The organism is Burkholderia sp. AU28863 (genome assembly GCF_002223195.1).
In the GTDB taxonomy this organism is placed as follows: domain Bacteria; phylum Pseudomonadota; class Gammaproteobacteria; order Burkholderiales; family Burkholderiaceae; genus Burkholderia; species Burkholderia sola.
Map to the genome: position 1 here is coordinate 225849 of NZ_NKFE01000006.1, position 112862 is coordinate 338710.

The following is a 112862-nucleotide window of genomic DNA, read 5'->3' on the forward strand; positions in this document are numbered from 1 at the left end:
CTGCGCACCGCGCCGAAGAAACGCATCCGCAGATCTTCCGGCGTCATCGCACCGAGCAGCTCGTTGTGCGCGGCCTCGTCCTCCGGACGGATCGGACGGATCGTCACCGTCTCGCCATGCCACTCGAGCGTCTGCTCGAGGTGCCGCGGATACGGCATGATCGCGAGCCGGCTACGCCCCGACGCCAGCGTGATGCGCGGCGCGATCACCCATGCGCGGTCGGACAGCACGCGCAGCGTGACCGACATCGCGACGACTTCGCGTACGTCGCAGACGGCCTGCGACAGGGCCGTCAGCGCGTCGAGCGTCGGCTCGACGCGCGTGCTGCGCGCATACGGCGAGCGCTCCATCACCGCGCGGGCGAGAACCGTGTTCAGTGGCGGCAGGCCGTAGACGACGAACGGCGCCGATACGCCATCCGCCGGTGGCACGGCATAGCGAAACACCGGACCGAAGTTCGAATCGTCGTACATGTCGACCGTGATATCGACGACCTTCTTGCCGGCTGGCTCGTTGGGCTGCTCGCCCTGCAGACCGAAACGGGACAGCCAGTGCAGCGCGGCCTCGCCGGCCAGTTCATGCTGACCGGCTTCGACCAGGCGGCGCGCATCGGCCTGGGCGGACGCCACGCACTCGGCCGGCTGCAGCGGCGTGCCTTCCGGCGTCTGCATCAGCAACTGGCGCCCGAGGTTGTAGTCGACGAGACGCGCATACGCGCGTGCGAGCCGCTGCGGCGTCGTGTGTACCGGAATGCCGTTCGCGTGCAGCGCATCGCGCGTCGCCGCGTCGACCGCGCCGAAGAAACACGCGAGGATGCCGCGATGCGCGTACTGCCGCGAATCGATCAGCGTGCGCGCGACCGAATCGGCCGGCGCGCTGTGCGAAGTGGAATGAACGACGAACAGCGTGCCCGTCTGCGGAAACGGGGCAAGCGCCTTGATCGCCGCGGCAAAGTGCTCGGGACGTGCATCGTCGCCCAGCGTGAGCGGATTGCCGGGCGCCGCGAGGTGCGGCAGCGCGGCCGCGACGGCCGATGTTGCCGCGGGCGACCAGTCGGTCAGCACGTCGCGCACGTCGGCCACCGCATCGACCGCCAGTTTCGCCACGCCCGCATCGCTCGTCACGAGCGTCGCCGCGCCCCGCGCGGTGACGCGGCCGACGCCGAGCGTCTCGATTTCGTCGAGCAGATCGTCGAGCGCATCGACGCGCACCATGCCCGCGCGCTGGAACGCCGCCGTGTACAGCGCGTCGCCGGGATCGGCGCGGCCGGTGCGCAACGCGAGCACCGGCTTGTTGCGTGCGGCCGCCCGCGCCGCCGACATGAACTTGCGCGCCGCGCGCACGGTATCGAGTTCGAGCAGGATCGCGCGCGTGCCGGGATCGCTTGCCAGATAGTCGAGAACGTCGCCCGCATCGACATCGGATTCACTACCGAGCGCGACGACGTGCGAAAAGCCGAGGCCGCGCGCATCGGCCCAGCCGAGCACCGCGTTCGTCAGCGCATTCGATTGCGACACCCACGCGACGCCGCCCGATCGTGCCGTATAGGCAGGCGCGCCGAAATGCGCATGCCGCGCCGGCGACAACACGCCGAGGCTGCCGGGCCCGACGATACGGAGCACGAACGGCTTCGCCGCCTTCAGCGTGCGATCGACCGCGACGCGATCGGCATCGGTGCGCGCCTCGCCGACGATCACCGCGACGCGCGTGCCGAGCTCGCCGAGCTTGCGCACGATGCCGGCCCAGGTCGCGGGCGGCGTGCAGATCACGGCAACCGACGGCGGCGTGGGCAGCCGGTCGACATCGGAGACGACCGCATGCCCGTCCAGCTCGCGATATTTCGGATTGACCGGCCACACGGGCCCCTGGAACGCACCGTCGAGCACACGCGACCACACCATCGCGCCGATACTGCCGGCGCGCGACGACGCGCCGACGACCGCAACGGACCTGGGCTGGAACAACGCATCGAGATGGCGAACGGTCACATCGGCTCCCTGCGGTGACGAAAGACGACACGATCGGCATGCGGCCGGGCAGGCCGTACGCCGATCGACGCGAACCCCAAGCATAGGCGAAGCGCTTGCGACTGCCTATATGCCGAACGGCCGACTATTCGACGGGCATCAACGCCCGCACCATGGACCTGCAACACACGCGGGCCGGCATCGCGGCGCCGCATGCACGATGCACGCAACGCGGCACGACGCTGCAGCCGCTTTCTCCAAGGTGAGGATTTACGGGAGCCATGGTGAGTATCTTCGGGAATCGCACGACGCACCGCATCAGCATGCGAAAGGTGATGAAAATCCGCGTCACGCATGCACCGCGAAAACCGCAGGCGCCAATGCGCATGCATTGCACCATTACGCGGTTGTTTACGAGAATTACCGGCAACATGCAGCCGGATCGCGGCGAATTCGCAAAACGGGAGCCGTTAATTGCGCGGCATTGCACTTCAATTCGTGGGGGAAAATCGCGTGACGATTACGCCAAAACAAAACGGTGCGAAAGCCGCATGGCCATTCGCACCGTCAGTCGGCACACGAAAGGTGAGGATTTCCGGGAGTCAGTCCTTGATCAGGAAACGTGCGCGATTCTTGCCGAGCCATGCCGGCGCCCGCCCGCGGCCACTCCACGTTTCGCCCGTCTTCGGGTTCAGGTACTTCGGCGGCAAGGTGCGCTTGGGTTTCGTGGCGGCAGTGGTGCCGGCCGATCCTGCCGGGCGAAAACCGAGCTCTTCCGGCGTAATGTCGTATTCGTCGATTTTCGCGCGGATATGCGCAATCGCGTCGGCAATCGCCTTTTCACGCTCCTTGTCGATCTTTTGCTGAAGCCGTTCGAGCTGCGCGCTCAGTTGCCTGTAGGTCGCCATATGGATGGGACTCCGTGAGTGTTATTCGTGAAAAACAAGTGACTCAAAGCAAACAGAAAAGCGCTTCGCCCGATCGTGGTCTCCTCAGCCGGTCATTTCGGGATCAATAACCGCTTTTCTTCTTGCATGCGAAGAGAAGATTTCGCACGGCGTCATCCGTCGATTGCTGGATTACGTCGAAATCCCCGTTGCACATGGCCCGGGCATTGTCCGTGCAATTGCTCCAGTCGCTGCCGGTGCATTGCACCTGAGTGGTCGGGCGCCCGTCCGACGTGAACAGCGGAGCACCGCCGCCGCACCCGCCGACCCCTGCAACCAGAGCCAACATCACGGCCACCCGAGGCCACCGACAGACCGACGCAAGCATGTGTTTCATTATTCTTCCCGTCAACCTCTTTTTGAATGTCGCGAGTATGCCATGGGCTGCCCTTCGGCGGTCAGTCCGGCGCGCGGCCGGGTTGCCCGCGCGCCTTGTACGGCAAGCGCTTGCGCGGATCTTCGGTGATGCGAACGAAAACCTGCTCGACGTCCGGAAGCGCCTCGAATTCGCGTTGCAACGCGTGGCGATCGAGCGTCGTATGCGCGCATCCTTCGACGTAGATGAAACGTCGCTGCACGGTAATCCACAGACTGGTGCCGCGCAGGCGATCGGAGCCGGCGAAGTGCGCCTTCGCCGCATCGGCGATCGACGCGTCGTACATATACGAGTTCGGCTTCGTGCAGCGATGGGCGAGCCAGCAGGTCGTGCCGCGTTCGGCGCGGTAGTGCGCATCGTCCGTCATCTCGGCGCGCGTCATCCACGGGCCGAGCGGCAACGGGCACTCGGCGACGTCCTGCGACAGCGCGACGAACGGATCGTTGTACCAGTTGCGCCGCGCGTCGGGCGCGTCGGCATCGCCCGACTGCGCGAGCGCCGCGCTCGCCAGCAACATGGTCAACCACCCTGCGAAGCCGATCCGCTTCATCGTGACCTCCTGTTCGATGCGTTACATCGGGCCGCATCGGCGTCGCCGAACGGCCTACCGGCCGATACCGAGCGCGGCCAGTTTCTTGTACAGCGTCGCGCGGCCGATGCCGATGCGCGCGGCCGCTTCAATGACCTTGCCGTCACAGGCCGCCAGCGCATCGGTCAGGAACTGACGCTCCCACGCCGCCAGTGCATCGGCATACGAAGCGGCCGGCGCGCCGGATGCCGTCGACGCATCGTCCGCACACTGCTCGGCCGGCACCGCGGCAACCCGCTGCGCCGGCGCCGCGCCGTCCGGCGAGATGCGCACCGGCCCGAGAAACGGTGCGAGCGCGCGCGCATCGATCACCGAACGATCGGACAGCATCAGCGCGCGTTCGAGCGTATTGCGCAACTCGCGCACGTTGCCGGGCCACGGATATGCGCACAGCATCCGCAGCGCATCGTCGGTCAGCTCGCAGTGCGCGGCGCGCCCGTGCTGCGCGGCCAGCTCCTCGAGCGTCGCGTAGACGAGCGCCGCAATGTCGGATGCGCGTTCGCGCAGCGGCGGCGCATGGATCGTCAGCACGTTCAGCCGGTAATAGAGATCCGCGCGGAAACGCCCGGCCGCCACGAGCGCCGGCAGGTCGGCCGACGTGGCGGCGATGATGCGCACGTCCGCGCGCACGATCCGGTTCGAGCCGACCGGCTCGAACTCCTTGTCCTGCAGCACGCGCAGCAGCTTGCCCTGCAACGGCAGCGGCATGTCGCCGATCTCGTCGAGAAACAGCGTGCCGCGATCGGCCAGCTCGAACTTGCCGACGCGGCCCTTGCGATCGGCGCCGGTGTACGCGCCGGGCGCCGCGCCGAAGAATTCGGTTTCGAGCAGCGTGTCGGGAATCGCGGCGACGTTGACGGTCACGAGCGGCTGGAGCGCGCGTGCCGACGCCGCGTGAATCGCATGGGCGAGCAGTTCCTTGCCGGTGCCCGTCTCGCCGAGCAGCAGCACCGGCGAATCGACCTGCGCCGCGCGGCGCGCTTGGCGCTTGGTCTCGAGGCTCGCGGCACTCGTGCCGACGAAGCTCGCGAACGTGTATTTCGCGCGGCGCGCCTGCGCGAGCGAGCGCTGCGTCGCGATCAGTTGCTGCTGAAGCTGCGCATAGCGGGAAAAAATCGGCGTGAGCGTCTTCAACTGATCGAACAGCGCGAAGCCGATCGCGCCGACCGTCTCGCCGGCCTCGTTCTTCAACGGCAGGCGCGTGACGACGAGCGGCTCGCGGCCCGTCTCCATGATGTCGAGCAGGATCGGCTGGCCGGTCGATACGACCTCGCGCATCAGGCTGTTCGGGATCACGGCCTCGCAGTCGAGGCCGACGGCCTGCTGCGGATCGGCGAAACCGAAGCGCGCCGCGTAACGGTCGTTCATCCACACGACGCGCGCGTCGCGATCGACGACCACCGTGCCTGCACTCGAATCCTCGAAGGTCCGGAACAGCGACTCGGCCGCGCGCCGCAGCACGTCGCCGTAGTTGACGGGCAGGCGAGCCCAGTCGTTCATCATCGTGTCGTCGTCTCCGTCTATCGTCGGCCGGATGTCTCCGGAACGGGACGGATTATCTCACTCTGGAGACACACCGCAACGCGTTGTCCGGGAAAGCCCTGCACGATTTCGAGGGTTGGCCGGACGGCCGAAACGTCTCCGGACGGAGACGTTTTATGTAGAATCGTCAGACTTGGACCGGCGCGGGCCCGCCGGCCACCGGCGGCCCCATGTCCGGCGGCGCAATCCGGCCGATGGCACGAAACCTGCACGAACCTGAGTTGGTCCGCGGCGCATCGCGCGATCGAACAACAACCAAAGCCATTCCAAGCTTTTAGGAGACTCCCTTGTCTTTCGTGATCGTCCTCGCCGCGCTGGCGTTCCTGATGTTCGCCGCGTATCGCGGCTACAGCGTGATCCTGTTCGCACCGATCGCCGCGCTCGGCGCGGTGCTCCTGACCGAACCCGCCGCCGTCGCACCGGTCTTCTCCGGCATCTTCATGGAGAAGATGGTCGGCTTCGTCAAACTGTATTTCCCGGTCTTCATGCTCGGCGCCGTGTTCGGCAAGGTGATCGAACTGTCCGGGTTCTCCGAGTCGATCGTCCATGCGGCGATCCGCTACATCGGCCGCTCGCGCGCGAATGCGGTGATCGTGGCGGTGTGCGCGCTACTCACTTATGGCGGCGTCTCGCTGTTCGTCGTGGTGTTCGCGGTCTATCCGTTCGCGGCCGAACTCTATCGCCAGAGCAACATCCCGAAACGGCTGATGCCCGGCGCGATCGCGCTCGGCGCGTTCTCGTTCACGATGGATTCGCTGCCCGGCACGCCGCAGATCCAGAACATCATCCCGACCACGTTCTTCAAGACGACCGCCTGGGCCGCGCCCGCGCTCGGCACGATCGGCTCGCTGTTCATCATCGTCGTCGGCCTCACGTATCTCGAATGGCGCCGCCGTTCGGCGATGGCGAAGGGCGAAGGCTACGGCACGTCGCTCGTCAACGAGCCGGAGCGCGTCGAGGCGAAGGCGCTGCCGCATCCCGCGCTGGCGATCCTGCCGCTGATCCTCGTCGGCGTGTCGAACTTCGCGTTCACGAAGCTGATCCCGCAGTGGTACGGCGCCGCGTCGTACACGGTCGCGCCCGAAGTGCTGCCGGGCGTGCACGCGCCGGTCACCACGTCGATCAAGACGGTCGTCGCGATCTGGTCGGTCGAGGCCGCGCTGCTGCTCGGTATCGTGCTGGTCGTGCTGACCGCGTTCAAGCGCGTCAGCGGCCGCTTCGCGGCCGGTTCCAAGGCCGCCGTCGCCGGCGCGCTGCTCGCCGCGATGAACACCGCGTCGGAATACGGCTTCGGCGGCGTGATCGCCGCGCTGCCGGGCTTCCTCGTCGTCAGCGATGCGCTGAAGAGCATCCCGAACCCGCTCGTCAACGCGGCAGTGTCGGTCAGCTCGCTTGCCGGCATCACGGGCTCGGCGTCGGGCGGCATGAGCATCGCGCTCGCCGCGATGTCGGACCTGTTCATCAAGGGCGCGCAGGCGGCCAACATCCCGCTGGACGTGCTGCACCGGGTCGTCGCGATGGCGAGCGGCGGCATGGATACGCTGCCGCACAACGGCGCGGTCATCACGCTGCTCGCGGTCACGGGCCTCACGCACCGTGAGTCGTATCGCGACATTTTCGCGGTCACCATCATCAAGACGCTCGCGGTGTTCTTCGTGATCGCCGTGTACTACGCGACGGGGCTCGTGTAAGCGTTCGCATCAGGGCGGCGCTTCGTACGCCGCCTTCCCGTCTTTCAAGATCGGACCGCATGCGCACCGGAACGGATTCCGGAATGCGCATCCGGTCCGATTTCATTTCCTGCCGGTCGAATCAGGCCAAACCATGCCGCAGCGCTTGCACGCGCGTGGCGGCTGCCCGGGCCATTGCACAGCCTCGCCCCTTACGCGCCCATTGTTACCCGCAGCAAAACACTGCGTTGGGCGCGATCGCATTTTTCGCGCGCCCGCCGCGGCCTACACTGGTTTCAATGTCGCGCGGCGCTTCGACGAACGAAGCGTCGCGATTCACCGGAATCGTGGAGGTCCCGATCATGAAACGCCTGATCCAAGCCGTTGCCATCGCCCTGGCCGTCTCGGCCCCGTTCGCCGCACAGGCCCAGTCGAACCAGCCGCTCACGCGCGCGCAGGTCCACGCCGAAGTCAAGGCGCTCAAGCAGGCCGGCTTCCAGTCGAGCGACTGGTTCTATCCGGCGAGCATCGTATCCGCCGAAGCAAAGATCGCGCGTCAGCACGACGCCGCCGGATACGGCAGCGATCGCGGCGCGTCGTCGGAATCGGGCCGGTAACGAATCCCCGGCGCGCTCGACGATGCCCCGGCGCGTCGTTACGCCTTCACGGGCTGGATCAGCTTCGCGCACGCCGCCGCCTGCGGATCGCCGGCAGGCAGCTTCCCGCATACGCCGTCGAACTGCTTGACGACCGTCCTGACCGACGCATCGTGCGCGCCGCTGCCGCGCCAGCGGTTAAGCTGCGTGACGACCTTGGTCAGCGCGCGCAGGTTCGCGCCGTAGAACGCGTCCCGGGTCTTGTCGGCCTGCGCGAGCACACTGGCCGCAATCCCTTCGATGCGCGCCGAATCGTCCGGCGCCAGCTCGACCGCATTCGCGAAGTAAGTCGCGCCCCAGCGCAGCTTCGTCGCCGGCCCGCTCGCCGCATCGTACGCCTTGCGATACCAGTCGAGCGCGGCCGCCTTGTCGCCGCGCGCCTTCGCGTTCGTGGCCAGTCCCGACATGAAGTAATACGGCGTGGACGAACGCGGCAGCTCGGCCTTCAGCAATGCATCCGATTCGTCGTACAGCCCAGCGTCGGTCAGCGTGTCCGCGCCTTCGCTGACGAGCGCGTGCCGCTCGTACGCGTTCGCCGCGCCCTGCACCGACGCGGCGATCTGCTTGCGGGCGGTGTCGGCCAGCGCCGTCGCCGCGAGCGGTGCGCCGTTGCGCGCGTCGCCACGCGAGAGCAGCACCCGTCCGTGCAGCGCCATCAGCCGGTCGATCGACGACAGCGTGGTATCGGTCGACAGGCGCGCCAGCGCCGTGTCGTACGCGCCGCGCAACTTCGTGCGCTGCGCGTCGTCGCGGCCGAGATACGCGACCACGCGCGCGGGCGCCGCAACCAGCACGTCCGAATCGGCCCGCGACAGCGCGGCATCGTGCAGCACCGTGCGCAGCGAATCGGCAAGCGCGGCCTTGTCGAGCGCGCCGGCTTGCGTCGGGTCGTTCGACGCGGCAACCACCGCCGACTTCAGCGCGAAGCGCGCCGATTCGGTTTTCGCACCGGCCGCCCGCGCGCGTTGCGCGAGCGACTGCAGCGTCTCGGCGACGCGATCGGCCGGCACCGGCAGCGCGCCGTCGGTATCCCATGAATAGTCGGCCAGCAGGCGCCAGTCGTCCGGCGTCAGCGCAGCGCCGTTCTTCAGCGCGGTCGCGAGCGTCTGCCGCACCGGATGCGCGGCCGTCATCCCGAGCGACAGCGCCTGCATGTAGCGGTCGAGATCGGCTTCGCCGGGCAGCCGCGTCACTTCGGTGCCGTCGGGACGGAACAGGATCATCGTTGGATAGCCGTGCACCTTGAAGCGCTCGCCGAGCTTCTGTGCGCTTTCGGTATCGCCGTCGAGATACACGGGCACGAAGAACGACGAACGCGCCTTGAATGCCTGCTGGCTGAAGATCGTCGACTTCACCTGATTGCACGACGGGCACCATACCGCGCCCCAGTACAGCAGCAGCGGCTTGCCCTCGCGCTTCGCGAGCGCGAACGCGGCATCGACGTCGCCGTGTTGCCACGCGATGCCGGGCGGCAGATGCGCACCGTCGGACGATGCGCTCGCCGCCGGGGCGCCCGCGGGCGTGGCGGCGGCAAGCGCCGCGCTGGCGGCAGCGAACAGGCAGGCGGCGGTGAGATTGCGGAGAACGGTTTTCATCGAAGCGGGTTCCGTTGAAAAGGACGGTTTCAGGGAGATGCCGCACACGCAACGAAGGCCGTGAAACGATGACGATGAGGCCGGCCGACGTGCAGCGCCGCGCATGCATCGATACGGAAAAGCGAAGCCGGCCGCAGCTGCCGGCAAATCGTTCGACGATACGACGGGTACAGCCGAAGGAAAACGAACGAATTCTCGATTGGATATGACGCGCGGCCGCGTGTGCCGTCACATCCGCGACGGCAAGCCCTTCATTGCCGCGCCTTGATCCGCGCCATGTGATACACGGACGCATGCACGCCGTCGCGCAACGCGTAATCCGGCGATTCGCCTTCGATGCGGAAACCGTGTTTCTCGTAGAGCGAGATCGCCGCGCGATTGTCGGTGAACACGGTCAGCTCGAGACGCGTAACGTTCAGCCAGTGCTCCGCGAGATCGATCGCGGCCGCGAGCAGCCGGCCGCCGATGCCGCGTCCGTGACGGGCCGCATCGACCATCATGCCGAGCGCCGCCGCGTGACGCCGGCGCGGATTCGGCTCGGGATGCAGGCCGAGATGGCCGACCACCGTACCGTCGATTTCGGCGACGAGGCTCACGCCGTGCTCGCGTATGTTGTCGAGCCGCGTCTGCCATTTTTCGAGCGACGGAAACGGCTGCTGCAACGTATTCATGTACACCGCGGGATGCGCGGCGATCTGCCGGATCGCGTCGACGTCGTGCGTCTCGCTGTGCCGGATTCTGATATCGGTCATGGGTGGGCCGGTTCCGAAAAGTCGCGCCGAAAGCGCAGGCTGCACAAGCGCGCAGCAACGCAACGAGCTTAGCCGATTTCACGCATTTGAAACACGGGGTCCCGCCGTCGCACGTCACGTTGCATCCGCAACGAAACGCGGCCGCGCCATCTTCGCGAAACTCGGAAAATTCTGACCGGTCGCACCGGCCGCGATCGGTAATTTCTTACCTTCCTCAGCCCCGCATCGCGCTTGAACGAATCGTTGCATGCACAACGTCACGTGCGCGACATGCAATGTCATTTCTTCATCACGTCGGCGTCATGTCGCCTCCCTAGACTGGGCGCCGCCCGAGCCTGGCATGCGCTTGGCCGGTGCGTGCCGACATCTGCCCCGCGCATCACGAGCGCGCGGCGCACGGGATCGCGACGACGAGGCCACAGCGTCCACGCGACGTCGCGCGTCGGGCGTCGGACGCGATGCCCGCACCGCCGCGACGCGCGGCCGACGCACCGAACGCGCACACATCGGCGATCGCCCCGGGGCGGGGCGACGCCCGGGCACCACCAGACGCACTCACGAACGCTCCCACCCTCACAGGATCCGAACGCCATGACGTCACGCCGCAAATTCCTTCAGCAGACCGCCGGTTCCGGCCTCGCCGCCGCCGCGCTGTCCGCGTTTCCGCCGAGCATCCGCCGCGCGCTTGCCATTCCTGCTTTCCACGAAACGGGAACCATCCAGGACGTCAAGCACGTCGTGCTGCTGATGATGGAAAACCGGGCGTTCGACAGCTACTTCGGCACGTTCAAGGGCGTGCGCGGCTATGGCGACCGCTTCGCGGTACCGTCGCCGAACGGCCGCGACGTGTTCTATCAGGCGTACACGAAGGGGACGCCCGCCGCGACCGTGACGCCGTATCACCTCGATGCGCGCCAGGGCAACGCGCAGCGCGCGGGCGGCACGCCGCACACGTGGGCCGATTCGCAGGCCGCGTGGGATCACGGCCGGATGAACCGCTGGCCCGACGCGAAGACGCCGCTGTCGATGGGCTATTACGACGCGGCCGAAGTGCCGTTCCAGCGCGCGCTCGCCGATGCGTTCACGCTGTGCGACCACTACCACTGCGGGATGCACACGGGGACGATCGCGAACCGCCTGTTCTACTGGAGCGGCACCAACGGCCCGAACGGCGTCAGCCCGGCCGACGGCAGCCGCGTGAAGATCGCCGCGCTGAACAACCAGTTCAACGGCGGCAACGACATCGGCCCGTCGAGCCAGGGCTGGACCTGGACGACCTATGCCGACCGGCTGCAACAGGCCGGCGTGAACTGGAAGGTCTACCAGAGCCTGATCGACAACTTCGGCTGCAACGAGATGATGAGCTTCCGCCACTGGCGCGCGGCGATCGAGCAGATGCCGGCCGCGCGCCGGCCCGCGTACGTCGCGTCGACCGACATCACGCAGCCGGTGACGGCGGCCGGCGCGTTCTACGACCCGGCGATCGACGATCCGCTGAGCCCGCTCGCGAAGGGCTTCGGCAACACGATGCCGTACGGCTTTCTCGAAACGTTTCGCGACGACGTCCGCAACGGCAAGCTGCCGGAAGTGTCGTGGATCATCCCGCCGTCCGCGTACAGCGAGCATCCGGGGCCGTCGAGCCCCGCGCAGGGCGGCTGGTACGTGCAGGCCGTGCTCGACGCGCTGACGGCGAACCCGGAGGTCTGGAGCAAGACCGTGCTGCTGGTCAACTACGACGAGAACGACGGCTTCTTCGACCACATGCCGTCGCCGGCCGTGCCGTCGCGCAACGCCGACGGCACGCTCGCGGGCGGCCATACGCTGTCGGCCGCCGACGTCGCGGTCGAGTACCACGACTTCGCGCCGGCCACGGCGAGCCAGCCGGCAGCCGACGGCCGTCCTTACGGCCCGGGCCCGCGCGTGCCGATGTGGATCGTGTCGCCGTGGAGCCGCGGCGGCTGGGTCAATTCGCAGGTGTTCGACCATACGTCGACGCTGCGCTTCCTCGAGACGCGCTTCGGCGTCGCGGAGCCGCAGATCAGCGCGTACCGCCGCGCTGTGTGCGGCGACCTGACGAGCGCGTTCAACTTCCGCACGCCGAACAACGAGCCGCTGCCGACGCTCGCGGGCCGCACGACGAAAAGCCAGGTCGACGCGCTGAGCGCCGCGCAGCAAGCCGCGCCGAAGATCGTGCCGCCCGCCACGCCCGCGCTGCCCGCGCAGGCCACCGGCGTGCGCCCGTCGCGCGCGCTGCCGTACGAGCTGCATGCGAGCGCACGCACCGATGCCGGCGCCGGCACGGTCACGCTCAAGTTCGCGAACACCGGCCGCGCCGCCGCCGTGTTTCACGTCTATGACAAGCTGCACCTCGACCGGCTGCCGCGGCGCTACGTCGTCGAGCCGGGCAAGAAGCTGCACGGCGACTGGGCCGCACGCGCCGACAATGGCGGTAAATATGACCTGTGGGTACTCGGCCCGAACGGCTTTCACCGCCGCTTCACCGGCGACCTGAGCCGCGTGGCCGGCGCTCGCGCGCCGCAGCCGGAAGTGCGCGTCGGCTATGCGGGCGCAAGCGGCAACCTCCACCTGCGGCTACGCAACGACGGCGGCGGCACGGTACGCTTCACGGTGAAGTCGAACGAGGTTTACGGGCCGCTGTCCGGGCGCGGCGCAAACACCGACCACGGTCATGGCCACGGCAACGAAAACGGCAACGGCGCCGGCACCATGTGGACGGTCACGGTACACGCCGGCGACCAGTCCGAACTGCACTGGAAGCTCGACTCGACCGGCCATTGGTACGACTTCATCGTCACCGCCGACAGCGACGCGAGCTTCTCGCGCCGCGTGGCCGGCCGCGTGGAAACCGGCCGCCACTCGGTCAGCGACCCGGCGATGGGGTTCGCCGACCGCTTCTGACGCCGCCGCGGCGACGCGCGGCGCAGCGCGTGTCGCCGCCCGCGCCGGCGTGGCCGCGAACGCCGTTCGGGTACCGGTTCCGGCCGGCCCCCGATGCGGCGCAGACGCCCGCCCGGCGCGGCTCAAACATCAGAAGGATCGGTGGTATCGCCCTCTTTTCATCCCCACGAAAATGCTCCGTGTCGCGGCCCGTTCGCGTTAAACTGCGTCAAGCTGTATTCAACAATGACATCTTTTGCCGCTACGGCATCCACGACACGAGGATAGGTTCGATGCGCACTACCGGCTCATCCGGGGCAATGACCCTGCTCACCGAACACGACGCGGCCGACGGCCGCGAACTGCGCTCGCTCCGGCTCGAAGCAACGGCCGACGGCAAGAGCGTGCTGCTGATCGAGGTCGACGAACGCAAGCCGGGCATCCACCGCGAGGTCCGCTACGAGATCACGCCGGCCGAACTGATCGCGGCGATCCGCTCGCACGGCGCCGAGCTGCCCGGCGAAAACCACGGCGCCGCATCGCTCGCCCGTACGCCATCCTGATTCCGAATGGTGAGCCGCGTGCAATGCGTCGGCTCACCCACATCCCCCTGCCGCCGTCAGGCGCTTTGCATCATTCCCGCCGCTGCGTTGAAAAAGGCCGATAATCGGTCCATCTGCGTTTCCCGCCCACGCGTTTCCTTTTCGGCCTGCCGTCATGCTCCGTGACCTCGTCGCCCAGTACGGGCCGCTTCTCGTGTTCGCCAACGTCCTCGCGGCGGCCATCGGCCTGCCGGTGCCGGCGATGCCGACGCTCGTGCTGTTCGGCGCGATGTCCGCGATGCATCCGGCGATGATCGGCTCGCAGCTCGTGACGGTCGTGGCGATGTCCGTGCTCGGCGCGCTGATCGGTGACACGGTCTGGTACGTCGCCGGGCGGCGTTACGGCGGCACGACGCTGAAGACGATCTGCCGGCTGTCGCTGTCGCGCGATACCTGCGTGAAAAAGACCGAACGCTTCTTCGGCCGCTACGGCGTGCGCGTGCTCGCGGTCGCGCGCTTCATTCCGGGCTTGTCGCTGGTGTCGGTGCCGATGGCCGGTGCACTCGGCACGCGCTATCGCACGTTCGCCGGCTACGATGCGCTCGGCGCCGCGCTGTGGACGATCGTCGGGCTGGGCGCCGGCCTCGTGTTCTACCGGCAGATCGACTGGCTGTTCGCCGGCGCGAGCCGCCTCGGCCGCGCGGTGCTGCTGGTCATCGTCGCGCTGCTCGCGATCTATGCGGCCGTGCGGTGGATGCGCCGCCGTGCGCTGATCCGTCAACTCGCGAACGCGCGGATCGGCGTCGACGAGCTCGACATGCTGCTGCGCGACACCGCCGCCCCGGTGGTGCTCGACGTCCGCTCGCCCGAGCATCGCAAGCTCGACCCGTTCACGATTCCCGGTGCGCAGTTCGCCGACGAGCGCCAGATCGGCGACATCGTCGCGCGCTATCCGCTCACGCAGAAATTCGTCGTGTATTGCTCGTGCCCGAACGAAGTGACGGCCGCGCTGATGGCGAAGCGCCTGCTCGATGCAGGCTTCACCGATGCGCTCGCGCTGCGCGGCGGCCTCGATGCATGGCGCGATACGGGCCGCCAGCTCACGTCGCTCGTCGAAGAGATGCCCGCCGCGAACGATTCCGTGGCGGGCTGGCACAAGCCGGCCTGATCGCACCGATCATAGGCCGGCCCATACGACACAGGGGACGTGCGTCCCCGTTCCATCAGAACGCGTGCAGCGGCAGGTTCACGACCAGACGGTACTCGGTGTTCGTCGCGTCCGAGTAATGTGCCGAGCCGTTGTGCCACATCGCGATGAACGTGACCTTCGTGTTCTTCAGCTTGCCGCTCTGGAACGTGTACGACGGGATGAAGCCGAACTCGTGGTGACGGCCCTGCACCGGCGCGCCGTTGCTCCAGTAGATGCTCGACTTGCTCGGGTCGTTGGCCGCGCCCGCGCTGCCGTCCGCCCCCCAGCCCGTCACGCCCCACACCATCGCCTTGAAGCCCGGCAGGCCCGCTTCCTTGCCGTAGAACGTGTAACGCAGCTGCAGCGATTTTTCGTGCGGCGCGTTGTAGTCGACGTCCATCGAGTTGGTCAGGAAGATGCCGTTCGTTTCGTTCAGGTAGTCGAAGAACTGGTCGCCGAGCACGTGCTGGAAGCCGAGCAGCAGTTCATGCGGGCCGTGCTGCGCGGCGAGCGACAGGCTGTACGCGTTGTTGTTGATCTTGCCCTGCAGCGCATCGCCCGTGTCGTGCGTCGAGTAGACGTTGCCGAAGCCGGTCCACTTGATCGTCTGCGGGCTGCCGATGCTGTGCTTCACCGACGCGTAGTACTGGTGCCACACGTCGTCGGCCTGATTCGCGTACAGCGCCACCTCGCCGTTCGGCGAGTAGTCCCACGTGCCGCCGACGTACGACAGGCGATTGATGCGCGTGCCGCCGTACTGCGTCGTCAGGTTGGTGAGCGTCGTATGGCCGCGCGCGTCGGTCTTCGTGAAGCTGCCGGCCTCGAGCATCACGTTCTTGAATTCATTGCTGACGAGCGTCGCGCCGAGGAACGTCGGCGGCAACGCGCGGTTGTCGTGCTGCTCCATGAACGGGTTGTCGACGGCCTGCAGACCGTACTTGACCACCGTGTTCGAAATGCGCGCCTTGATGTCGTAGATGCCCGGGTAGGCCCATGCGAGCTGGTTGCCGCCGCCGCCGCCCTTCGCGATGTGCACCATGCTGCCGGCGCCCTGGCCGCCGTCGAGCTTCAGCGCCGCATACAACGAAGCGTCGAAGCCGATCCCGATCAGGCCGGTCGTGTAGCCCGACTCGAAGTTCGCCATCGCGCCCTGGACCCACGCATGACGATGCGGCCCGCCCTTGCTGTCGAGCACGTCCGCATAGTTGCGGAACAGGAAGTCGAGATGGCTGTCGGCGATGAAGCCGTTCGATTTCGACTGCGCCGACGGCTCGTCGGGCGGCGTGACGGCCTGGGTCGCCTCTGCGTTGATCACGGCGTTCGGGGTCGTTGCCTGCGCAACCGAAGTGCCCGACCCGGCGGCCGGCGCGGCCTGCGCGACCGTCAGCGGCGCGGGCGCCGCGTCGTCGGCGTGCGCGACGCCCGTCAGCGAGACGCCGGCAAGCGCCGGCAGTCCCCAGGCAAGCAGCATCTTCGATGCCGTCCCGATCTTTTTCTGCTTTTTCATCGTCATTCTCGTCTTGTGTTGATATCGTCCACGCCGGTTGCGATCCGCTTCCAGCCCCCCGGCGAGCCCGGCTAAGGACGCGCCTGTACCTGCGGCGCGAAGATCGTTCGCGCCGCACCTACCCCTGTTGACCTGCCTTGGTTATGTTTGCTGCGTTACTTCACATCACACCGCGCCCGCGCGGATGCACGCGACGCGCGCCGCCGACCCCTGCCGTACTTCCGGCAGCGGCACGTCCTGCGCGCATGCGTCGATCGCGACCGGGCAGCGCGTGCGGAACGCGCAGCCGGACGGCGGGTTGAGCGGCGAGGGCATCTCGCCCGCCAGCAGCATCGGACGGCGAGCACGCTCGCGCGCCGGCTCCGGCGTCGGCGCCGCATCGAGCAGCGCCTTCGTGTACGGGTGCTGGGGCACGCCGTACACGTCATGCCGCGTGCCGAACTCCATCACGCGGCCGAGATACATCACGAGCACGCGCTGGCTGATGGCCTTCACCACCGCCAGGTCGTGCGCGACGAACAGATAGGACAACGACAGTTCGCGCTGCAGATCGCGCAGCAGGTTCACGATCTGCGCCTGGATCGACACGTCGAGCGCCGAGACGGGTTCGTCGCAGATCACGAGTTTCGGCTCGCTGATCAGCGCGCGCGCAATGCCGACGCGCTGGCACTGCCCGCCGGAAAACTCATGCGGATAACGCAGCAGGTGATGCGCGTTCAGGCCGACGCGTTCGAGCATCGAGATCACGCGGCGGCGCACTTCGGTACGGCCGAGGCCCGGCTGATGGGTGACGAGCGGCTCCGCGACGACCTGCTCGATCGTCATGCGCGGATCGAGCGAGGCGAGCGGATCCTGGAAGATCATCTGCACTTCGCGCCGCATCGCGGTGCCGCGCAGGTGATCGGGCGCCACGGCCTGGCCGCGCCATTTCACGGTGCCGGCCGTCATCGGCACGAGGCCAATCAATGCGCGCGCGAGCGTCGATTTCCCGCAGCCCGATTCGCCGACGAGCCCGACCGTCTCGCCGCGTTTGACGTCGAACGACACGCCGTCGACTGCGCGCAGCATGCCCTTCGGCGACCACGGATAGCCGCCGAGCGGCACGCGGAAATGCACTTTCAGATTCTCGACGGACAGCAGCGTGTCGTCCGTCGCGCCGGCTTGGCGGCGTTCATCGACGCTCATCGCAGACCTCCCGTCAAATCGGCCAGGGGCCGGTGGCACGCGCGCACCGCGCCCGCGGCGCCATAGGTTTCGAGCGCCGGGCGCTCGGCGCCGCAGCGTTCTTCCGCATACGTGCAGCGCTTCGCGAACGCGCAGCCGGCCGGCGCGGTGCCGGGCATCGGCGGGTTGCCGGGAATCGCGACGAGCGGCGCGTCGTCCGCGTCGGTCAGGCGCGGCAACGCGTTGAGCAGCCCGATCGTGTACGGATGCGACGGCGCCGCGAAGATCGATTCGGCCGGCGCGTATTCGACGGTGCGGCCCGCGTACATGACCATCACGTCGTCGGCGAGGCCGGCAACCACGCCCATGTCGTGCGTGATCAGCACGATCGCGGTGCCGCGCTCGCGGTTCAGCTCGCGCAGCAGGTCGATGATCTGCGCCTGCACGGTCACGTCGAGCGCGGTGGTCGGCTCGTCGGCGATCAGGATTTCCGGCTCGGACAAGAGCGCCATCGCGATCATCACGCGCTGACGCATGCCGCCCGAGAACTCGTGCGGATACATGCGGATGCGGCGCGCCGCATCGGGAATGCGCACCGATTCGAGCGCCTCGATCGCGCGCTTGATCGCTTCCTTGCGCGACAGCTTGCGATGCAACTGCAGCGTCTCGGTCATCTGCCGCTCGATCGTCAGGAACGGATTGAGCGACGTCATCGGATCCTGGAAGATCATCGCGATGCGATCGCCGCGCACCGCGTTCAGCGCGCGCGTATCCATGTCGAGCAGGTTGTCGCCGCGGTAGCGCGCGGCGCCGGTCGTCGTGCCGTTGCCGGCCAGCAGGCCCAGCAGCGCCATCACGGTCTGGCTCTTGCCCGAGCCCGATTCGCCGACGATGCCGAGCGTCTTGCCGGCTTCGAGCGAGAACGACACGCCGTTGACGGCGTCGATCGGCGGCGCATCCTTGCGCGTGAAGCGCACGCCGAGGTTTTCAACTTCCAGTAGAGCGGCCATCTTCAGCGATCCTTCGGGTCGAGCGCGTCACGCAGGCCGTCGCCGACGAAGTTCACGCAATAGAGCGTCACGCACAGCATGACGGCCGGGGCCAGCAGCAGCCACGGCATCGATTCCAGTTTCTGCGCGCCGTCCTGGATCAGCACGCCCCAGCTCGTCATCGGCTCCTGGACGCCCAGGCCGAGGAACGACAGCACCGATTCGGTCAGCACGATGTTCGGCACCGAGACCGTCGCGTACACGACGACCACACCGAGCAGGTTCGGCACGACGTGGCGCAGCACGATCGATGCCGGCGACACGCCGATCGCGCGCGCCGCGTCGACGAACTCGCGATTGCGCAGCGACAGCGTCTGGCCGCGCACGACGCGCGCCATGTCGATCCACGAGAACGCGCTGATGGTCAGCACGACCAGCATGAACGAGCGGCCGAACAGGGTCATCATCAGGATCGCGATCAGCAGGTACGGAATCGCGTACATCATGTCGACGACGCGCATCATCACGGAATCGACGCGGCCGCCCGCGAAGCCCGCGGTCGCGCCCCACGCGACGCCGAACAGGCCCGACACGAGCGTGCCGAGCAGGCCGACCTCGATCGATACGCGGCCGCCGATCAGCGTGCGCACGAGCAGGTCGCGGCCGAGCTCGTCGGTGCCGAACCAGTGCTGGTTCGCCCAGGTCGGCGGCAGGCTGATCGAGGCCCAATCGCTCGCGGCGGGGTCGGCCGCGAGCAGCCACGGGCCGACGAAACAGGCGAGCGTGATCAGCACGAGCAGCGCGAGGCTCAGCAGCGCCGCGCGGTTGTGAAGGAAGCGCGCGAACGCCAGTTCGAGTGGCGAGCGCGAATGCGGCGGCGAATCGGTCTGCACGGGCAGGCCGACGACGGGAGTGGTTGGAGTCATCGCTGTGCCTCGCTCAATAACGGATGCGCGGATCGAGCCACGCGTACGCGAGGTCGACCAGCAGGTTGAACAGCACCGCGAAGACGGTCGTCATCACGACGAGGCCGAGCACCAGCGTGTAGTCGCGGTTGATCGCGCCGTTCACGACGAGCTGCCCGACGCCCGGCAGCGCGAACACCGATTCGGTGACGACGGCCGCCGTGATCGACGTGATGCAGACCGTGCCGAACAGCGACACGACCGGCATCAGCGCGGGCTTGAGCGCATGGCGCAGCACGATCGTCGAGCCAGGCAGGCCCTTCGCACGCGCGGTGCGGATGTAGTTGCTCGACAGCGTCTCGATCATCGAGCCGCGCATCACGCGCGCGAGCAGCGACACGTTGATGAGGGTCAGCAGCGCGATCGGCAGCAGCCGGTACTGCCAGCCGCCGTCGCCCCAGCCGCCGGCCGGCAGCCAGCCGTTGCCGGCCGACGTCTTCAGCAGGATCGCGAAGATCCACACCATGACGGGGCCGAGCACGAACGGCGGCACGACGTTGCCGAAGTTGCCGATCAGCATCACGAAGCGGTCGATCACGCTGTCGCGGCGCACGGCCGCGACGGTGCCGAGCAGCACGCCGAGCACGATCGAGATCGGGATCGACACACCGCCCACGCCGAGGCTCACGGGCAGCGCCTTCTTCACGAGATCGTTCACCGACCAGTCGACGTAGCGGAACGACGGGCCGAGATCGCCGTGCAGCAGCGAGCCGAGATACAGCAGGTACTGCTTCCACAGCGGCTCGTCGAGGTGGTACTTCGCGTTCAGGTTCGCGAGCGTCGCGGCGGACAGCTGCTTCTCCGTATCGAACGGGCCGCCGGGCGTGAAATGCAGCAGCAGGTAGCAGACGGTGATGACCGCGAGGATCGTCGGCACCGCCCACAACGTGCGCCTCAATGCGTAGGCCAGCATGATCGCTCCGTCAGTGCTTGATCAGGTACATGTCCTGCGAAGCACGCATGTCGATCACGTTCTTCAGCGAATAGCCGCCCACGTAGGACTTCACGAGACGGTCGGCCGAGTACTGGAACAGCGGCACCATCGGCGTGTCCTTCATCGCCAGGTCGTGCGCCTGCGTGAGCAGCGCGGTGCGCGCGTTGTCGTCGAGCTTCTGGTTGCCTTCCTCGACGAGCGCGTCGACCTGCTTGTTGCAGTAGCCGACGGTGTTCTGCGAGCTGCCGCAGCGGATCAGGTCGAAGAAGGTCATCGCGTCGTTGTAGTCGGCGAACCAGCCGTCGCGCGCGATCTGCACCTTGCCGTCATGCCGCTGCTTCATCAGCACCTTGAACTCGACGTTCTCGAGCTTCGTGGTGATGCCGAGCTTCGTGCGCCATTCCGAGGCGGTGAACAGCGCGACCTTCTTGTGCAGGTCGTTGGTGTTGTACGTGAGCGTGAACGACAGCGGCTTCGCGTCCGAATAGCCGGCCTGCTTCAGCAAGTCCTTCGCGGTCGCGATGCGCTTGGCCATCGGCCACGACGCCCATTCCGGCGTGAACGGCTGCACGCCCTTCGTGCCGTTCGGCATCAGCCCGTACATCGGCTTCTCGCCGGCCTGCGTGAGCTTCGACGTCAGCACGTCGCGATCGATCACCATCGACAGCGCCTGGCGCACGCGCTTGTCCTTCAGCGCCGCGTCGCTGTTGTTCAGGTAGTAGTAATAGGTCGCGAGCTGCAGGCCGGGGCGCAGCTCGGCGCCGAACTGCTTGCTGACCTGCTGGAAGATGCCCGACGGAATCGAGTAGCTGTAGTCGATCTGCCCGGCCTGGTACATGCGCATCGCGGTTTCGTCGCTTTCGATCGGCAGGTACGTGACCTTGTTGATCACGACCTTCGACGCGTTCCAGTACTTCGCGTCCTTGGTCGCCACGATGCGGTTGTTCGGCTGCCAGTCGACGAGCTGGTACGCGCCGTTGCTGACGAGGTTGCCCGGGCGCGTCCATGCGTCGCCGAACTTCGCGACCACGTCCTTGTTCACCGGCGCGAGCGGCGCCATCGCGGTCAGTTCGGGGAAGAACGCGACCGGCACGTCGGTCGTCACCTCGAGCGTGTACGGATCGACGGCGCGCACGCCGAGCGTCGTCGGTGCGGCCTTGCCGGCGATGATGTCCTTCGAGTTCTTGATGAACTCGACGAGGATCGTGTATTTCGAGCCCGTCTTCGGATCGACGAGGCGCTGCCACGAATAGACGAAATCGGCGGCCGTCACCGGCTGGCCGTTGCTCCACTTCGCGTCGTGGCGAAGCTTGAAGATCCACGTCTGCGGCGTCTTGCGTTCCCACGACAGCGCGACGCCCGGCACGACCTGGCCGGCCGCATCGATGCGCGCGAGCCCTTCGAACAGGTCGAGGCCGATCGTGTTGCCGGTCCACGATTCGATGTGCGCCGGGTCGAGCGACTCGACTTCGGCCGGCACCTGTCGCGTCAGGTCCTGTTGCGGAGCGAGCGCGACGTTCGACGGAACGGTTACGGCGTGGGCGACGGGCGTCAGGGCGAGCGCGGCCAGCACGGCCGACATGGCATGCAAGGATTTCATCGTGGCAGTCTTGAGAAGGTGGTTCGGTGGGCGTCGCGCGGCGGATGCCGCGGCTTACGCGTGAGACGCTGACGGGGGCAGCGATTGAGGAGGCCCGTGATTCTCGTATTGCATGTTAGTATTCCTTACATTTCTTTCGACAGGCATTCCGTCGAAGAAACGAAGGAATACCCGTGCGTTAGAACAGTCGCGGCGTACCGACCCAGACCACCACCGACTCGATCTTCGCGGTGTTGACCCAGCTGTGCGGGACCGTCGACTGATAGTGCGAACTGTCGCCGGCCTGCAGGACGAACGTCTTGCCTTCCAGCGTCAGCGACACTTCCCCTTCAATCACGTACAGGAACTCCTCTCCTGCATGTGTCGTCACCTCGGACCGCTTCTGCCCCGGCGGCATCCTCACGAGGATCGCCTCCAGCTGGCGCCCTTCGGACACGTTCGTCAGTCGCGCGAACAGATTCGCCGAATCGGCAAACCCGAAGAAGCGCAGCTGATCGCCTCGGCAAACCGAGCGTTCCTCGCTCGGCGTATCCACGAAGTACTGCACCGTCACGCCGAGCGCGTGGGCGATACCGGCCAGCGACGTCAGTGACGGCGACGCGAGCCCGCGCTCGACTTGAGACAGAAACGGCTTCGAAATCCCCGCGGCGGTAGCGGTGTCGTCGAGCGTGCGCTTCAGACGTTGGCGCAACGCGCGAATCTTGCTGCCCAGTGCGACAGCGTCTGCCGATCGCGAGTTTTCAGTGGGGGGAACCATAGCAGGCCGAAAAGTGGTCGTCAAAAAATGTTTGATGGAAAGTAACTAAGTTAATTGGAGATAGCTTAATCTTCGGGTTCGTACACGCCTTCGGCGTTGAGCCCGGTGCACTAAACAGGGCCCGAAGCGAGCGAAACGACGCGCTATCTTGCCAGACTCGCAGGCTTCACAGGCAAGCTGCAAGCGGCTCTCCGGGAATTTGCGGAGAACCGGCGTCAAGCTTACAAGTAGATGATGAGACAAATGTTCCTGAAAGCTGCTGCCATATCGGGAGTTTCCCTAAGTGGCGCGGACCCGACGCACCGGACCGGCAAACGTTACCATTCGCGCGCCGGTCGGGGCCGCGCTCCGCCTTCTCGGGTGGAATCCGACCCCGGCCCGAGCTAACCGCTCGACTGCTCCATCGCCGACGCAAGCCTACCCGGCCACAATGCTCCGGCGCCAGTTCGACCTCAAGGCGACGCGCGATCCGCGCCGTCCGTTTCAAACGAGATTGATGATGCACGCACCTGTTTCACAGACCCGATCGTTTACGACGGTCTTCCTCATCGAAATGTGGGAGCGCTTCGGCTACTACGGCATGGCCGCGCTCCTGGTCCTCTTCATGGTCGACCGGCTCGGCTTCACCGACAGCCACGCGAACCTGACCTGGGGAGCATTCACCGCGCTCGTCTACGCCGCGCCGTCGATCGGCGGCTGGATCGGCGACAAGGTGCTCGGCGCCCGCCGCACGATGATCATCGGCGCGGCCGTGCTGTGCGCCGGCTACCTGATGCTCGCGGTGCCGAACGATCACCTGACGTACATGTACGCGTCGCTCGGCGTGATCGTGGTCGGCAACGGCCTGTTCAAGGCCAACGCAGCGAACCTCGTGCGCCGTATCTACGAAGGCGACGACGCGCGCATCGACAGCGCGTTCACGATCTACTACATGGCGGTCAACATCGGCTCGACGGTATCGATGCTCGCGACGCCGTGGATCAAGGATCACTGGGGCTGGCACGCCGCGTTCGCGGTCTGCTGCGGCGGCATGCTGCTCGCGATCCTGAACTTCATGCTGATGCACCGCACGCTCGCGCACGTCGGCTCGCAGCCGGACGACGCGCCGATCCGCTGGAAGCGCCTCGGCGCGGTCGCCGCCGGCGGCGTCGCGCTCGCGCTGATCACGCTGTACGTGCTGCAGCACAAGCAGCTCGCGGTCGCGAGCGTGTGGACGGCCGCGTTCGCGATCCTCGCGATCTTCGCGTACATGATCGCGAAGTCGGAGCGCTCGGAGCGCGCGGGCCTGATCGCGGCGCTCGTGCTGATCGGCCAGGTGATCCTGTTCTTCATCTTCTACGTGCAGATGTCGACGTCGCTGACGCTGTTCGCGCTGCGCAACGTCGACCCGCGCTTCATGCTGTTCGGCACGACGCTGTTCACGTGGAGCGCCGCGCAGTTCCAGGCGCTGAACCCGATCTGGATCATGCTGCTGAGCCCGGTGCTGGTGTGGGTCTACAACCTCGTCGCGAAGAGCGGCCGCGACCTGCCGGTCGCCGCGAAGTACGCGCTCGGCTTCGGCGCGGTCGCCGCGGGCTACCTGGTGTTCACGGTCAGCGGCCGCTACGCGGTCGACGGCCGCGTGTCGTCGTGGTTCATGGTGTGGGGCTACGGGCTGTACTCGCTCGGCGAGCTGCTGGTGAGCGGCCTCGGCCTCGCGATGATCGCCCGCTACGTGCCGGCGCGCATGAGCGGCTTCATGATGGGCGCGTATTTCGTCGCGACGGGCGTGTCGCAGTATCTGGGCAGCGTCGTCGCGAACTTCGCGCAGATGCCGTCGCACGAACTGCCGGCCACCGAATCGCTGCCGCTCTACCTGTCGCTGTTCGAGAAGCTCGGCTGGCTCGCCGCGATCGGCATGCTGCTCGCGCTGCTGCTGCTGCCGCTGATGAACCGCCTGTCGCGCCAGCATCAGCGCTGCACGGACGAGCGCCGCGAAGAAGCGCTGCAGGCGCAGGCCGCCGCCGTCGCCGCGCAGTAAGTACTATCCCTCGGCGTGCGGCGTGCACGCCACATTCTCCCGCCGGAAACGCGAACGCGTCCTACACTGGTTGCAGGCAACGCATCCGCTTCGCGAGATGCGCACTGGCGGGAGAACCCGATGAAAAGCAAGACGACGCGGCTTTTGAGAATTCTGTCGGACATTCGGCACGCGCAGCGCTGCACCGCGATGCGCGCCGCGCGGGCCGCGGCCGAAGCCGACGCGGTGCTCGCGGAGCGCGACGATCCGGCGCAGGACGAACGCGACGACGCCGAATCCGACGACGGCACCGCCACACCCCGCTCCCGTATCGGCTCACCTCACTGACGCCGCGCGGCGCCTGCCGCGCCGCACGCGCCCGCCTACGCCGCCGCGTCGCGCCATCGCGCGATCCACGTTCCCGAACCGGCCACCGCCATCATCAGCCCGACAGCGCACGCGTCGGCCACGAGGCCCACGCCGACATGCCGCAGATCGGCGCTGCCCGCGACCGGATGCAGCAGCGAATCGATCACGAGCGAGATCGCCGCACCCGCGACGAAGCAGATCAGCCCGCGCTGGCCGACCGCCACGACGGGCCGCACGCCCTGCGCGATCCGCGCGATCCAGCCGAAGCGCACGCAATCGGCCATCAGCCACGCGATGGCCGCGAAACTCACGACGCGCGGCAGCGCGAGATCGCGCTTGAGCACGCCTTCGGGCACCGGCAGCCCCGAGAACAGCTTGTAGCTCGCGCAACCGAGCACGATCGCGCACGCGAGCCCGGTCGCCGCCGCGCCCCAGCGGCCGAGCGCGACGCGCCGGTAGAACGGCTGGCAGCGCGCGAGCACGCCGGCGACGAACATCAGTTGCCACGCGAACGGGTTGAAGCTCCAGCGGAAGCCGTCGGTGTCGAGCAGTTCGGGGCCGAGCCAGCCCGCCGCGAGCCACGACGCAATGCTGAGCGCGACGAGCGGCCACGGATGGCGCCGCGCGAACGGCACCAGCACCGGCGACGCGAGCGCGAACAGCACGTACATCGGCAGCACCGACGCGAGATACGGCTGGCGCTGGAACGTCAGCAGCTCGGCCGCCCCCGTGAGCGGCGACGCGAGCATCACGCTGACGTCGTCGAGCGCGAGGTTCGGCGCATCGATGCCGAAGTGGTCGAGCACCGCCGACACGACGAGCATCAGCGTCGACGTCGCGAGAAACGCGCGGTAGATCTGCGTCGCGCGCCGCACGAACCGCTGCTGCGCGGCGCGCGCGCCGTGCCGCTCGGCGATCGCGCCGTACGCGCTCGCGGTCGCGAAGCCGCCGAGGAACACGAACACCTCGGCCGCATCGCACAGCGCGAACGCGTGCAGCGTCACGCGCGACAGCACGCTCGCGCCAATGTGATCGACGACGATCATCAACAGCACGAGCCCGCGGAAGAAATCGATTTCGATCAGGCGGCCGCCGCGCGACGGCTGCACCGAGGCGGAATGCGGCGGGCTCAACGACATGCGCGCACCCGCACGGCGGCGGTGCGACGTGCACCGGGGAAGGGATCGGGAGAGAGACGGCGAGCGCGATCGGCGGCGAGACGCGTATGCCCGTATCGCGCCAACCCGGCCGGCTCGGCACGGCGGTGACCGTTCATCGAAAAGCTGCATACGAAGGGAAGTCGATCGGATCAGTCTAATGGCCGATCAGGGGCGAGCCTAAGTAACAAAATGCAACCGAATCTTCTCTTCGATTACAAGCGCGAGCGTTGCGCAGCGAAGCAGGCAGCGTCGCCAGATTCGCGTCAGCGCGGCGTCAGTGGATGGTCAGTATCGACGGATTCGGCGGGACTCGGCAGCGGAGCGAGCAAGGTTCGACGGCCGGATGATGCGCGATGCGCGGCCCGTTGCGCCCGGCCGGCGCATCGCGACGATGCGGTTATCCGCGCGCGGGCAAGCGGCGCATCAGCATCGCGCTGTGCCATGCGGTGAGCGCGACGGCGACCCAGATCGGCGCGTACGTCGCGAGCTGCGCGACGCTGAGCGTCTCGCCGAGCAGCAGCAGCGACACCACGACGAGCAGCACCGGCTCGACGTAGCCGAGAATCCCGAACAGCGCCATCGGCAGCATCCGGCTCGCCTTCAGGTAGCTCGCGAGCGCGAGCGTGCTGAGCAGGCCGAGCCCCGGCAGCAGCGCGGCCCACAGCAGCGGCTGGCCGCCGACCCGCGTCGCGCTCGTCGCGACCATCGCGAACGCGACCGGGCACAGCAGCACGATCTCGATCGCGAAGGCGGCCAGCGAATCCGCGTTGATCCGCCGGCGCAGCACGAAATACGGCGGATAGCCGAGCGCGACGACGAGCGTCGGCCACGCGAACGCGCGGGTCGCCCATACCTCGTGCGCGACGCCGAGCGCCGCGCATGCGACCGCCGCCCATTGCAGCGGGTCGAGCCGTTCGTGATAGTAGAAGCGGCCGACGAGCACCATCGTCAGCGGCAGCAGGAAATAGCCGAGCGACACTTCGAGCATGCGGCCGTGCAGCGGCGCCCACAGGAACAGCCACAGCTGCACGCCGAGCAACGCCGCGCTCACCGGCAGCGCGACCAGCAGGCGCCAGTCGCGCGCACTGCGCCGCGCCAGCTCGACGAGCGCCGGCCAGCGGCCACGCAGCGCGATCAGCGCGAGCGCGCCCGGGGCGGTCCACACGATACGCCACGCGAAGATGTCGAGCCCCGTGAGCGGGGCGAGCAGTTTCGCGTAAGCCGACATCAGCGCGAACAGCGTCGACGCCATCACCGACAGCATGAGGCCGCGCCCGGCTTCCGGATACCCCGTCATGTCGTTGTGCGTCGCTTACTGCTGCTGGAAGCGTTCGAAGCGCTTCTCGGTCCGGCGTTCCTCGAACGTCACCTCGGTCACGCGCGCGGCGGGCGGCCCGTGACGCAGCCACGCGAGCATCCGGTCGATCTGCGCGCCGGGGCCCTGGATCATCGCCTCGACGGTGCCGTCCTCGAGATTCGCGACCCAGCCGCGCAGCTTCAGCGCATGCGCTTCGCGCACCGTCGCGTGACGAAAGCCGACGCCCTGCACGACGCCGCGCACCCGCACGTAGTAGGTCTCGATCCGTTCGTCCAGTTCATTGCGGCTCATCGCGTCGCCCTCCCGTTGCATTCAAGCCCGGCATTGTAGTCGCGTCGGCCGCTTCGCACACGCGCCGGCCGGGCGTCGCCGCGCCCGCCGACCACGTACAATCTCGCCGATGCCCAACCGCCGCGCCGCGCGCGCGGCCCTGAAGGAAACGCATGACTGATACCTCCCGCGATCTCGTTCTCGTCACCGGCGCGTCCGGTTTCGTCGGCTCGGCCGTCGCGCGCATTGCGCAGCAGAAAGGCTATGCGGTGCGCGTGCTCGTGCGCCCGACCAGCCCGCGCACGAACGTCGCGGATCTCGACGCCGAGATCGTCACCGGCGACATGCGCGACGAGGCGTCGATGCGCGCCGCGCTGCGCGGCGTGCGCTACCTGCTGCACGTCGCGGCCGACTACCGGCTGTGGGCGCCCGACCCCGACGAAATCGAGCGCGCGAACCTCGAAGGCGCGGTCGCGACGATGCGCGCGGCCCGCGCGGAAGGCGTCGAGCGGATCGTCTACACGAGCAGCGTCGCGACGCTGAAGGTGACGAGCGCCGGCGACCCGTCCGACGAGAACCGGCCGCTCACGGCCGAGCAGGCGATCGGCGTCTACAAGCGCAGCAAGGTGCTCGCGGAGCGCGCGGTCGAACGGATGATCGCCGACGAAGGGCTGCCCGCCGTGATCGTCAACCCGTCGACGCCGATCGGCCCGCGCGACGTGAAGCCGACGCCGACCGGCCGCATCATCGTCGAGGCCGCGCTCGGCAAGATTCCGGCGTTCGTCGACACGGGGCTGAACCTCGTACACGTCGACGACGTCGCGCACGGCCACTTCCTCGCGCTCGAGCGCGGCCGGATCGGCGAGCGCTACATCCTCGGCGGCGAGAACCTGCCGCTGCAGCAGATGCTCGCGGACATCGCGCAGATGACGGGCCGCAAGGCGCCGACGATCGCGCTGCCGCGCTGGCCGCTGTACCCGCTCGCGGTCGGCGCCGAAGCGGTCGCGAAGTTCACGAGGAGGGAGCCGTTCGTCACCGTCGACGGGCTGCGGATGTCGAAGAACAAGATGTATTTCACGTCCGCGAAGGCCGAGCGCGAACTCGGCTACCGTGCGCGCCCGTATCGCGAGGGGCTGCGCGATGCGCTCGACTGGTTCGGCTCGGCGGGCTACCTGAAGTAACACAAAGCGGCGCACGTCGCGCCGCTTTGCGCACTTTGTTACACGTCGCGCACGGACCGGCATCGGCGCAGCGGTTAAAATCGCGGGTCTTACGCAGAGAAGACACGCATGAACCTGAACGATCAGATCGCTTCGCTCGCCACGGGCGTCGATCAGCTCCTCCACGATCACCACGCCGCCCAGCAGGCGGCACGCAGCGCGGAAGCCTTCGCGCGCGCCGCGGCAGCGGAAGCCCGCGCCGCGGCCGAGCGTCACGCGGCAGCGGAAGCCGAAGCGCAGGCGGCCGCGCAGCGCCACACGGCCGCTGCCGCCGATGCCGAAGCCGCGCAGCGGCGCCATGCCGATGCCACCGCCGCCGCCGAAGCGGCCGCCCAACGTCATACGGATGCCGCCACGCAAGCCGAAGCCGCTTCGCAGCGCCATGCGGAAGCCACCGCGCTGACCGAAGCGCTCGCGCAACGTCACGCGGATGCCGAAGCCGCGTCGCAACGCCATGCGGCGGCGATCGCCGAAGCCGAGGCGGCCGCGCAGCGTCATCACGCCGCGGCGACCGAAGCCGAAGCGGCCGCGCAACGTCATGCCGCGGCGACCGCCGAAGCCGAAGCGGCCGCGCAACGCCACGCGGAAGCGACCGCCGAAGCCGAAGCTGCCGCGCAGCGCCACACGGCCGCGATCGCCGAGGCCGAGGCACTCGCCCAGCGTCATACGCAAGCGCTCGCCGACACGCAGGCCGCCGCCCAGCGTCATGCCGACGCAACCGCCGAGGCCGAAGCCATCACGCGGCGTCACGCCGAAGCGATCGCCCAGGCCGAAGCGGCCGCGAAGCGCCACGCGGAGGCAACGGCCGAAGCCGAAGCCGTCACGCAGCGCCACACCGAAGCGATCGCCCAGGCCGAAGCGGCCGCGCAGCACCACGCGAAGGCCATCGCCGACGCCGAAGCGCTGGTCGAGGCCGTCGTCAAGGAAGCCGCGACGAGCGCGGTTGCCGCGACGGTCGATGTCGTCGAGCCGGCCGTGGCGGCGGAAGCGTCGGTGAACGCGACCGCGCTGGCGGCGGCGGAAACGGTCGAAACGATCGATGTGGTCGAAGCCGCCGAGGCCCCGGCCAATACCGAGACCGCATTGGTCCCGACGGCACAAGCCGAAACCGCGGTTGAAACCGGCACCGCTGCCGCGCCGGCCGACAAGGCGACGCTGCACGTCGCGCGCCCGTCCCAGAACGAACTCACGCTGACCATCAACGGCCAGTCGATCACGCTGCATCCGGAGCAACTGGGTCAGTTGATCGAGGAACTCGCGCACGCACGCGCGTCGATGCAGCCGGAGCCGCCGCCCGGCATTCCGGCCGGCTGGCGCTTCGTGACGACGAAGAACCCGATGATGGCCGTGCAGAAGCAGGCGAACGGTGACCGCCTGCTGGTCGCCCGCCACACAGGGTACGGCTGGGTGCCGTTCACGTTCTCGCCGGACGTCGTGATCCAGATGTACATGATGCTGACGCAGCGGTAAGCGCGCGCATCGGCCGAAAAGCGGCCCAAAAGCACACAGCCCGAATCGGCTCGAGCCGATCCGGGCTGTGTGCTTTCGGCGTTCCGGTTTAGCGGGACGGCCGGCATCCGCCGGCGCGGGTCAACGCTCCACCGGCGCCTGCACGCGCGCCTTCCACTGGCCGCCCTTGCCGCGCCAGTAACGCCATGCGGACGCGAAGGTCGCGCCCACATAGAACAGCGCGACGAGCGGCAGCGCCGGCGCCCACAGCGGCGAGCGCCGATAGTAGCGCAGCATCGGCGCATACGCGGCGCACATCGACGCCCACGCGAGCCACGCCGGCCATGCGCGCGCGCCGTACGCGAGCGCGACGACGGGCGGCACCAGATAGATGATCGTCATCCCGAGCAGCGTGCCGGCCAGCAGCAGCGGCGAATAGTGCAGCTGCGTGAACGCGGTGCGCGCGATCATGTTCCAGATATCGCGCCAGCTGTCGTACGGGCGCAACGACACGCTGCGATCGGCGAGATCGAGCCGGATCGGATGGTGGCCGCCGCCGCGATGCTTGATCTGCGCGGCGAGGCTGCAGTCGTCGATCAGCGCGCCGCGAATCGATTCGATGCCGCCCGCTTCCTCGAGCGCCGTGCGCTTCACGAGCATGCAGCCGCCGGCGGCGCCGGCCGTCCGGTTGCGCGGGTTGTTGATCCACGAGAACGGGTACAGCTTCGCGAAGAAGAACACGAACGCCGGGATCAGCGCCTTTTCCCAGAACGAGTCGCAGCGCAGCCGCACCATCAGCGACACGAGATCGCGCTGCTCGGCCTGGGCGCGCGTGACGAGCTGCGCGACGGCGTCGGGCGGATGGCCGATGTCGGCATCCGTCAGCAGCAGGTAGTCGGCCGGCAGGCCGAGCGTCCGGACGGCCGCGATCCCCTGCGACTGTGCCCACACCTTGCCCGACCAGCCGGCCGGCAGCGGCTTCGCGCTCAGCACCGTCAGCCGGTCGGCGCGGTTGATCGCGAGCGCGGCCGCGCGGGCCGCGTCGGCGGTGCCGTCGTCGCTGTGGTCGTCGACGATGATCAGATGGAAGTCGCCCGGATAGTCCTGCTCGAGCAGCGAAGTCGCCGCACGGGCGATCACGTCGGCTTCGTTGCGCGCCGGCACGACCGCCACGACCGCCGGCCAGCCGGCGTCGGCTGCCGCGCCGCGCGCGTCGGGCGGCAGCGGCCGCGCGGGCTGCGCGCGCCAGAAGCCGCCGCGCGCGACGAGCAGCACGATCCAGATCACCAGCGACAGGCCGGACACCAGGAAAGCGATTGCGAGCATCATCGGCCTGCCTCCTGCCGCACGCCGGCTGGTTCGGTATTAATAAGGGTCTGGAACAAAACATCCGACGCCGTACGGGCGGACGGGCAATATGCGTGAGAATCGACGGTCATCGAATGGCCTTGAAATGAGCGCGATGGCGGGCAGCCGGAACGGCCGCCCGCGAAACCGCGCAGTTTACCGGGTTCCGCGCGCGCCAGCGCCGACGCGGCTCTCCCGCAATTGCAACGGTGCCGACACGGCACCGAAGCAAGGACGGCCCGATAGGGTTAAAATGCGCGATTAATTCGGGGTTCCGGGGCCTGGCCGGCCGGTTCGTTCCTGCCTTCATAACATCAAGCCGGGGCGAGCAAGCGCGTGCCAAGCGCCTCGAACCCCGGCGTCTGTCGTCGGAGTTCGCTCACTTATGCGAGTCATCCTTGCCCAGCCCCGCGGCTTCTGTGCGGGGGTTGTCCGTGCGATCGAGATCGTCGATCGCGCGCTGCAACAGCACGGTGCGCCGGTCTATGTGCGTCATGAGATCGTGCACAACCGGCATGTCGTCGAAAATCTGCGTAATAAAGGGGCACGATTCGTTGAGGAACTCGACGAGGTGCCGCACGGCGCTGTCGCGATCTTCAGCGCGCACGGTGTCGCCCAGACGGTCGAGCGCGACGCGCAAACGCGCGGGCTCGACGTGCTCGACGCGACCTGCCCGCTCGTCACGAAAGTGCACGTGCAGGGCCGCCAGTACGTCGCGGCGGGCCGCCGGCTGATCCTGATCGGTCACGCGGGCCACCCGGAAGTCGAGGGCACGATCGGCCAGATTCCGGCCGAGGTGATCCTCGTGCAGAGCGAAGCCGAAGTCGATACGCTGACGCTGCCCGTCGATACGCCGGTCGCGTACATCACGCAGACCACGCTGTCGGTCGACGACACGCGCGGCATCATCGAAGCGCTGCAGCGCCGGTTCACCGACCTGGTCGGCCCGGACACGCGCGACATCTGCTATGCGACGCAGAATCGCCAGGCCGCCGTGCGCGAACTGAGCGAACAGGTTGACGTGCTGCTCGTCGTCGGTGCGACGAACAGCTCGAACTCGAACCGCCTGCGCGAGATCGGCACCGAAAGCGGTGTGCCGAGCTATCTCGTCGCCGACGGCTCGGAAGTGAAGGCCGAATGGTTCGCGGGCGTGCAGACGGTCGGCCTGACCGCCGGCGCGTCGGCGCCCGAAGAAATGGTCGAGGATGTAATCGGCGCGCTGCGCGCGCTGGGGCCCGTCGATGTCGCGACGATGGCGGGCCGTGAAGAAAAAGTCGAATTCAAGTTGCCGGCGAAGCTCACGCAAGCTGTCGCCCGCGAAGTTTAAGGAGGACATCCCTTGTCTATTCCGCTGCTCCAGCAAGTCCGTGTCGGCGCCTACATCGTGCGCCAGCACCTGTCCGGCAACAAACGCTATCCGCTCGCGCTGATGCTCGAGCCGCTGTTCCGCTGCAACCTCGCGTGCAACGGCTGCGGCAAGATCGATTATCCGGATCCGATCCTGAACCAGCGCCTGTCCGTCGAGGAATGCCTGCAGGCGGTCGACGAATGCGGCGCCCCCGTCGTGTCGATCGCCGGCGGCGAGCCGCTGCTCCACAAGGAGATGCCGGAAATCGTCAAGGGCATCATGAAGCGCAAGAAGTTCGTGTACCTGTGCACGAACGCGCTCCTGATGGAAAAGAAGATGGACGACTACCAGCCGAGCCCGTATTTCGTGTGGTCGGTCCACCTCGACGGCGACAAGGACATGCACGACCATTCCGTGTCGCAGGAAGGCGTGTACGACAAGGCGGTCGCGGCGATCAAGGAAGCGAAGCGCCGTGGCTTCCGCGTGAACATCAACTGCACGCTGTTCAATGATGCGATCCCCGAGCGCGTCGCGAAGTTCTTCGACACGCTGGGCCCGATCGGCGTCGACGGCATCACCGTATCGCCGGGCTATGCATACGAGCGCGCGCCGGATCAGCAGCACTTCCTGAACCGCGATAAGACGAAGAACCTGTTCCGCGAAATCCTGAAGCGCGGCGAAGGCGGCAAGCGCTGGTCGTTCAGCCAGTCGTCGCTGTTCCTCGACTTCCTGGCCGGCAACCAGACCTACAAGTGCACGCCGTGGGGCAACCCGGCGCGTACGGTGTTCGGCTGGCAGAAGCCGTGCTACCTGGTCGGCGAAGGTTACGTGAAGACCTTCAAGGAACTGATGGAAACGACGGAGTGGGACAACTACGGCGTCGGCAACTACGAGAAGTGCGCGGACTGCATGGTCCACTGCGGCTTCGAGGCCACGGCCGTGATGGACACGATCTCGAACCCGCTGAAGGCGCTGCGCGTGAGCCGCAAGGGCATCAAGACCGACGGCCCGTTCGCACCGGACATCTCGATCGCGAAGCAGCGTCCGGCCGAGTACGTGTTCTCGCGCCACGTCGAGATCAAGCTCGAGGAAATCCAGCGCGCCGGCAAGGGCAAGCTGCAGAAGCCGGCGAAGTCGGCAACGGCCGCTTAAGCAGCGCGTTTCACCGCGCGGAGGGTCGCGCCTTCGCAGCGGCCTGGTATCGAAGAAGCGCCACGGAGTTCGCTCCGCGGCGCTTTTTGTTTTGGCGGACGCCGTGTGACGCATTGCGCTCACGCGCCTGCGCGCAGCGGCGAACGTCGGTTGCCTAGCTGCGCGATTCCGCCGCGGCGATCAGTTGCCACGCGGTCGGCCCCGGATCGAGCAGCGGGTCGGACGGCGGATCGAGATCATGCCGATGCGCGTCCTCGGACGGCAGCATCTGCCATTTCGCAATACCGATTTCGTCGCCGCACACGGTGCATCGATAAATGCCCGCCACCGTCACCTTGCTGCCCGGCGGCAGGTTCTCGCTGAATGCGCGGCCACTTCCGCACGTGAAGTAGCCGCCGCTCCTGTATAGCGCCATCGCTCCTCCTGACCGAAACGAATGCGTTCGCGTCGACACGCACGATCGCCGCAAACGCGAGGATGAATCCTCGTCGCCCGGCCTCGCCGGGTTCCAGTCCTGTCATTAGACGGCGCGCGTCCACGCGATGGAATCGGACGGGTATGAAACACGGCCCGCAGCCAGCGATTCAATGCAGAACGGCCGGCGCCCGCATCTTCGCCGCCGCCTGCGCGACGATCCCCGGCTGTTCGGCGGAAGCGAACGTGCAGACGTGACGCCACAGCTCGGCCAGCCGATGCCGCGTGAGCGTCGCGACGCATGCGTCGTTCGCGGCAAGTACGCGTTCGAGCACCGCGCATTCGTCGGCGTGCAGCGTCCACGCACCGCTTTGCGCGGCGCGCGCCACGCTCGCGTCCAGCACGCGCTCCGCGTCGACGCACAGGTCGATGGTCGCGTCCGGAGAAACCGCATCGTCGAGCGCGAGGAACACCAGATACACGCTCGTGCGCAGCCGCATCAGCAACGTTGCGCTACCGTGCTCGCCGCGCAGCGCGACCAGCGCCATGTGGCATTTCAGCGAGATGTCGCGGGCATGCGCGGGCGGCAGCGGCAGCAGCAATTCGCGCGTCAACGGCGGATGGCGCCGCCCTTTTCGGGCAGCCTTCATGATTCGCCCTCGCTCGCGCACGTGCCGTCCGGCACCGACCCGGACCGCGCACAGCCGCATGCGAGCTCGCACCGGCCCGCGTCACGCAGGCCATCCGCTCGGTGGCGCGTGCCGCGCACGTCGGCGTGCCGTCGCGCCGTGCCCGCCCGCGGCAGCCTGCGTATCGCCGACGCACGCCACACGCCGAGCAGTCGGTCAGCGCATGCCATGTTCGTCTCCTGCGTCAAAACGTGTTCTCGCCCTTCAGGTAGTACGCGGTTTTCACGAAGAACGCCTTGACCGGATGGCCGCTCTGCACGTCGCGGGCCGCCCGCGCTTCCATCGCGGCCTTTTCGTCGCGCCACCGGTCAGGCACCGGGTTGTACACACGTTCGAGCGCCCGCTGCATCGCGAGCGGATAGTTCTGGTTGCCGGCCGTCGTCGCGCGATAGCCGGCACGCGTCATCTGCATCAGCTGGACATCGGTTTCGGCGCGCGCCGCCGACCAGGTCAACGGCGCGGCATGCGAGGTGTCGGCGGCGCCGATCGACTGCGCGAAGCTGACGGCCGGCAGCGCAGCGAGTGCGCAGGAAAGAACGGCAACGGGAACGAGGGATCGCATAATGGCCTCCAGATGGTTGTCCCCGCATCGATCCATCATCGATGCGTTGAAATCATCGTATGTCGGGACGCATCCCGCTTGAATAGCCGAATCCGCAATTGTTATTTTCAGCCGTGCATTCGGCGTGCAAGCTGCGTCGTTCGCGTATCCCGTCGAAATGGAATTTCTTTATTTCATTCAACGATCTGATCGGATTTTTACCGGCGATACGGTGGGGTGCTCGCCCGCTCTTTCAATTTCCGAAATGACGTGTTGTCGGTGCGATTCCGGCGGGTGCGCCCGGGCATAAGGCTTCCGGCGTGATATCGCGCATGCGGATACCATCGAAGCAATTTCGTCGGATCAGCCGATTCTGATGCAGGACAAATCATCCACATCGCGCTCCCGAATTGAGACACGACGCAAACGGCAAGGACGCGCGATAATCACGTATCGGCCGTTTCGCACGGCATCTCAGGCATTTTCATTTTTTAATCGAGCCTCTCCATGGTCGCCCTCGACAGTACCGCCATCGACAGCTGGCACGCGCACGTCTATTTCGATGCGGCGAGCCGCGACGCGGCCTGGGCGTTTCGCCAGGTTGTCGACGCGCGGTTCGGCGCGGTCATCGAACTCGGCCGCTTTCACGAACGCCTCGTCGGCCCGCATCCGGCGTGGTCGTATCAGATCGCGTTCGATGCCGCGCGATTCGACGACATCGTGCCGTGGCTCGTGCTGAACCACGGCGCGCTCGACATCTTCCTGCATCCGAATACGCACGACGAACTGCGCGACCACCGCGATTGCGCGGTGTGGATCGGCAAATCGTATGCGCTGAATCTCGACGCGCTGGCCGGCTAAGGGCAGCCCTCCGAGCGAGCGCCGCGCGGCCCGGCATCCATGTTTCGGGTCGACGTGAAACGTCTCGCGGCGACCCACCCCTACAGTGGTTTCCGTGATCGACTTCCGGAAACCCGCGATGACACGCGCAAACATCGACGCCGACGCCCGGCGCATCCATGAAGACTGGCACGCCGCCGTCGTCGCCCGCGACCTCGACGCGCTGATGTCGCTATATGCCGACGACGCAGTGCTCGAAACGCCGCTCGTCGTCGCCACGCTGCCCGAACACGGCTCGGGCATGCTGCAAGGCAAGGCCGCGATCGGCGCGTTCTTCGCGGCCGGCCTGCGCAATCCGGACAACCCGCTCGGACGCTGGTACCGGACCGGACTGTTCTTCTCGAATGGCCGCCAGCTCGTCTGGGAATACCCGCGCGCAACGCCGGACGGCGATCAGGTGGATCTCGTCGAGGTGATGGATCTGCGCGACGGGTTGATCGCGCATCATCGCGTGTACTGGGGGTGGGTAGGCTTCGGCGCGCTGCGGGAGGCCTCGCGCCGGTAGCGCACTCTCCGGCCGACTCGCCACGCGCAGCGCATCACACGCTCAATGCCCGATGCTGCTCATGCGACATACATCGCGACACTGACGAACTGGCACAGGCTGCCGGCCAGCACGAACAGATGCCAGATGCCGTGCCCGTGGCGGATGCGTTCGTCGTTGATGAAGAAGTAGATCCCCGCGCTGTAGATCACGCCGCCGGCCACGAGCCACGCGGTGCCGATCGGCGGCAGCGCATAGATCAGCGGACGCACGGCGACGAGCGCGAGCCAGCCCATCAGCACGTACAGGATCATCGACAGCAGGCGCGTGCGGCGCCCGAGCGTGAGCTCCTGCACGATACCGAACACGGCGAGCCCCCAACTCACGCCGAACAACGACCAGCCCCACGGGCCGCGCAGCGTGACGAGCGTGAACGGCGTGTAGCTGCCGGCGATCAGCAGGTAGATCGCCGCATGGTCGCATTTCTGCAGGATCGCCTTCAGGCGTGGGTTGCGCACGCTGTGATACGCCGTCGAGATCGCGTAGAGCAGGATCAGCATCGCGCCGTACACGCTGAAGCTCACCACCTTGTACGGGTCGCCTTCGAGCGCGCCCATCGTCACGAGCGCGACGAGGCCCGCCACCGACAGCACCGCGCCGACGAGATGGGAAATGCTGTTGAAACGCTCACCGACATGCACGACGTGTTCTCCTGCGATCCATCGGGAAAAAGAAAGTGCCCTCATGATACCGGCGGCCGGACGCCGCCGCGCTGCGCCCGGGCAAACGGCACGCGAGCGCCGTGCGATGCGCGCCGCCGGCCCGCCAAAGAAAAAGCGCCGCGACAGCCATCGCGGCGCTTCCGTTTCGATCCCGAACCGATTCGTCAGGTCATTGCAACGGCCCGGTTCAACAACACTTCCCCGCCCCCGACCCGTACCGCGCATTCTGACGTTCGCGGAAGAATTCCTCGTACGTCATCGGCTCACGGTCCGGATGGGTGTCGCGCATGTGCGCGACGTAGGTATCGTAGTCGGGCAGGCCGACCATCAGCCGCAACGCCTGCCCAAGGTAACGACCCGCGCTGCGCAGGTCGCCGCCAAGATCGCTGAACATCGCGGCCTCCCCTTAACGTCCGCTGCCGAGCGCCTGCGCGGCCGGCATCGCTTCGTACGGCGTCTCGCGCACGGTCGGCTTCGACTCGCGGCGCGCGCGCAGCACGGCGAGCAGGCCGTATACCGCGATCGCCACGACGACGAAGATGAACAGCCCGGCCAGCGCCGCATCGATGTAGTCATTGAAGATGATGCGTTTCATCTGCGCGATCGACTTCGCCGGCGCGAGCACCTTGCCTTCATCCACCGCGGCCTGCAGCTTCGCGGCGTGCGCGAGGAAGCTGACCTTCGGGTTCGCGTCGAAAATCTTTTGCCAGCCGGCCGTCAGCGTGCAGATCAGCAGCCACGCGGTCGGCACGATCGTCACCCACGCATAGCGCTCGCGCTTCATCTTGAACAGCACGACGGTGCCGAGCACCAGCGCGATCGCGGCGAGCATCTGGTTCGAGATGCCAAACAGCGGCCACAGCGTGTTGATGCCGCCGAGCGGATCGACCACGCCCTGGTACAGAAAGTAGCCCCACGCGGCCACGCACAGCGCGGTGGCGACGAGGTTCGCGGGCAGCGATTCGGTGCGCTTGAGCGCCGGGTGGAACGTGCCGAGCAGATCCTGCAGCATGAAGCGGCCCGCACGCGTGCCCGCGTCGACGGCCGTCAGGATGAACAGCGCCTCGAACAGGATCGCGAAGTGATACCAGAACGCCATCATCGCTTCGCCGCCGATCACCTGGTGCAGGATGTGCGCCATGCCGACGGCCAGCGTCGGCGCGCCGCCCGCCCGCGCGATGATCGTGGTTTCGCCGACGGCCTTGGCCGTCTGCGTCAGCATGTCGGGCGTCAGCACGAAGCCCCATTGCGTGACGGTATTCGCGACCGCTTCCGGCGTCGAGCCGAGCACGGCGGCCGGCGCGTTCATCGCGAAGTAGATGCCCGGCTCGATCACGCACGCGGCGACCAGCGCCATGATCGCGACGAACGATTCCATCAGCATCGCGCCGTAACCGATGAAGCGCGCGTTGGTTTCGTTGTCGATCAGCTTCGGCGTCGTGCCCGACGAGATCAGCGCGTGGAAGCCCGATACGGCGCCGCACGCGATCGTGATGAACAGGAACGGGAACAGGTTGCCCGCCCACACCGGGCCCGTGCCGTCGACGAACTTCGTCAGCGCGGGCATCTTCAGCTCCGGTGCGACGACCAGGATGCCGATCGCGAGGCCGAGGATCGTGCCGATCTTCAGGAACGTCGACAGGTAGTCGCGCGGCGCGAGCAGCAGCCACACCGGCAGCACCGATGCGACGAAGCCGTAGCCGATCAGGATCCACGTGAGCTGCGTGCCGCTGAACGTGAACCACGCGGCGATCGCCGGCGAGGCGGCCACGTTCTGACCGAACGCGATCGCCGCCATCAGCCCGATGAAGCCGATGATCGACACTTCGCCGATGCGGCCCGGGCGGATGTAGCGCGTATAGACGCCCATGAACAGCGCGATCGGAATCGTCGCGGCGACGGTGAACGTGCCCCACGGAGAATTGGTCAGCGCCTTCACGACGATCAGCGCGAGCACCGCGAGGATGATCACCATGATCAGGAACGCGCCGAACAGCGCGATCACGCCGGGCACCGTGCCGAGCTCCATCTTGACGAGGTCGCCGAGCGAACGGCCGTCGCGGCGCGTCGAGATGAACAGCACGATGAAATCCTGCACCGCGCCGGCGAACACGACGCCGGCCAGGATCCACAGCATGCCGGGCGTGTAGCCCATCTGCGCGGCGAGCACGGGGCCGACCAGCGGCCCGGCGCCGGCGATCGCGGCGAAGTGATGGCCGAACAGCACGTACTTGTTGGTCGGCACGTAGTCGAGGCCGTCGTTGTACTTGACCGCCGGCGTCATCCGCAGCCCGTCGAGCTGCATGACCTTGCTGGCGATGAAACGACTGTAGAAGCGATACGCGATCAGATACACGCAGACTGCGGCGATCACGATCCAGAGGGCACTGACGCGTTCGCCGTGCGCGAGTGCGATCGTGCCGAATGCGAACGCGCCGAGCAGCGCGACCGCGATCCATAGCAGGGTACTGGAAGCCCGATTCATGGCGTCTCCTGGTCTCCAATGTGTTTTTGAGTGGATGCGGCGAGGGGCCGAACCCGCGTGACGTCGATGCGTCGTGCCGCGGCCTCGCAGAGACCGCGGCGATGGGCCGTAGTATTCCGCGCGACGGGGGATGCTTACAAGCGGATAACTACGTATGACGATCTACGTAGAATTACGTAGACGCGTGCCGTCCGCCCGTCGTCAGGCCACGATTGCCCGCGATCGGCGAGCCACGTACAGTATTTGCCTGCCTCCATTCCGGAACCGCCATGCCGATCGGATTTCAGAAGATGAACGCGAATGGCGATGACTTCGTCATCGTCGACCTGCGCGGTCAGGAACACGATCCCGCGCAGCACATCGATCGCGACCTCGTGGGGCGCATGGGCGACCGGCATCGCGGCATCGGCTTCAACCAGCTCGCGGTGATCTCGGACGGCGACGACGCGGCCGCGTGCGTCGCGTTCTGGAACCGCGACGGCTCGGCGCTCGATACCTGCGGCAGCGCGACGCGCGGCGTCGCGTGGAAGCTGATGCGGGAAACCGGCGCGGCGTCGGTCGTGCTGCGCACGAATCGCGGGCGCCTGCATTGTTCTCGGGATGCGGACGGGCTGATCCAGGTCGAAATGGGCGCGCCGCGGCTCGGCTGGCAGGACGTGCCGCTCTCGCAGGCCGTCGACACGCTCGCCCTGCCGCTGCCCGGCACGCCGGCCGCATGCAGCATGGGCAATCCGCACTGCACGTTCTTCGTCGACGATGTCGCCGCAGTCGATATCGAAGCACTCGGCCCGGCGATCGAAACACATCCGCTGTTTCCGCAGAAAACCAACGTGCATGCCGTTCAGGTCATCGATCGCGCGCACATTCGTCTGCGCATCTGGGAACGCGGCGGCGGCGTGCCGCTCGGCTCCGGCTCGTGTTCGTGCGGCGCGGCGGTCAACGGCATCCGGCGCGGGCTGCTCCACGACACCGTGCGGGTGACATGCGACGGCGGCGACGTCACCGTTCGATGGGACGGCGCCGGCAGCGTGTTCCTGAGCGGGCCGGTAACGTTCGGGTTCAGCGGGGTGTGGCTGTGATGACCGACGACGCACAAACCTTCCATGCGCTGCGCCCGCGCCTGCAGAAGATCGCATACCGGATGCTCGGCTCCGTCGCGGATGCCGAGGACATCGTGCAGGACGTGTGGCTGCGCTGGCACGACGCGGCGCGCGACAGTATCGAGAACGCCGAGGCGTGGCTCGTCGCGGTCACGACGCGGACCTCGATCGATCGCCTGCGCGCGGCGAAGCTCCGGCGCGAGCACTACACGGGCATCTGGCTGCCGGAACCGGAACTCGGCGAATCGCCGGCAACGCCCGAGGAAATGACGGAGCGCGCGAACGACGTATCGGTCGCGTACCTGCTGTTGCTCGAACGGCTGACGCCGGAAGCGCGCGCGGCGTTCCTGCTGCATGAAATCTTCGAATTCGACTACGACCGGATCGCCGACGCGATCGGCAAGACCGAAGCCGCGTGCCGACAGCTGGTCAGCCGGGCCCGGGCGCGGCTGCGCGACGATACGCAGCCGCGGCATGCGGTGCCGCACGACACGCATCGCCGGCTGCTGCAGACGTTCACGCATGCGCTCGCGCACGGCGACTTCCCGTCGATCCAGGCGCTGCTCGCCGAAGACGCGATGCTGATCGGCGACGGCGGCGGCCACGTCCAGAGCTTCCCGAAACCGATGGTCGGCGGCCGGCGGATCGCTCAACTGTTCTATGCGACGTGGTTGCGCTACGGCAGCGGTGTCGAGATGCGGCCGGTCGTGCTGAACGGCCAGTGGGCGATGCTGCGTTTCATCGATGGCCAACTCGAAGCGGCGATGTCGTTCGAGACCGACGGCACGCGCATCGGCCGGATTCTCGTGCAGCGCAACCCCGACAAGCTCGCGCGGATCGCCGCCGCCTGCGCCGCCGGCTGACGCGTGGAGCGCGCGCCGGCCGCGCCCGCCGTCGCGCGCGGATTGGTGCAGCGCGCGCAACACGATGCGTCCCTGTGCGTGGCTACCGCGTACCGGCGCACACTCCTAAGATGATTTCGCGCGGCGCCCCGCCGCCCACGACACCCGCTTATCGCGGGCCAGCCTCTTCGTCGCCAGGAGAAATCATGACGCAGCGTCTCAACTACATGCATCAATCGCCCGAGCTGTTCAGGCAATTCCTCGAACTCAGCAACCTGCTGCGCAGCAGCGCGATCGAGGAATCGATCCGCGATCTCGTGTCCGCCCGGGCGTCGCAAATCAATGGCTGCGCGTTCTGTCTCGACATGCACGTGAAGGAAGCGCGCCTTCACGGCGAGCGCGAGCTGCGACTCCACCATCTGGCGACGTGGCGCGAATCGACGCTGTTCTCGCCGCGCGAGCGGGCCGCGCTCGCGTGGACCGAAGTGCTGACGACCCTGCCCGAGCACGGCGTGCCGGACGACCTCTACGATCGCGTGCGCGGGCAGTTCTCCGAAAAGGAATTGTCGGACCTGACGTTCGAAGTGATGGCCATCAACGGCTGGAACCGCGCGAATGTCGCGTTCCGGACCGTACCGGGCTCAGCCGACAAGGCATACGGCCTCGACAAGGCGAATCTCGCCTGACCTGCGGGCGCGACCGACTGTCGGCCCCCTCTCTCGCTGCCGGCCGTCGGCCGGCGGCCCACCGGAAGCCACCACCATGATTCGCATGAAACACGCGATCGCGTCCGCGCTCGTCATCGCGGGCGCCGCGACCGGCGCCGTTCGCGCGGCGCCGTCGGCCATCGTCACGCCGCTGATGACCAAGCCGCTCGACGCATACCCGGGCAAGGAAGCGCAGATGATCTCGGTCGAGTATCCGCCCGGCGCGGTCGACCCCGTCCACCGCCACCACGCCGAGGCCTTCGTCTATGTCGTCGAAGGATCGATCGTGATGCAGGTGAAGGGCGGGGAGCCCGTCACGCTGAAGCCGGGCCAGACCTTCTACGAGGGCCCGAACGACCTGCACACGGTCGGACGCAACGCGAGCCGGACCCGGCCCGCGAAGTTCATCGTGCTGCTATTGAAGGACCAGGGCGCGCCCGTGCTCGTGCCGGAAAAATAACCGGGTCGCACGCCGCCGCGCCCTTTCTGAAAAAATGCGGCGGGCGGTGTCACAGGCGGCAACGCTGAAACGTCTAGTCGCATACGGACACCACGATTCCAGCGCCTCCATGCCTGACACCTCCATCCGCCGCCCCGATGCCGACGATCCGTTCGCGCGCAGTTTCTCGACCTGCTATGCCGGCGTGGTCACGTTCCTCGCCGTCGTCACGGAAGGCAGCTTCGCGCGCGCCGCCGATCGCCTCGGCGTCGGCCGCTCGTCGGTCAGCCGCCATGTCCAACGCCTCGAGGACCGGCTCGACGCACGTCTGTTCCAGCGCACCACCCGCAGCATGTCGCTGACGCGCGAAGGCGAGCTGTTCTACGAAAACTGCCGGCCCGGCATCGAGCATCTGGCGCAGGCGCTCGAGGACATGCGCGAACTGCGCAGCGGGCCGCCGAGCGGACACCTGCGCGTCGGCTCGACGCCGGGCTTCGGCCGCAAGGTCATCGCGCCGCTGCTGCGCGATTTCCATGCGCGGTATCCGGACATCACGCTCGACCTGCTGTTGAACGACCGCCCGGCCGATTTCTCCGCCGACCGCATCGACGTCGCGTTTCGCGACGGCCGCATGGAAGACAGTGCGATCGTCGCGCGCCGGCTGATTCCGATGCAGATGATCGTGTGCGCGTCGCCGTCGTACGCGCACCGGCACGGCTTGCCGCGCCACGTCGACGAACTGGCGCGGCATCGCTGCATCAACCAGTGCACCGCGTCGGGCCGCGTGACGGAATGGGAATTCAGGATCGACGGGGTGACGCAGCGGCGCCAGCTCGCCGCGCATCACACGTTCAACGACATCGACCTCGTCGTGCGCGCGGCGCTCGACGGGCTCGGCATCGCGCAGTTACCCGCGTACCAGGTGTGCGACCTGCTCGCCGACGGCCAACTGCTGAGCTGTCTCGGCCAGCACGCACCGGACGACGGCGGCCACTATCTCTGCTACCTGAGCCGCAAGCATCTGCCCACGCGCATCCGCGTGTTCATCGACTACATGATCGAACAGACGCGGGCGCGCGACCTGCAGTGCCTGACGACGATGACGACGCTGGCGCCGCTGGAGACGATCGATTGATGCATTTCCGGCAACATCGTGAGGGCCTGCCGGCCTCTACCGGATCGCGCGGCGCATGCCTACGATGCGGGCTGTTCGACAGGCACGCGAATACGGCGCTGCGCCGTTCGGCAACCTGCCGGCTCGATCGCACGAACGCGATGGGCGCCGGTTTCGGCAGATTCAAGCGGCGCGCCTGTCGCGCGCTGCCCATTCAAGGAGAGCAATCGTGAAAATCGTCGTGATTGGCGGTACCGGCCTCATCGGCAGCAAGGTCGTCAGGAACCTGATCGCGCGCGGCCACGACGCGGTGGCGGCCGCGCCGTCGACGGGCGTCGATACGATCACGGGCGCGGGACTGGACGCCGCGCTGGCCGGCGCGGAGGTCGTCGTCGATCTCGCGAATTCGCCGTCGTTCGAGGAAGCGGCCGTGAAGGCGTTCTTCGAGGCGTCGGGGCACAACCTGTTCGCCGCGGAGCGCGCGGCCGGCGTGCGCCATCACGTCGCGTTGTCGGTGGTCGGCACCGACCGGCTGCAGCAGAGCGCGTATTTCCGCGGCAAGATCATCCAGGAGAACCTGATCCGCGAAGCCGGCGTGCCGTACACGATCGTGCGCTCGACGCAGTTCTTCGAATTCGTCGGCGCGATCGCGCAGGCTGGCGCGCAAGGCGACACGGTCCGCTTGACCACCGCGCACTTCCAGCCGATCGCTTCGGACGACGTCGCGGCCGCCGTGACCGACTTCGCGCTCGACGCGCCGCGCAACGGCATCGTCGAAATCGGCGGCCCCGAGCGGGTGCGGATCGCCGACCTGGTCGAGCGTTTCCTGTCGGCCACGCACGACGCACGCACGGTGACCCGGGATGCGGGCGCCGACTACTTCGGCGCGGTGCTGCAGGACGACACGCTCGTGCCGGCGCCCGGTGCGCGCCTCGGCGCGACGAACTTCGACGCATGGTTCCGGCAGAACGCGCTCGCGCGCTGACCGCCACCGCCGGATCACGCTCGCCATGACGCCGCTGCGCCCGCCGCCGCTATCGCTGCTCGACCGGTATCGCGGGCGGGAACCGCAGACGCTGTACTCGACGACGGTGACCGTCACGGGCGGCGCGGCGGAGCACGGCCGCGCATCGGGCGTCGCGCGTTCCGACGACGGGCGCCTCGATGTCGAGCTGCGCCTGCCGTCCGCGCTCGGCGGCCCCGGCGACGGCCCGAACCCGGAGCAACTGTTCGCCGCGAGCTATGCGGCGTGCTTTCACGGCGCGCTGAGCCTGCTGGCCGCACGGGCGGGCGTGTCGATCGCCGGCGCATCGGTATCCGCATCGATCGACTTCTGCCGCGATCCGGTGGACGGGCTGTTCATGCTGAACGCGAACATTCACGTGCGGCTGCCGGGCGTCGAACGCGCGGTGGCGGAAGAGCTCGTCCGCAATACGGAGCGCTTCAGCCCGTATACGAAGATGGCGCACGAAGGGATCAGCCATGTCGTGGCGCTCGCGCCGGCGGACGACGTGCCCGAACGCTAGACGGCACGAACGTTCCACTCATCATCTTTACGAGGAAGTCATGCAGTCATTCGACAACAAGGTGGTCCTTATTACCGGCGGCGGTGCCGGCATCGGGCTGGCGGCGGCCGTCGCGTTCGCACGCGAAGGCGCGCGCGTCGTCATCACGGGCCGCCGCGAAGATGCGCTTTCCGCCGCCGCGCGCCGCGCGCCGCGCATCGATTACGTGGTCGCGGATGCCGGCAATCCGGCCGACGCCACGCGCACGATCGACGCAACGGTCGCACTGGCGGGGCGGCTCGACGTGCTGGTCAACAATGCGGGCGCCGGGGCAATCCTGCCGCTCGAGTCGGCGACCTTCGATGCGATCAGCGCGATCTTCTCCGTCAATACGCTCGGACCGTCGATGCTCGCGACCGCCGCGCTGCCGCATCTGAAAGCGACGCGCGGCAGCATCGTCAACGTGTCGAGCACGTTCGGACACAAGGCCGCGGCGCTGTTGTCGCACTATGCGGCGAGCAAGGCCGCGCTCGAGCATCTGACGCGCTGCTGGGCGCTCGAGCTCGCATCGGCGGGCGTACGCGTGAACGCCGTTGCGGCGGGCCCGACGGAAACGGACTTCCTGTCGGAACGGATGAGGCTGTCGGAAAGCGACATCGAAGCGATCAAGGCGCAGGAACGTGCGCGCATTCCGCTTGGCCGGCGCGGCGACCCCGCGGATGTCGCAAACTGGATCGTGTCGCTCGCGTCGCCGCAGGCGGCATGGATGACGGGGCAGGTGATCACGGTCGACGGCGGACTCGACGCAACCTGACCGTCGCGAGGACACGCGCCCCCGTCGCGACGGGCAACGGGTGCGCGCGAGATAGCGGATCAGTGCTTCTCGTCGACCTTCTTCGGCTTCGGCGCCGACGGCACCTTCGCGTACTGGAACGCCGGCGTGGCCTTCAGCGCTTCCTTGGTCGCACCCGGCAGGTAGATGTTGCCGTTGCGCACGTCGAGCGACGCGATCGGCACCGCGACGTCATGCGCGGCCACGCCGAGGAAGCCGCCTGCCGACACGATCGCGGCGGACACCGAGCCGTCCGGCGCGACGATCAGGTCGCGCACCTTGCCGACTTTCTGGTTCTCGTCGTTGTACACGGTCTTGCCGAGCACGCTCTTCTTCACGCTCCAGCCTTCGAGCAGCGCCTGCGATTGCTCGACGGTCACGCTGATCGGCTGCGCGCCCGCGATCTGCGCATGCGCGCTGACGCTCGAAGCGAGGATGGTTGCTGCGAGGAGGGTCTTGTAGAACTTCATGTGTATTGCACTCCGGTTCGGTTGTTGTTGATTCCGGGGGCGAAGCGAGGCAGGCGCAATGGCTGATCGGTGAGCGCCCCGCGGATGGCCGCCCCGCGGATGGCCGCCCCGCGGATGGCCGCCCCGCGCTTCGTCGGTCGCATGGCGGCCGGCCGCGCCGCCACTGCGTGTGTGCGTGGCCGGACTGCAGCGAGCAACACGTCTTCATGGTAGCGGGATTCGCCGGATCGTGCGTTGAGCGTGCAACGCGGCAGGCGGGATGAGCCGGATCAGGATCAAGGATCGTGCAAACAGATGGGGCGCGGCGCGGAAAATGGCGCCGTGGCTGGCGCCGTGGCCGGTCGATCAGGGCAATCTCATGGACGAGCGCCCGATCTTCGCGGCGTATCGAACACATCGAACCACGCGGCGGGCACCGCGCCGCCGCGCGGCATCACGCATTCCGCGAATACACCCGGCGATGCCGCACCGCTTCCGCCAGCACGTCGAGCACCGGCTCCGTCTGCGTCCAGCTCAAACACGCATCGGTGATCGACACGCCGTACTGCAGCGGCACGCCCGGCTTCAGGTCCTGCCTGCCGGCTTCGAGATGGCTCTCCACCATCACACCGACGATCCGGTGCTCGCCCTGCCCCAACTGCCGCGCGAGATCCTGCGCGACCTCGATTTGCCGCTCATGCGACTTGTTCGAGTTCGCATGCGAGCAGTCGACCATCACCTGCTCGCGCAAGCCGGCCTTGCGCAGCACCGCGCAGCTCGCTTCGACGTGCCCGGCATCGTAGTTCGGCCCGTTCTTGCCGCCGCGCAGGATCACGTGCGCATCGTCGTTGCCGCGCGTCTCGAAGATCGCGGCCATCCCCATCTTCGTCATCCCCATGAACGCATGGCTCGCGGCCGCGGCGACGATCGCGTCCGACGCGACCTGCACGCCGCCGTCGGTGCCGTTCTTGAAGCCGATCGGGCAGCTCAGGCCCGACGCGAGCTGGCGATGGCTCTGGCTTTCAGTCGTACGGCGCCGATCGCGCCCCACGCGATCAGGTCGGCGATGTACTGCGGGCTCAGCAGGTCGAGGAATTCGGTCGATGCCGGCAGGCCCAGCGCGTTGATGTCGAGCAGCAGTTGCCGCGCGGCACGCAGCCCTTCGTTGATGCGGAAGCTGCCGTCGAGGCGCGGATCGTTGATGTACCCCTTCCAGCCGACCGTCGTGCGCGGCTTCTCGAAGTACACGCGCATCGTGATCAGCAGGTCGTCCTTCAGCGCGTCGGCGGCGGCCTTCAGGCGGCGCGCGTAATCGAGCGCCTGGTCGTGATCGTGGATCGAACACGGGCCGACGACGAGCAGCAGCCGGTCGTCGCGGCCGTGCAGGATATCGCCGATCGCGCGGCGCGTATCCTCGACGAGCGTCTGCGTCGCGGCCGGCACCGGCAGCTCGTCGAGCAGCAGCGCGGGCGAAATCAGCGGACGCACCGCGCCGATGCGGACGTCGTCGATGCGCGTGGTGTCCTGCGTCGCGTCGGCGCTGCCTACCTCGCGATCGTGGGAAGGATTGTCGAGGTTCTGCATGGTGATTCTCCGGGGGACGTCTGTCTGGAATGATGGGCAGGCTCGATTATGGCACCCGCGCGCAACGATGGCGGGTTGCGGGGAAGTCGACCGGAATCGGCACGACGGTCGTGAAGTGACGGCGATCGGGGTCCGCCGGCCATTCGGCCGAGTGGTCGGGTGTCACCGCGGTGCCGTACGATCGTGGCTGTCCGCTGCCGATGCGGCCCCCCGTTCGGCGCAGGCGGCACGATGCACCGCTTGCCTGCGATCGATCGCTCACCCCTTGCCCGACACGCCACGATGACCGTATCCGACCTGCTCAGCGCCATCCGCCAACCCTACGCCGACCTGCTCGCGCAAGCGGCCGCGCAACCGGCGGCCGTCGTCGAACCGGCCTACCGGAAAGCCGACGGCACGCTCGCCACCGAAGGCCCGCTCGCGCTGCCATGCCGGGCCGACACCATTCACGGCGAAGGCGAATCGGCCGGCCAGCCGGCGATGGTCGATTCGACCACGCAACTGGATTTCGAGCCGTTCGCGTTCGAGCTCGAAACGGCAGCCGTATCGATCCATCCGTTCGTGTGGGACTGGGCGACGATCGAAGCCGACGGTCTCGACGAAGCCGCGGCCGCCGATGTGTTCAAGACCTGGTTCTTCGCGTGGTTCGACGCCGACGACGAAAGCATGCCGGCCGAAGACGGCCTGCACGGCATCGTTCACTATCTGTCGGAACCGGCGAACACGGAGCACGGATGGCGCGTCAACGCGGATCTCGGCTCGGCGCCGGGCGCGGCCGTCGAGGATCTGCTGTTCCGGCTCGTCGATGCGGGCGCCACGCGAATCAGTGTCGGTTGAAACGCTTTTTCCATTACGGACGGACGCACATGAAAAAAACATTCGCTGCGTTGCTGCTGCTGTGCATCGCATTGCCCGCGTCGGCGGAAGTCAGTACGGAAGTGCTGTGTTTTCAGACGAGCGGCGACAAACCCGTGCGCTTCGAATTACGCACGTACTACGACGACGCGGCCAAGTGGCGAGGCGGTATCGTCCGGTATGCGAAGTCGAAGACGGCGATCCCGCTGCTGTTCAAGCACGAGGATCACGAAGAACTGGCGGAGGGCCGGCCGTACCAGTTCACGACCACGTGGTGGGAAATGGTCGACGGCAAGATCAACGGCGAGTACGAGATGACGAGCCAGGGCGCGATCGTCTATTCGATGACGTACCGCAACGCACGCACCGGCAAGCAAACGGATTTCGCGTGGGCGCAGGACGTCGATGCGTCCGCGAAGGCGGGGTGCCGCTGGTAATGCGGCTTCGGGCAGGGTGGCGGAGCGCGTTCGTCACCCGGCGCGCGCGTGAGCGCGTGAGCGCGTATGCGCCGGTGTCACTCCGTTTCAGGTGCCTCGCGTGTCGGTCAGCCCGCGTCGCCCGGCGCGTCGACGTCGATACCGAGTTCGCTCGCCATCCGCTGGACCAGCGCATTCAGGCGCGCCACTTCGTCTGCGAGGCGCTTCTGCTCGGCCTTCAGTGCCTCGAATTCGGAAGGCGGCACCGAATCCGCGCCACCGCCGGCCTCCACGCTCGCGAAGTCCGCCATGTTCACTTCGCCGCACATCAGGTGCATCCAGCGGTTCTCGCGCGCACCCGGGGCACGCGGCAGCCGGACGACGAGCGGTTGCGCACGCGCCGCGAGTTCGTCGAGGAACGCCTCGACCGACGAGATATCCGCGAAGCCGTGCAGGCGCGCGCTGTTCAGCCGCAGCTCGGCGGCCGTCTGCGGGCCGCGCAGCAACAGGATCGTCAGCAGCGCGATCGCCTGGCTCGGGATGCCGAGCACGCGGTTCATGTTGTGCTCGAAACGCGGCACGCGGCTGCTGCTGCCTTCCATCACGAGGCTCAGATGCTTCAGCCCGTCGAGTGCGGTCGTGACTTCGTCCTCGCTGACGTTCATCACCGGCGCGCGCGCGGTTTTCTGGTTGCAGCCCGCGGTCAGCGCGTTCAGCGACAGCGGGTAGGTATCCGGCACCGTGTGCTGTTTCTCGACGAGCACGCCGAGAATGCGGGCCTCGAGGGGCGTGAGTTCGCGCAGGGCGCGGGGCGTGGGCGTATCCGGCGTGGTGTTCATGAGTAGCGTCGCGGCGTGCAGCAGGTGAAGGGAAACGATCGCGGCCCGCGCGGCATCGCGCACGGGCGAGCCATATGATAGCTCGCGACGCCCGGCCCGGCGCCGCTCACCGCACCAGCGTGCGCACGTGCCGCAGCGGGCTTTCGTCCGACGTAGCGGCGCACCCGATCGCACGCGGTGCAACGTGACGTTGCATGGGCCGCGGCGCCGCGGATTCCGCCTTCACGCACGCCCCGGCGTTTGCGCGATGCACATGCCGGCGCTACGATAGGCGTTCATCCCGACATCAGCGGCGCCGCGCGCGACCGTCTTCGCACGTCGATACCACGCATCACCCGCCCCGAATGCGCTGCCGCCGTGCGTGCGCGCCGCTCGTCAAACCCGCTCACCCCCTCACCAGTTCACCAGTTCACCACCATGACTGCATCTTCTCCCGCACACGTGCGCGCCATCGTCACCGGACACACCCGCGGCGTCGGCGCTGCGCTCGCCGAACAACTGCTGCAGGAAGGCATCGCCGTGCTCGGCGTGTCGCGCAGCCGCCATCCGTCGCTCGCGTCGCAGGCCGGCGAGCGCTTCGCCGAAGTCGAACTCGACCTGTCGGATTCCACGGCCGTCGCCGCCTGGCTGGCCGGCGACACGCTGCGCCGCTTCGTGGACGGCGCGTCGCTCGTGCTGCTGTTCAACAACGCAGGCATCGTCGATCCGATCGGCCCGCTCGCCGCGCAGGACCCGACGATCGTCGCCCGCGCGGTCGGCCTGAACGTCGCCGCGCCGCTGATGCTGTCGGCCGCGCTCGTGCAAGCCGCATCGGCCGCGACCGAATGCCGGATCGCGCACCTGTCGAGCGGCGCGGCGCGCAACGCGTATGCGGGCTGGAGCATCTACTGCGCGACCAAGGCCGCGCTCGATCACCATGCGCGCGCCGTCGCGCTCGACGCGAACGACGCGCTGCGCATCTGCAGCGTCGCGCCGGGCGTCGTCGATACGGGCATGCAGGCCACGATCCGCGCGACCGACGAAAAGCATTTCCCGATGCGCGAGAAATTCGACCAGTTGAAGTCGAGCGGCGCGCTCGCCACGCCCGAGGCGACCGCCCGACAACTGATCGGCTATGTGCTGAGCGACGCATTCGGCACCGAGCCGACGGCCGACGTGCGCAACCTGCCGACGAAGTAAGCATCGGACGCGGCCCGTCATCCCTCGAGCCGCTTCGTCCAGTCCTCGACCTGCCGCTCCGTGCGGCGCTTTTCGAGCATCTTGCGCCAGCCGGGCGGCAGCAGCGGCACGTCGCACAGCGCCTCGATCGCAGCCATGTCGAGCGTGCGTCGATACAGCACGTCGAGCACCGCCGACAGCGGCCATTGCGGGTAGCGGCGCGCATGCAGCGCCAGCACGTCGCCCGCAGCCACCCAGCCTTCCTGCAGCACGCGGTAGTACCAGCCGGTCCGGCCGCTTTGCTGCACGAGCGCCGCCATGCGCGGATGATCGAAACGCGCGTTGAGCTTCCAGCACGGCTGCCGCGACTGCGACACCTGGAGCACCGCGCCGCCCAGCGTGAATACGTCGCCGAGACACACGTCGCGCTCGGTGATGCCGCGCGTCGACAGGTTCTCGCCGAACGCGCCCGGCCGGGCGAGCACGTCGCGCGCGCCGATCTGCCCGGACCACCATGCATAGTGATCGTGCGCGTAGTGATGAACGGCCTTGTCGGGGCCGCCGTGATGCCGCGCATCGGCCTGCTCGTCGCCGGCAAAGCCGAGCGCGCCCAGCCACAGGCGCGCATCGACCGGCTGCTTGTCGATCGCGCTCGCGTGCGGCGTGCCGGCGAGCGGCCGGCTCGCGCCGATCCGCACCGCGTCGATGACGACCGCGATCGCCGGCCGCGCGCCGTCGCTCATGCCGCCGCACCATCCGGCAGCGCCGCGAGCAGGCGCTCGAGTTCGCGCGTGCGTGCGTCGCCGAGCGGCAGCAGCGGCCGCCTCGGTTCGCCGGCATCGAAACCGCGCAGCCTCAGCCCGGCCTTGACGGTCACCGGCAACCCGCCGTTGACGATGAACTGCAGCAACGGCAACTGCGCGTGAAAAACCGACCTGGCGCGCGCGAGGTCGCCCGTGCGCATCGCGTCGAACAACGCAAGCGGCAACGCGGCATTCAGGTTCGGCGCGGCCGTGCACCATCCGGACGCGCCCGCGGCCAGCGCGGCGAGCGCCATCGGATTGCTGCCGTTGTAGAACGGGATCGTCCCGTCGCTCAACTGCGCGAGCCGGTGCATCCGGCCGATGTCGCCGGTGCTTTCCTTGACCATCGTCACGTTGGCGACGGCCCTGCAGATCGTCGCGATCAGGTCGGGCGACATGTCGACGCCGCTCGTCGCCGGGTTGTTGTACAGCATGATCGGGATGCCGATCGCGTCGCCGATCGCGCGGTAGTGCGCGACGATCTCGTCGTTGCCGAGTTTCCAGTACGACACCGGCAGCACCATCACCGCATCGGCGCCGGCCTGTTCGGCGAAGCGGGCGCGGCGCACCGCGCCCGCCGTGGTGAGATCGGAAATCCCGACGACGGTCGGCACGCGCCGGCGCACCGCGCGAATCGACGCGGTGGCGACGGCCTCCCATTCGGCATCGGACAGGTACGCGCTTTCGCCGGTACTCCCCAGCGGCGCGATCGCGTGAACGCCGTCGGCGATCAGGCGTTCGATCAGCGCATCGAGCGCTTTCAGGTCGACGTCGCCGCCGGCGGAAAACGGCGTGACCGGATAGGCGATGATGCCTTTCAGCAGGATGGACACGATTTGTATTCCTCAATGATTGTCTGACGAGATTGAAACGGCGCGCGCTTAAGCGACGCAATCCTGATGCGTACGCAACGCGCGGCGTGCGTAGTAGTCGAACGTCACCGCATCGCGCTTCGGCTTCGAGATCCAGTCGTGCGCTTCGCGCGCCAGCGCCGGCGGCACCGGTTTGATCTCGCCTGCCGACATCGCGAGCAGTTGCAGCTTCGCCGCGCGTTCGATCAGCAGCGCGAGGATGCACGCCTCCTCGATCGTCTTGCCGACCACCAGCTGGCCGTGATGCGACAGCAGGATCGCGCGCTTGCTGCCCAGCGCCTTCGAGATGATCTCGCCCTCCTCGTTGCCGACCGGCACGCCCGGCCAGTCCTTCAGGAACGCGCAATCGTCGTACAGCGGGCAGGTGTCCATGTGCGACACGACCAGCGGCTGTTCGAGCATCGACAGTGCCGCGACATGCACCGGATGCGTATGGATGATGCAGTTCACGTCCGGGCGCTCGCGATAGATCCACGTATGGAACCGATTGGCCGGGTTCGGAATGCCTTCGCCCTCGACGACGTCGAGATCCTCGTTGACGCGCAGCAGGTTCGCGGCCGAAATTTCGTCGAAACCGAGCCCGAGCCGCTGCGTGTAGTACGTGCCGGCCGCATCCGCCCGGCAGGTGATCTGCCCGGCCAGGCCCGAGTCGTGGCCGGCGTCGAACAAAATCCGGCACGTCAGCGCGAGCTTTTGCCGCGCGGACCAGCCGCTGTCGCCCACTTCGTTTTCAAGCCGTCGCTCCGCCAGCGCGACCAGCGCTTCCTTCGTCAACTTCAGCGTTTCCGCCATGTTCGCCTCCTGAATGGACCGGGTTTGCCGCGCCGTCCGCAGCTGTTTCCCCGGGCATAGGTGACACACAATACACCGAATGACACTTTGTGTCATGCGTTACAATCGGTTTTTCGAAGGACACCTGGCGCCCCATGACGATTCGCCTGAAGCTGCTCAGAAAACAGAAAGGCTGGACGCTCGACGTGCTGGCCGACGAGACCGGCCTGACCAAGAGTTATCTGTCGAAGGTCGAGCGCGGCCTGAGCGTGCCGTCGATCGCGGTCGCGCTGAAGCTGTCGAAGGCACTGAACGTCGACGTCGAGCAACTGTTCTCGGAAAGCAGTAACCGCGAGCTGATCACGGTCACGCGCGCCGGCGAGCGCACCGCGATGGGCGCGGCGGCCGACAGCCATGCGCACCGCTTCGAGAGCATCGCAGCCGGCGTCGCGCCGAAAAAGATGCTGCCGTTCGTCGTGCATCCGCCGCACGAATTCGTCGCGTCGACGTTCCGCGAGCACGAAGGCGAGGAATTCCTGTTCGTGCACAAGGGGCGCGTCGAAATCGAGTTTCCGAACGAGACGGTGCAACTCAGGACCGGCGATTCAGTCTATTTCAACGCACTCATCCCGCACCGCACGCGCAGCCTCGGCGCCGCGCAGGCGGAGATCCTGGTCATCGTCAGCCACGACGACTAGCCTCGACACCTCTTCGCGCAAGGATCTTCCGATGGTCACCAAGGCCACCGCACCGTTCCAGCAGATCAAGACGCTCGTTCGCCAGCACGTCGAGTCCGGCGACTGGCGCCCCGGCGACCGCATTCCGTCCGAGCTCGATCTCGCCGCGCAGTTCGGCGTTGCACGCATGACGGTCAACCGCGCGCTGCGCGAGCTGACCGAGGAAGGCGTGCTGAAGCGCATCGCGGGCGTCGGCACGTTCGTCGCCGAGGCGAAGCCGCAGTCGAACCTGCTGATGATCGCGCATATCCGCGACGAGATCCGCGCGCGCGGGCACGAATACCGCTGCCGCGTGCTGAGCCAGTCGAGCGAGCCCGCGTCGTTCGACGTCGCGGCCGCGTTCGGCCTGCCGGTCAACACGCCGGTCTTTCACGTGGTGTGTGTGCACGAGGAAAACGGCCGCCCGATCCAGCTCGAGGACCGCTACGTGAACCCGGCCGCCGCGCCCGGCTTCATCGATCACGATTTCGAGACCGAGCCGCCGTCCGAATACCTGTACAACAACGTGTCGCACCACGAACTGGAAATCGAGCACGTCGTCGACGCGTCGCTGCCGACCGGCGAACAGGCGCGGCTGCTCGACATGCGCGCCGACGAGCCGTGCCTGACGCTCACGCGCCGCACGTGGACGGACGGGCTGCCCGTCACGTTCGTGCACTTCCTGCACCCGGGCAACCGCTACCGGCTCGGCTCGCGCTTCAAGCCGGGGGCGGGGCGCCACCCGACCTGATCCGTCGTCGCGCGCACCAGGAACGCCAGGCGGCCGTTTCGTCATGAAACGGCCGCCGGGTTCGTTACCCGCGCTGCTTAGATCGCGCCAACCTGCCCCGCATCGCGCGACCACACGACCGGAAACAGCGGGTGATCGAGCGGTGCGCCGTCCGGCAGTTGTTCCGCGAGCCCGGGGAAATCGGGCGACGTTTTCCAGCGGCGCGGCGCGTGACGGATGTCGTCGCCGACGAAGCGGATCGAAAACGCGCGCCGACGGTTCTGCGTGCCGCCCGACGCATGCAGCGTGAGCATCCGGAAGCACACCATGTCGCCGGGTTCGAGCGCCCAGCGGCGAATCGGGAAGGCCGCACGGTCGGCTTCGATGTCGGGCAGATCGGCGAGGCTGCCTTCCGGAAACCACTTCGCCTCCTTGTCCATGAACGTGCGCGGCATCAGCCACGGCCCGCGATGCGAGCCCGCGACGAATTCCAGCGTCGATTCGAGCGGCACCGGATCGACCGGAATCCACATGCTGACGTTGTCGTCGCCTTCAATGTCGTAGTACGGCTGGTCCTGGTGCCACGGCGTGCGCTGCCGCGTGCCGGGCTCCTTCACGAGCAGGTGGTCGTGATGCAGCCGCACGTGGTCCGTGCCCATCAGCGCAGCGGCGACCGACGGCGCCGGCGAGCGCACGATGAAGTCGCGATACGCGTCGTTGTGCTGCCAGTTGCAGAAATCCTCGAAGAACCAGCCCGGATCGTCGGGCCGGCTCGCGACTTTCGCGCGCTCGCTCGGCTGGGCAAGGTTCGCGTCGATGCCGGCCCGCAGCGCGGCCACTTCGTCCGGCGAAAAGATGCCCTTGATGCAGACCGCGCCTTCCTCGCGGAACGCGGCGATCAGTTCGGGCGTCACGGCTTGCGCGACGCGATCCTGGATACTCGTCATGGTGTGCCTGTCGATCGATGAGTCACGGGGTCACGGCGCCGCAGTCAGTTGCTTTGCGCCATAGATGTCGAAGTCGAAGTATTTCGCGGCGATCTTCTGGTATGTGCCGTTCGCGCGGATCGCGACGATCGCGTCGTTCAGCCGCTTCTTCATGTCGGCGTCGCCCTTGCGTATGCCCATCGCGACGCCGTAGCCGGTGATCCGCGCGTCGGTCACGTCCGGGCCTGCGAACGCGTAGCCCTTGCCGCGCGGCGTCTTCAGGAACGAGTAGCCGGCCTGCGTCTTGTCCTGGAACGTCGCGTCGAGGCGGCCGTTGACGAGATCCTGATACACCTGGTCCTGATTCTGGTACGACACGATCGTCACGCCCTTGGTCGCCCATTCGGCCTTCGCGTACGCCTCCTGCGTCGTGCCCTGGTCGATCCCGACGCGCTTGCCGGCGAGCGACGCGGCGGTCGGCAGCAGCGTCGAGCCGACCGGCGCGACCAGCGCGCCCGGCGACGCATACAGCTTGTTCGAGAAGTCGATCTGCTTGAGCCGCTCGTCGGTGGCCGTCATCGCGGACATGATCACGTCGAACTTGCGTGCACGCAGCGCCGGGATCATCCCGTCGAAACTTTGCTCGACCCACACGCACTTCGCATGCAGCTGCTCGCAGATCGCATTGCGCAGGTCGATGTCGAAGCCGGCGAGCGAACCGTCGGGTTGCTTCGCCTCGAACGGCGGATACGTGGGGTCGATACCCCAGCGGATCGTGGACGCGTCCTGCGCGAACGATACGAGCGGTGCGAACGCCAGCGCGGTGACGAGGAGCTTTGCGGTGCGGTGCATGGCATGTCCTTGAAAGTCTCGACGCGGCGGGCGACGCCGGCGTCCGGTTGGGGGCGGCGCGACGGGACGCCGGCGCGGGGCGCGAAAGACGGGACTTCGATGAAGTCGAGATGCAGTCTAGACCGCTCAATTCTTGAGCGCAAGCGGGAAGAACCGGGTGCGAAGCGAACCGAGGCCTAGCAGGGACCGGAGTGGTAGGGCGGAGCTCGATATACAGCGCTAACGCGGGGAGTTCCGGGTGTTTACCCTGTTCAACGCGCGCGCGCCGCCGAGGGCGTCCTTTTCGGATATCCGTGGTGCGGCGATGTCTATACGAATGGTCGGCGCGAAGGTGTGTCCAGGAGGAATTGACGTTGCGCCCTATACCGCCCAGCAGGCGGCTCGGCGCGGTCGCCGCGTGTTGCGCCTTTTCGGCGCGCGCGACGACTACTTGATCAACTGCATTCCAGTGACCTTCGAGACAAAAGCGCCGCGAAACGCCGCGCCGGGTCCGGCGAAACCGCGATTGCTCGCGGCACCCCGCCATGTTAAAAGTCGTCGCACGTATTTGAAAATGAAATGCCCGAATCCCTGGAAGTGCATAAATGAATAGGCCCCTGTTCGACATCGACCTGCTCCGTGCGCTGGTGATGGTCGCCGACTGCGGCAGCTTCACGACGGCGTCCGCGCGCCTGCATTCGACGCAGTCGACGGTCAGCCAGAAGGTGCGCCGGCTCGAGGAAATCGCCGGCCACCGCCTGCTCGACCGCGGCGCGCGCGACGTGCGGCCGACCGACGCGGGCGTGACGGTGCTCAGTTATGCGCGACGCATGCTCGCGCTGAACGACGAGATGCTGGAGGCGCTGTCGGGCGCGACGGTCGCGCTGACGATCCGGCTCGGCGTGCCCGACGATTTCGCGGCGGGCCGCACGACGCACGCGCTCGCGGCGTTCAAGCGCGAGCATCCGCAGGTGAAGCTCGAAGTGACGTGCGGGCTGAGCCGCGACATCAGCGCCGCGTACGATCGCGGCGAACTCGACCTCGTGCTGATCAAGCAGCGGCGCGACAGCCGCGAGGCCGTCGTGCGCTGGCCGGAGAAGCTACGCTGGATCGACAGCGCGAAGCATCCGTCGATCGATCTCGACCCGGTGCCGATCGTCGTGTTCCCGCCGCGCGGGCTCTACCGCGACGACATGATCAAGGCGATCGAGGAGCGCGGCCGCCGCTGGCGGATCAGCTTCACGACATCGAGCCTGAGCGGCATCCAGGCGGCCGTCGCGGACGGGCTCGGCATCAGCGTGCTGCCCGCGCGCGTGGTGACGGACGAGCATGTGGTGCTGACCGCGAAACAGGGCTTCGCGCCGATCGAGCATATGGACATCGCGATCCTGCACCGGCCGACCGCCGACCCGATGGTCAGCGCGCTGACGAAGACGCTCGCGGCGATGCTGGAGCTCGAAGGGCGGTAGGCGAAGCGGAATTCAAAACGGGGGCGGCACATGGGGCGCCGCGCGCCACACGCGTCAGAACATCGTGTTGCCGTTCGCGGCCTGCTCGGGCACCGGCTGATTGACGTCCCAGTGTTCGACGATCTTGCCGTGCTCGAGCCGGAAGATGTCCATGATCGCGCTGCCGCGCGTGCCCGGTTCGCGCACCGCGTGCACGTGCAGGATCACGTAGTCGCCGTCGACGAACGAGCGCTTGATCTCGCTGTGCGACTGCGGATATGTGTCGCGCAGAAACGCGACGAACTTGCGGAAGCCGTCACGTCCGTCGGCCGCGTTCGGGTTGTGCTGCACGTAGCGATCGCCGACATACGCGAGCGCGGCGTCCGCATCCTTCTCGTTCAAGCCTTTCTCGTAGAACGCGAGCACCGTGCGCCGGTTGGCTTCCTGCTGCGCGTCGTCGGCCGAGCCGGTCGCCACCGCCTGCGCGGCGCTCACGGCGAACAGGGCCGCCGCCATCCATCGTGCGGCCCGTGCCGCGGTCGTGCGTCGCATCGTCGTCTCCCGACATCCGGCTGAAAACCGGATCATACCGAGACGACGCGGCGCTCAGACCAGCGCGCCATTGCGCGCGACGATCCTTCCGGACGATACGACGACGCGCCGCGCCGGCCGCGCGACGACGGCCTCCGCGCACGTCAGCGCATCGACGAGCACGACGTCCGCGCGGCTGCCCGGCTGCAGTCCGTACTCCGCGAAACCGCAGCCGCGCGCCGCGCCGTACGTCACGCAGTCGAGCGCGACTTCGAGCGCGTCGTCGCGGCGGAAATCGTTGCGCATGCCGATCAGCATCGCGCGTTCGAGCATGTCGGGCGAACCGTACGGCGTCCACGTGTCGCGCACGCCGTCGTTGCCGCCGATCACGGTCACGCCCGCCCCGCGGCATGCGGCCACGGGCGGCACCGGCACCGCGGCCGGCGCGGTCGTGACGATTCCCACGCCGAGCTCGGCCATCCGCGCGAGCAGCGCATCGCGCTCGTATTCGGCGAGATCGCCGAGACAAAAGCCATGGCTGATCGTGACCTTCCCCTGCATGCCGTGCGCCGCCGTGCGCTGCAGGATCAGGTCGAGCGAGTACGCGCCCATCGACCCGCGCTCGTGCAGATGGATGTCGAGCCCGCGGCCGTGGCGTTCGGCGATCGCGAACAGCAGGTCCACCGCTTCGACCGGATCGCCTTCGATCGCGCACGGATCGAGCCCCCCGAGCAGGTCGGCGCCGGCATCGAGCGCGTCGGACAGCAGCCCGTCGGTGCCCGGCCGCCCGAGCACGCCCGATTGCGGAAACGCGACGATCTGGATCTCGACCTGCCCGCGCAGCGTCTCGCGCGTCGCCAGCACGCCGTGCAGATGGCGCAGCCCGGCGTCGGTATCGACGTCGACGTGCGTGCGGATACGCGTCGTGCCGGCCGCGAGGAACGCGCGCGCCAGCCCGAGCGACGCGGCGCCCGCGTCATGGCCGCTCGTCGCGCGATAGAGGCGTTCGTTTTCGATACGGTCGACGAGACGCTGCCCGACCTCGTTGCGATACCACGGCATCCCCCAGTGGGTCTTGTCGAGGTGCGTGTGGCCTTCGACGAGGCCGGGCAGCGCCAACGCGCCCGCGCCGTCCTCGATCGCGCAGCCGGCCGGCGCGTCGAGCGACGGGCCGACCCGCGCGATGCGATCGCCTTCGATCAGGATGTCGAGCGCGGCGTCGGCGTTCGTGCGGACGTTGCGGATCAGCAGGTTCGTCATGTCGGTTCCGGTCGGGGTCGGTCAGCGCGTGAAGCGCAGCGACGGCGCGAACGGTGCGCCCGTATCGCTTTCGCCGCGGCGGAATACCCAGCGTTCGGCCGGCACGCCCGCGACGGCCGCCGCCGCATTCGGCGCACGCACCGCGACGAAGCTCGCGTCGCAGCCGACCGCGATCCCGTAGTTCTCCTTGCCGATTGCGCGCGCGCCGGCGTGCGTCGCCATGTCGAGTGCGATGCCGAGCGCGTCGTCGGTGTAGAAGCCCGACCGGTAGCCGACCATCATCGCGCGCTGCAACATGTCGCCGTTGCCGTACGGCCACCACGCGTCGCGGATGTTGTCGTTGCCCGCGAACACGTGCACGCCCGCGTCCCGCAGCCGTTGCACCGGCGGGAACGCGCAGTCGCCGGGCGCATTCGTCAGGATCGATACGCCGGCGTCGGCCAGCGCCGCGGCGGTGCGCTCCACGTCGTCGTCGCTCACCTGGCCCAGCGCGTACGCATGGCTCACGTTCACGCGCCCGCCGAGCCCGGCCGCACGCGTGCGCGCCGCGATCCGCCGCAATTGCGCGATGCCCGTTTCGCCCGGCTCGTGCAGGTGGATGTCGATTTTCGCGCCGCGCTTCTCGGCGATGCCGAATACGATGTCGAGCTGGCCGTCCGCGTCGCCGTCGAGCGTCGTCGGATCGATCCCGCCGACCACGTCCGCGCCTTCGCGCACGGCTGCATCGAGGATCTCGGCGGTGCCCGGGCACGTGATCACGCCGGCCTGCGGGAACGCGACCAGTTCGATGTCGACGATCCCGCGCCACTGTTCGCGCGCGGCCATCACGGCGTGCAGGTTCGACAGCCCCGTCGTCGCATCGACGTCGACGTGGCTGCGCATCGCGATCGTGCCGAACGCGGCGGCCTGCGCGATCAGCGCGTTCGCGCGCTCGACGATCGGCGGCGCGGCCGCGAGCTGGCGCTTCTCGACCGCGAGCCGCTCGCGCAGCGAGTCGACCGGTTCGTGTGGCACCCAGCGATCGCCGACGAAGCTCTTGTCGAGATGGATGTGGCCGTCGACGAAACCGGGCAGCACGACGCGGCCGTCGAGGTCGATCGTCTGCGCGCCGGGCGCGGCCGGGCGGTCGGCGCCGATCGCGGCAAAGCGGCCGTCGCGGACGACGAGATTGACGGGTTGGCCACCGGCGTCGCGGGCGTTGATGAAGAATCGTTCGGTCATGGCTTCGAATGGGAGCGATCGCAGCGCGACACCGGCGCGGCCTGGGGGTAAGGAACCGCGGCCGGCGCGGCCGTTGGCAGGGAATGCGGCCACGATATCGGACGCCGCTGCGCGAGGCCAATTAAATGTCGCGATGCTGCGCATTCGATTTCGCGATGTGTGGCGCGCAGGGCCGCCAGGCCGGCGCGCAGACGGGTGTCGCCGGCCGGGGAAACGGCTGGAATGTCGGCGGCCGCGCGCGAGCCGCAGTGCCCGGCACGCGTGCGTCGGGGCACCGTGTCGCGCCATTGCCGGCGGCAGCTTCGACGCCCCGCCCCACCGGCGATTTACGCGGCAACAGACTTTACACGTTGTTACCCGGCCGCACCGGACGCGCATCCGGCCATTCCTTATACTCACGCCGAGTTCGCCACCCCCGACGGGAATCCATCGGCGGACACGTTGCCGATGCAGGAATCATCATGATGCGCATGCCTTCCACGAAGACCGTTCTGTTCGCCTCGCTCGTCGCCGTGGCGGCGCTTCCGCTCACCGCCTGCGTCGCGCCGGGCTACTACGGCGCGCAGCCGGGTTATCCGCAGCAGCAATACGCGACGCCCGGCTATGCGCAGCCCGCGTATTCGCAGCCGGGCTACGTGCAGCAGCAGCCGGCGTATCCGAACCAGGCGCCGCAACCATACGATCAATACGGTAATCCGTCGCAATACGGCTCGCAGCCGTATGACCAGTACGGCAACCCGCAACAGCAATACGCGACTCCGTACGGCACGCAGTACGGCACCGTGTCGAACATCCAGCCGGTCAACGGCTCGGTCGGCCCGTCGGGCGTGGCCGGCACCGTCGTCGGTGCGCTGGTCGGCGGCCTGGTGGGCAACCAGTTCGGCCGCGGTCATGGCCGCGATGCGGCAACCGTGATCGGCGCGCTCGGCGGTGCGGTGGCCGGCAACCAGATCGGTCAGCAGATGGGCGCCGCGCAAGGCCCGAGCAGCTATCGGATCGACGTGCAGGTCAGCGACGGCTCGATGCGCTCGTTCGACGTGCAGTCGCCGGGCAACCTGCGTCCGGGCGACCGCGTGCAGATCAACGGCAATCAGCTGTCGCGCTATTGATTCCCGTTGCGTGCGCGTGAGTCGATCTCGCGCACGTCGTCTGCTTGGTGTCGTGCGCCAGACCCACGCGACCGCGCATGCGCTTGACGCGCTCCCGCCTTGATGGCGGTACGACGCACCGCCATCACTGTCTTCTCCGTTCACGATCGTGCGCGCCGCGCGTGCGACGCGCCGCGCATCGCCACGCGGCATCCGGATTCCTATTAGGATAAGGACGATGCATCCCGCGACCGCGGCAGCGGCGCCGGCATGCCCCCCTCAACCGGAATGCCGCCGATGACGATGACGACAACGATCCGCCTGCTCGACGCCGCCGACGCGGCGCAGTTCCAGACCGTCCGCCTGCGTGCGGTCCACACCGCGCCCACGTCCTTCCTGCCGACGCTCGACGAAGAGTCGCAGGTGCCGGTCGACGAATTCGCGAAGCGCCTCACGCCGACGCAGGCACAAGCCGTGTTCGGCGCGTTCGACGGCGACACGCTCGTCGGCATCACCGGGGTACGCCGCGATGCGCGCACGAAGATCGCGCACAAGGCGACGATCTGGGGCGTGTACGTCGACGCCGCGTATCGCGGGCAACGCATCGCGCAGGCGTTGCTCGACAGCGCGACAGCGCATGCGGCGAACGCGTGGGGATGCAGCCAGCTGATGCTGTGCGTGAACGAAGTCAACCACGCCGCGGAGCGGCTGTATGCGTCGCAGGGGTTCGTGCGGTTCGGCACGGAGCCGCGCTCGATGTTCGTCGATGGCCGCTTCTACGACGAGCACTACATGGTGAAGACGCTGGCGTAGCGTATTCGCGTTCGCGTGCAAGTACCAGCCGGCCGCACGCGAGCGTCGTGGCGTGTCGCCTCATCTCATCGCTTGTCGGCGATCGTCGTGTTGACGACCTGCCCGGCAATCGTCACGTTCGTCGGCGTCATCGCGCTCACGTGGAATGCCTAGATCGGCCCGGCGACGTTACCGTCACGTTCTGCACGACCGGTGCTCGCGTGCACATCGTATCGTTCGCGAGTGGGTCGTCGCAGCCGAGCGTGACGATGAAGGTGCGGCGCGTTACCCGCTTCGATGCGGGTGATCGGGGGAGGGAAAGATGAACGACGACGATGGGCGCCATGGGCGCCCCTTCCGGTAAGGGTATCGATACGTCGGGCGACGGATCGTATTTATACGTCGTCATACCATACCGCGCGGTCCGAGCATGCGTGGCACGGAGCACGCATCCGTCGCTTACCAGGCTTTTACGCATCCAATTCTCTGTATGTGTGCACACACTCACATTTCCCCGCCTACGCCCGGAGATATGTTGTCGTATGTTTATGCGCAAAAACTTCGATTAAATCGCTTCGGCGGACCGTGTCCGCCAAGGCGATTTGCCTGCTCGCCGGCCGCCGTCGGCTCGCCTCGGTGATTCCGCCTCTGTTCAGCTCCCCGCTGCCCGCGCTATCGTTTCCCCTCTCCCCACAACCGAGGAGCTGCCTTTGCCTACCCGCCACGGAGTCGACCTCATCCGCGCCCGCGCGCTGTTCGATCGCGAGCGCCACGCATTCACCGAAGCCATGCCGGTCTCTCGCGCACTTTCCGCGGAAGCGTCCGAGCACTTGCTGTTCGGCGTGCCGTTGCACTGGATGCAGGACTGGTCGACCCCGTTCTCGCTATACGTGAAGGAAGCCCGTGGCGCGACGTTCACCGACGTCGACGGTCATCGCTACGTCGATTTCTGCCTCGGCGATACGGGCGCGATGTTCGGCCATGCGCCCGAACCGGTCGCCCGCGCGCTCGTCGAGCAGGCCACGCGCGGCTACACGACGATGCTGCCGAGCGAGGACGCCGCGTGGGTGTCGCGCGAACTCGCGCGCCGCTTCAGGCTGCCGGTCTGGCAATTCGCGCTGAGCGCGAGCGACGCGAACCGCTTCGTGCTGCGCTGGGCGCGCGCGGCCACCGGCCGCAACACGATCGTCGTGTTCAACGGCTGCTATCACGGCACCGTCGACGACGTGTTCGTCGATCTCGTCAACGGCCGCCCGGTGCAGCGCGACAGTCTGCTCGGACAGTCGTACGACCTGCTCGCGAACACGCGCGTCGTCGAATTCAACGATCTGGACGCGCTCGAAGCGGCGCTGAAGGACGGCGACGTCGCGTGCGTGCTCGCCGAGCCCGCGATGACGAACATCGGGATGGTGCTGCCCGCCCCAGGCTTCTGGGAGGCCGCGCGCGAACTGACGCGTCGCCACGGCACGCTGCTGGTGATCGACGAGACGCACACGATCAGCAGCGGCCCCGGCGGCTACGCGGTCGCGCACGGTCTCGAACCGGACATGCTGGTGGTCGGCAAGCCGATCGCGGGCGGCGTGCCGTGCGCGGTGTACGGCTTCAGCGCCGAATTCGCGGCACGCGCGAAAGCGGCGAAGCTGAACGCGCCGCCCGGCCATTCGGGTATCGGCACGACGCTCACCGCGAACATGCTCGCGATGCATGCGATGCGCGCGACGCTCGCCGAAGTCGCGACCGACGCCGCATACGCGCACATGTTCGAACTCGCCGCGCGGCTCGCGACTGGGCTCGAACACGCGATCGCAAAACACCGGCTGCCGTGGTGCGTGACGCGCATCGGCGCGCGCACCGAGTTTCAGTTCGCGCCCGTGCCGCCGCGCAACGGCACGATCGCGGGCGAACAACTCGACAGCGAACTCGAGCACATCGTGCACCTGTACCTGCTGAATCGCGGCGTGCTGATCACGCCGTTCCACAACATGATGCTCGCGTGCCCGCAAACGACGGCCGGCGATGTCGACCGGCTCGTCGCGCAGTTCGATGCGTGCTTGGGTGAACTGGCCGGTTGAGCGAATGCGACGACGGATCATCCTCGACGCGCCGGCAACCCGGTGCGGTCGAGCATCGATGCGTCGTCAATGACGAAGGTTCGCCGCGCGCGCGGCGAACCGAATACGCAGCGATGCGCCCCCCTACACCGCCTTCAACACGCGCCGCGCCACTTCCGCGAAATACCGCGCGCCGATCGGCAAAATCTCGTCGTTGAAATCGTACGTCGCGTTGTGCAGCGGCACGCCGCCCTGCCCGGCCGCTTCGCCGTTGCCGATGAACACGAAGTTGCCCGGCACCGCCTGCAGGAACGCGCCGAAATCCTCCGAAATCATCATCGGCTGCACGTCGGCGTTTACCGCGTCGGCACCCGCGACGTGCGCGGCGGCCTGCACGGCGGTGTCGACCCATTCCGGCGAATTTACCGTCGGCGCGAACGCGTGCGTGTACTCGAACGTGCAGGTCGCACCGTGCGTGGAGCAGATCCCTTCGCTGATCTCGCGCATCCGCGTTGCCAGCAGCGCCTGCACGTCACGCGAATAGCTGCGCGTGTCACCCTTGATCGTCGTCGTCGACGGCAGCACGTTGCGCAGCCCGTCGGTGATGAATTCCGTGCACGAGATGACGGCCTGCTGGCCGGGGTCGAGATTGCGCGACACGATCGTCTGCAGCGCGAGCACGATCTGCGCGCCGATCACGATCGGATCGATGCCCATGTGCGGCCGCGCCGCATGCGTGCCGCGCCCGTCGATCCGGATCACGAAATTGTCTTCGCTCGCCATGATGCCGCCCGCACGGGTCGCGAACGTGCCCGCTCGCATGCCCGGCATGTTGTGCGCGCCGAAGATCGCATCGACCGGAAAGCGCTCGAAGAGCCCGTCGGCCATCATCGCCTTCGCGCCGCGGCCGTGCTCTTCCGCCGGCTGGAAAATGAAGCGCACCGTACCGTCGAAATCCTTGTGCTCGGCCAGCAGTTGCGCGGCGCCGAGCACCATCGACATGTGGCCGTCGTGCCCGCACGCGTGCATCTTGCCGGGCGTGCGCGACACGTGTTCGCGGCCCGGCGCGTGCTCGGCGATGTTCAGCGCGTCCATGTCCGCGCGAATGCCGATCGCGCGCCGGCCGGTGCCGGCCGTCAGGTTCGCGACGAGCCCGGTGCCGCCGATGCCGCGATGCACGTCGAGCCCGAGCGTCGTCAGGATCCGCGCGACGTAGTCCGACGTGTTCACTTCTTCGAAACCCGTCTCCGGATACTGGTGCAGATGGCGGCGCCAGATCTTCAGTCGCCCCTGCAGCGTGCCCTCTTCAGTTGCGTCGATTGCATCCATTGCGTTCGCCTCGTCGGTCGTCATGTCGGTCGTCCTGTCGTTCAGACCACCACCGCCGCGCGGCTCAGCCAGTCGCGCTGGCGCGCGAGCACCGCGTCGGCCGTCTCGCCGACGCAGTGCCGGTACACGGACGGCGCGGTCGCCCCTTCCGTGTTGATCGCCAGCACGCGCGCGCGCGCGTCGAGCCCGACCTGCCGCGCGCGCGCCGGGTCGCGCATCAACACGGCCAGCCCCGCCACACCGGCCGCGCCCGATTCGCCGGCGACGAGCGGCACGTCGCGTTCGCTGCCGGCCGCGAGGCCGCGCATCGCCTGCACCGCGTCCGCGTCGTCGATCAGCATGAAGTGGTCGATGCACATCTCGAGAAAATCCCATGCGAGCGGCGACGCCTCGCCGCACGCGAGCCCGGCCATCACCGAATCGACGCTGCCGCTCGCCTTCGTCGCGCGGCCGGCCAGCGCGCTCTGGTACAGGCAGTCGGCCTGGCGCGGCTCGACGACGACGAAGCGCGGCCGCTGCGCGCCTTCGCGCTCCCACAGGCAACTCGCGACGCCCGCGGCGAGGCCGCCCACGCCGCCTTGCAGGAACACGTGCGTGAACGGCTGCCCGTCGTCCTCCGCGGCCTGCGCGGCTGCTTCGGCGGCGATCACGCCGTAGCCCTGCATCACGTCGCGCGGAATCGCTTCGTAGCCGTCGTACGACGTATCCGACACGACGTACCAGCCGTTCGCCTGGGCGAGCTGCGCCGCGCAGACGACCGATTCGTCATAGTTCCCCGCGATGCGCACGATCCGTGCGCCGTACGCCGAGATCGCGCGTTCGCGCTCGGCGTCGACGTTCGCGTGCAGCACGATCACGCAGCCGCAGCCGATCGCGCGCGCGGCGGCGGCCAGCGCGCGGCCGTGATTGCCGTCGGTCGCGCTGATCACCGTCAGGTCGGCCAGTTCCGACGCGTAGCGGCCGGTGACGAGCCCTTGCGGATCGAGTGCCTGCGTGCGGCGCAGCCGCTTCACGAGCCGCACCAGCGCGATCGGCGCGCCGAGCGCCTTGAAGCTGCCGAGCGGCGAGCGGCACGACTCGTCCTTCACGCTGACGCTCGCGACGCCGAGCCGCGCGGCGAGATCCGGCAGCGCACGCAGCGGCGTGCGCGCATTGCCGACGAGCGGCCAGTGCGCGAGCCACGCGCCGCTTTCGTCGGCCGACGCGATGTTCATCACGCGGCGCAGCGCGTTCGGGTAGGCGGTGCGCGACGCGCGCGGGTTGGCGATCAGCATGGTGAGAGACTCCGGATCGGGATCGCGCGGGCGGTCCGTCGGGTGAATCGGATCGGGCAGGCGCGGGTTGCGCTCGCCATCGGTTGGAAAAATAATATTGCGTACATCGGTCAAAGAAATCGCCAAATTGAAGGCCCAGCCGCAAAAATTTCTCATTCTTTCGAGGTTTGACACGCCATCATGACGACCCCTCTCGATGCGTTCGATCGCAAGCTGTTGATGGAAGTCCAGCGCGACGCGCAGACGCCGCAGTCCGAGCTCGGCGCGCGCGTCAATCTGTCGACCGCCGCCGTGAACCGGCGGCTGCGGCGCCTCGCGGAAACGGGCGTGATCGAGCGCTATACGGCCGTCGTCGCGCCTGAGAAGGTCGATCATCCGCTGACGATCGTCGTGAACGTCGAGGTCGAGAGCGAGCAGATCGATCAGCTCGACGCGATGAAGCGCGCGTTCGAGCGCTGCCCGCAGATCCAGCAGTGCTACTACGTGACGGGGGAATGGGATTTCGTGCTGATCCTCGCGGTGCGCAACATGGATCAGTACAACGCGCTCACGCGCGAACTGTTCTTCGCGAACAACAACGTGAAGCGGTTCAAGACGCTGGTCAGCATGAGCCGCGTGAAGGTCGGGCTCGACGTGCCGGTCGATGCCGGCGAGTGAATGCGGCGATGACACGGCCGGCGCGCGACAGCGTGCGCCGGCCGCTTCCCATCGACGGCTACGTCAACGACAACTGAAGCTCGCCGCCGAGTTCAAGTCGCCCGAGCCGTTGTAGCGCGCGACCTGCGGATACGGGCACAGCGGCCGCGTACGCCCCGCGCCCCATGACGTCGGCACGTCCGCGTTCGGCACGGCGTTCGTCGTGTCGCGCGCGGTGGCCACGATCGCCGCGGGCGCCTGCCCCTGTTCGACCCATGCGACGAGCGGCGTCAGCATGTCGAACTGGTCGGCGGCCGGCCCGCCCGAGCAGTGGTTCATCCCCGGCACCGGATAGAAGCGTGCAAAGCTCGACGCGTCGCCGCCGTTCGCCTGCGCGACCCGCGCGTACCAGTCGCGCGTGTCGTTGAACGAGAACACGGGGTCGCCCGTGCCGTGATAGACGAGCAGCTTCGCGCCGCGCGACTTCAGCGCGGCGAGGTTCGTCTCGTCGGGCGGCGTCATGAACGACCATGACGATTGCGTGTAAGCGCCGTTCGTCGCGAAGATCGCCGGCGCATCGTTGTCCATGTCGAAACCGAGCGCGAATCCCGCAAGGTTCGCGAGCACTGCGGCGGTCTTCGGCGGCGTCATGAACGTGAACGCCATCGCGGCCGGGTCGAGCATGACGGAGTTCGACTGCTTCCACGCAGCCCAGCCAGGGCCCGACATGCCCGGGTCGTACGGAAAGCTCGCGTACAGCGCCGTGCCCGCGCTGTTGCGCGCCCCGGTAAACACGTTCTCCAGCGCGGTCTTCTGCGCAGGCGTCAGGCAGGCGCCCGTGCGCGTGCCGTTCGCGCAGGTGGGAATATCGGCATCGACGCTGAAGTGCGCCTGACACGCGGCGACGTCCTGCACCATCCCGTCTGTCGCGCCGTCGAGCGCATCGCATTTGTCGAGGATCTTCGCGCCGACGAACTGGCGTTCCGCATCGTTGAAACCGCTGCGGATATCCGGCAATCCGTTCGTTCCCGTGGCCGATGCGATCTTCGCGAACTGCTGCGCGCCGTACATCTCGCCGATCGCCGCCTTCGGCAGATGGAAGCCCGGATCGCCGGCGATGATGCCGTCGTAGTCGGCCGGGTTGCGCACCGCCGTGACCATCGCGTGACGGCCGCCGTTCGAGCAGCCGCCGAAATAGCTGCGATCGGGCGCCTTGCCGTACGCGAGCCGGATCACCTGCTTCGCCATCGGCGTCAGCGCGTCGACGGCGCCGTAGCCGTAGTCGATCCGCGCCTGCGGATCGAGGCCGAACAACGGATTCTGCGCGGCACTGTGCCCGGAATCCGAGCTGATCACCGCGAAACCCTGGTTCAGCGCGTGGGTCAGCGGGCCGCCGCCGCCGATCTCGCCGGTCGCGGTCACGACGTTGCCGTCGAGCCCGCCGTTCGCCTGGTAGAAGAAGCGGCCGTTCCATGCTTTCGGCAAGCGCATCTCGAAGCCGATCGCATAGGTCTTGCCGTCCACCGCGCTCACGCGCTCGTTCATCTTCCCGGCGATCACGCAGTGCTCGGCGACCGGCTTGCCGGCCACCGTCAGCGCGCCAGCCGCCGCGGTCGTCACCGACGTGAACGACGTGTTCGCATACGCGAGCTTCGCGGCGAGCGCGTCGCAGGTCTGCGCCATCGCGGCCGGCGTCGCGGCGCTCAGGTGCGTGGGCGGCGCGCTGATCGAATCGTCGCCGCCGCAACCGGCGACCAGGGCGGCGGCGGACAGCGGCGCAATACAGAGGAATGCAGATTTCCTGTTCAAGATAACTCCCGTTCGGTTCGTCACGCCGGTGAATCAGAACATGTGCCGCACGCCGACCATCGCGCCGAGCTGCCCCATCCCTGCGCCCGGCGTCGTGCCGGGCCCGCCGCCGCTGACCGAGTAGCGCGCGTGCGCGCTGTTCCACAGATACGACGATTGCGCATAGACGGCCGTGCGCTTGGTCAGCAGATAGGTCGCGCGCAGCGTGGCCATCGTCGCGCGCGTGTCGTGCGCGCTGTTGACGATCCGGTAGCCTTCGCCGTCGACGATGAAATCCGGCTTCGCCGCATATGACGCGCCGACGAAGAACAGGTCCGAATGCGCGCCGGGCGCGGCCGGCGAACCGGTCGACACGCGCCGCCCGATCCAGCCCGCGCCGATCTTCGCGCCGGCCGCCTGCGCATACGCGCTCACGTGCGTGCGCGCATCCTTGCCGCCGCTGCTCGTGAAGGGGACGGGCGCCACGCCGTCGAAGAAGTTGGCCGCCGCGCCGGTGCCGCCGCGCTGTTCCTCGTACGACGCCGCCGCACCGAAGTACGCGCTGTCGTACTTGAGCATCACCGACCAGTTGCGGCACTGCACTGCGTCGCCCGGCACCTGCCCCGCGCACGTGCCCTGCCCCGGCGAGTTGCCGGTGCCCGCGCCGTCGCGCCCGAACGAATACGCGGCACCGAACGTCACGCCGCGATACGTGCCGACGTAGGTCACCGCGTTGTCGGCGCGGCCGTTCGGCACGTACGCATCGAACGAGCCGAGCCCGTATATGTCGGGGCCGATGATGTCCGCGCCCTGCAGCGCGAGATAGGTCATCGTGTACTGACGGCCGAACGCAAGCGTGCCGAAGCCGCTCTTCAGCCCGACGAACGCCTGGCGCCCGAACAGCCGGCCGCCCTGCCCGAGATCGCCGCCACGCACGTTGAAGCCGCTTTCGAGCGTGAACACCGCCTGGTAGCCGCCGCCGAGATCCTCGGTGCCGCGCAACCCCCAGCGCGACGGCAGCTCGCCCGTCACGCCCGGCATCCGCACGACGTGGTCGCCGGCCGCGTTCGCGTGCGACACGAATTCCACGCCCGTATCGATGATCCCGTACAGCGTCACGCTCGACTGCGCGTGCACGCCCGGCGCACCGAGCGCGCAGCACGCGCTGGCGGCCAGCAGGCCGTTCCTTGTCTTCGTCTTCATCGTTGCGTCTCCAGACCTTGAGTAAGCGCGCTCTGACGGCGCGCATTGAAAAATCGAACCGTCAGTCGCCGGCTTGCGGGCGGCGAATCAGCACGAATGCTGCGAAGGCCGCGACGAGCGTGACGGGAATGCTCGCGCCGATCACGACCGGCGCGCTGCGGCCGGCGGCCAGCAGCGTCGCGGCCGCGAGCGGCCCGACGACGGAACCGAGCCGGCCGACCGCCACCGCCGCGCCGACGCCGGTGCCGCGCATCGCGGTCGGGTAGTAGATCGCCGCGAGCGCGTACAGCACCGACTGCCCGCCGACGACGAACATCCCCGCCGCGAACGCGGCCGCCGCGAGCGACGCGAAACCGGGCGCCGCCGCGAGCGCGGCGAGCGACAGCACGATCCCGACATACATGCCGCCGACCACGCGCGACGCGCGCATCCGGTCGAGCGCCGCGCCGATGCCGAGCGCGCCGAGCCCCGCACCGACGTTGAACGCGATCTGCACGAGGCCGACGTGTGCGCGATCGAGCCCGCGCGAGGCCATCAGCGACGGCAGCCAGTTCAGCAGGAAGTAGAGGACGATCAGCGTGCAGAAGTAGCTGACCCACAGCGCGACCGTCGACGTCGTGCGGCCGTCGCCGAACAGCGTCTTCCCGACGCTCGTGCGCGCGGCCTGCGTGCCCGCGACGTCGAGATACGCGCGCGATTCCGGCAGGCACCACACGAGCAGCGGCACGAGCAGCAGCGGCCCCACGCCGCCGACATAGAAGATGTGCCGCCATTCCGTGTCGCCCGCGAGCAGCACGCCGATCACCGACGCGATCACGCCGCCGAACGGGATTCCGCAGTACATCGTCGCGACCGCGCTGCTGCGCGAGCGCGGGTCGACCGCCTCGGACGACAGCGCGATCAGGTTCGGCATCGCGCCGCCGAGGCCGATGCCGGTCAGCACGCGCACGACGACGAGCATCGCGAACGTCGATACCTGCGCGGTCGCGATCGACAGCAGCCCGAACAGCACGACCGACGCGATCAGCACGCGCTTGCGGCCGATCCGGTCGGCGAGCCGCCCGCCGAGCATCGCGCCCGGCAGCAGCCCGAAGGTGCCCGCGCTGAACGCGATGCCCATCTGCGACACGGACAGCCCGAATTCGCGCGCCATGCGCGGCGCGGCGACACCGACCGACTGAAGGTCGAGCCCTTCGAGGAGGGCGATCGCGAAACACAGCGCGAGCGTGGTCGCGACCGTGGATTTTTCGGCAACGTAGGTGTTCATTCTGTCTCCAATCCCATGTCTTGTAGTCGGTCGGCCCTGCAACGGCCGCCGCGCGCCGCCGCCGGCCAGGGGCGGTTCGGCGCGCGGGGTGTCGTATGAATGGCCGCCTTTATCAGGCAGCCTGATTCACTGGCCGCGAAAGTGCCTGCCGGTGTCGTGGCCGGCCGGTCGTTCTGCCTGCGTGTTGCTTACCGCTGCAACTGCTCGCGCGTGCTGCTTACGCGTAAATCACGTCGGGATCGCGTTGCGCCGGGTCGTACAGCGCGTCGATCGTCGCCGCGCGATGCTTCTGCACGGCCGCCTGGTTCAGCGAACCCTTGTCGGTCACTTCGCCGAGATCGAGCGACGGCGGCGTGTCGATCAGCCGGATCCGCGCGACGAACGTCGAACCGCCGCTCGCGTTGCGGTTCAGCGCGGCGAGCCACGTCGCGAATGCCGCGCGCACGGCCGGCGTGCGCAGCACGTCGGTCACGGACGCATCGGCCGGGAGCCCCGCCAGCGCACGGCATGCATCGACGCGCGGGAACACCAGCAAGCCGATGTCGTCGCGATCGATGCCGGTCACGACCACGTCCTGCACGTACGGCGCGCCGGTCGACACCGCGTTCGCGCGCAACGGCCCGACGCTGACGAACGTGCCGCTGCTCAGCTTGAAGTCCTCGGTCAGCCGCCCGTCGAACAGCAGCCCGAGTTCCGGCCGCTGCGGATCGGCAAAGACGCCCGCGTCGCCGCTGCGGTAATAGCCTTCTTCGTCGAACACGTCGCGCGGATCGACGTCCGCATGCCAGTAGCCGCGCATCACGTTCGGCCCCTTGAAGCGCAGTTCGTGCTTGCCGCCGCACGGCACGAGCTTCGCTTCGCAGCCGGGCGCGGGCAGCCCGATATAGCCGGCGCGCATCAGCGGCCCCGTCGTGAACAGGCACGACGGCGACGCCTCCGTCATCCCGAGGCCGGCCATGATCCGGATGCGCTCGCCACAATGCGCTTCGGTCACGCGGTCGAGCCGGTCCCACGCCGCCTGCGACAGTCCCGCGCCGCCGAAGAAATACAGCTTCACGCGCGAGAAGAACGTGTCGCGCAGCCCGGCATCGCGTTCGAGCGCGGTAGTCAGCTCTTCCCAGCCCTTCGGCACGTTGAAGTAGATCGTCGGCGCGATCTCGCGCAGGTTGCGCACGGTTTCGTCGAAGCGGCCGGGCATCGGGCGGCCGTCGTCGATATACAGCGTGCCGCCGTTGTACAGCGCGATGCCGAGGTTGTGACTGCCGCCGAACGTGTGATTCCACGGCAGCCAGTCGACCAGCACCGGCGGTTCGCGCGTGAGTTCCGGCATCGTCTGGCGCAGCATCTGCTGGTTGCTGCACAGCATCCGGTGCGTGGTCGGCACCGCCTTCGGCTGCTTCGTCGAACCGGACGTGAACAGGATCTTCGCGAGATGGTCGGGGCCGACCGCCGCGTGGATCGCGTCGATCGTGCGCGGGGCGGTGGCGAGCAGGCGCGACAGCGGCACTGTGCGGCTTTCGACATCGGTTTGCGCATCGGCGTCGCGCGCGACGATCAGCGTCGCATCGACCGGCAACGTCGCGTCGAGCGCACGCGCGAACGGCGCGCGTTCGGCGACGAACACCGCGCCCGGCCGCAGCACGCCGAGCGTGTGACGCAATTTGCCGTAGTCGGTCGACACCAGCGAATACGCGGGCGAAATCGGCGAATACGGCACGCCGGCCAGCATCGCCGCGAACATCAGTTGCAGATGCTCGAGATCGTTGCCGGACAGCACCGCGAGCGGACGCTCCGCCGACAGCCCGAGATCGACGAGGCCCTGCCCGAGTGCGCGGGCATTTTCGAGCATCTGCGCGTACGTGATCTCGATCCAGTTCCCGTCGGCGCCGCGCCGCGCGGCCAGCACGCGGTCCGGATGGGCTTGCGCGCCGCGCACGAGGCAGTCGGTGAGGCGCGTCGGGTAATCGCCGAGCGGCTCGCGCGAGCGCAGGTACCAGGTACCGTCGTCGGCGCGGCGAATCTCGGCCGCGCCGACCGCGACGGCGGCCGCGCGATAGCGCACGGCGTCGGCGTGTTGGCCGACCTGAAGCGGCGCCTTCTCTGCATTCATCGTCGGCTCGCTCATATGGGGTAGTGGCGCGGCGCGGTCTGCACGGTGATCCAGCGCAGCTCGGTGAATTCGGCGATCGACGCGCGGCTGCCGAAGCGGCCGTAGCCGCTCGCCTTCGTGCCGCCGAACGGCATCTGCGCTTCGTCGTGCACGGTCGGCCCGTTGACGTGGCAGATCCCCGATTCGATCCGGCGTGCGACCGCCATCGCACGTGCGATATCGCGGCTGAACACGCTCGCCGACAGCCCGAATTCGCTGTCGTTCGCGAGCGCGACCGCTTCGTCGTCGCTGTCCGCGCGCAGGATCGCGACGACCGGCGCAAAGGACTCCTCGCGATAGAGCCGCATGTCGCGCGTGACGCCGTCGACGATCGCCGGCTGCATCGTCGCGCCTTCCACACGGCAGCCGAGCGGCAGTTGCGCACCAAGCGCACGCGCATCCTCGACCAGCGACGCCGCGCGCGCGGCGGCCGACGCATCGACCATCGTGCCGAGCGGATGGCCGGCCAGCGGATCGCCGGCGACGAGCGTGCGCGCCTTCGCGGCGAGCCGCTCGACGAGCGCGTCGGCGATCGGGCGCGCGGCGATCACGCGCTCGGTCGACATGCAGATCTGCCCCTGGTTGAAGAATGCGCCGAACGCGATCGCGTCGACGGCCGCATCGAGATCGGCATCGTCGAGCACCAGCACCGGCGCCTTGCCGCCGAGTTCGAGCAGCACGGGCTTCAGGTGCGCGGCCGCGTGGCGCGCGATGATGCGGCCGACGTGCGTCGACCCGGTGAAGTTGATCCGCTTCACATGCGGATGCGCGATCATCCGCTCGACGAGTTCGGGCGCATCGGCCGCCGCGTGCGTGATCACGTTGACCACGCCCGCGCCGAGCCCCGCTTCGTCCAGCACCGCGCCGATCAGCGCGTGCACGCCCGGGCACGCCTCGGACGCCTTCAGCACGACCGTGTTGCCGCACGCGAGCGGCATCGCCAGCGCACGCGTGCCGAGGATCACCGGCGCGTTCCACGGCGCGATGCCGAGCACCACGCCGCACGGCACGCGCATCGCGAGCGCGAGATTGCCCGGTACGTCGGACGGGATCACGTCGCCGTTGATCTGCGTCGTCATCGACGCTGCCTCGCGCAGCATGTTCGCCGCGAGCGTCGCGTTGAAGCCGAGCCAGCCGGGCGTCGCGCCGGTTTCGGCGACGCCGGTTGCAATGATTTCGTCGATGCGCGCGTCCATCAGGTCGGCCGCCTTCAGCAGCCGGCGGCGCCGCTCGGTCGGCGCGAGTGCCGCCCACGCGGGGAACGCGCGATGCGCGGCGTCGATGGCCGCGTCGGCGTCGGCCACGCCGGCCGCCGGCGCGCGCGATGCGAGCGCGCCCGTCGCGGGGTTGAAGCGGTCGAAGGTGCGGCCGTCGCGGGCGTTGCACCACTCGCCGCCGATCAGCATCCGTCTGTCGGTCATGTCGTCTCCTGCCTTGCCTGTCTCTTGCGATTACGCCGGCGCGGAAGCCGGCGGCTGCGTCCGCGCTTGTCTCAGCGCTTGTATGCCTGCAGGCCCGGCTTGATCGTCTTGTCGTCGAGGAACTGCTTCAGCCCCTGCTCGCGGCCGCGCTCCGGATCGCGCAGTTGCGCCTGGTCGAGCTTCGCATACAGGTAATCCTCGCACTGCTCCCACGTGAGTTCGCGCGAACGCTTGAAGCCGTGCTTCGCCGCGCGCAGCACGACCGGGTTCTTGTCCATCAGCCGCGCGGCGAGCGCGATCGTCGCGTCGCGCAGTTCGGCCAGCGGCACGCTGCTGTTCACGAGGCCCATCTCGGCCGCTTCCGCGCCGGTGAACGTATCGCCGGTCATGATGTAGTGCAGCGCTCGGCGGTGCCCGACCGTATCGGCCATCGCCTTGCTGACGAGGTTGCCCGGCGGGATGCCCCAGTTGATCTCCGACAGCCCGAACACCGCGTCGTCCGCCGCGATCGCGAGGTCGCACGCGACGAGCGGCGAGAACCCGCCGCCGAAGCACCAGCCGTTCACCATCGCGATCGTCGGCTTGTTGTACATCCGCAGGCGACGCCACTGCCATTCCGACGCGTCGCGGCGCACCTTTTCCTGCAGCGCGTCGGAGCCGCCGTCGATCTCGCGGAAATATTCCTTCAGATCCATGCCGGCCGTCCACGCGGCGCCCGCGCCGGTCAGCACCAGCACCTTCGCCTCGTCGTCGAACTCGACCGCGTCGAGGACTTCCAGCATCTCCCGGTTCAGCGTCGGGCTCATTGCGTTGCGCTTCTCGGGGCGATTCAACGTGACCCATGCGATGCCGGCCTCCACTTTCACTTCAACGGTCTGCCAGCGATTGTCGTACTTGCTCATGTCTGTTCCTGTCGTTCGTTTCCAGTGCGATTCGGTGCGCAGCATCCCCGCTGCGGACGACTTCATTTAATATCAGGCTACCTGATATTGCAAGCGGCACGAGCGCCGGTGTAAACCCGGAGCGGAACGCGGAGAAAGCGGCGGGGAAATCAGGGGGCGGTCGGGTGGCCGCCGATGGCGTGGACGAAGCGCGCGCGGGTCTCGCGGGCCCGCGTCGTGGAAATCGGGGCTGCGGTCAGCCGCGCAGGTTGCGCGAGAACAGTTCGAGCGCGCGCTGCACGTGCGCGGCGTCGTCGGCCGGGATGTCGCCGAGCATGCGTGCCTCGACCGGCCGCAGCGCGGCTTCGCATTCGCGCAGCATCGCCGCGCCCGCGTCGGTCAGCGTCAGCAGGATGATGCGGCCGTGCGACGGGTCGGCTTCGCGCGTGACGAAACCGCGGGCGGCCATCACGCTCATCACCTCGTTCGCCGATTGCGGCGTGATCCACGAGCGCTCGGCCAACTGCGCGTTCGACGATGCGCCGCGCGCCTCCAGCACCGACAGCGCCGTGTATTGCGCGAGCGTGATGCCGAGCGGTGCGAGCGCGTCGGTCATGTGACGGCGCAGCAGCCGGTCGAGGCCGCCGATCACGTAGGTCAGGCGCTGTTGCACGCGCGGCTTCGGCTTGTCGGCCGGCGCACGGGCGTTCTTCGCCGCGTTCTTCACGGCGCTTGCCGTGGCGCTCGTCGCGGCGTTTTTCGGATTCGCGGGCTTGGTCGGAGTGGAACTCATGGCGCGTGCTGGATGGAATTGCGAGCCATCTTACCAGCAGGCAGAAAGAGGAAACGCATGTCGGAACATCGGCCTCGACGCCCATTCATGTTCGCCGCGGAATCATATAAGTACGAATTTATCGGTCGATCTACTAATCAAATTATCGAAAACGGCTGGTTTCCCATCTTGAAAATTGTGTGGCGCGCGGTGTCGAGGTAAAAGAACGGCTTCATTCCTCGCACGAGTCATCGATGAAGAACGCACAAGGCCGCGACATGATTCGCCTGGGAGACGTCACCGATCATGGCGGCACCGTCATCGAAGCCGCCGATGATCTCAAGCATCTCGGCATTGGCGTGGCACTGGCCGGACACGGCGTGACCTGCCCGACATGCGGCGGCGTCTTTCCGCTGCTGGCGAGCGGCCCGCGCACGCATTGCGGCCGCCGGGTCGGCTATCTCGGGGACAAGACCGCGTGCGGTGCCACGGTCGTCGGTGCATGACGCACGAGGTTCGAAATCATGTCGATCCTGAACCCGACCCGTACGCTGTCCATCTCCGGCGCCGCGATACCCACTTTCGGGATGGATGCGCTCCCGGTATTGGTTCCGGCGCGATTGCAAGGCACCGAAGCCATCGGTCGTATTGAAGAATGCCGTTATCTCGTGACACTGCGAACCGACGATGCTTACGCATTTTCTCCGAGCGCTGCGGCCAATCTCGATCTGGATAAACTAGTCGGCACCGAAGTCACCGTTTACATCCAACTCGACGGCAAAGGCCGTTTCATTCCCGGGTTGGCGGACAATAACGAACTCGACAATATCGGCGCCGGCACGCGCGAAATCACCGGGCTGGTCGAAGCGGCACGGATTGTCGGCCAGGACCAGGATTCGATCCTGTACGAACTCGAATTGCGCCCGTGGCTCTATCGCGCGACGCTGACGCAAGACAGTCGGCTCTTTCAGGAAATGAACGTCGTCGAGATCACCGACGCCGTGCTGTCGAAGTATCCGTACAGGGTCGACAAGCGTCTGGCGGGCGCATTCCACGGGGATTATCCGAAACGCGACGTACAGCGTCAGGCATTCGAGTCGGACTGGGCGTTCCTGCAACGACTGTGGGAAGAATGGGGCATCTGGTGGTGGTTCGAGCACGATGACGGCCATCATCGCCTGGTCCTGTGCGACACGATCGGCGGTCATCACGCCCACGGTCCTGCCTATGCGACGCTGCGCTACCTGCCGCCGGACAGCAAGCAAATCGACGAAGAGCACGTTCATGCGCTGTCGGTAACCAGCCGACTCACGGCCGGCCGTGTGACCGTGACGGACTATGACTACACGCGCCCGCGCGCGACGCTGGCGGTTACCGAGGAAAACCCGCGCGACACGGCAAGCGCCGACTCGGAAATCTACGCGTGGGGCCGCTACAGCCAGCCGCTGGCGGGTGCACAAGGTCTCGCCGGCCAGCCCAACGATACGGATCTGGAAGCGCGTCACCTGGCTTGCGTACAGCTTGACGCACAACGCTGTGCGGGGCTGCGCGCGAAGGGCGCAGGCAATCTGCGCGGGCTGACTGTCGGTCGCACATTCACGTTGACCGGATACCCGCAGCAATCCGCGAACCGTGAATATGTGGTCGTGTCCTGCGCGCTCGACATAGAGGAAATCGGAGTCCGCACTGGCGGCGCGCAAACGTACCGCGTCGATACGCAATTCGAACTGCTACCGGCGAATGAACCATTCCGCCTGAAGCGCAGTGTCGACAAGCCCGTGTTGAGCGGCCCCGAGAAGGCCGTCGTCGTCGGCCCTGCCGGACAGGAAATCCAGACGGATCAATACGGTCGGGTCAAGGTGCAGTTCGAATGGGACCGTCAAGGCACGCACGACGAGCGCTCGGGAATCTGGCTGCGCGTGTTGTCGCCATGGCAAGGCATCGACCTGGGCGCCACGTTCATCCCCCGGATTGGCCATGAGGTGGCCGTCATGCACTACTACGGCGATCCGGATTTGCCCGTCATTGCCGGTAGCGTCGTGAATGCGTTTCGTCAGCCGGCACTGGATTTGCCGCACAACCAGGGCGTGTCGATACTGCGCGGCCGCGAGCACCACGGCACGGCATCCGGTCACGTCGCGATCGACGACACACAGGGGCAAATTCATACACAGATTGCGAGCGATGCCGGCACATCGCAGCTCAGTCTCGGCAACCTGCGGCGCATGCTGAAAAAGCGGGGGCGTGCCGAGGCGCGCGGCAGGGGCTTCGATCTGCGCACCGACGATTGGGGTGTGATGCGGGCGTTGAAAGGGCTGTTCGTCACGACAGATGGGCAAGCCGACGGCGCGGGCCACGCGAAAGACGCGAAGGAGGCGATCGGTCGGCTGACGGCGGCGCTGGATCTGCAAGAGAGCCTGTCCTCGCTGGCTCAACGGCACGACGCGCAACGACACGGCGCTGATCAGAGCGAAGTCGTCAACGCCATCCACGCGCGCAACGATGCGATCAAGGGCAATCCATCAGCGGATCCGGACCACTTTCCCGAACTCACCGAAGCCGACATCGTGCTCGCCGGACCGGCAGGCATCAGTCTGGCCGCCGAGCGCAGCGCCCATATCGCCAGCAACGAGGATGTGGCCGTGACGAGCGGCCGGCATGTCGGCCTGGCGGTCGGCCGATCGCTGTTCGCCAGCGTAGCGAACACGTTCGCGCTGTTCGTGCACAAGGCGGGCATCGCATTGATCGCCGCCGGCGGCAAGGTACGTGTCGAAGCGCAGAACGACGGGATCGATCTGACGGCCAAGCGTGCGATCCGGATCACCAGCACGGCCGACAGTATTCATCTGCACGCGGCGAAGGAAATCGTGCTGCACGCCGGGAGTACGGAGGTCTGCATCAGCGAACGCGGTTACGTCGTGCGCACGGCCGGCGAGCATACGGTCCATGCCGGCAGTCATCAGACGGACACCGCGCGGTTGCGACCGATACGCTTTCCGGTCACGCCCGGCAATCCTGGGCGGTTTGCCGCGCACTTTGTGCTGATCGAGCACGGCAACGGGTTCGCGCTGCCGAATCAGCCGTACCGGATCACGCTCGACAACGGCCGAGTGATCGAGGGGGTAAGCAACGATCACGGCGAAACGGAGGTGGTAACGGACCACGAGGTCGCGTTCGGCATGGTCGAGATACTGGCCGCAAGCGACCCCGACAAGGTGATTGCCGTCAATCGGGTGGCAGTCGTACGCGACAACACGGTGCCCTATACCGCCAAGGCGCCGAATGCCGACAAACGGGCTACGAAGATTCGAGGCAAGACGGTCAGCACCCCGGAACAGGGAGCGACGTCGGAGAGTCAGCGGCCTGAGTTCGCGACCTGTGATCCGCTCAATTTTGGATTGCGCTTCCATCACTTCATCGACGGGGCGAAGCAGGGCGACGTCGATGCAGGTATGCCGGTGCGCCGGGATGTCGTGTATCCGGTGACGAAGGCGTATACGGCGGCGATCAAAAAGGCGCTCAAAGGGATTGAGTGGAGCCGGTTTCGTACGCTGAACGGCGGGATATCGGACGAAGTAAAGGATAGCGTCGCGCTTGCGGTTGGAAATGTATTGGATAGCGCGCTCGCAGCGGGCCCGTTTGGGCTACCCAAGGGTTCGTTAAGTAACCCGATAGGATCAACTGGCGCAACGCCCATTATCGATATTGTTAATGAAAGAGACGGCAATTCTCGATACAACATGCGCCCGGATGTAAGCGCGTCGTTTATCGGAAAATACTGGACGATAGCCATCCAAGAGAGAGAAATCGCGAAGATCGTTGCATCGTCGAACAATGCAGTTGCGCTGGATGGCACCTTGAAAGCCTTCGCGGATTTGCTTTATCACGAAGCGCGGCATTGCCAGCAAACATTCTGGATGATGGCCTTGCTTCAACAACATTCGAGCGACCATGCGACGTTCACGTGTGCAATGCAGACATATAAGACCAACTTTCTGCCGGAAATTTTTGAGGCCGCAGAGAAAGCAAAAATCCCCGACGATACACGAATTGCCACGGGACTTCATCGCATGTTGGTTTTCCACTATTACTGGATGATTTCTTACATCAAAAATCAACCAGGGGGCAGCTACGTAGAGCCCGACGTGCCGATTGCACAAGCCGAGGTGTGCAAGCTGTTGAGAGTGTCGCCGGAAACGGCGGCGAAGATGGTGAGTTTCGAAGAGGGATACCGGAGCCAGCTACATGAAGAAGATGCTTATGCGTGCGCGGAAGTGGTTCAAGCCTATTGGGATCGCCCTGATCGTGCTTTCGTGCGTAACCCCGGTACATGCACAGGAGAATACGATGCTTCACTTGACGCCATTGGGGGAAGGATTTGAAGTGCAGGCGACAGACGAGGAGCAGCGTGTCGTGCTGCGAACCATTCTCGAAACAGCCATGGCGATCCTGCGCGATGACACGCCATACGATCCGCAACATATTGCCTTTGGAACAAACTACACGACGTGGGCACGTCCTCCTGCAAAAGGGTTTCTCTATAAATACAAAAATCGTGCACTGCGCGGAACGAAGATCGAGTTTTCCACGGGTGCGGATCCGGAAGACTATAGCGACAATCGCGACAAAGTGAAAATTGTGCCGGGTGGGGTACGAATCGTCGTTGATGCGAGGGTCGCCAGCCTGGCTGACACGGAGATCAAATCGCTTCTGCAGTTGGAGGATTATTGGGTTGATTCACATGGGAATCGTTATTACGGAAACGAATTAATGGGTCGCACGCCGGACGCTCCCAACTTGCAATCCTTTCGCTACCGATCAAAAGACATTCCGGGTAGCAAATTCCCGATCGACGTCGACCTTGGTTACATAAATCCACTGGACGGATCATCTCCGCAGCAATTGTGGATAGTCTACATGCGCCGCGCATACAAAATCTTGACGCCGAACGAACGCAAGCAGCGCCGTCTCGAAGAGCAACGAGCGAAGCGCCACAAATACGGATTGATGAACCTTTGTACCGGCATGCTCTGCCCTGAAACGGGGATATGGCAGGGGTACAGCTCAACGTCGGAGTCGCATCGATTGTTCGTGCGAAAAGGGCAAACATTCCCCGAGGTTCGCAAGTTGACGCCGCAGGAGCAAGCACAACGAGCGCAATACACGAATCTCTTCGAACCCGGCCGATGGATGTGGCTGGAGGAATATGGCGACCCGCGGTGGACGCGGGAAGGATGACGTCGCGTCCGCGTTAGCCGTGCCTGCAGGGCGATCAGGTTTCCGCGCGGCTTCATGCTGCGCACGCCCTGCGCCCGAGCGCCGCTCACGGCGCGGCCGTTGATCGAACGGCCGCGTGCAAGGACGCCGCGAAATCTGATCGAGCGTTGTACCGAGAACCGGAAGCTGGCCAACCGGACTCAAGTCATCTCTTCCGGCCCGACCGTATCCTTTCCTTCCAGTCGGGACCGACCAGCGTCGATACCGGCTATTTACCCGACGAGCATCCCCGCGAACCGCGCCGTCGGCAGCCCCGCATAGCGCGTCTGCGCGACGAACACGCCACCTGCATGCACGTCGCCCGCCAGCGTGTCATCGCCGAGCCCGTCGCGCGCGCTCGTCACGTACAACCGGCCTTCACCATCGATCGCGACGCAGCTCGGCTGCGCGGTCGGCACTTCAACGCGATCCGTCTCGACCCCGTCCGGCCCATAACGCACCACCCGCCGGCCGCCCCACTGCGCATTCCACAGCCCGCCGTCGCGATCGATGATCGAGCCGTCCGGATCGCCGTGCGCATCGGTCAGCCGCGCGAACGACCGCACATTGGCCACATCGCCGCCCGCGCGGTAATCGCACACGAAAATCTCGCGCACCAGCGAATCGCAGAAATACATCTTCGACCCATCCGGCGAGAACCCGATGCTGTTCGCGATCGCGGCCGCCGGCAACGCGAGCCGTTCGAGTGTGAGATCGGGATTGAGCCGATAGAACCCACCCACCGCGCGCGGCGGCTCTGCGCCTTCGTCCTTCATCCCGAACACGAACGCGCCGGCCCCATCGCAGCGCCCGTCGTTCAACCGGGTCGGCAGATCGGGCTCGACGTCGACGATCCGCGTAAACGCACCGCTGCGCAGGTCAAAGAACGCGAGATGCGTCGCAAGCCCGACGAGCAGCACGTCCGGATCGTCGGTCAGCGCAAAACACGCGAGCCGCTCAGGCATCGCCCACTGCGCGAGGTCCGAACCGTCCGCGCGGCAGCGCCACAGCTGCGCGCCTTCGATGTCGACCCAGTACAGCGCGTGCGTCCTGTCGCACCACGTCGCGCCTTCGCCGAGCGTGTTTCGGCTGTCGGCCAGCAGCGTCGCCGCCGTGCCCGGATGAGTCTGTTGCATGCCGTCTCCCGATATTCGTCGTCTATGCAGGCGGCCGCGCGTGATCGAAGTCAGATCTTCATCGCGCGCCGCTGGTTGCGACGATACTGGTCGAACAGCACCGCGAGCAACAGAATTCCGCCGCGTATCAGATATTGGTAAAAGGTCGGCACGTTCAGCAGGCTCATCGCGTCCTGCACGGAGCCCATGATCAGCACGCCGACCAGCACGCCGGAAATCGTCGCGACGCCACCCGTCAGCGATACGCCGCCGAGCACGCACGCGGAGATCACGCCGAGCTCGAGGCCGACGGACGTCTTCGGGTCGCCGAGGCTCATCCGCGACGCGAGCATCACGCCGGCGAAGCCGGTCACGAGCCCTTGCAGCACGAACACGGCGATCTTGATGCGCATGACCGGCAGCCCCGCGAGCAGCGCGGCCTCGCCGTTGCCGCCGACGGCCAGCACGTTCTTGCCGAACACCGTCTTGCGCAGCAGGAAGCCGAACACGACGAAGCCGACGATGTTGCTCCAGATCGGAAACGAGATGCCGAGGAACGACCCGCCGCCGAGATCGAAGAAGCGTTCTTCCGAAATCATCACCGCGTCGCCGTTCGACGTGATGAACGCGAGCCCGCGCACCACTTCCATCATCGCGAGCGTGACGATCAGCGAGTTGATCCGGTAGCGCGCGATCAGCACGCCGTTCACGAGCCCCACCGCGCCGCCGGCGAGCACGCCTGCCGCGACACCGAGCACGATGCTGTGCGTCGCGGTGATCAGCGTCGACGCGACCACACCCGAGAACGCGACGATCGACGCGACCGACAGGTCGACTTCGCCGAGCGCCAGCACGAACATCATCGTCACCGAGATCGAACCGATCAGCGTGACCGACAGCAGCAGGCCCTGGATGTTGCGCGGCGTGAGAAAGTCCGGCACGGTCAGCGACAGCGTCGCGAACAGCACCAGAAACACCATCACGATGCCGGAGCGGTTGATCAGCTGCCATGCGCCGCCGCGCGCTCGCGCGGGCACGGCAGGGGTATCCGGGGTGGGGGAAGTACGTTGGGGTTGCATTGCCTGGCTCATAACGTTTGCTTTCCGGTTGACTGCGGGCCGCTAGCGCGGCAGCGCGAGCTTGATCAGCGCATCGGGCGTCGCCTGCGCCTTCGCGACCTCGCCCGCGATCCGTCCTTCCTTCATCACGACGATGCGGTCCGACACGCCGATCACCTCGGCCAGATCGCTCGACACGAGGATCACCGTGCGGCCCGCTTCCGCGAGTTCGTAGAACAGGTTGTAGATTTCCGCGCGCGCGCCGACGTCGATGCCGCGCGTCGGCTCGTCCATCAGGAACACGTCGATGCGCTCGGCCAGCCAGCGCGCGAGCACGACCTTCTGCTGGTTCCCGCCCGACAGCGCGCCGATCGGCGTTTCGCCGTCGCGGGTCTTGATCGCGAGACGCTCGATGTATTTCTGCGCGAGCTCGCGTTCGCGCCGCCCGTCGAGCAGCACGCGCGCCGGGCTGAAATGGCGGCGCGCGCTGATGTTCAGGTTGTCGGCCACCGACGCGATCGCGACGATGCCTTCCTGCTTGCGGTCTTCCGGGCACAGCGCGATGCCGGCGCGCACCGCGTCGCGCGGGCTGCCGAACGCCATCCGCTTGCCGTTCAGCTCGACGTGCCCGGCGCTCGGCCGCACCGCGCCGTACAGCAGCTTCATCAGCTCCGAGCGGCCCGCGCCGACGAGCCCGAAGAAACCGACGATCTCGCCGCGCCGCGCGGTGAACGACACGGGCTCGGCCAGCCCCGGCCCCGCCAGCCCCTTCGCTTCGATCAGCACGTCGCCGGCCGGGCGCGGCCGATAGCCGTACACGTCCTCGATCGAACGGCCGACCATGCAGCCGATCAGCCGGTCGCGGTCGAGATCGGCGACGGAATCGAACGTGTCGATGCGGCGGCCGTCGCGAAACACCGTCACGCGGTCGCACAGTTCGTACACTTCCTCCATCCGGTGCGTGACGTAGATGATCGCCCGGCCTTCCGCGCGCAGCGCGCGGATGATCCGGAACAGTTGCGTGGTTTCGCGCGCGGACAGCGAGCTCGTCGGCTCGTCGAACGCGATCACGCGCGCGTCGCGCATCAGCGCCTTGCCGATCTCGATCATCTGGCGCTGGCCGATCGACAGATACTTCACCGGGACGCCCGGATCGATGTGCTCACCGAGCCGCTCCAGCGCATCGAGCGCGCGGGCCGCGAGCGCACGCTCGTCGACCACGCCGAGCCGGCTCGGCAATTGCCCGAGCATCAGGTTTTCCGCGACCGTCAGCTCGGGCACCAGATGCAGCTCCTGGTAGATGATCGCGATGCCGGCCTCGAGCGCCGCGCGCGTCGACGCGAAGCGCTGCACCGTGCCGTTCAGTGTCAGCGTGCCGGCCTGCGGATGGTTCACGCCGGACAGCACCTTCAGCAGCGTCGATTTCCCCGCGCCGTTCTCGCCCATCAGGCCGTGCACCTCGCCCGCGCGCACCGACAGCGACACCGCGTCGAGCGCGCGCACGCCCGGAAACGTCACGGTGATGCCGTCGAGCGCGAGCAGCGGGCCGTCCGGCGGCGCACCCGCTTCGGCGTCGTGGCCGGGCACGGCCGTCATCGTCTGCATCGTCATCGCGTTCTCGCCTCGCCCCGCTCAGATACCGAGTTCGGCACGCACGGCCTGCCAGTTCGCGCGCGTCATCAGCTTGCCGCTCGTCTGCGTGTCGGCCGGCGGCGTCTTGCCGTTGCGGATCCAGTCGACGAGGTTCTGCGTGCTGTCCTTGCCGTGGTTCGTCGAGCTGACCGCGATCGTCCCGTAGAAGCCCGTCGGCTCCTTCTTCTGGAATTCGGCGAACGCCTCGCCCGCGCCGTTGATGCCGACGCCGATCACGTCGGCCGCCGGGATGTGCAGTTGCTCGGTCGCGCGCACCGCACCGAGCACGGTTTCCTCGTTCAGCGCGTAGATCACCCACTTCTTCACGTTCGGATGGCGGGCGAGCACCGGTGCCGCCGCGCTGAAGCCGCCTTCGTCGTCGGTCGTCTTCTGCGGCGCGTCGAAGATGTTCTCCTTGCGGAAGCCGTTCGCAAGCAGCGCCTGCGTCGCGCCGTCGGTGCGCAGCTTCGCGGTCGGCAGCTCGTAGTTCGTGATCCGCAGCGCGCCGACTTCCTCCGGTTTCCAGCCGCGCCGCTTCATCTCGTCGGCGATCGCCTGGCCGACCTGGTTGCCGATCTTCGTCGCCGACATCCCGAGGTGCGGCACGTTCGGCAGCGGCTTGCCGCTCGAATCGACGAGCTGGTCGTCGACGGTCACGAACTTCATGTTGTAGCGCTTCGCGCGCGACGCGATCGCCGGCCCGAGCCGCACGTCCGGCGCGCAGATCACGAAGCCTTGCGCACCTTGCGAGCCGAGGTTGTCGATCGCGGCCAGCACCTTCTCGCCGTCCGGCGTGCCGATCTTCACGACCGAGAAGTTCTCCTTCTGGCCGAGCGCGGACGCCGCATTCTGCTCGTTGATGAACCACGCCTGCTCCGGCATCTTCACGAGGAAGCCGATCTTCAGCGGCGCGTCGGCATGCGCGGCGCCCGTCATCCCGAGCGGCGCGATGCAGAGCGCGGCCAGCAGCGCGCGCAGGGTGTGTCGACGGATCGTGTGAGTCGTGCGGTTCATGGGTGTCTCCTTTGTATCGGCTGATGCCGTGATGCGTGTCGAAATATCAATCAATCGTCGCGTGCGCTTCATGCCGAAGCGCACGCAGGTTCAGCGGCCGAACGCGTCGGTCTGCACGCGCCGGCCGAACAGGAAGGCATCGGCGACGAGCCGCAGCGGCCGCACGTCGACGTCGCTTTCGCCACGCGCGATCAACGCGTGGAAATGCGCATACAGCGCCGGGTACTCGCGTTCCGGCCCGATCTCGATCGGCTCGCCCGCGATCGACAATTGCGCGCCGCCGCGGCTGATCGCGAGCACGCCGTCGGCCGTGTCGACCGCGATCTCCCATTGCTCGACCGGGCCGTGCCGCCAGTCGAATTCCGCGCGCACCGGCACACCGTCGGTATCCGCGCAATCGAGTTCGGCCGCGATCGGCATCTGGGCGTCGCTCGGTACGATCAGCGTCGCCTCGCGCAGCACGAGCTCGCGCGGCAGGATGCGCGTGACGATCGACAGCGCGTTGATGCCCGGATCGAACACGCCGAGGCCGCCCGGCTCCCAGATCCACTGCTGCCCCGGATGCCAGCGCCGCACGTCTTCCTTCCAGCGCACCTGCACCGCGCGGATCGTGCGCGTGGCGAGCCACGCGCGCGCCGGTTCCACCGCGCTCGCGCAGCGCGAATGCCAGGTCGCGAACAGCGTGAGTCCGCGCTCGCGCGCCAGCGCGTCCAGCGCGGCCACTTCGCCGAGCGTCGCGCCCGGCGGCTTCTCGAGCATCACGTGCTTGCCGGCTTCGAGCGCGGCGCGCGCCTGCGCGTAGCGCACCTGCGGCGGCGCGCACAGCGATACCGCGTCGAGTTCGGGCTCGGCAGCCAGCAGCGCGTTCAGATCCGGATAATTGCGCACGCCGTCGACTTCCGCGTGACGGCTCGCACAGGCAGTCAGCGCGAAGCCCGGTTCGGCGGCGATCGCCGGCAAATGCTGGTCGCGTGCGATCTTGCCGATCCCGACCACGCCCAGCGAAACTGGATGATTCATCGTGCGTCTCTCCTTCGCGAATCGCTCAGCGCGCCCAGCGCAGCACGAGCGGATCGAGCCGGCGCGCGATCGCGAGCAATTCCGCGCGCGTGTCCGGGTGCAGTTCCGGCATCGGATGCCGCGGCCGCTCGCACGCGATCACGCCGCCGGCGCGCATCAGCGCCTTCGCGGTGAGGATCCCGGACTGGCGGTTCTCGTGATTGATCAGCGGCAGCCACGTCTGGTAATGCGCGAACGCATCGTCGTGGCGGCCTTCGCGCCATGCTTCGAGGATTGGCCGGATGCCGTCCGGGAAACCACCGCCCGTCATCGCGCCGGTCGCGCCCGCATGGAGGTCGGCGAGCAGCGTGATCGCCTCCTCGCCGTCCCACGGCCCCTCGATCGCGTCGCCGCCGAGCCGGATCAGCTCGCGCAGCTTGTTCGCCGCACCCGGCGTCTCGATCTTGAAGTACGCGACCTGCTCGATCTCGCGCGCCATCCGCGCGAGGAACGGCGCGGACAACGGCGTGCCGCTCGCCGGCGCGTCCTGGATCATGATCGGGATGTCGATCGCATCCGACACGCGCGCGAAGAAATCGAAGATCTGCGCTTCCGGCACGCGGAACGTCGCGCCGTGATACGGCGGCATCGCCATCACCATCGCCGCGCCGAGCTGCTGCGCGCGCAGGCTGCGCGCCGCGCAGACCTGCGTGCTGTAGTGCGACGTCGTGACGATCACCGGCACGCGGCCCGCGACGTGTTCGAGGATCGTGCGGGTGAGCACGTCGCGTTCGTCGTCGGTGATCGCGAACTGCTCGGAGAAGTTCGCGAGGATGCACAGCCCGTCCGAGCCGGCGTCGATCATGAAATCGACCGCGCGCTTCTGGCTCGCGAGGTCGAGCTCGCCGGTGTCGGAAAACGTCGTCGGGACGACGGGGAAGATGCCGCGATAGCGCGGTGTGCTGCTCGATGTCATGGTGGGTCCTGCGTCAGTCGAATCGGCGTTCAGCCGGAAAACAAGGCGTTCAGGATTCGCGGGCGAATGCGCCCGCGGCCGGCTCGGGCGCGCGCAGCGCGGCCCGGACCACGAACGTCATCAGCACCGCGAACAGCAGCGTCGCCGCGAGAAAGTACAGGCCGGCCGCGAGGCTGCCGGTCGATGCCTTGATCAGCCCGATCCCGTACGGCCCGACGTAGCCGCCGAGATTCGCGAGCGAATTGATCGCGGCGATGCCGACCGCCGCGCTCGTGCCGGCCAGGAATTCGCCGGGCAGCGCCCACACGACGGCCTGGATCGAATACAGCGAGAACGCGGTGAAGCAGATGAACATGAATTGCAGCGCCGGCTGACGTACCCACGCGCTCGCGGCCATCGTCACGGCGGCAGCCGCCGACACGACGACGATGTGCCAGTAGCGCTCGCGCTTGCGATCCGAATGGCGCGGCACGACGAGCAAGCCGACCACCGCGAACAGGTAGGGCACGGCGGACAGCAGGCCGGTGATCGCATCGCCGGCGCCGAACGCATGGATGATCGTCGGCAGCCACAGCGACAGCCCGTAGATGCACAGCGGGAACGGCAGGAACAGCGCGGCGAGCAGCAGCACGCGACGGTCGCGCAACGCGGCGAGCGGATTGCGGTGCGAATCGGGACGATAGGCGTCGCGGTCGGCGGCCAGCTGCCGCGCGATCCAGCGGCGTTCGTCGTCGTTCAGCCAGCGCGCATGCGCGGGCGATTCGGGCAACAGCCGCAGCGTCGGCCACGCGAGCAGCACGGCCGGCAAGCCGCTGACGACGAACAGCGTCTGCCAGTCCGACAGGCCGAGCCACCCGTGCGTCGACAGCAGCCATCCGGCGAGCGGCCCGGTCACGATGCCGGCGAGCGGTTGCGCGAGCACGAGCAGACCGATCACGCGGGCGCGGTCGCGCATCGGGAACCATTGCGTCAGGAAGTACAGGATGCCGGGATAGAGGCCGGCTTCCGCCGCGCCGAGCAGGAAGCGCAGCACGTAGAAGCTGGTCGGCCCGTGCACGAGCGCCATCGCCATCGTGATCACGCCCCACGTCGCGAGGATGCGCGCGAACCAGACGCGTGCGCCGAAGCGTCCGAGCGCGAGGTTGCTCGGCACCTCGCACAGGAAGTAGCCGATGAAGAACAGTCCCGCGCCGAGCCCGTACGCGGCGTCGCCAAGGCCGATCGCGGCGTTCATGTGGAGCTTCGCGAAGCCGACGACGGTACGGTCGACGTAGGCAACCACGTAGATCAGCGCGAGAAACGGCACCAGCTTGCGCGTGAGCAGGCGGGTCAGTTGCCGTTCGTCGACGGCTGCCGGCGAATCGGACTGTTCCGCCGCGGCCTGCGCGGGCGTGTACTGCGTCGTCATCTTGTCTCCTGTCGGCCCACGTTAGCGCTTTAGCGCTTACGTGGGCCCCATGCTTCGCGGTCGGCCCACGTTGGCGCTTTAGCGCTTACGTGGGCCCCATGCTTCGCGGTCGGTCTGCGTTAGCGCTTTAGCGCTTATGCAGACCCCATGCTTCGCGGTCGGCCCACGTCAGTGCTTTACCGCTGACGCTGGGCCGCGTATCTGCACAACGGGCTATACCGCCCGCCGCTCAATGCGAATGGCTAGGCACGTCCGCGCCGCGCATGCCGACCAGAAAATCGAGGTCGCAGCCCTCGTCGGCCTGCAGCACGTGATCGATATACAGCCGTGCATAGCCGCCCTTGCCGAGCTGGCCGGCCACGCCCGGCGCCGCGGTCGGATCGACGTCCGACAGGCGGCGCTGCAACTCTTCATCCGTAATGTCGAGATGCAGCGTGCCGGCCTCGCAGTCGAGCTCGATCCAGTCGCCGTTGCGCACGGCTGCGAGCGGCCCGCCGGCCGCGGCTTCCGGCGCGACGTGCAGCACGACCGTGCCGTATGCGGTGCCACTCATCCGCGCATCGGAAATCCGCACCATGTCCTTCACGCCCTGGCGCAGCAGCTTCGGCGGCAGCCCCATGTTGCCGACTTCGGCCATGCCCGGATAACCGCGCGGCCCGCAGTTCTTCAGCACCATCACCGAGCTCGCGTCGATGTCGAGCGCTTCGTCGTTGATCGTCGCCTTGTAGTGGTCGAGGTTCTCGAACACCACCGCGCGGCCGCGATGCTTCAGCAGTTCGGGGCTCGCCGCCGACGGTTTCAGCACCGCGCCGCGCGGCGCGAGATTGCCGCGCAGGATGCGGATCCCGCCGTCCGCGATCAGCGGCCGGTCGAGCGGACGGATCACTTCGTCGTCGTAGTTCGGCGCTTCGCGTACGTTGTCCCACAGCGACTTGCCGTTCACGGTCAGCGCGTCCGGGTGCGGCAGCTGCCCGCCTTCGCCGAGCCGGCGCAGCACGGCCGGCAGCCCGCCCGCGTAATAGAACTCCTCCATCAGGAAGCGCCCCGACGGCATCAGGTCGACGATCGTCGGCGTGTCGCGGCCGATGCGCATCCAGTCTTCCAGTTCGAGCGGCACGCCGATGCGGCCGGCGATCGCCTTCAGGTGGATCACCGCGTTCGTCGAGCCGCCGATCGCCGCGTTCGTGCGGATCGCGTTCTCGAACGCGGCGCGCGTCAGGATCTTCGACAGCACGAGCCCTTCGAGCGCCATCTCGACGATGCGGATGCCCGACATGTGCGCGAGCACGTAGCGGCGCGAATCGACGGCCGGAATCGCCGCGTTGTGCGGCAGCGCGACGCCGAGCGCCTCGGCCATGCACGCCATCGTCGATGCGGTGCCCATCGTGTTGCAGGTGCCGGCCGAGCGCGACATGCCGGCTTCGGCCGACAGGAAGTGATGCACGTCGATCTCGCCGGCCTTCAGCGCTTCGTGCAGCTGCCACACGGCCGTGCCCGAACCGATGTTCTTGCCTTCGAGCTTGCCGTTCAGCATCGGGCCGCCCGACACGACGATCGCCGGCACGTCGCAGCTCGCCGCGCCCATCAGCAGTGCGGGCGTCGTCTTGTCGCAGCCGGCGAGCAGCACGACCGCGTCGATCGGGTTGCCGCGGATCGCTTCCTCGACGTCCATCGACGCAAGATTGCGCGTGAGCATCGCGGACGGCCGCAGGTTCGATTCACCGTTCGAGAACACCGGGAACTCGACCGGGAAGCCGCCCGCTTCCGAGATCCCGCGCTTCACGTGCTCGGCGAGCTTGCGAAAGTGCGCGTTGCACGGCGTCAGTTCGGACCACGTGTTGCAGATGCCGATGATCGGCCGGCCGTCGAATTCGTGATCGGGAATGCCCTGGTTCTTCATCCAGCTCCGGTACATGAAGCCGTTCTTGTCGTTCGTGCCGAACCATTGAGCGGAGCGCAGCCTGGGTTTTGTTGCCGACATCGTCAGTCCTGTGGTGACGGGATACCGGCGCAGTCTAGGCAGAATTTTGATAACTGGCTAATGACGATTTAGGCGATTACGATATCGATTCAGATATCGATATAAACCCGTACGATGACCGAAGCCAGCCCGTGGGGAAACCGCGCCCGCCTGAAGACGCGCCAGTTGCTGCTGCTCGTCGCGCTCGCCGACGAAGGCAGCATTCATCGCGCGGCGGCCGCGCTGAACATGACGCAGCCGGCCGCGTCGAAGCTGCTGCGCGAGCTCGAGGAATCGATCGGCGCGGTGCTGTTCGAGCGGCTGCCGCGCGGGATGCGGCCTACGCTGTACGGCGACGCGCTGATCCGCCACGCGCGCGCGGCGCTCGGCAGCCTCGACCAGGCGCGCGAGGAGCTGGCCGCGCTGAAGGCCGGCCATCTCGGCCACGTGGCGGTGGGCGCGATCACGTCGCCGGGCCTGCGGCTCGTGCCGCCGGCCGTCGCCGCGGTGAAGGGCACGCATGCGGGCCTGCACGTATCGGTCGAGATCGACACCAGCAACGTGCTGCTCGAACACCTCGCGCAGGAAAAGATCGACATCGTGCTCGGCCGGCTGTCCGCCGAACACGACAAGCTGCGCCTGCGCTACGAGCCGTTGACCGGGGAATCGGTGGCCACCGTCGTGCGGCCCGGCCACCCGCTGCTCGCGCAGGCGCCACTGTCGCTCGCGGACGTGCAGCGCGCCGCGTGGGTCGTGCCGCCGGCCGGCAGCGTGCTGCGCCACCGCTTCGAGCTCGTGTTCCAGCGCGCAAGCCTCGCGCCGCCGGCGAACGTCGTCGAGACGGCAGCGCTGCTGTTCATCACGCAACTGATCGAGCAGAGCGACATGATCGCGGTGCTCGCCGAGGACGTCGCGCACTACTACGCGCGGCACGGCATCGTCACGGTGCTGCCGCTGGAGATGGACTGCCGGATGGACGATTTCGGGCTCATCACGCGCACCGACCGGCTGCATTCGCCGGCCGTCGCGGTGATGGTCGACGCGATTCGGGCCGCGGCGCGGGAGGTTTACGGCGTCGTGCCGTGACCGCGCGGTCGCGATTTCCTACTCCGCGGCAAACCCGACTACCGGTTCGCAGCGAATCGGGAAGTTGACCGAATTCGCGATGTAGCACTTCGCATGCGCATCGTGATGCAGATGCGCGGCCCGGTCACGATCGTCGCCGGCCCGGATCGTCACCTGCGGGCGCAGCACGATTTCGGTGAAGCGCCCCGCTCCGGCGCCGTCGAGCATCGTGCCTTCCGCGTGGTCGACGTAGGCCAGCACGCGGATGCCGGCCTCGGAACACAGGTGCAGATACCACAGCTTGTGGCATGCCGACGCCGACGCGAGCAGCAGGTCTTCGGGGTTCCAGCGCGCCGCGTCGCCGCGGAACGCCGGGTCCGACGAACCGGGGATATCCGGCTTGGAACCGGCGCGGATCACGTGATCGCGGCCGTACTCGCGATACCCCGACGTGCCGGTGCCGCGATTGCCCGTCCACTCCACCGCGACGCGATAGTGATGTTCGCCCGATGCCATCTCGCTCTCCATTGATGTCGGTTGCCTTGATCGGGCCAAACGCCGTTGCGTGAGGCCCGCCGATGGTCGCCATTCTGGCACTGGATCGACGCTTGGTATACCATTATTCCAAATTGACGGAACACGCAGGCATGGAAGCCAAACTCGACTCCACGGCGGACGCGGTCGCCGCGTCGCTGCGCGACATGATCATCAACGGCGAGCTGGCGGCCGGCGAGCGGCTCGTCGAGCGCGATCTGGCCGAGCGGTTCGGCGTCAGCCGGATTCCGATGCGCGAGGCGATCCAGCGGCTCGAACACGAAGGCTTGCTCGATATCTTCAGGAATCGCGGCGCGGTCGTGCGGATGCTGAGCGCGTCGGACGTGCAGGAAATCTACGATCTGCGCGCGCTAATCGAAGGCGATGCGATCTATCGCAGCGTGAAGCGGCTCGACGACGAAACGCTCGCGCGCGCCGAACTCGTGCATCGGCTGCTCGGCGATGCAACCGGGCCGCGCCGGCAAGGCGAGCTGAACCGCGAATTCCACGCGTTGCTGTATGGGTGCTGCGGCAACGCACGGCAGTTGAAGTCGATCGCGGAGCTGCGCAGCCAGGTCGAACGTTACGAGCGCCTGCAGGCCACGCTGCTCGCGGATACACCGTCGTTTCAGGTCGAGCACGAAGAGATTCTGCAGGCATGTCGCGAACGCAATGCGCGGGCGGCACGCGCGATGACCGTCGCGCATCTCGATTCGGCGCGACGCATCGTGCTGCGGCTCGTCAAAGGCGGTTGAGGCGGGCGCGCGACCGCTCGCGCCCGGCTATCCCGCGTGCGGTACCGGCCCGGTGGTGCCGCGCACCCTCAGCGTCGGCGGCGACGCGATCCGCACGCGCGATGCGTCGTCGCCCTGCCCGCCCGCCTCGCGCAGCGTATTGAGCAATTCGACCGCGATGCCGGCCGCTTCGGCGGTCGGGATCGCGACGGTCGTCAGCGTGGGCCGCGTGTCGCGGGCGAGATGGATGTCGGTGATGCCGACGATCGACAGATCGTCGGGCACGCGCCGGCCGCGGTCGGCCGCCGCATGCATCGCGCCGATCGCCGGCAGGTCGTTGGTCGCGACGAGCGCGGTCAGCTCGGGATGCGCATCGAGCAACTGCCCGGCCGCGCGCACGCCGCCCTCGATCGAATCGTGCCCGGCGCCGACGCGCGTCGCGTCCAGCCCGGCTTCGCGCAGCACGTCGACGCAACCATCGTAGCGCGCGGCCTGCACGCCATTTGCCGACCCGCCGACGATCGCGCCGATCTCGCGATGGCCGAGTTCGAGCAGATGCCGCGTCGCGATCCGCCCCGCCTCGCGGAAGTCCACCGCCACGCACGGCAAGCCCGGCGGCGGCGCCTCGGGCCGCTCCCAGAGGCACAGCACGACCGGCACGCCGCGCTGCGCGACGTCGAGCAGATCCGGCAGGTGCAGGTTCGCGTTGGTCACGAGAATCCCTTCGGAGATCGTGCCGGCGATCTGGTCGAGATACGCACGCCCCTGCAACGGATCTTCGTTCGTGTTGCAGACGATCAGGAACTGCCCGTTGCGGCGCACCGCGCGCTCGACCGCCAGCGCGAACTCCGGATAGAACGGATTCGCGATGCTCGACACCATCAGCGCGACCGTCGGCGCGCGCCCTTCCGCCAGCGCCCGCGCGGCGAGATGCGGCCGATAGCCGAGCGCATCGACCGCTTCGAGCACCCGCGCCCGCGTCGCGTCGCCCACCCGGCCGCGGTCGCGCAACACGTTCGACACCGTCGCGGCCGTCACGCCGGCGCGGCGCGCCACTTCATCCAGTGTTGCCATCGTTTGCCCACTATATGAGACGTCGATCCAGTATTTGCTTCGCTCACCGAAGCGGCGCACTATCGCCGCACACCTTGCCGCCCGACCGACGGGCGCGACTCGGCCGCGATCGCATCGCCCCTTTTTTTGATCGCGATGATTAAGCGCTTAATCAAGCAGTACGGCGCATTAAAACATGGAGCGGAGACAATGGCGAGCATCTCGATGCGACGCGTGCAGAAAGCCTACGGCGAGCACGCGCCGGTCATTCGCGACGTCGATCTGGAGATCGGCGCGCACGAGTTCTGCGTGTTTCTCGGGCCGTCCGGATGCGGGAAATCGACGCTGCTGCGCATGATCGCCGGGCTCGAGGATCTGAGCGCGGGCGAACTGTCGATCGACGGCCGCCGCGTCGACGACGTGCCGGCCGCCGAGCGCGGCGTCGCGATGGTGTTCCAGAGCTACGCGCTGTTTCCACACATGACGGTGTACGAGAACATGGCGTTCGGGCTGAAGCTCGCGCGCGTGCCGAAGGCCGAGATCGACCGGAAGGTGCGCGACGCCGCGCGCATCCTGCAGCTCGACACGCTGCTCGAGCGCAAGCCGAAGGCGCTGTCCGGCGGCCAGCGGCAGCGCGTCGCGATCGGCCGTGCGATCGTGCGCGAGCCCGGCGTGTTCCTGTTCGACGAACCGCTGTCGAACCTCGACGCGGCCTTGCGCGGCCAGACCCGCATCGAGATCGCGCGGCTGCATCGGCAGTTCGAACGCGCGAGCGTCGTCTACGTGACACACGACCAGACCGAGGCGATGACGCTCGCCGACAAGATCGTGCTGCTGCACGCCGGCGCGGATACCGCGCAGCACGGCAGCATCGCGCAGGTCGGCGCGCCGCTCGACCTCTACCACCATCCGGCCAGCCGCTTCGTCGCGGGCTTCATCGGCTCGCCGCGGATGAACTTCCTGCCGGCCGTCGTGACCGCGTGCGACGCGCGTCGCACGACCGTCACGCTCGTGCCGTCCGGCGAAACCTTCGTGCTGCCGCGCGACGGCTCGGCGCTCGGCGCCGGCGCCGCCGTGACGCTCGGCATCCGCCCCGAACACCTGACGCTCGGCGCCGCGCCCGACGCGACGACGCTCGCGCGCGACGTCGCGCTCGTCGAACGCCTGGGCGAGCAGACCTACGTGCACCTCGACCAGCCCGGCGGCACGGCATTGATCGCGAAAGTGCCCGGCAACGCGCCGGTGCGCACCGGCGAACGCATGCATGTGCACGCGCCGGCCGCGGCCTGCCACCTGTTCACCGAAGACGGCCGCGCGGTGCCCGCGTGCGCCGATCTTCCCGTCCACCACTACGCATAAGGATCGGGCATGCGCCTCGGAGTCTGCTACTACCCGGAACACTGGCCGGAATCGATGTGGGCCGACGACGCCCGCCGCATGAAAGCGCTCGGCATCGAGCAGGTGCGGATCGCCGAATTCGCGTGGAGCCGCATCGAGCCGTCGCCGGGCGAATACGACTGGGGCTGGCTCGACCGCGCGGTCGACGTGCTCGGCGCGGCCGGCCTTGAGATCGTGATGTGCACGCCGACGGCCACGCCGCCGAAATGGCTGATCGACCGCCATCCCGACATCCTCGCGATCGGCGCCGACGGCCGGCCACGCGCGTTCGGTTCGCGCCGGCACTACGATTTCTCGTCGCCGACCTATCTCGAAGCGTCGCGCCAGATCTGCACGGCGGTCGCCGAACGCTACGGCCGCCATCCGGCCGTGCGCTACTGGCAGACCGACAACGAGCTGGGCTGCCACCAGACCGTCGTCAGCTATTCGCCGGCCGCGCTCGTGCGCTTTCGCGAATGGCTGAAAGCGCGCTACGGCACGATCGACGCGCTGAACCGCGCGTGGGGCACCGTCTTCTGGAGCATGGAGTATCGCCATTTCGACGAAGTCGACGCACCCGTGGGCACCGTGACCGAAGCCCATCCGTCGCATCGCCTCGACTACCGGCGCTTCGCGTCCGACGAGCTCGCGCGCTATCACCGGATGCAGGTCGACGTGATCCGTGCGCACTCGCCGGGCCGTGTCGTCGCGCACAACTTCATGCAGCTGTTCACCGAGTTCGACCACTACGAAGTCGCGCGCGACCTCGACGTCGCGACGTGGGACAGCTATCCGCTCGGCGCGCTCGAGGAGCTTTGGTTCGCGCCAGACGTGAAGGCGCGCTGGCTGCGCACCGGCCATCCCGATTTCGCGTCGTTCAATCACGATCTGTACCGCGGCATGTCGAAGCTGCCGTTCTGGGTGATGGAGCAGCAGCCGGGCCCGGTGAACTGGGCGCACTGGAATCCGGCGCCGCTACCGGGCATGGTGCGGCTGTGGAGCTGGGAAGCGTTCGCGCACGGCGCCGGCTGCGTGTCGTACTTCCGCTGGCGGCAGGCGCCGTTCGCGCAGGAGCAGATGCACGCGGGCCTGAACACACCCGACAACCAGCTCGACGAAGGCGGCCGTGAAGCGCAGCGCGTCGCGCAGGAGATCGCCGCCGTGCTCGACGCCGGCGCGGATGCCGACGCGAACGGCCCGGTGCGCGCGCCCGTTGCGCTGGTGTTCGACTACGAAGCGAAGTGGCTGTTCGAAGTGCAGCCGCAGGGCGCCGATTTCCACTACCCGCGTTTCGCGTTCGAGTACTACTCGGCGCTGCGCTCGCTCGGCCTCGACGTCGACATCGTTTCCGCGCACGCGCCGCTCGAAGGCTACCGGCTCGTCGTCGTGCCGCCGCTGCCGATCGTGCCCGACGATTTCGCGTCGCGGCTCGCCGCGTCGGGCGCGCACGCGGTGTTCGGCCCGCGCACCGGCTCGAAGACCGCCGACCTGCAGATTCCACCGGCGCTGCCGCCCGGCCCGCTCGCGTCGATCCTGCCGGTACGCGTGTGGCGCGTCGAATCGCTGCGTCCGAACGTGACCGAACGGATCGACGGCACGCTGCGCGACGGTTCGCCGCTCGCGGGCGAAGCGCGTCACTGGCGCGACCTCGTCGAATTGAGCGACGACGACGCACACCGCGTCGTGCGTGCACGCTTCGCCGACGGCCATCCGGCCTGCCTGTCGCACGGCACGCTGCACTACTGGGCCGCGCTGTTCGACGACGCGACCACCGCGCGACTGTTCGCCGAAGTCGCGGCCGAAGCCGGCCTGGCCCCGACGCCGCTCGGCGACACCGTGCGCGTGAGCCGGCGCGGCAGCCTGACTTACGTATTCAACTACGCGAGCACACCGCATGCGATCGACGGCGTACCGCCGTCCGCATTCGTGTTCGGCGCCGCGCAGGTCGAGCCGCAAGGCGTGGCCGTGTATCGAAGCCGTTCGTAGCAACCGCCCCGGCGCCGCCACGCGCCGGTCACGCACAAACAACGACACACAGGACTGGAGACACTCATGACCCATCGCCCCCTTCGCGTCGCTGCCCGCCTGGCGACGGCCGCCGCCATCGCGTTCGCATCGTTCGGCGCGACGACGCCCGCCGATGCCGGCACGCTGACCATCAACATCGCGTTCAAGGGCGCGAGCCAGCGCGCCGTGTGGCAGTCGACGATCGAAGCGTTCCACAAGGCTCATCCCGACATCGACGTGAAGCCGACCTTCGTCGACGAGGAAGCGTACAAGGTGCAGCTCCCCGCATGGCTCACGACCGTCGCGCCGGACGTCGTGAACTGGCACGCGGGCGAGCGCATGGCGTACTACGCGAAGCGCGGGCTGTTCGAGGACCTGAGCGGCGACTGGACGAAAAACGGCTGGGACGCGACGTACGCATCGACGCGCAGCGCGTCGTCCTATAACGGCAAGCAGTACGCGGCGCCGACCGTCTATTACTCGTGGGGGCTGTTCTACCGCAAGGACCTGTTCCGCAAGGTCGGCATCGCCGACGAGCCGAAGACCTGGGACCAGTTTCTCGATGCATGCAAGAAGCTGAAGGCGGCCGGCATCACGCCGATCGCGATCGGCGGCCGCGACGCGTGGACGCTCGCCGGCTGGTTCGACTATCTCGACCTCCGCCTGAACGGCAACGCGTTCCACCAGCAGCTGATGGCCGGCGACGTGCCGTACACCGACCCGCGCGTGAAGAAGGTCTACACGACGTGGAAATCGCTGATCGACTCGGGCTACTTCATCGACAATGCGCTGTCCTACGATCTCGACGGCGCGCAGCCGTTCCTGTTCCAGGGCAAGGCCGCGATGATGCTGATGGGCACCTTCATTGCGGCCGGCTTTCCGCCGAACGCGAAGCAGGAAATGGGCTACTACCGCTTCCCCGTCATCGACCCGAAGGTGCCGACTGCCGAGGACGGCCCGGTCGAATCGCTGCACATCCCGACCAAGGCGAAGAACAAGGCCGACGCGCACACGTTCCTCGCGTTCGTCGAAACGCCCGAGATCGGCGCGAAACTCGCCGAAGGGCTCGGCTCGCTGTCGGCCAACAGCAAGTCGCCCGAGCCGGCCGATCCGATCTCGCGCATCGGCTTCCGGATCCTCGCCGACACGAAGGGCGGCGTCGCGCAGTTCTACGACCGCGACATGACGAAGGAAATGGCCGACGAGGGGATGAAGGGCATGCAGCAGTTCGTCGCGAACCCCGCGCAGCTCGACACCGTGCTCGCGCAACTCGAACAGACCCGCAAGCGGATCTACAAGAAGTGACCGCGTGACCCAACCGGCGGCCGCGCGCCGCCGTGTTCGTTTCAGGAGGCTTGCCGTGTCCAGTCCGACCACGTCCACCCCGCCCGCCGGCACCGCGCCGCCCCCGCGCGGCCCATCCGCCGGCGCGTTGCCCGCGCGCCGCCCGTCGCCCGCCGTGCGGCGGCAACGGCGCGCCGCGTGGCTCTTTCTCGCGCCGGCCTGCGCGATGGTCGCCGTCTATGTGATCTGGCCGATCCTGTCGACGCTGTGGCTGAGCCTGTACAACTGGGACGGGATGACCGAGCGCACCTTCGTCGGCCTCGCGAACTACGCGGAACTGCTGCATGCGCCGACGTTCTACACGGCGCTGCGCAACAACGTGATCTGGCTCGTGTTGTTCATGCTCGCGCCGCCGCTCGGCCTCGCGCTCGCGCTCTACCTGAACCAGGCGGTCGGCGGCATCCGGCTCGTGAAGTCGCTGTTCTTCGCGCCGTTCGTGCTGTCGGGCGTGGTCGTCGGGCTGATCTTCTCGTGGTTCTACGATCCGACCTTCGGGCTGCTCGCGCTCATCGCCGGGCACGGCATCCCGGTGCTCGGCGACGCGCGCTATGCGACCTTCGGCATCGTGTTCGCCGCGCTGTGGCCGCAAACGGCGTACTGCATGATCCTGTACCTGACCGGCCTCACGTCGGTCAACCCGGAACAGATCGAAGCCGCGCGGATGGAAGGCGCGCGCGGCTTCGCGCTGCTGTGGCACGTCGTGCTGCCGCAACTGCGGCCGACCACCTTCATGGCGATCGTCGTCACCGTGATCGGCGCGCTGCGCAGCTTCGACCTGATCTCGGTGATGACGGGCGGCGGCCCGTTCGAGAGCTCGACCGTGCTCGCGTATTACATGTACGACCAGGCGATCAAGTACTACCGGCTCGGCTATTCCGCGTCGATCGCGGTCGTGCTGTTCGCGATCATGCTCGTCTACATCGCGTTCCAGTTGCGCCGCATGCTGCGCAACGAACAGTGACCTTCCGGGAGTTCACTCATCATGTTTCCGACACCCGTTGCCCACTGGAAGCCGGTATCGCGCCGGCTGTACAAGCTGTCGCTGCCCGTCGCGCTCGCGATCTGGCTGCTGCCGATGATCGCCGTGTTCGTCACGTCGGTGCGCTCGACCGAGGAGCTGGTCGAAGGCCACTACTGGGGCTGGCCTCGGCATTTCTCGATGATGGAGAACTATCGCGACGCGCTGACGACGTCGCCGATGCTGCATTACTTCTGGAACAGCGTGCAGATCACGGTGCCGTCGGTCATCGGCTCGATCGCGCTCGCGGCGATGGCCGGCTTCGCGCTCGCGACCTACCGGTTTCGCGGCAATACCGCGCTGTTCGGCACGTTCGTCGCCGGCAACTTCGTGCCCGTGCAGGTGCTGATGATTCCGGTGCGCGACCTGTCGCTGCGGCTTGGCGTGTTCAATACCGTCGAAGCGCTGATCCTGTTTCACGTCGCGTTTCAGACGGGGTTCTGCACGCTGTTCCTGCGCAACTTCATCAAGCAGTTGCCGTTCGAGCTGATCGAGGCGGCGCGCATCGAAGGCGCGGGCGAATGGACGGTGTTCTGGCGAATCGTGCTGCCGCTGATCCGGCCGGCGCTGGCCGCGCTCGCGATTCTCGTGTTCACGTTCGTGTGGAACGATTACTTCTGGGCGCTGTGCCTCACGCAAGGCGACGAGGCCGCGCCGATCACGGCGGGTGTCGCGGCGCTGAAGGGGCAATGGACGACGTCGTGGAACCTCGTATCGGCCGGGTCGATCCTCGCCGCGCTGCCGTCGGTCGCGATGTTCTTCGCGATGCAGAAGCATTTCGTCGCGGGGCTCACGTTCGGCGCGACGAAAGGCTGAACGCGCGCCGGTCGCGTTTTCGCATCTCCCCCTCCGCATCGTGAGGTTGCCCGCTTCGGCGGGCTTTTTTCATGCTTTGCGGATTCGGGTGAGGCCGCTTGGCAACCTGGCTCGTGACCCGGGCTTCCACGCCGTCGACCGATTGAACTCGTCGCTCGCCGGGGCTTGGACGCGCGTGGACGTCAGCGCGCGACTTTGCCCGACGTCGATTCGGCTACGCGTACTTGTCGCCGACCGCACTGCGAATCGGATGGGTGTCGTAGACGATGATCATCCGTCCGATGAGCCCCGCCGTGTCGAACTCGAACACGTCGACGCACTCGAAGCGCGCCACCGAACCGTCTTTCAGGCCCCAGTCGTAGATGAAGTAACCTGTCGCACGTCGAGCCCCGCTCGTGCTGACGCAGATATCGATCGGTGTAATCTTGCTTTCTCCCGATGCGGCAGCGACCTTCGAAAAGAAGGGCTCGGGATACATCCAGCCGAGAAATGGCGAGAAAATCTGCGCGTCCGGCGTGAATAGCGCGCAGATGGCGCCGACATCGCCGCGCTCCAGTTCCCGCAGGTAAGCGCGCACCTGTTCCGTGTAGAGTGATTCCGACGTTGAGCCCAAAATTATCCTCCGATCATTCGTCGACACCCCGTTCATTCGCAAGAACAGGGCATCCGGTAGACGCACGATAGCGACGCACCGATGACCGAACAATCGAAAAATTTGCAATCCGGGTATGCGGCGCATGCATATCCGCTGGCTGACCTGACGCGGCCGCTCCCGCCGTTGGCGGCGATTCAGTCGTTCGTCGCGGCGGCGCAGCTGGGCAGCGTCAGCAAGGCCGCGGATCACCTATGCCGTACGCAAGGCGCGGTGAGCCGCCAGATACAGCAGTTGGAAACGCATTATCGATGCGCACTGTTCGTGCGCCATGTATCGGGGCTGACGTTGACACCGGAAGGCAATGCATTGCTGACGGTCGCGGTCAACGTGCTCACGCAATTGATCCAGCACGCGGATTCCCATGCACGGGCAACCTCGGCGCTCACGTTGAAGTTGCCGTCCACGTTCGCCGTTCGCTGGTTGCTCCCGCGGCTGCCGGACATTCATCGCGCGATGAGCGGGACGGAGCTGCGTATTTCGACATCCGCGGACGACACGCCGGATTTCACGACCTCCGACGTCGACGCCATCATCGTGCGCGGCACCGGACAGTGGCCCGGCATGGAAGCGGTACCGCTCTTTTCCGAGCGGCTCACGCCGATGTGCGCGCCCGCGTTGGCGACATCCCTGCGATCCGTTGCCGACCTTGCGCAGCTCGATTTGCTCCATCCCGGGCCCAGCCGCGCAGAGTGGAGATGCTGGCTCGATCACGTGGGAGCGCGCCAGATCGATGCGGGACGTGGGCTCGTATTCGATACCCTCGAATTGACGCTCGCGGCATCGATGGAAGGACACGGCATTGCAATCGGCGACCCGCGAATGGCGAGAGACCGGCTCCGTGCCGGATCGCTGGTGACGCCGTTTGACGAAGTGGTTGAAGACGGCCTTTCCTACTTTCTCGTCTATCCGCCCCAACGGGCGACACAACCGAAAATTCGTGCCCTCGTCGACGTCTTGCTACGACTCGCGCGAGAAGATTGATGGATCGGCACGCGTCCGATACCTGGGTGGGGCCGACACTCAAATGGCCCGCCCAAAGTACCGGCGAATGACAGGCCGGGTCAGAGATCCCCGCGCACTTCACCGGTTCCCAGCGCGCTCCGCTGCCGGTTGACCTCCGCCCACAGTTCATCGCTGTCGTCGTCGCGCAGCACGACCATCCAGTCCAGTTGATCGTCGGTCACGCCGAAGTACGCCAGAATTTCCCGTCGAACCCCATCGATGAACTCGGCGTATTCCGGGGTGGCCTGTGCCCGCGCGTGCAGGGCGTCGTATTCCGCATCGTCCACGCCGCCGCCCTGCTCGTCGATATAGCGCGAGATCCACTGTTCTCGTTCGTGGTCGTAATCGGCCTCGGCGCGCATCGCCTGCACGGCCGTGTAGAAATCCAGCTGGGCAAACGCGGCGATCGCCGCCGTTGTCGCCTCGTCGAATGTCGTCGTCATTCCATCTCTCACTTCAGTCATCGCACTTCATGGGTCACGCGGGAAAGCCGCTATCGCGCGCGGTTGCAGGTCGCGAACGAGAAAACCGGCAGCGCTGTTCCAAACCGTCCGTATGCGTTCACGCCATCGGTTTGTTCGATCGTATCGCGCACGTTGAAAAGGAAAGGATTCAGGCTACCTGGACGGTTTGCCGGATTTGCCGCGACCACCAGCAGATTTGCCAGCAGCCTTCCCCGCCGCCGGCTTGCCGGCCGGTTTGCCGCGCGGCTTGTGCACGCTGAACGGGCTGCCGATGGTGTAGTCCGGGCCTTGACCGGCACCATTGGCCGCCGCGTGCTGCGCCCCAGGCTTGCGCTTGCCTTCGCCACCTTGCGTATGCGGCTTCTTGCCCGACGCCTGCCTGGCCACCGGCACAGCTTGCGGCACCTTCGGTTTCTTCGGCTTTTTGGGTTTCTTGATGATCTGGCCCGTCGCGCTGGTTTCCGGCACGCGGTGTTCGGCTTCGAAACCCGGCTCTTCTTCCCGCCGCAGCGTCTGCCGGATCAGCGCTTCGATTGCGGCCAGTTGCGGCGCCTCATCGGCGCACACGAGCGACACCGCCACACCGCTCGCGCCCGCGCGGCCGGTGCGGCCGATACGGTGCACGTAGTCTTGCGCGACGATCGGCAGATCGACGTTGATCACCAGCGGCAGATCGTCGATATCCAGCCCGCGCGCCGCCACGTCGGTGGCGACCAGCATCTGCACTTCGCCCGTCTTGAAGCGCTCCAGCGCACGCAAACGCGCGGGTTGCGGCTTGTCGCCGTGGATCGTATCGACCGCATAGCCCGCTTTCTCCAGCATGACCGCCAGATAATCGACGCCATTGCGGGTCTTGACGAACACCAGCGCGTGTTCCCAGTTGTTTTGGGCCACCAGATGCATGAAGAGGTCGGGCTTGTTCCGCTTGTCGACCGGTACGACCCACTGCTTGATCTTGCTGGCCGCGGCGTTGGGCGGGCTGACGCTGATGTCGACCGGGCTGCGCAGAATGCCGGCCGCCAGCGTGCGGATTTCGTCGGAGAACGTCGCGGAGAACAGCAGCGTCTGGCGCTTGGCGGGCAACGCGGCAAACACCGCGTCGAGTTCGCGCGCGAAGCCGAGATCGAGCATGCGGTCGGCTTCATCGAGCACCAGCGTTTGCACCTGATCGAACTGCACGGCGTTCTGCCGATTGAGGTCGAGCAAGCGGCCGGGCGTCGCGACGAGCACGTCGACACCCTTGCGCAGCTTCATCATCTGAGGATTGATGCTCACCCCGCCGTAGGCGGCCAGACATCGCAGATCGAGACCCTTCCCGTACTCGACGAAGCTTTGCAGCACTTGCTCGGCCAGTTCGCGCGTGGGCACCAGCACCAGCACGCGCGCACGGTTGCTGGATACCGCCGGGCCGTGTTGGACGAGCCGTTGCAACAGCGGCAGCGCAAAGCCGGCCGTCTTGCCGGTGCCCGTCTGTGCGGCGGCCATGACGTCCTTGCCGCCGAGCACGACGGGAATCGCCTTGGCCTGCACCGGCGTGGGTGTCTGGTAATTGAGGCCCTGCAGATTACGCAGCAACGGCTCGATCAGGCCAAGCGAGGCAAAAGACATGGACGTGTTCCCGGCTAAAACCGCAATTCTAGCGGTTACCGCGTGGGCCAAGCCCCTACCGCTCACGTCCAGCCTTCGAGCCGCAACGTCGAACGCACGAGCCGCTGTTCCTCCTGCTCGATCTCGCGCAGATAGTCGACGCACTGACGGATATGCTCGCTCGCGGCCTTGCGCGCCTGGTCGGGCAGCCGGCCCGTGACCGCGTTGTAAAGCCGCGCATGCTGGCGGTCGATCTGCTTCTTCAGCGGTTCGCGGTGATAGAGGTTGTTCACCGACGCGAACACCGAGCTGAGCAGCAGGTCGGTCAGCGACTGCAGCGTATTGACGAGCACCGGGTTGTGCGACGCCTCGCAGATCGCCAGATGAAACGCGTGGTCGAGCTTCGCGCGCGCGGCGGGATCGAGATCCTGCGCGTCGGCCGCCGTCATTTCCTCGTAGCGGCGCCGGATCAGGATGAAATCGGCCGGCGTGCCGCGCAGCGCCGCGAGCCGGGCGGCCTCGGCCTCGAGCATCCCGCGCACCTCGAACAGGTCGTACAGCGTGCGCGGCTGCGAGCCGAGCAGATGCATCATCGGCGTAATCGCGCGCTGCGGGGTCAGGCTCGCGACGAACGAACCCTTGCCGTGCGTCGTGTCGATGATCCCGCGCGCGTGCAGCAGCTTCATGCCTTCGCGCACGGCCGTGCGCGACACGCCTAGCTTCTCGGTCAGCCGCCGCTCGGAGGGCAGCGCCTGCCCGGCCTTCAGCACGCCGTCGACGATCAACTGCTCGATCCGCTCGGCGACGACGTCGGCCACGCGCCGCGCCGGCCTCTCCCGATCCTGCATTTCCATACTGGTATGACCACTTTGGAAGGACGACGTCGATTTTCGCACAAAGCCTTGTCGTTATTGGGTTTTATCGATCGCTCGACAAACCGCAATCGGTGGCTTTCAAAAAACTGGTACGACCACCTTCAAGACGGCTGGACAGGCCCGCGCGTCCCGCCAAGAATGCCGTCCATCCGGCGTGTCGCGCATCGCGCGGCCAGCTGCCTGGTGGAGACGGAGACACACGATGAGTTTCATCTACGACGAACGGATCGACGGTCCATTGGCGACCATCGACCGCGCCACGCTCGTCGCCGCGCTGCGCGCGGCGGCGCCCGGCCTCGACGTGCTGCACGAACGGGAGGCGTTGAAACCGTTCGAATGCGATGGCCTCGCCGCGTACCGCACGGTGCCGCTCGCGGTCGTGCTGCCCGATACGGTCGACCAGGTGCGCGCGGTGCTGCGCGTCGCGGCCGCGCACCGCGTGCCGGTCGTCGCGCGCGGCGCCGGCACGGGGCTGTCGGGCGGCGCGATGCCGCTCGAAAAAGGCATCCTGCTGGTGATGGCGAAGTTCAACCGGATTCTCGACATCGACCCCGATGCCGGCATCGCGCGCGTGCAGCCCGGCGTGCGCAACCTCGCGATTTCGCAGGCCGCCGCGCCGCACGGCCTCTACTACGCGCCCGACCCGTCGTCGCAGATCGCGTGCTCGATCGGCGGCAACGTCGCCGAGAACGCGGGCGGCGTGCATTGCCTGAAATACGGGCTCACGGTGCACAACATCCTGAAGGTCGAGATCCTGACGATCGACGGCGACACGCTCACGCTCGGCGCCGATGCGCTCGATGCACCGGGCTTCGACCTGCTCGCGCTGTTCACCGGCTCCGAGGGAATGCTCGGGATCGTCACCGAAGTGACCGTGAAGCTGCTGCCGAAACCGCCGAGCGTGAAGGTGCTGATGGCGAGCTTCGACGACGTCGCCGAGGCCGGCGCCGCGGTCGCGCGGATCATCGGTGCGGGCGTGATTCCCGGCGGCCTCGAGATGATGGACAACCTCGCGATCCGGGCGGCCGAGGATTTCATCCACGCGGGCTATCCGGTCGACGCGCAGGCGATCCTGCTGTGCGAGCTCGACGGCGCGGCAACCGATGTCGAAGAAGACGCCGAACGCGTCGCCGCGCTGCTGCGCGACGCGGGCGCAAGCGAGATTCGCGTCGCGCGCGACGAAGCCGAGCGCCAGCGCTTCTGGGCCGGCCGCAAGAATGCGTTCCCGGCGGTCGGCCGGATGTCGCCCGACTATTACTGCATGGACGGCACGATCCCGCGCCGCGAACTGCCGCGCGTGCTCGAAGGGATCGCCGCGCTGTCCGCCGAATACGGGCTGCCGGTCGCGAACGTGTTCCACGCGGGCGACGGCAACATGCATCCGCTGATCCTGTTCGATGCGAACCGGCCCGGCGAGCTCGACCGCGCGGAAGCGCTCGGCGGCAAGATCCTCGCGCTGTGCGTCGCCGTGGGCGGCAGCATTACCGGCGAACACGGCGTCGGGCGCGAGAAGATCAACCAGATGTGCGTGCAGTTCAACGCCGACGAAATCACGTTCTTCCATGCGGTGAAGGCCGCGTTCGATCCGCAGCGCCTGCTCAATCCCGGCAAGAACATCCCGACGCTGCACCGCTGCGCCGAATTCGGCGCGATGCACGTCCATCACGGCAAGCTGCCGTTTCCCGAACTGGAGCGCTTCTGATGCGACGCGAACGCGAACCCGAATCGATCGACGACAGCGCGGCGCTCGTCGCGCAGGTCGACGCGGCGATCCACGATCGCCAGCCGCTGCACATCCGCGGCGCCGGCACGAAGGCGTTCGTCGGCCGGCCGGTCGAAGGCCGCACGCTGGACGTGCGCACGCATCGCGGCGTCGTCTCGTACGACCCGACCGAACTCGTCATCACCGCGCGCGCGGGCACGCCGCTCGCCGAGCTCGACGCGATGCTCGACGCGGCCGGCCAGATGCTGCCGTGCGAGCCGCCGTCGTTCGGCGGCGCGGCGACGGTCGGCGGCATGTTCGCGGCGGCGCTGTCGGGCCCGCGCCGCCCGTGGGCCGGCGCGGCGCGCGACTTCGTGCTCGGCTGCCGCGTGATCACCGGCCACGCGAAGCATCTGCGCTTCGGCGGCGAGGTGATGAAGAACGTCGCGGGCTACGACGTGTCGCGGCTGCTCGCCGGCAGTTTCGGCTGCCTCGGCGTCGTGACCGAGGTATCGCTGAAGGTGCTGCCGAAGCCGCGTGCGACCGGCGATCTCGCGTTGACGCTCACGGCGAGCGAAGCCGTGCGACGCGTCGCCGCGTGGCGGCGCGCGGGGCTGCCGCTCGCGGGCGCATGCCACGCGGACGGCGTGCTGCGCGTGCGGCTCGAAGGCGGCGACGGCTCGGTGAAGGCCGCGCGCGACACGATCGGCGGCGACCGCATGGACGACCGCGACGACGCGTTCTGGGCACGTCTGCGCGACCTGTCGCTGCCGTTCTTCGACGATCCGCGCCCGCTGTGGCGCGTGTCGGTGCCGGCCGCCGCGCCGCTCGACGCGCTCGCGGGCGCGCAGCTCGTCGACTGGGGCGGCGCGCAGCGCTGGCTGAAGACCGACGCCGCGCCGGCCGACGTGCAGCGCTTCGCCGCGCAGTGCGGCGGCCACGCAACCTGCTACACGCCGGGCACGACACAGGAGCCGTTCCAGCCGCTGCCGCCGGCGCTGCTGCGCGTGCACCGGCAACTCAAGGTCCAGCTCGACCCGCACGCGATTTTCAATCCCGGCCGGCTCTACGCCGACTTCTGACGCCAACCCGACTTCGACCCGCCGATGCAAACCAACCTCAGCGAAGCAAGCAAGGCCCTCGCCCGGGCCGACGAAGCGGAAGCGATCCTGCGCGCATGCGTGCACTGCGGCTTCTGCAATGCGACCTGCCCGACCTACCAGGTGCTCGGCAACGAGCTCGACGGGCCGCGCGGCCGCATCTACCTGATCAAGCAGTTGCTCGAAGGCGAGCCGTGCGGCGAACGCACGCAACAACATCTCGACCGTTGCCTGACGTGCCGCAACTGCGAAACGACCTGCCCGTCCGGCGTGCGCTATCACACGCTGCTCGACATCGGCCGCGCGGAAGCCGAGAAGCGCGCGCGGCGGCCCACGCGCGAGCGCCTGCTGCGTGCGGGGTTGCGTCACGTGGTGCCGCGTCCGGCGGCGTTCGCCGCGCTGCTGAAGGCCGGCCGCGCGCTGCGCCCGCTGCTGCCCGGCACGCTGCGGGACAAGATCCCGGCCGCGGTGCCCACGGCCGCGCCGCGCCCGGCCGTGCGTCATGCGCGGCGCATGCTGATGCTCGAGGGTTGCGTGCAGCCGTCGCTGTCGCCGAACACGAATGCGGCCGCCGCACGCGTGCTCGACCGGCTCGGCATCAGCGTGACGCCGGCGCGCGAAGCCGGCTGCTGCGGCGCGACCGAATATCACCTGAACGCGCAGGACGCGGGCCTTCAGCGCGCACGCCGCAACATCGACGCGTGGTGGCCCGCGATCGAGGCCGGCGCGGAAGCGATCGTGCAGACCGCGAGCGGCTGCGGCGCGTTCGTGAAGGAATACGGCGACCTGCTGCGCTCCGACCCCGTCTATGCGGAGAAGGCGCGGCGCGTCAGCGCACTCGCGCGCGATCTGGCCGAAGTGATCGCGGCGGAGCCGCTCGACGCGCTCGCCGATGCGACGCCACGGCGCGTCGCGGTCCACTGCCCGTGCACGCTGCAGCACGCACAGCGCCTCGGCGGCGCGGTGGAACGCATCCTGACGCGGCTCGGCTTCGATCTGACGAAT

103 protein-coding genes and 1 pseudogene (2 of these 104 cut by a window edge) are annotated in these 112862 nt (G+C 67.6%); 45 read left to right on the plus strand and 59 right to left on the minus strand.

Features of this window, described 5'->3' with window-relative positions:
• From CFB81_RS27630 to CFB81_RS27650, 5 genes are all read right to left on the minus strand, one after another.
• Positions 1-1988, minus strand: the 5' portion of a protein-coding gene (locus tag CFB81_RS27630; RefSeq protein WP_089437270.1) for a GNAT family N-acetyltransferase. 370 nt of this gene lie to the left of the window's left edge; 1988 of the gene's 2358 nt are visible here — the first part of the coding sequence; the start codon lies at positions 1986-1988; its stop codon lies beyond the left edge, outside the window.
• A gap of 581 nt (positions 1989-2569) precedes the next feature.
• Entirely contained in the window at positions 2570-2875 is a 306-nt protein-coding gene (locus tag CFB81_RS27635; RefSeq protein WP_089437271.1) for an H-NS family nucleoid-associated regulatory protein, read from the minus strand.
• A gap of 103 nt (positions 2876-2978) precedes the next feature.
• On the minus strand, positions 2979-3251 hold the full coding sequence (locus tag CFB81_RS36700) for a hypothetical protein (RefSeq protein WP_084044531.1): 273 nt from the start codon (positions 3249-3251) through the stop codon (positions 2979-2981).
• 61 nt (positions 3252-3312) lie between these two features.
• On the minus strand, positions 3313-3840 hold the full coding sequence (locus CFB81_RS27645) for a BON domain-containing protein (protein WP_089437272.1): 528 nt from the start codon (positions 3838-3840) through the stop codon (positions 3313-3315).
• Positions 3841-3894: 54 nt separating this feature from the next.
• Positions 3895-5382: a sigma-54-dependent Fis family transcriptional regulator gene (locus tag CFB81_RS27650; RefSeq protein WP_069621654.1), complete on the minus strand. Its 1488-nt coding sequence runs from the start codon at positions 5380-5382 to the stop codon at positions 3895-3897.
• A gap of 326 nt (positions 5383-5708) precedes the next feature.
• Between CFB81_RS27650 and CFB81_RS27655 the strand changes: the two genes are divergently transcribed.
• Positions 5709-7112 (plus strand): GntP family permease, encoded by a 1404-nt coding sequence (locus CFB81_RS27655; protein WP_069621655.1) that lies wholly within the window; start codon positions 5709-5711, stop codon positions 7110-7112.
• A gap of 205 nt (positions 7113-7317) precedes the next feature.
• On the opposite strand, the gene CFB81_RS36300 is transcribed toward CFB81_RS27655, so the two are convergent.
• Positions 7318-7455: a hypothetical protein gene (locus tag CFB81_RS36300; protein WP_179236081.1), complete on the minus strand. Its 138-nt coding sequence runs from the start codon at positions 7453-7455 to the stop codon at positions 7318-7320.
• Between CFB81_RS36300 and CFB81_RS27660 the strand changes: the two genes are divergently transcribed.
• Entirely contained in the window at positions 7454-7708 is a 255-nt protein-coding gene (locus CFB81_RS27660; protein WP_069621748.1) for a DUF4148 domain-containing protein, read from the plus strand. The genes CFB81_RS36300 and CFB81_RS27660 overlap by 2 nt on opposite strands.
• Positions 7709-7746: 38 nt before the next feature.
• On the opposite strand, the gene CFB81_RS27665 is transcribed toward CFB81_RS27660, so the two are convergent.
• Both CFB81_RS27665 and CFB81_RS27670 read right to left on the minus strand, forming a co-directional pair.
• Positions 7747-9342 (minus strand): thioredoxin family protein, encoded by a 1596-nt coding sequence (locus CFB81_RS27665; protein WP_089437273.1) that lies wholly within the window; start codon positions 9340-9342, stop codon positions 7747-7749.
• 251 nt (positions 9343-9593) lie between these two features.
• Positions 9594-10094 carry a GNAT family N-acetyltransferase gene (locus tag CFB81_RS27670; protein WP_089437274.1) on the minus strand — a complete coding sequence of 167 codons (501 nt, stop codon included), beginning with the start codon at positions 10092-10094 and terminating at the stop codon, positions 9594-9596.
• A gap of 591 nt (positions 10095-10685) precedes the next feature.
• Between CFB81_RS27670 and CFB81_RS27680 the strand changes: the two genes are divergently transcribed.
• The 3 genes from CFB81_RS27680 (at position 10686) to CFB81_RS27690 (ending at position 14702) form a co-directional block, all read left to right on the plus strand.
• Complete coding sequence (locus CFB81_RS27680) at positions 10686-13013, plus strand: phosphocholine-specific phospholipase C (protein ID WP_089437275.1); 2328 nt, start codon at positions 10686-10688, stop codon at positions 13011-13013.
• 272 nt (positions 13014-13285) lie between these two features.
• Positions 13286-13555, plus strand: coding sequence for a hypothetical protein (locus tag CFB81_RS27685; protein WP_050013367.1), 270 nt, complete (start codon positions 13286-13288; stop codon positions 13553-13555).
• A 154-nt stretch (positions 13556-13709) separates the two neighbouring features.
• Entirely contained in the window at positions 13710-14702 is a 993-nt protein-coding gene (locus CFB81_RS27690) for a DedA family protein/thiosulfate sulfurtransferase GlpE (RefSeq protein ID WP_069621659.1), read from the plus strand.
• Positions 14703-14757: 55 nt separating this feature from the next.
• Here CFB81_RS27690 and CFB81_RS27695 read toward each other — a convergent pair whose 3' ends face one another.
• The 7 genes from CFB81_RS27695 to CFB81_RS27725 form a co-directional block, all read right to left on the minus strand.
• Complete coding sequence (locus tag CFB81_RS27695) at positions 14758-16230, minus strand: OprD family outer membrane porin (RefSeq protein WP_069621749.1); 1473 nt, start codon at positions 16228-16230, stop codon at positions 14758-14760.
• A gap of 165 nt (positions 16231-16395) precedes the next feature.
• Positions 16396-17415: an ABC transporter ATP-binding protein gene (locus CFB81_RS27700; RefSeq protein WP_069621660.1), complete on the minus strand. Its 1020-nt coding sequence runs from the start codon at positions 17413-17415 to the stop codon at positions 16396-16398.
• Positions 17412-18404 (minus strand): ABC transporter ATP-binding protein, encoded by a 993-nt coding sequence (locus CFB81_RS27705; protein ID WP_089437277.1) that lies wholly within the window; start codon positions 18402-18404, stop codon positions 17412-17414. The genes CFB81_RS27700 and CFB81_RS27705 overlap by 4 nt, the downstream gene beginning before the upstream one ends.
• Positions 18405-18406: 2 nt before the next feature.
• Positions 18407-19309, minus strand: a complete 903-nt coding sequence (locus tag CFB81_RS27710) for an ABC transporter permease (RefSeq protein ID WP_089437278.1) — start codon at positions 19307-19309, stop codon at positions 18407-18409.
• A gap of 13 nt (positions 19310-19322) precedes the next feature.
• Positions 19323-20261 (minus strand): ABC transporter permease subunit, encoded by a 939-nt coding sequence (locus CFB81_RS27715; RefSeq protein ID WP_050013372.1) that lies wholly within the window; start codon positions 20259-20261, stop codon positions 19323-19325.
• Positions 20262-20271: 10 nt separating this feature from the next.
• Positions 20272-21882 carry a peptide ABC transporter substrate-binding protein gene (locus CFB81_RS27720; RefSeq protein ID WP_069621663.1) on the minus strand — a complete coding sequence of 537 codons (1611 nt, stop codon included), beginning with the start codon at positions 21880-21882 and terminating at the stop codon, positions 20272-20274.
• A gap of 178 nt (positions 21883-22060) precedes the next feature.
• Positions 22061-22639 (minus strand): cupin domain-containing protein, encoded by a 579-nt coding sequence (locus CFB81_RS27725; RefSeq protein WP_011548888.1) that lies wholly within the window; start codon positions 22637-22639, stop codon positions 22061-22063.
• 496 nt (positions 22640-23135) lie between these two features.
• Between CFB81_RS27725 and CFB81_RS27735 the strand changes: the two genes are divergently transcribed.
• Both CFB81_RS27735 and CFB81_RS27740 read left to right on the plus strand, forming a co-directional pair.
• Complete coding sequence (locus tag CFB81_RS27735; protein WP_069621750.1) at positions 23136-24659, plus strand: peptide MFS transporter; 1524 nt, start codon at positions 23136-23138, stop codon at positions 24657-24659.
• A 120-nt stretch (positions 24660-24779) separates the two neighbouring features.
• A complete protein-coding gene (locus CFB81_RS27740; RefSeq protein WP_069621664.1) occupies positions 24780-24986 on the plus strand; it encodes a hypothetical protein in 207 nt (68 codons plus the stop codon).
• Between the two features lie 35 nt (positions 24987-25021).
• On the opposite strand, the gene CFB81_RS27745 is transcribed toward CFB81_RS27740, so the two are convergent.
• From CFB81_RS27745 to CFB81_RS27755, 3 genes are all read right to left on the minus strand, one after another.
• Positions 25022-26146: an OpgC domain-containing protein gene (locus CFB81_RS27745; RefSeq protein ID WP_089437279.1), complete on the minus strand. Its 1125-nt coding sequence runs from the start codon at positions 26144-26146 to the stop codon at positions 25022-25024.
• Between the two features lie 418 nt (positions 26147-26564).
• Positions 26565-27464: an EamA family transporter RarD gene (rarD, locus tag CFB81_RS27750; RefSeq protein ID WP_069621666.1), complete on the minus strand. Its 900-nt coding sequence runs from the start codon at positions 27462-27464 to the stop codon at positions 26565-26567.
• 15 nt (positions 27465-27479) lie between these two features.
• Complete coding sequence (locus tag CFB81_RS27755) at positions 27480-27776, minus strand: acylphosphatase (RefSeq protein WP_006480292.1); 297 nt, start codon at positions 27774-27776, stop codon at positions 27480-27482.
• A gap of 152 nt (positions 27777-27928) precedes the next feature.
• Between CFB81_RS27755 and hpnA the strand changes: the two genes are divergently transcribed.
• The gene (hpnA, locus tag CFB81_RS27760) at positions 27929-28936 is read left to right on the plus strand and encodes a hopanoid-associated sugar epimerase (RefSeq protein WP_089437280.1); all 1008 of its coding nucleotides are present in this window, start codon (positions 27929-27931) and stop codon (positions 28934-28936) included.
• Positions 28937-29044: 108 nt separating this feature from the next.
• Positions 29045-30445: a phage tail protein gene (locus tag CFB81_RS27765; RefSeq protein ID WP_089437281.1), complete on the plus strand. Its 1401-nt coding sequence runs from the start codon at positions 29045-29047 to the stop codon at positions 30443-30445.
• Between the two features lie 120 nt (positions 30446-30565).
• Here CFB81_RS27765 and CFB81_RS27770 read toward each other — a convergent pair whose 3' ends face one another.
• A complete protein-coding gene (locus CFB81_RS27770) occupies positions 30566-31753 on the minus strand; it encodes a glycosyltransferase (protein ID WP_069621669.1) in 1188 nt (395 codons plus the stop codon).
• Positions 31754-32156: 403 nt separating this feature from the next.
• Here CFB81_RS27770 and ispH point away from each other — a divergent pair, with 403 nt between their 5' ends.
• The gene (ispH, locus tag CFB81_RS27775) at positions 32157-33098 is read left to right on the plus strand and encodes a 4-hydroxy-3-methylbut-2-enyl diphosphate reductase (protein ID WP_050013381.1); all 942 of its coding nucleotides are present in this window, start codon (positions 32157-32159) and stop codon (positions 33096-33098) included.
• 12 nt (positions 33099-33110) lie between these two features.
• Entirely contained in the window at positions 33111-34271 is a 1161-nt protein-coding gene (gene hpnH, locus CFB81_RS27780; protein WP_006480287.1) for an adenosyl-hopene transferase HpnH, read from the plus strand.
• Between the two features lie 154 nt (positions 34272-34425).
• Here hpnH and CFB81_RS27785 read toward each other — a convergent pair whose 3' ends face one another.
• The 3 genes from CFB81_RS27785 to CFB81_RS27800 all read right to left on the minus strand — a co-directional run bounded on the left by CFB81_RS27785 (position 34426) and on the right by CFB81_RS27800 (position 35936).
• Positions 34426-34686, minus strand: a complete 261-nt coding sequence (locus CFB81_RS27785) for a hypothetical protein (RefSeq protein WP_089437282.1) — start codon at positions 34684-34686, stop codon at positions 34426-34428.
• Between the two features lie 169 nt (positions 34687-34855).
• Complete coding sequence (locus CFB81_RS27790) at positions 34856-35335, minus strand: hypothetical protein (RefSeq protein WP_089437283.1); 480 nt, start codon at positions 35333-35335, stop codon at positions 34856-34858.
• A gap of 223 nt (positions 35336-35558) precedes the next feature.
• On the minus strand, positions 35559-35936 hold the full coding sequence (locus tag CFB81_RS27800) for a hypothetical protein (protein ID WP_089437285.1): 378 nt from the start codon (positions 35934-35936) through the stop codon (positions 35559-35561).
• A gap of 486 nt (positions 35937-36422) precedes the next feature.
• Here CFB81_RS27800 and CFB81_RS27805 point away from each other — a divergent pair, with 486 nt between their 5' ends.
• The gene (locus CFB81_RS27805; protein ID WP_069621673.1) at positions 36423-36776 is read left to right on the plus strand and encodes a DOPA 4,5-dioxygenase family protein; all 354 of its coding nucleotides are present in this window, start codon (positions 36423-36425) and stop codon (positions 36774-36776) included.
• A gap of 118 nt (positions 36777-36894) precedes the next feature.
• Positions 36895-37320 (plus strand): nuclear transport factor 2 family protein, encoded by a 426-nt coding sequence (locus CFB81_RS27810; RefSeq protein WP_089437286.1) that lies wholly within the window; start codon positions 36895-36897, stop codon positions 37318-37320.
• A 59-nt stretch (positions 37321-37379) separates the two neighbouring features.
• Here CFB81_RS27810 and CFB81_RS27815 read toward each other — a convergent pair whose 3' ends face one another.
• The 3 genes from CFB81_RS27815 to CFB81_RS27825 form a co-directional block, all read right to left on the minus strand.
• On the minus strand, positions 37380-38000 hold the full coding sequence (locus tag CFB81_RS27815) for a hemolysin III family protein (protein ID WP_089437287.1): 621 nt from the start codon (positions 37998-38000) through the stop codon (positions 37380-37382).
• 208 nt (positions 38001-38208) lie between these two features.
• Positions 38209-38415, minus strand: a complete 207-nt coding sequence (locus CFB81_RS27820) for a YbdD/YjiX family protein (protein ID WP_050013388.1) — start codon at positions 38413-38415, stop codon at positions 38209-38211.
• Between the two features lie 12 nt (positions 38416-38427).
• Entirely contained in the window at positions 38428-40506 is a 2079-nt protein-coding gene (locus CFB81_RS27825; protein ID WP_050013389.1) for a carbon starvation CstA family protein, read from the minus strand.
• Positions 40507-40775: 269 nt separating this feature from the next.
• Here CFB81_RS27825 and dapF point away from each other — a divergent pair, with 269 nt between their 5' ends.
• The 8 genes from dapF to CFB81_RS27870 all read left to right on the plus strand — a co-directional run bounded on the left by dapF (position 40776) and on the right by CFB81_RS27870 (position 47027).
• Positions 40776-41585, plus strand: a complete 810-nt coding sequence (gene dapF / locus CFB81_RS27830; protein ID WP_089437288.1) for a diaminopimelate epimerase — start codon at positions 40776-40778, stop codon at positions 41583-41585.
• A complete protein-coding gene (locus CFB81_RS27835; protein WP_089437289.1) occupies positions 41585-42469 on the plus strand; it encodes an RNA polymerase sigma-70 factor in 885 nt (294 codons plus the stop codon). The genes dapF and CFB81_RS27835 overlap by 1 nt, the downstream gene beginning before the upstream one ends.
• Positions 42470-42654: 185 nt before the next feature.
• A complete protein-coding gene (locus CFB81_RS27840) occupies positions 42655-43134 on the plus strand; it encodes a carboxymuconolactone decarboxylase family protein (RefSeq protein ID WP_069621677.1) in 480 nt (159 codons plus the stop codon).
• A 76-nt stretch (positions 43135-43210) separates the two neighbouring features.
• On the plus strand, positions 43211-43615 hold the full coding sequence (locus tag CFB81_RS27845) for a cupin domain-containing protein (protein ID WP_089437290.1): 405 nt from the start codon (positions 43211-43213) through the stop codon (positions 43613-43615).
• Between the two features lie 109 nt (positions 43616-43724).
• The gene (locus CFB81_RS27850; RefSeq protein ID WP_089437291.1) at positions 43725-44729 is read left to right on the plus strand and encodes a LysR family transcriptional regulator; all 1005 of its coding nucleotides are present in this window, start codon (positions 43725-43727) and stop codon (positions 44727-44729) included.
• A 208-nt stretch (positions 44730-44937) separates the two neighbouring features.
• Positions 44938-45693, plus strand: a complete 756-nt coding sequence (locus CFB81_RS27860; RefSeq protein ID WP_089437293.1) for an SDR family oxidoreductase — start codon at positions 44938-44940, stop codon at positions 45691-45693.
• Positions 45694-45718: 25 nt separating this feature from the next.
• On the plus strand, positions 45719-46234 hold the full coding sequence (locus CFB81_RS27865) for an Ohr family peroxiredoxin (RefSeq protein ID WP_069621681.1): 516 nt from the start codon (positions 45719-45721) through the stop codon (positions 46232-46234).
• A 40-nt stretch (positions 46235-46274) separates the two neighbouring features.
• A complete protein-coding gene (locus CFB81_RS27870; protein ID WP_089437294.1) occupies positions 46275-47027 on the plus strand; it encodes an SDR family NAD(P)-dependent oxidoreductase in 753 nt (250 codons plus the stop codon).
• Between the two features lie 59 nt (positions 47028-47086).
• Here CFB81_RS27870 and CFB81_RS27875 read toward each other — a convergent pair whose 3' ends face one another.
• Entirely contained in the window at positions 47087-47515 is a 429-nt protein-coding gene (locus CFB81_RS27875) for a PRC-barrel domain-containing protein (protein ID WP_069621683.1), read from the minus strand.
• A gap of 433 nt (positions 47516-47948) precedes the next feature.
• Positions 47949-49078: pseudogene (locus CFB81_RS27880) on the minus strand (3-deoxy-7-phosphoheptulonate synthase).
• A gap of 282 nt (positions 49079-49360) precedes the next feature.
• Here CFB81_RS27880 and CFB81_RS27885 point away from each other — a divergent pair.
• A complete protein-coding gene (locus CFB81_RS27885) occupies positions 49361-49915 on the plus strand; it encodes a hypothetical protein (protein ID WP_069621685.1) in 555 nt (184 codons plus the stop codon).
• 29 nt (positions 49916-49944) lie between these two features.
• Positions 49945-50370: a hypothetical protein gene (locus CFB81_RS27890; RefSeq protein WP_089437295.1), complete on the plus strand. Its 426-nt coding sequence runs from the start codon at positions 49945-49947 to the stop codon at positions 50368-50370.
• Between the two features lie 107 nt (positions 50371-50477).
• On the opposite strand, the gene CFB81_RS27895 is transcribed toward CFB81_RS27890, so the two are convergent.
• Complete coding sequence (locus tag CFB81_RS27895) at positions 50478-51188, minus strand: YceH family protein (RefSeq protein ID WP_069621751.1); 711 nt, start codon at positions 51186-51188, stop codon at positions 50478-50480.
• A 417-nt stretch (positions 51189-51605) separates the two neighbouring features.
• Here CFB81_RS27895 and CFB81_RS27900 point away from each other — a divergent pair, with 417 nt between their 5' ends.
• On the plus strand, positions 51606-52367 hold the full coding sequence (locus CFB81_RS27900; protein WP_069621687.1) for an SDR family oxidoreductase: 762 nt from the start codon (positions 51606-51608) through the stop codon (positions 52365-52367).
• 17 nt (positions 52368-52384) lie between these two features.
• On the opposite strand, the gene CFB81_RS27905 is transcribed toward CFB81_RS27900, so the two are convergent.
• The 3 genes from CFB81_RS27905 to CFB81_RS27915 are packed head-to-tail and all read right to left on the minus strand — an operon-like array spanning position 52385 to position 54813.
• On the minus strand, positions 52385-53089 hold the full coding sequence (locus CFB81_RS27905) for an MOSC domain-containing protein (protein WP_089437296.1): 705 nt from the start codon (positions 53087-53089) through the stop codon (positions 52385-52387).
• Positions 53086-53982 (minus strand): dihydrodipicolinate synthase family protein, encoded by an 897-nt coding sequence (locus CFB81_RS27910; RefSeq protein ID WP_069621689.1) that lies wholly within the window; start codon positions 53980-53982, stop codon positions 53086-53088. The genes CFB81_RS27905 and CFB81_RS27910 overlap by 4 nt, the downstream gene beginning before the upstream one ends.
• A gap of 48 nt (positions 53983-54030) precedes the next feature.
• Positions 54031-54813, minus strand: a complete 783-nt coding sequence (locus tag CFB81_RS27915; protein WP_089437297.1) for an aldolase — start codon at positions 54811-54813, stop codon at positions 54031-54033.
• 134 nt (positions 54814-54947) lie between these two features.
• On the opposite strand from CFB81_RS27915, the gene CFB81_RS27920 reads away from it, so the two are divergent.
• Both CFB81_RS27920 and hutC read left to right on the plus strand, forming a co-directional pair.
• Positions 54948-55490, plus strand: coding sequence for a helix-turn-helix domain-containing protein (locus CFB81_RS27920; RefSeq protein WP_050013406.1), 543 nt, complete (start codon positions 54948-54950; stop codon positions 55488-55490).
• Positions 55491-55521: 31 nt separating this feature from the next.
• A complete protein-coding gene (gene hutC / locus CFB81_RS27925) occupies positions 55522-56259 on the plus strand; it encodes a histidine utilization repressor (RefSeq protein ID WP_089437298.1) in 738 nt (245 codons plus the stop codon).
• A 77-nt stretch (positions 56260-56336) separates the two neighbouring features.
• On the opposite strand, the gene CFB81_RS27930 is transcribed toward hutC, so the two are convergent.
• Entirely contained in the window at positions 56337-57185 is an 849-nt protein-coding gene (locus tag CFB81_RS27930; protein WP_089437299.1) for a phytanoyl-CoA dioxygenase family protein, read from the minus strand.
• Positions 57186-57215: 30 nt separating this feature from the next.
• A complete protein-coding gene (locus CFB81_RS27935; RefSeq protein WP_089437300.1) occupies positions 57216-58016 on the minus strand; it encodes an ABC transporter substrate-binding protein in 801 nt (266 codons plus the stop codon).
• Positions 58017-58600: 584 nt separating this feature from the next.
• On the opposite strand from CFB81_RS27935, the gene CFB81_RS27940 reads away from it, so the two are divergent.
• Positions 58601-59464, plus strand: coding sequence for a LysR family transcriptional regulator (locus CFB81_RS27940; RefSeq protein WP_069621693.1), 864 nt, complete (start codon positions 58601-58603; stop codon positions 59462-59464).
• Positions 59465-59518: 54 nt separating this feature from the next.
• Here the strand turns inward: CFB81_RS27940 and CFB81_RS27945 are convergent, their stop codons facing one another.
• The 3 genes from CFB81_RS27945 to CFB81_RS27955 are packed head-to-tail and all read right to left on the minus strand — an operon-like array spanning position 59519 to position 62455.
• A complete protein-coding gene (locus tag CFB81_RS27945) occupies positions 59519-59995 on the minus strand; it encodes a nuclear transport factor 2 family protein (RefSeq protein ID WP_089437301.1) in 477 nt (158 codons plus the stop codon).
• Between the two features lie 54 nt (positions 59996-60049).
• Positions 60050-61234, minus strand: a complete 1185-nt coding sequence (locus CFB81_RS27950) for an amidohydrolase family protein (RefSeq protein WP_089437302.1) — start codon at positions 61232-61234, stop codon at positions 60050-60052.
• A 21-nt stretch (positions 61235-61255) separates the two neighbouring features.
• Positions 61256-62455 (minus strand): amidohydrolase family protein, encoded by a 1200-nt coding sequence (locus CFB81_RS27955; RefSeq protein WP_089437303.1) that lies wholly within the window; start codon positions 62453-62455, stop codon positions 61256-61258.
• Between the two features lie 461 nt (positions 62456-62916).
• On the opposite strand from CFB81_RS27955, the gene CFB81_RS27960 reads away from it, so the two are divergent.
• From CFB81_RS27960 to CFB81_RS27975, 3 genes are all read left to right on the plus strand, one after another.
• Complete coding sequence (locus CFB81_RS27960) at positions 62917-63564, plus strand: glycine zipper 2TM domain-containing protein (protein WP_089437304.1); 648 nt, start codon at positions 62917-62919, stop codon at positions 63562-63564.
• 282 nt (positions 63565-63846) lie between these two features.
• Positions 63847-64356 (plus strand): GNAT family N-acetyltransferase, encoded by a 510-nt coding sequence (locus CFB81_RS27965; protein ID WP_089437522.1) that lies wholly within the window; start codon positions 63847-63849, stop codon positions 64354-64356.
• A gap of 689 nt (positions 64357-65045) precedes the next feature.
• Positions 65046-66407, plus strand: coding sequence for an aspartate aminotransferase family protein (locus tag CFB81_RS27975; protein WP_089437305.1), 1362 nt, complete (start codon positions 65046-65048; stop codon positions 66405-66407).
• 123 nt (positions 66408-66530) lie between these two features.
• Here CFB81_RS27975 and CFB81_RS27980 read toward each other — a convergent pair whose 3' ends face one another.
• Positions 66531-67715: a M20 aminoacylase family protein gene (locus CFB81_RS27980; RefSeq protein ID WP_089437523.1), complete on the minus strand. Its 1185-nt coding sequence runs from the start codon at positions 67713-67715 to the stop codon at positions 66531-66533.
• A 41-nt stretch (positions 67716-67756) separates the two neighbouring features.
• Entirely contained in the window at positions 67757-68989 is a 1233-nt protein-coding gene (locus CFB81_RS27985; RefSeq protein WP_089437306.1) for a diaminopropionate ammonia-lyase, read from the minus strand.
• 180 nt (positions 68990-69169) lie between these two features.
• On the opposite strand from CFB81_RS27985, the gene CFB81_RS27990 reads away from it, so the two are divergent.
• The gene (locus tag CFB81_RS27990; protein WP_089437307.1) at positions 69170-69646 is read left to right on the plus strand and encodes an Lrp/AsnC family transcriptional regulator; all 477 of its coding nucleotides are present in this window, start codon (positions 69170-69172) and stop codon (positions 69644-69646) included.
• Positions 69647-69709: 63 nt separating this feature from the next.
• Here the strand turns inward: CFB81_RS27990 and CFB81_RS27995 are convergent, their stop codons facing one another.
• The 7 genes from CFB81_RS27995 to CFB81_RS28025 all read right to left on the minus strand — a co-directional run bounded on the left by CFB81_RS27995 (position 69710) and on the right by CFB81_RS28025 (position 79127).
• Positions 69710-71434 carry a tannase/feruloyl esterase family alpha/beta hydrolase gene (locus CFB81_RS27995; protein WP_089437308.1) on the minus strand — a complete coding sequence of 575 codons (1725 nt, stop codon included), beginning with the start codon at positions 71432-71434 and terminating at the stop codon, positions 69710-69712.
• Between the two features lie 33 nt (positions 71435-71467).
• Positions 71468-72616, minus strand: a complete 1149-nt coding sequence (locus CFB81_RS28000; RefSeq protein ID WP_089437309.1) for a porin — start codon at positions 72614-72616, stop codon at positions 71468-71470.
• Positions 72617-72677: 61 nt separating this feature from the next.
• Positions 72678-73883 (minus strand): 3-(3-hydroxy-phenyl)propionate transporter MhpT, encoded by a 1206-nt coding sequence (mhpT, locus tag CFB81_RS28005; RefSeq protein ID WP_089437310.1) that lies wholly within the window; start codon positions 73881-73883, stop codon positions 72678-72680.
• Between the two features lie 217 nt (positions 73884-74100).
• The gene (locus tag CFB81_RS28010) at positions 74101-76008 is read right to left on the minus strand and encodes a feruloyl-CoA synthase (protein ID WP_373452659.1); all 1908 of its coding nucleotides are present in this window, start codon (positions 76006-76008) and stop codon (positions 74101-74103) included.
• Complete coding sequence (locus tag CFB81_RS28015; protein WP_089437311.1) at positions 76005-77453, minus strand: aldehyde dehydrogenase; 1449 nt, start codon at positions 77451-77453, stop codon at positions 76005-76007. The genes CFB81_RS28010 and CFB81_RS28015 overlap by 4 nt, the downstream gene beginning before the upstream one ends.
• Before the next feature lie 71 nt (positions 77454-77524).
• The gene (locus tag CFB81_RS28020) at positions 77525-78355 is read right to left on the minus strand and encodes a p-hydroxycinnamoyl CoA hydratase/lyase (RefSeq protein WP_011548805.1); all 831 of its coding nucleotides are present in this window, start codon (positions 78353-78355) and stop codon (positions 77525-77527) included.
• 235 nt (positions 78356-78590) lie between these two features.
• Complete coding sequence (locus tag CFB81_RS28025) at positions 78591-79127, minus strand: MarR family winged helix-turn-helix transcriptional regulator (protein ID WP_089437312.1); 537 nt, start codon at positions 79125-79127, stop codon at positions 78591-78593.
• A gap of 233 nt (positions 79128-79360) precedes the next feature.
• On the opposite strand from CFB81_RS28025, the gene CFB81_RS28030 reads away from it, so the two are divergent.
• From CFB81_RS28030 to CFB81_RS28040, 3 genes are read left to right on the plus strand one after another with little or no spacing between them, the layout of a single operon-like run.
• A complete protein-coding gene (locus CFB81_RS28030) occupies positions 79361-79612 on the plus strand; it encodes a PAAR domain-containing protein (RefSeq protein ID WP_089437313.1) in 252 nt (83 codons plus the stop codon).
• 18 nt (positions 79613-79630) lie between these two features.
• Positions 79631-83488 (plus strand): type VI secretion system Vgr family protein, encoded by a 3858-nt coding sequence (locus tag CFB81_RS28035; RefSeq protein ID WP_089437314.1) that lies wholly within the window; start codon positions 79631-79633, stop codon positions 83486-83488.
• Positions 83454-84344 carry a hypothetical protein gene (locus CFB81_RS28040; RefSeq protein ID WP_256976349.1) on the plus strand — a complete coding sequence of 297 codons (891 nt, stop codon included), beginning with the start codon at positions 83454-83456 and terminating at the stop codon, positions 84342-84344. The genes CFB81_RS28035 and CFB81_RS28040 overlap by 35 nt, the downstream gene beginning before the upstream one ends.
• Before the next feature lie 251 nt (positions 84345-84595).
• Here the strand turns inward: CFB81_RS28040 and CFB81_RS28045 are convergent, their stop codons facing one another.
• From CFB81_RS28045 to CFB81_RS28080, 8 genes are all read right to left on the minus strand, one after another.
• Complete coding sequence (locus CFB81_RS28045; protein WP_089437316.1) at positions 84596-85498, minus strand: SMP-30/gluconolactonase/LRE family protein; 903 nt, start codon at positions 85496-85498, stop codon at positions 84596-84598.
• 50 nt (positions 85499-85548) lie between these two features.
• Positions 85549-86568, minus strand: coding sequence for an L-arabinose ABC transporter permease AraH (gene araH, locus CFB81_RS28050; protein ID WP_069621708.1), 1020 nt, complete (start codon positions 86566-86568; stop codon positions 85549-85551).
• A 30-nt stretch (positions 86569-86598) separates the two neighbouring features.
• The gene (araG, locus tag CFB81_RS28055; protein ID WP_089437317.1) at positions 86599-88146 is read right to left on the minus strand and encodes an L-arabinose ABC transporter ATP-binding protein AraG; all 1548 of its coding nucleotides are present in this window, start codon (positions 88144-88146) and stop codon (positions 86599-86601) included.
• Positions 88147-88167: 21 nt separating this feature from the next.
• On the minus strand, positions 88168-89181 hold the full coding sequence (locus tag CFB81_RS28060) for an arabinose ABC transporter substrate-binding protein (RefSeq protein ID WP_069621710.1): 1014 nt from the start codon (positions 89179-89181) through the stop codon (positions 88168-88170).
• A 90-nt stretch (positions 89182-89271) separates the two neighbouring features.
• A complete protein-coding gene (locus tag CFB81_RS28065) occupies positions 89272-90201 on the minus strand; it encodes a Gfo/Idh/MocA family protein (RefSeq protein WP_069621711.1) in 930 nt (309 codons plus the stop codon).
• A gap of 25 nt (positions 90202-90226) precedes the next feature.
• Positions 90227-91156: a dihydrodipicolinate synthase family protein gene (locus CFB81_RS28070; RefSeq protein WP_089437318.1), complete on the minus strand. Its 930-nt coding sequence runs from the start codon at positions 91154-91156 to the stop codon at positions 90227-90229.
• A 49-nt stretch (positions 91157-91205) separates the two neighbouring features.
• Positions 91206-92564, minus strand: coding sequence for an MFS transporter (locus tag CFB81_RS28075; RefSeq protein ID WP_089437319.1), 1359 nt, complete (start codon positions 92562-92564; stop codon positions 91206-91208).
• Positions 92565-92793: 229 nt separating this feature from the next.
• On the minus strand, positions 92794-94545 hold the full coding sequence (locus CFB81_RS28080) for an IlvD/Edd family dehydratase (protein ID WP_089437320.1): 1752 nt from the start codon (positions 94543-94545) through the stop codon (positions 92794-92796).
• A gap of 114 nt (positions 94546-94659) precedes the next feature.
• Here CFB81_RS28080 and CFB81_RS28085 point away from each other — a divergent pair, with 114 nt between their 5' ends.
• The gene (locus CFB81_RS28085) at positions 94660-95610 is read left to right on the plus strand and encodes a LysR substrate-binding domain-containing protein (RefSeq protein ID WP_069621715.1); all 951 of its coding nucleotides are present in this window, start codon (positions 94660-94662) and stop codon (positions 95608-95610) included.
• Positions 95611-95628: 18 nt separating this feature from the next.
• Here CFB81_RS28085 and CFB81_RS28090 read toward each other — a convergent pair whose 3' ends face one another.
• Entirely contained in the window at positions 95629-96105 is a 477-nt protein-coding gene (locus tag CFB81_RS28090) for an OsmC family protein (RefSeq protein ID WP_069621716.1), read from the minus strand.
• 131 nt (positions 96106-96236) lie between these two features.
• Between CFB81_RS28090 and CFB81_RS28095 the strand changes: the two genes are divergently transcribed.
• Positions 96237-96878, plus strand: a complete 642-nt coding sequence (locus CFB81_RS28095) for a GntR family transcriptional regulator (protein WP_089437321.1) — start codon at positions 96237-96239, stop codon at positions 96876-96878.
• Positions 96879-96905: 27 nt separating this feature from the next.
• Here the strand turns inward: CFB81_RS28095 and CFB81_RS28100 are convergent, their stop codons facing one another.
• On the minus strand, positions 96906-97931 hold the full coding sequence (locus CFB81_RS28100; protein WP_089437322.1) for a LacI family DNA-binding transcriptional regulator: 1026 nt from the start codon (positions 97929-97931) through the stop codon (positions 96906-96908).
• Between the two features lie 189 nt (positions 97932-98120).
• On the opposite strand from CFB81_RS28100, the gene CFB81_RS28105 reads away from it, so the two are divergent.
• The 5 genes from CFB81_RS28105 to CFB81_RS28125 all read left to right on the plus strand — a co-directional run bounded on the left by CFB81_RS28105 (position 98121) and on the right by CFB81_RS28125 (position 104472).
• Complete coding sequence (locus CFB81_RS28105) at positions 98121-99269, plus strand: ABC transporter ATP-binding protein (RefSeq protein WP_089437323.1); 1149 nt, start codon at positions 98121-98123, stop codon at positions 99267-99269.
• A gap of 9 nt (positions 99270-99278) precedes the next feature.
• Positions 99279-101273, plus strand: coding sequence for a beta-galactosidase (locus tag CFB81_RS28110; protein ID WP_089437324.1), 1995 nt, complete (start codon positions 99279-99281; stop codon positions 101271-101273).
• 66 nt (positions 101274-101339) lie between these two features.
• A complete protein-coding gene (locus CFB81_RS28115) occupies positions 101340-102599 on the plus strand; it encodes an ABC transporter substrate-binding protein (RefSeq protein WP_069621721.1) in 1260 nt (419 codons plus the stop codon).
• Positions 102600-102654: 55 nt separating this feature from the next.
• Entirely contained in the window at positions 102655-103599 is a 945-nt protein-coding gene (locus CFB81_RS28120; RefSeq protein ID WP_089437325.1) for a carbohydrate ABC transporter permease, read from the plus strand.
• 21 nt (positions 103600-103620) lie between these two features.
• Positions 103621-104472, plus strand: coding sequence for a carbohydrate ABC transporter permease (locus CFB81_RS28125; protein WP_089437326.1), 852 nt, complete (start codon positions 103621-103623; stop codon positions 104470-104472).
• 214 nt (positions 104473-104686) lie between these two features.
• Here the strand turns inward: CFB81_RS28125 and CFB81_RS28130 are convergent, their stop codons facing one another.
• Positions 104687-105085, minus strand: coding sequence for a nuclear transport factor 2 family protein (locus CFB81_RS28130; protein WP_179236083.1), 399 nt, complete (start codon positions 105083-105085; stop codon positions 104687-104689).
• An 81-nt stretch (positions 105086-105166) separates the two neighbouring features.
• On the opposite strand from CFB81_RS28130, the gene CFB81_RS28135 reads away from it, so the two are divergent.
• Positions 105167-106108: a LysR substrate-binding domain-containing protein gene (locus CFB81_RS28135; protein WP_089437327.1), complete on the plus strand. Its 942-nt coding sequence runs from the start codon at positions 105167-105169 to the stop codon at positions 106106-106108.
• Between the two features lie 80 nt (positions 106109-106188).
• Here the strand turns inward: CFB81_RS28135 and CFB81_RS28140 are convergent, their stop codons facing one another.
• From CFB81_RS28140 to glcC, 3 genes are all read right to left on the minus strand, one after another.
• Complete coding sequence (locus CFB81_RS28140) at positions 106189-106572, minus strand: ATP-dependent protease (RefSeq protein ID WP_069621725.1); 384 nt, start codon at positions 106570-106572, stop codon at positions 106189-106191.
• Between the two features lie 174 nt (positions 106573-106746).
• Positions 106747-108201, minus strand: coding sequence for a DEAD/DEAH box helicase (locus CFB81_RS28145; protein WP_089437328.1), 1455 nt, complete (start codon positions 108199-108201; stop codon positions 106747-106749).
• Positions 108202-108263: 62 nt separating this feature from the next.
• Complete coding sequence (glcC, locus tag CFB81_RS28150) at positions 108264-109034, minus strand: transcriptional regulator GlcC (RefSeq protein WP_050013449.1); 771 nt, start codon at positions 109032-109034, stop codon at positions 108264-108266.
• Positions 109035-109257: 223 nt separating this feature from the next.
• Here glcC and glcD point away from each other — a divergent pair, with 223 nt between their 5' ends.
• The 3 genes in view from glcD to glcF are tightly spaced (at most 24 nt apart) and all read left to right on the plus strand, a layout consistent with a single transcriptional unit that may run on beyond the window.
• Positions 109258-110757 carry a glycolate oxidase subunit GlcD gene (glcD, locus tag CFB81_RS28155; protein ID WP_069621727.1) on the plus strand — a complete coding sequence of 500 codons (1500 nt, stop codon included), beginning with the start codon at positions 109258-109260 and terminating at the stop codon, positions 110755-110757.
• Complete coding sequence (glcE, locus tag CFB81_RS28160) at positions 110757-111839, plus strand: glycolate oxidase subunit GlcE (RefSeq protein WP_089437329.1); 1083 nt, start codon at positions 110757-110759, stop codon at positions 111837-111839. Before glcD ends, glcE begins: the two co-directional genes overlap by 1 nt.
• Before the next feature lie 24 nt (positions 111840-111863).
• Positions 111864-112862, plus strand: partial view of a glycolate oxidase subunit GlcF gene (gene glcF / locus CFB81_RS28165; protein ID WP_089437330.1) — the 5' portion only. 222 nt of this gene lie beyond the right edge of the window; only the first 999 of its 1221 coding nucleotides appear in the window; it begins with the start codon at positions 111864-111866; its stop codon lies off the right edge, out of view.

Excerpts from the sequence above, each read along its gene's own strand:
- CFB81_RS27635 (WP_089437271.1), bottom strand. The coding sequence starts at position 2,875 with ATGGCGACCTACAGGCAACTGAGCGCGCAGCTCGAACGGCTTCAGCAA.
- CFB81_RS36700 (WP_084044531.1), bottom strand. The coding sequence starts at position 3,251 with ATGAAACACATGCTTGCGTCGGTCTGTCGGTGGCCTCGGGTGGCCGTG.
- CFB81_RS27645 (WP_089437272.1), bottom strand. The coding sequence starts at position 3,840 with ATGAAGCGGATCGGCTTCGCAGGGTGGTTGACCATGTTGCTGGCGAGC.
- CFB81_RS27650 (WP_069621654.1), bottom strand. The coding sequence starts at position 5,382 with ATGATGAACGACTGGGCTCGCCTGCCCGTCAACTACGGCGACGTGCTG.
- CFB81_RS27660 (WP_069621748.1), top strand. The coding sequence starts at position 7,454 with ATGAAACGCCTGATCCAAGCCGTTGCCATCGCCCTGGCCGTCTCGGCC.
- CFB81_RS36300 (WP_179236081.1), bottom strand. The coding sequence starts at position 7,455 with ATGATCGGGACCTCCACGATTCCGGTGAATCGCGACGCTTCGTTCGTC.
- CFB81_RS27665 (WP_089437273.1), bottom strand. The coding sequence starts at position 9,342 with ATGAAAACCGTTCTCCGCAATCTCACCGCCGCCTGCCTGTTCGCTGCC.
- CFB81_RS27670 (WP_089437274.1), bottom strand. The coding sequence starts at position 10,094 with ATGACCGATATCAGAATCCGGCACAGCGAGACGCACGACGTCGACGCG.
- CFB81_RS27680 (WP_089437275.1), top strand. The coding sequence starts at position 10,686 with ATGACGTCACGCCGCAAATTCCTTCAGCAGACCGCCGGTTCCGGCCTC.
- CFB81_RS27685 (WP_050013367.1), top strand. The coding sequence starts at position 13,286 with ATGCGCACTACCGGCTCATCCGGGGCAATGACCCTGCTCACCGAACAC.
- CFB81_RS27690 (WP_069621659.1), top strand. The coding sequence starts at position 13,710 with ATGCTCCGTGACCTCGTCGCCCAGTACGGGCCGCTTCTCGTGTTCGCC.
- CFB81_RS27695 (WP_069621749.1), bottom strand. The coding sequence starts at position 16,230 with ATGAAAAAGCAGAAAAAGATCGGGACGGCATCGAAGATGCTGCTTGCC.
- CFB81_RS27700 (WP_069621660.1), bottom strand. The coding sequence starts at position 17,415 with ATGAGCGTCGATGAACGCCGCCAAGCCGGCGCGACGGACGACACGCTG.
- CFB81_RS27705 (WP_089437277.1), bottom strand. The coding sequence starts at position 18,404 with ATGGCCGCTCTACTGGAAGTTGAAAACCTCGGCGTGCGCTTCACGCGC.
- CFB81_RS27710 (WP_089437278.1), bottom strand. The coding sequence starts at position 19,309 with ATGACTCCAACCACTCCCGTCGTCGGCCTGCCCGTGCAGACCGATTCG.
- CFB81_RS27715 (WP_050013372.1), bottom strand. The coding sequence starts at position 20,261 with ATGCTGGCCTACGCATTGAGGCGCACGTTGTGGGCGGTGCCGACGATC.
- CFB81_RS27720 (WP_069621663.1), bottom strand. The coding sequence starts at position 21,882 with ATGAAATCCTTGCATGCCATGTCGGCCGTGCTGGCCGCGCTCGCCCTG.
- CFB81_RS27725 (WP_011548888.1), bottom strand. The coding sequence starts at position 22,639 with ATGGTTCCCCCCACTGAAAACTCGCGATCGGCAGACGCTGTCGCACTG.
- CFB81_RS27735 (WP_069621750.1), top strand. The coding sequence starts at position 23,136 with ATGATGCACGCACCTGTTTCACAGACCCGATCGTTTACGACGGTCTTC.
- CFB81_RS27740 (WP_069621664.1), top strand. The coding sequence starts at position 24,780 with ATGAAAAGCAAGACGACGCGGCTTTTGAGAATTCTGTCGGACATTCGG.
- CFB81_RS27745 (WP_089437279.1), bottom strand. The coding sequence starts at position 26,146 with ATGTCGTTGAGCCCGCCGCATTCCGCCTCGGTGCAGCCGTCGCGCGGC.
- rarD (WP_069621666.1), bottom strand. The coding sequence starts at position 27,464 with ATGACGGGGTATCCGGAAGCCGGGCGCGGCCTCATGCTGTCGGTGATG.
- CFB81_RS27755 (WP_006480292.1), bottom strand. The coding sequence starts at position 27,776 with ATGAGCCGCAATGAACTGGACGAACGGATCGAGACCTACTACGTGCGG.
- hpnA (WP_089437280.1), top strand. The coding sequence starts at position 27,929 with ATGACTGATACCTCCCGCGATCTCGTTCTCGTCACCGGCGCGTCCGGT.
- CFB81_RS27765 (WP_089437281.1), top strand. The coding sequence starts at position 29,045 with ATGAACCTGAACGATCAGATCGCTTCGCTCGCCACGGGCGTCGATCAG.
- CFB81_RS27770 (WP_069621669.1), bottom strand. The coding sequence starts at position 31,753 with ATGATGCTCGCAATCGCTTTCCTGGTGTCCGGCCTGTCGCTGGTGATC.
- ispH (WP_050013381.1), top strand. The coding sequence starts at position 32,157 with ATGCGAGTCATCCTTGCCCAGCCCCGCGGCTTCTGTGCGGGGGTTGTC.
- CFB81_RS27785 (WP_089437282.1), bottom strand. The coding sequence starts at position 34,686 with ATGGCGCTATACAGGAGCGGCGGCTACTTCACGTGCGGAAGTGGCCGC.
- CFB81_RS27790 (WP_089437283.1), bottom strand. The coding sequence starts at position 35,335 with ATGAAGGCTGCCCGAAAAGGGCGGCGCCATCCGCCGTTGACGCGCGAA.
- CFB81_RS27800 (WP_089437285.1), bottom strand. The coding sequence starts at position 35,936 with ATGCGATCCCTCGTTCCCGTTGCCGTTCTTTCCTGCGCACTCGCTGCG.
- CFB81_RS27805 (WP_069621673.1), top strand. The coding sequence starts at position 36,423 with ATGGTCGCCCTCGACAGTACCGCCATCGACAGCTGGCACGCGCACGTC.
- CFB81_RS27810 (WP_089437286.1), top strand. The coding sequence starts at position 36,895 with ATGACACGCGCAAACATCGACGCCGACGCCCGGCGCATCCATGAAGAC.
- CFB81_RS27820 (WP_050013388.1), bottom strand. The coding sequence starts at position 38,415 with ATGTTCAGCGATCTTGGCGGCGACCTGCGCAGCGCGGGTCGTTACCTT.
- CFB81_RS27825 (WP_050013389.1), bottom strand. The coding sequence starts at position 40,506 with ATGAATCGGGCTTCCAGTACCCTGCTATGGATCGCGGTCGCGCTGCTC.
- dapF (WP_089437288.1), top strand. The coding sequence starts at position 40,776 with ATGCCGATCGGATTTCAGAAGATGAACGCGAATGGCGATGACTTCGTC.
- CFB81_RS27835 (WP_089437289.1), top strand. The coding sequence starts at position 41,585 with ATGACCGACGACGCACAAACCTTCCATGCGCTGCGCCCGCGCCTGCAG.
- CFB81_RS27840 (WP_069621677.1), top strand. The coding sequence starts at position 42,655 with ATGACGCAGCGTCTCAACTACATGCATCAATCGCCCGAGCTGTTCAGG.
- CFB81_RS27845 (WP_089437290.1), top strand. The coding sequence starts at position 43,211 with ATGATTCGCATGAAACACGCGATCGCGTCCGCGCTCGTCATCGCGGGC.
- CFB81_RS27850 (WP_089437291.1), top strand. The coding sequence starts at position 43,725 with ATGCCTGACACCTCCATCCGCCGCCCCGATGCCGACGATCCGTTCGCG.
- CFB81_RS27865 (WP_069621681.1), top strand. The coding sequence starts at position 45,719 with ATGACGCCGCTGCGCCCGCCGCCGCTATCGCTGCTCGACCGGTATCGC.
- CFB81_RS27870 (WP_089437294.1), top strand. The coding sequence starts at position 46,275 with ATGCAGTCATTCGACAACAAGGTGGTCCTTATTACCGGCGGCGGTGCC.
- CFB81_RS27875 (WP_069621683.1), bottom strand. The coding sequence starts at position 47,515 with ATGAAGTTCTACAAGACCCTCCTCGCAGCAACCATCCTCGCTTCGAGC.
- CFB81_RS27885 (WP_069621685.1), top strand. The coding sequence starts at position 49,361 with ATGACCGTATCCGACCTGCTCAGCGCCATCCGCCAACCCTACGCCGAC.
- CFB81_RS27890 (WP_089437295.1), top strand. The coding sequence starts at position 49,945 with ATGAAAAAAACATTCGCTGCGTTGCTGCTGCTGTGCATCGCATTGCCC.
- CFB81_RS27895 (WP_069621751.1), bottom strand. The coding sequence starts at position 51,188 with ATGAACACCACGCCGGATACGCCCACGCCCCGCGCCCTGCGCGAACTC.
- CFB81_RS27900 (WP_069621687.1), top strand. The coding sequence starts at position 51,606 with ATGACTGCATCTTCTCCCGCACACGTGCGCGCCATCGTCACCGGACAC.
- CFB81_RS27905 (WP_089437296.1), bottom strand. The coding sequence starts at position 53,089 with ATGAGCGACGGCGCGCGGCCGGCGATCGCGGTCGTCATCGACGCGGTG.
- CFB81_RS27915 (WP_089437297.1), bottom strand. The coding sequence starts at position 54,813 with ATGGCGGAAACGCTGAAGTTGACGAAGGAAGCGCTGGTCGCGCTGGCG.
- CFB81_RS27920 (WP_050013406.1), top strand. The coding sequence starts at position 54,948 with ATGACGATTCGCCTGAAGCTGCTCAGAAAACAGAAAGGCTGGACGCTC.
- hutC (WP_089437298.1), top strand. The coding sequence starts at position 55,522 with ATGGTCACCAAGGCCACCGCACCGTTCCAGCAGATCAAGACGCTCGTT.
- CFB81_RS27930 (WP_089437299.1), bottom strand. The coding sequence starts at position 57,185 with ATGACGAGTATCCAGGATCGCGTCGCGCAAGCCGTGACGCCCGAACTG.
- CFB81_RS27935 (WP_089437300.1), bottom strand. The coding sequence starts at position 58,016 with ATGCACCGCACCGCAAAGCTCCTCGTCACCGCGCTGGCGTTCGCACCG.
- CFB81_RS27940 (WP_069621693.1), top strand. The coding sequence starts at position 58,601 with ATGAATAGGCCCCTGTTCGACATCGACCTGCTCCGTGCGCTGGTGATG.
- CFB81_RS27945 (WP_089437301.1), bottom strand. The coding sequence starts at position 59,995 with ATGCGACGCACGACCGCGGCACGGGCCGCACGATGGATGGCGGCGGCC.
- CFB81_RS27950 (WP_089437302.1), bottom strand. The coding sequence starts at position 61,234 with ATGACGAACCTGCTGATCCGCAACGTCCGCACGAACGCCGACGCCGCG.
- CFB81_RS27955 (WP_089437303.1), bottom strand. The coding sequence starts at position 62,455 with ATGACCGAACGATTCTTCATCAACGCCCGCGACGCCGGTGGCCAACCC.
- CFB81_RS27960 (WP_089437304.1), top strand. The coding sequence starts at position 62,917 with ATGATGCGCATGCCTTCCACGAAGACCGTTCTGTTCGCCTCGCTCGTC.
- CFB81_RS27965 (WP_089437522.1), top strand. The coding sequence starts at position 63,847 with ATGACGACAACGATCCGCCTGCTCGACGCCGCCGACGCGGCGCAGTTC.
- CFB81_RS27980 (WP_089437523.1), bottom strand. The coding sequence starts at position 67,715 with ATGGATGCAATCGACGCAACTGAAGAGGGCACGCTGCAGGGGCGACTG.
- CFB81_RS27985 (WP_089437306.1), bottom strand. The coding sequence starts at position 68,989 with ATGCTGATCGCCAACCCGCGCGCGTCGCGCACCGCCTACCCGAACGCG.
- CFB81_RS27990 (WP_089437307.1), top strand. The coding sequence starts at position 69,170 with ATGACGACCCCTCTCGATGCGTTCGATCGCAAGCTGTTGATGGAAGTC.
- CFB81_RS28000 (WP_089437309.1), bottom strand. The coding sequence starts at position 72,616 with ATGAAGACGAAGACAAGGAACGGCCTGCTGGCCGCCAGCGCGTGCTGC.
- mhpT (WP_089437310.1), bottom strand. The coding sequence starts at position 73,883 with ATGAACACCTACGTTGCCGAAAAATCCACGGTCGCGACCACGCTCGCG.
- CFB81_RS28010 (WP_373452659.1), bottom strand. The coding sequence starts at position 76,008 with ATGAGCGAGCCGACGATGAATGCAGAGAAGGCGCCGCTTCAGGTCGGC.
- CFB81_RS28015 (WP_089437311.1), bottom strand. The coding sequence starts at position 77,453 with ATGACCGACAGACGGATGCTGATCGGCGGCGAGTGGTGCAACGCCCGC.
- CFB81_RS28020 (WP_011548805.1), bottom strand. The coding sequence starts at position 78,355 with ATGAGCAAGTACGACAATCGCTGGCAGACCGTTGAAGTGAAAGTGGAG.
- CFB81_RS28025 (WP_089437312.1), bottom strand. The coding sequence starts at position 79,127 with ATGAGTTCCACTCCGACCAAGCCCGCGAATCCGAAAAACGCCGCGACG.
- CFB81_RS28030 (WP_089437313.1), top strand. The coding sequence starts at position 79,361 with ATGAAGAACGCACAAGGCCGCGACATGATTCGCCTGGGAGACGTCACC.
- CFB81_RS28035 (WP_089437314.1), top strand. The coding sequence starts at position 79,631 with ATGTCGATCCTGAACCCGACCCGTACGCTGTCCATCTCCGGCGCCGCG.
- CFB81_RS28040 (WP_256976349.1), top strand. The coding sequence starts at position 83,454 with ATGCTTCACTTGACGCCATTGGGGGAAGGATTTGAAGTGCAGGCGACA.
- CFB81_RS28045 (WP_089437316.1), bottom strand. The coding sequence starts at position 85,498 with ATGCAACAGACTCATCCGGGCACGGCGGCGACGCTGCTGGCCGACAGC.
- araH (WP_069621708.1), bottom strand. The coding sequence starts at position 86,568 with ATGAGCCAGGCAATGCAACCCCAACGTACTTCCCCCACCCCGGATACC.
- araG (WP_089437317.1), bottom strand. The coding sequence starts at position 88,146 with ATGACGATGCAGACGATGACGGCCGTGCCCGGCCACGACGCCGAAGCG.
- CFB81_RS28060 (WP_069621710.1), bottom strand. The coding sequence starts at position 89,181 with ATGAACCGCACGACTCACACGATCCGTCGACACACCCTGCGCGCGCTG.
- CFB81_RS28065 (WP_069621711.1), bottom strand. The coding sequence starts at position 90,201 with ATGAATCATCCAGTTTCGCTGGGCGTGGTCGGGATCGGCAAGATCGCA.
- CFB81_RS28070 (WP_089437318.1), bottom strand. The coding sequence starts at position 91,156 with ATGACATCGAGCAGCACACCGCGCTATCGCGGCATCTTCCCCGTCGTC.
- CFB81_RS28075 (WP_089437319.1), bottom strand. The coding sequence starts at position 92,564 with ATGACGACGCAGTACACGCCCGCGCAGGCCGCGGCGGAACAGTCCGAT.
- CFB81_RS28080 (WP_089437320.1), bottom strand. The coding sequence starts at position 94,545 with ATGTCGGCAACAAAACCCAGGCTGCGCTCCGCTCAATGGTTCGGCACG.
- CFB81_RS28085 (WP_069621715.1), top strand. The coding sequence starts at position 94,660 with ATGACCGAAGCCAGCCCGTGGGGAAACCGCGCCCGCCTGAAGACGCGC.
- CFB81_RS28090 (WP_069621716.1), bottom strand. The coding sequence starts at position 96,105 with ATGGCATCGGGCGAACATCACTATCGCGTCGCGGTGGAGTGGACGGGC.
- CFB81_RS28095 (WP_089437321.1), top strand. The coding sequence starts at position 96,237 with ATGGAAGCCAAACTCGACTCCACGGCGGACGCGGTCGCCGCGTCGCTG.
- CFB81_RS28100 (WP_089437322.1), bottom strand. The coding sequence starts at position 97,931 with ATGGCAACACTGGATGAAGTGGCGCGCCGCGCCGGCGTGACGGCCGCG.
- CFB81_RS28105 (WP_089437323.1), top strand. The coding sequence starts at position 98,121 with ATGGCGAGCATCTCGATGCGACGCGTGCAGAAAGCCTACGGCGAGCAC.
- CFB81_RS28110 (WP_089437324.1), top strand. The coding sequence starts at position 99,279 with ATGCGCCTCGGAGTCTGCTACTACCCGGAACACTGGCCGGAATCGATG.
- CFB81_RS28115 (WP_069621721.1), top strand. The coding sequence starts at position 101,340 with ATGACCCATCGCCCCCTTCGCGTCGCTGCCCGCCTGGCGACGGCCGCC.
- CFB81_RS28125 (WP_089437326.1), top strand. The coding sequence starts at position 103,621 with ATGTTTCCGACACCCGTTGCCCACTGGAAGCCGGTATCGCGCCGGCTG.
- CFB81_RS28135 (WP_089437327.1), top strand. The coding sequence starts at position 105,167 with ATGACCGAACAATCGAAAAATTTGCAATCCGGGTATGCGGCGCATGCA.
- CFB81_RS28140 (WP_069621725.1), bottom strand. The coding sequence starts at position 106,572 with ATGACGACGACATTCGACGAGGCGACAACGGCGGCGATCGCCGCGTTT.
- CFB81_RS28145 (WP_089437328.1), bottom strand. The coding sequence starts at position 108,201 with ATGTCTTTTGCCTCGCTTGGCCTGATCGAGCCGTTGCTGCGTAATCTG.
- glcC (WP_050013449.1), bottom strand. The coding sequence starts at position 109,034 with ATGGAAATGCAGGATCGGGAGAGGCCGGCGCGGCGCGTGGCCGACGTC.
- glcD (WP_069621727.1), top strand. The coding sequence starts at position 109,258 with ATGAGTTTCATCTACGACGAACGGATCGACGGTCCATTGGCGACCATC.
- glcE (WP_089437329.1), top strand. The coding sequence starts at position 110,757 with ATGCGACGCGAACGCGAACCCGAATCGATCGACGACAGCGCGGCGCTC.